We start from the raw sequence: 115,343 nt of genomic DNA, 5'->3' as shown, positions 1-115,343 counted from the left end.
GGCTGATAAGACGGCCGTCACCTCCAGCCCCTCTCCCGACGTCGGGAGAGGGGTGTTGTTTATCAGGGGCGGCTGAGGACGCCCGCGCTCACGATTTCACGGTCCAACCTGCCCGTACGCCGCCGAGTGCCGCTTCCGTCTGTCGGCGGCCGATTGTCTCCGCTCGGTGTCCCGCTATAATCACTGCACTTGTCGCGCCGATGCATTGCGGCGGTGGATTGAACCTCGTCGGAGGAGCGCCTGAGGAGGGTCGTGCCCGCCCGCATGCGCTGGGGAGGAATGCGTGAGAATGCGGTCCGACATCATCAAGCGAGGGTTCGAGCGAGCGCCGCACCGGAGTCTGCTGCGCGCCACCGGTGCGATCCGGTCGGAGGAGGACTTCGGTAAGCCGTTCATCGCCATCGTGAACTCCTACGTCGATATCGTCCCGGGCCACGTGCATCTCCAGCGCTTTGGACAGGTGGTGAAGGAGGCGGTGCGCGAGGCGGGTGGCGTGCCGTTCGAGTTCAACACCATCGGCGTCGACGACGGCATCGCTATGGGCCACATCGGGATGAAGTTCTCGCTGCCGAGCCGGGAGATCATCGCCGACTCGGTGGAGGCGATGATCCGGGCCCATCAGTTCGACGCCATGATTTGCATTCCCAACTGCGACAAGATCGTGCCCGGGATGCTCATGGCCGCCATGCGGCTCGACATCCCGACGGTGTTCATCAGCGGCGGCCCGATGCCCGCCGGGACGATGCCGGACGGGCGCAAGGTGGACCTGATCTCGGTGTTCGAAGGGGTCGGCGCCTACCAGGCGGGGAAGATCGACGACGCGGAGCTGCGCCTGCTGGAGCAGTACGGCTGCCCGAGCTGCGGGTCGTGCTCCGGGATGTTCACCGCCAACTCGATGAACTGCCTGCTGGAGGCGCTGGGCCTGGCGCTACCCGGCAACGGGACGATCCTCGCGAACACGCCGGAGCGTGACGAACTGGCGCGGGCGGCGGCGCGGCAGGTGATGGCGGTGCTGGAAGCGGACCTGACCCCGCGGAAGATCGTCACCCAAGAGGCGCTCGACAACGCCTTCGCGCTCGATATGGCGATGGGTGGCTCGACGAACACGGTGCTGCACGGCCTGGCGCTGGCGCACGAGGCGGGGCTGGACTACCCGCTGCAGCGGATCAATGAGGTCTCGGCGCGGGTGCCGCATATCTGCAAGGTCAGCCCGGCGTCGCACTGGCACATCGAGGACGTGCACCGGGCAGGCGGGATCAGCGCCATCTTGAAGGAGATCTCGCGCAAGCCTGGCGTGCTCGATCTGGACCAGATGACAGTCACCCTGAAGACGCTGGGCGAGAACATCGAAGGCGCTGAGATTCGCGACCCGGAGGTCATCCGGCCGCTGGAGAACGCGTACAGCGAGCGCGGTGGCCTGGCGATCCTGTTCGGCAACCTCGCGCCGGACGGCGCCGTGGTGAAGACGGCCGGAGTCGATCCGGAGATGCTGACGCATCGTGGCCCGGCGCGTGTGTTCGAGTCGATGGAGGACGCCTGCAGCGCGATCCTCTCGGGCAAGATCGTCCCCGGGGACGTAGTGGTCATCCGCTACGAGGGGCCCAAGGGCGGGCCGGGTATGCAGGAGATGCTCGCCCCGACGGCCAACCTGATGGGGATGGGCCTGGGCAAGGACGTGGCGCTCATCACCGACGGACGCTTCTCCGGCGGGACCCGCGGCGCGTGCATCGGGCACGTCTCTCCCGAGGCGGCGGCCGGGGGGCCGATCGGCCTGCTGCGCGACGGCGACATCATCAGCATCGACATCCCGAACAACCGCCTGGACGTCGAGCTTGATGAGCTGGATCTGGCTCTGCGCCGGAAGGCGCATCGGCCGCTGCGCAAGCCGATCGACAGCCGCTTCCTCCGGCGGTACGCGCACCTCGTGACTTCGGCTAACACCGGCGCGGTGCTCCGCGACCCCTACGCGGAAGCGGAGGAGCCCGCACCGGTTGCCACGCCGGCGGACTAGCCACGCGTCCATGGTGACCGCGGTGGGTCGATCCTCGATCACCCACCGCCCGTCAGGTGAAATCCGCGCCGGGAACAACCCCGGCGCGGATTTCGCGATATCAACGACCACCGCCGGGGATGTGGCGACGTGCGTCGCGTCAGCGGGAGCACTCTACCGCGAACGGACGTGGACGCACCGACCGGGACGAATAGGGGGCGTGATCGCGGGCACTTGGATGTACACTTAGACCGGACAAGTGGCTGGAGTGCCACGCTGCGAACTCCGGACTAAGGACACCGAGGACCTTTACGCGATGCGACGCTTTCTGACGGTTCATGGTCACTTCTATCAGCCCCCGCGCGAGGACCCGGCGACCGGACAGGTGCCGCGCGAGCCGGGCGCTGAGCCATTCCACGATTTCAACGAGAAGATCCTGGCTGAGTGCTACCGGCCGAACGCTGAGCACGGCAACTTCGACCGCATGAGCTTTGATCTGGGGCCGACGCTCGGGCTCTGGATGGCCCGCCACCATCCGGCGGTGCTGGAGCGGATCGTCGAGGCCGACCGCGACGCGGTGCGGCGCACCGGGCACGGCAACGCGGTCATGCAGAGTTTCCACCACACGATCCTGCCGTTGGCGACTGAGCGCGACCGGCACACCGAGATCGCCTGGGGCGTTCGCTGGTTCGAGCACACCTTCGGCCGTCACCCAAAGGGGATCTGGCTGCCCGAAACGGCGGTCGATCTGGCGACGCTGGAGGCGTGTGCCGACGCCGGGCTGGAGTTCACGATCCTGAGCCCGGAGCAGGCGGCCGGCCCGGTCGATACGCGCTTCGCCTACCGGGTACCACTGCCGAGCGGCCGCACCTTCACGGTGGTCTTCTACGAGGGGCCGCTGTCGGGCACCGTATCGTTCGATCCGATCTCGACCGACTCGGCGCCGGCCTTCGTCGACCGCTTCATCCTGCCGCGCTTCGTCGATGTGCCGGCGGGGAGCGGTGATCCGCTGGTGCTGATCGCCAGCGACGGCGAGGTCTACGGCCACCACCACCGGTTCAAGGACTACTTCCTCCAGGATCTGCTCTACCGGCGCGCGGGTGAGGCCGGGATCGAACCGGTGTCGCTCGAGCACTACCTCGCGCTGAACCCGCCCCGGCGGGAGACCGGCATCCGGGAGCGGAGCTCATGGGGCTGCCCGCACGAGTTGCTGCGCTGGCGGGGTGACTGCGCCTGCACGCCGGGCGGCGGGCACTGGAAGGCCGGGCTCCGTGCGGCCTTCGACGCGCTTGCCGAGCGGATCGACGCGCTGACGGATCAGCAGGCCGCCGGGATCGTCCCCGACATCTGGGCGCTGCGCGATCGCTACGTCGATGTCGTTATCGGCGCGGTGGAACTCCCGGCGTGGCTGCGGTCGCATGGGCTGCCCGAGACGGGACCGGACGCAGAGATCATCGCAACGCTGATGCGGGCGCAGCAGAGCCGCCTCGCCATGTACGCGAGTTGCGCCTTCTACTGGGAGGATCTGACCCGCCTCGAAGCGGCCTACGGCGTGCGTTCCGCCCTCCACGCAGCGGGCCTGATCGACGAGCTGTGCGGCACCGACGTGAGGGGCGAGTTCACGCAACGACTGGCCGGTGTGGTCGGCTGGAAGACCGCCCGGTCCGCGGCCGAGTTGTACGCCGCGGCGGGGGACTAGGCGTCCAGAGTCCTCCGTCACCCGTCATGCGTCATGCGTCAGGGGCTCGGGCGTTCCACGAAGAGGCGCCCGGCCCCGGTCGGTGAGAAGGCCCTCACGCCCGACCCCTCTCCCAAAGTTGGGAGAGGGGTGATTCGTGACAGGAAGGGGTGCGGCTCGGTACAGCGCCAGTACTCCCGGGTTGCACGTGGGTTCAGCCAGCGTCGCGCTGGCGAGCGAGACGGCGCTGCTCGCGGACGTGCTCGGTGTACGCCTGCAGGTGGTTGCGCAGGTGCTCGCCGAAGCCGCTGATCGTGAGCATCGTGGTCTTGGCCTTGCCCACGTTCCCCTGCGCCAGGATCTCCGCGGTGACCCGCGGCAGAATCCCTTCCCGGCCACCCATGATGTAGATCTGGTTCGGACGACCGGTGCGGCCCGCCCGGTAGCCGCGGGCCTTGAAGAACGCTATCGCGTCTTCCAGCGCCTCATCAGGCGAAAGGTGAGACACAGCCTTGCGCTGGAACGCGGTGCGTGTCATCTCGGCAGTGAGCGTAGCCCGGTCGACCCGGGCCTGCTCCCGCGTCCCATTCGTCTCGTCCATCGGATGCGCTCCCGCTCGATGTCGTGGCGGGGTGGCCGCCGTCAGCGCCCTTGCGGGTTGACCGCGACCGCGGGTTGCTCGCCGCGCAGCACCGCGAGCAGGCTCTGGAGGGCCAGCTCGCTGACGGCTCGGTCGGCCTCCTGGGTGCTGCCGCCGATCCGCGGCGTCGTCACGACGCGAGGGTGTTCGACGAGTGCCCGCAGGGACGGCGGTTCGTCGGCGAAGACATCGAGCCCCGCCCCTGCTACCTTACCACGGTCGAGTGCCTCCAGCAGGGCAGCCTCGTCGATCAGTCCGCCCGAGGCCGTGTTCACGATCACCACCCCGTCGCGCATCTGCTCGATTGCTTCCCGGTTGATCAGCTGCCGGGTGGCGGATGTCAGGGTTGCGTGCAGGGTGATGATGTCGCTCGAGGCGAGCAGTGCCTGGAAATCGACCTGCTTGGCGTGCTCCAGGGGGCGGGGCGTCTGGGTGTACGCCTTCACCGTGGCGCCGAAGGCGTGGGCGAGCCTAGCCACCTCGCGGCCGATGCGCCCATAGCCGATGACGCCTACCGTGGCACCCCGCAGTTGCCGGCCGCGGAAGGCGCGGCGCTCCCAGCGGCCGGCCTTGACCGAGCGGTCGGCCGCCGGGATGTGCCGCAGGACGGCGAGTATCAATCCGATGGTCATTTCCGCCACCGCGTACGTGCGTGCTCCGGGCGAGTGCACCACGACGATGCCGCGTTCGGTGGCGGCGTCGATGTCGATGTTGTCGACGGCGAAGCCGACGCGGGCGATGCCGCGCAGCGCGGTTGCGGCTTCGATCACCTCGCTGGTGATCTGGGTGGTGCCGCGCACGACCAGGCCGTCGTAGCCGCCGACGATATCGACTAGCTCGTCAGGGGCGAGCGAGGTGCGCACGTCCACGCGGGCATGTCGCCGCAGGAGGTCGAGGGCACCATCGTCGATCGGATCGCAAACGAGGATGCGCGGCTGACCGGCCCCCTCCATGGACGTCGCTCCTTTACGAACCCGCCTGGTAAGCCTCCCCTGGCTTCAGGATCACGCAGGTCGCCCCGGTCTGCTCCTCCACGTCCCGCTTGAACTGCTCCGGATCCTGCTGAATCGGTGGGAACGTGTTGTAGTGACACGGGATCACCACCTTGGGCTTGAGCAGCTTGACGGCCCGGACGGCGTCGGCGGGGCCCATCGTGAAGTGGTCACCGATGGGAAGGATCGCGATATCCAGTCCTTCCTCCCCGATCAGCGCCATGTCGCCGAAGAGGCACGTGTCCCCAGCGATGTACACCGTCTGGCCGCCGAAGCGGACCACGAAGCCCGCCGGGACACCCGGCGCGACGAATGTGTCCCCATCCAGGTATGACGACGTGTGCCAGGCCGGAACGAACTTGGCCGTGCCGCCGTCGAAGGCGACCGTGCCGCCGTGGTTGGCGCCGACCGCGTTGGCGCCCTTCTGCCCGAGGTACGTGGCCAACTCGTGCGTGGCGAAGACGGTGGCGCCGGTGCGCTTCGAGAGCTCGACGGTATCCCCGACGTGGTCGTTGTGCGCGTGGGTGAGGAGGATAGTCGTCGGATTGACCTCGTCGGCCGTGACGGCACCCGCGGGGTTGCCCGTCAGGAAGGGATCAACCAGCACCTGTTTGCCGTCAGCCTCCAGGGCGAACGCCGAGTGGCCCAGATAGCGGATGGTTAGCATGCGTCCTCCTTCCCTCAACGCGGTTGCGCTTCGCTCGGCTCCGATGAAATTGTGCCGTTATCGCTCGTAGACGATCCGGCCGTCGACCATGGTCAGGTCGTTCTGGACCGTGTGCAAATCCACGGCCTCGACTTCGTACGGGTCGAGGTCGACCACGATCAGGTCGGCGAGCTTGCCCGGGGTGATGCTCCCCTTGATGTTCTCCTCGAAGGAGGCGTAGGCGCCGTTGATGGTGAACATCTGGAGAGCTTCGTCCAGCGTGACCGCCTGTCCGGCGCCCATCTCCTGGCCGTCCTGGGTCAGCCGCGTCACCGCCGAGCGGATGTTCACCCACGGGTCGGCCGGAACGACCGGCGTGTCGGAGCTGCCGACGGCGGTGATCCCCATGTCGAACCAAGTGCGGGCCGGGTAGGAGAGCGCCAGGGCCTCCTTGGTGAAGTTCCGGATGTACGAGTCACCCAGGTAATAGACGAACGAGGGCTGCGGCACGGCGATCACGTTTAGGCGGCGCATGCGCTCCAGCAGATCCGGCCGGAGCAGGCCGCAGTGCTCGATGCGCCAGCGGGGATCCGGCTGGGGGTGTGCTTCGAGCGCCCGTTCGAAGGCGGTCAGAATCATGTCGATGGCGCGGTCACCGATGGCGTGAGCCGCACCCTGGAATCCGGCGGCCGCGGCCCGGCGGAACGCCTCATCAAGGTACTCCTGGGTATAGACCGCGATGCCGTAATTGTCCGGCTCGTCCGGGTACGGATAGCTCATGAGCGCGGTGCGCCCGCCGCCGCTGCCGTCTTGCAGGAGCTTGGCGGGGCCGATCCGCAGCCACTCATCGCCGAAGCCCGTGCGCACCCCGAGCTGCTCCATGGCATCGAGGGTGTTGTCGATGATCATCATGAGGTAGACGCGGACCGGGAGGCGTCCCTCGCGCCGCAGCTCCTGGTACGCAGCCAGCTCGTCCGAGGTGCGTAGGCTGGCCTCGGCCACGCTGGTGATCCCCATCGAGAGGAAGCGCTCACCGGCGGCGACCAGCGCCTCCTTGATATCCGCGACGGTGGGCGGCGCGATCAACTTGCGCACCAGATCCTGGGCGTGTTCCTGGAGGAGGCCGGTGGGCTCGCCGTGCTCGTCGCGGACGATGCGGCCCCCGGGCGGATCCGGCGTCTCGGCCGTGATCCCGGCCATGCGAAGGGCGACCGAGTTGACGACGGACATGTGCCCGCAGGTGCGCGTCAGGATGGCCGGGTGGTTGGGCGTCACGCGGTCGAGATCCCAGCGAGTCGGGTGGCGCTTGACGTCGAGACGCGTGTCATCGTAACCCCGCCCCTGAATCCAGTTCCCGGCGGGCTCCTTCGCCGCGGCCTCGGCGAAGCGCTCCAGCAGGCTGTCGAGCGTGGGCGTTGCGGACGGGCTGGCGTCGATCTTGGCCAGGTTGAAACCGTAGTAGACCGGGTGGCAGTGGTTGTCGTTCAAGCCCGGCAGCAGGGTGCGACCACCGAGGTCGATCACGCGTGTGTTGGGGCCGACCGCGGCCCGGATCGTCTCATCGTCGCCCACGGCAAGAATCCGGTTGCCGAGCACGGCGACGCCGCTGGCCCGTGGCTGCGCCGGGTCCATCGTCACCACGCGTCCATTCAGGAATACGACATCCGCTGCCATCGGTTCTCCCCTCATGGTGTCATCCCCGGGCGCCGGATTCGTCCCGTGAGCCCCGCTGGTTTGTCACGGTATCGGCACCCCCCGCTGCATGATAGGGTGGTTCCCACCACCCGGCAAGAAGCGCGGCGCCACGCAACAGCGAAACCCGGCACGCTCGTGGCTTGTCGATCGAGGATGCACGTAGTAGGATCCCCGCCGGAACCGTACGGGACCAGTTAGGCTATTCGGCATCAGGGCGTTCGTTTCCTCGCAAGACTCCCGCATTCCAGTGCAAGCGAGACACGGCGCACCGGCCATGAAGGCTCTCGGGTGGGGTGGCGATGCTGCGGTACGTGCTCCGGCGGTTAGTGGCACTGATTCCGGTGTTGCTGGGCATCTCGATCGTCACATTCGCGCTCATCCGCCTGATCCCCGGCGACGTCGTGGACATGATCCTCGGAACAGAGGTGGCCGGTGGTGAGCGGGCGGACGAGTTGCGACGGCTGTTCGGGCTCGACCAGCCGCTGTACAAGCAGTACCTGCTCTGGGCCGGTGACGTGGTTCGCGGCGACCTGGGGCATTCAATGCGCACCGGGAAGCCGGTATTGGACGAGATTCTCGGGCGACTCCCCACCACCATCGAGCTTGCTGCCTTCTCGGTCGTCTTCGCCCTGCTCATCGCCATCCCGGCGGGCATCATCGCCGCGCTCAAGACGGGAACCCGAACCGAGGCCGGGGTTCAGACACTGGGCCTGCTCGGACTGTCGGTCCCGAACTTCTGGCTGGGGACGCTGCTGATCCTGGTGACCTCCCGCTATCTCGGCTGGTTCCCCGCGGCGACGTACGTGTCCTTCACCGACGATCCGTGGCGTAACATCCAGATCTTCATTCTGCCGGGGATCGCCCTCGGCGCGGCGCTGGCCGCGATCACCATGCGCATGACCCGCTCGTCCCTGCTGGAAGTGCTGAACCGCGAGTACATCAACACGGCACGCGCCAAGGGGGTGGCGGAGCGCCAGGTGATCCTGCGCCACGCCATGAAGAATGCGATGATTCCGGTCGTGACCGTGGTGGGTATCCAGATTGGGAGGCTGCTCGGCGGGGCGATCATCATCGAGCAGGTGTTCAACCTACCGGGCATCGGCCGGCTGGCGATCGACGCGATCCAGCAGCGCGACTACACGATGATCCAGGGGGTCGTGCTCTTCACGACGTTCGCGTTCGTCGTGATCAACCTGCTGGTCGATCTTCTCTATGCCTTCATTGACCCCCGCATTCGATACTCATGATCGTCCGTTCGGGTCGGGGCGCAACGATGCGACCGCTTGGGGATGGGGCGCGCGAGGCGAGGTGGAGCAATGAGTGAAGTGCGGCAGTCGATGACGCTGCAGAAGGGGGTAACAGCCCTCGGGGCGCAGGACCGTGTCCGCTCGCGCAGCGTCTGGGCGCGGGCGCGACGCCACCTGGCGCGCAGCACCAGCGGGAAGGTCGGGCTGGTCCTGGTGGCCCTGGTGCTGCTCATGGCGCTCGTCGCGCCGCTCATCTCGCCGCACGACCCGTACGAGCAGTCCGTGTATCGTCTCTACGGGCCGAGCTTCTATTTCCCGTTCGGCACCGACGAGTTCGGGCGCGACGTGATGAGCCGGGTGATCTACGGCGCGCGCGTCTCGCTCCAGGTGGGCCTGATCGCGGTCGCGATCGCACTGGTCGTGGGCGGGGTGCTCGGCCTTGTCGCGGGTTACGCCGAGGGATGGGTCGACGCCGTCATCAGCCGGATCCTCGACATTGTCTTCGCCTTCCCGGACATCCTTCTGGCTCTGGCGCTGCTGGCGGTACTCGGGCCCGCGCTGCACAACGTCATGATCGCGATCGGCATCGTCTACATGCCTTCCTTCGCGCGCATCGTGCGCGGCCCGGTCCTCTCGGCAAAGCACAACGAGTACGTCGAGGCGAGCCGGGTGATCGGGGCTCGCCCGCTGCGCACGCTCTTCCGGCACATTCTGCCGAACGTGACGGCGCCGTTGATTGTCCAGACGACGATCGCGCTCTCGTTCGCGATCCTGTCCGAGGCAGCGCTCTCCTTCCTGGGCCTCGGCGCGCAGCCGCCGACGCCCTCCTGGGGCGCGATGCTCAGCGGCGGCCGGCGCTTCGTCGAGATCGCGCCGTGGACGGCGATCTTCCCCGGGCTCGCCATCATGATCGCGGTCCTGGGGTTCAACCTGTTGGGGGACTGGCTGCGGGACGTGCTCGACCCGCGGACCGTCCGTTGATCCAAACGTGGGCACCAGGCGCGTCAGCGCCGGGCGCGGCGAGGAGTGATGGACGACCTTGCCGCGAAGTGGTATCGAAGTCACCCGTGGAGGAGATGATTCGGTGGAAGACCGTACGACAGCATTGCTCGACCAGCTCGTCCGGCTCCGCAAGGAGGGCCGGATCAGCCGGCGCCAGTTTGCTCGGCTGACCGGTGGCGGGGTCGGCCTGGCGGCTATTAGCGCGTTCATCGCGGCCTGCGGTTCCGAGCCGACCCCACCGCCGCAACAGGGCGGTTCTGGCGGTGGCCAGTCGAGCGGCGGGAGCAGTGCCACTGAGGCGCCCAGCGGCACGCCGGACGCCGGGGGCGGCTCGACGGAAGAGTCCAGCGGTGAGGTCAAGCGGGGCGGCCGGCTGACGTTCGCCATCGACACGGCCCCGGTGGGCCTGGACCCGCACCTGGCTACCGCCTTCTCGTCGCAGATGTTCTACGAGCACATCTACGACACGCTGTTCCACTTCACGCCGGACCTGCAGGTGGTTCCCTCGCTGGCCGAGTCGTTCGACGTCATCGATGAGAAGACGTACGAGTTCAAGATCCGGCAGGGGGGCAAGTTCCAGGACGGCTCGCCGCTGACCGTCGAGGACGTCATCTTCTCCTATGAGCGGATGATCGACCCCGAGGTCAAGAGCACGCGTGGTGTGTGGTTCAACCAGATCGACGGCCTGGAGGCGAAGGACGACAGCACGCTGGTCGTCTACCTGAAGAACCCGTTCGCCCCGTTGATCGGGTTCATGGCGATGCCGGGTGCCGCCATCGTGTCCAAGGCGTTCACCGAGGCGAACAACAACGACCTGACGGCCGTCGCCATGGGCACCGGTCCGTTCCAGTTGCAGGAGTACATCACGAACCAGCAGGGGAACTTCACCCGCTTCGCCGACCACTGGCGCGGGGATGTGCCGCTGGTGGACGAGCTCGTGCTCCAGATCACCACGGACGAGGCGTCCCGAATGGCGGCGATCCGGGCCCAGCAGATCGACATGACCCGCTTGTTCGATAAGACCAACGCCGACCTGCTGGAGGGTGAGGGGTACCAGATGTACAAGGGGCTGAGCACCTCGTACACCCTCACCTTCATCAACTGCCGCCGCGAGCCGCTGAACGACCCACGGGTGCGGCAGGCACTCTCGTACGCGATCGATCGCCAGCAGTTCCTCGACACGGCGGTGTTCGGTGACGGCGAGATCTCCGGTGTCATCCCGGCGGCCGAGAAGAACTGGGCGCTGCCCGTCTCGGAGTACGCGAGCTACAAGCAGGACATCGAGAAGGCCAAGCAGTTGCTCGCCGAGGCGGGTTATCCGGATGGCTTCAACGTCACGCTGACCGTCTCGCCGCAGTACCAGTTCGACGTGTCTAACGCGCAGGTGCTGCAGAGCCAGCTCCGGCCTCTGGGAATCAACGTCGAGATCCAGCAGGTGGAGTGGGGCAACCTGCTGAACACGATCAACCAGACCCGCGACTTCGACCTGCTGAACATCATCTACACGTTCCAGCCGGACCCGGACGGCTACACCTACAACTTCTTCCACAGCCAGTCGCTCAACAACGCCTCGGGACTCGCTGATGCCCGTGTCGATGAGCTGCTCGACCGCGGCCGCGCCGAGACGGATCAGGCGGAGCGTAAGAAGATCTACGACGAGGTCCAGAAGCTGCTGGCGGACGAGCTGGTGCCGGTGCTGGCCTACTACTGCTACTACCAGTACCTGCCGTCCCAGACCTACGTGAAGGGATACAAGGCGATTCCGTCGCTCTCGCGCATCTACCTGCGCGAGACGTGGCTCGACAAGTAAGGCCGCGGCTTCTGCCGTTGGGTTGACCGAGAACGGCACTGCTGTGCGCACGCCCATCCCCGTGCCAGGGGGTGGGCGTGTTCACAAGTACGCAGAGGCGACTGTTGTCGGGTCGGGTTGGCCAGTGGGTGGCCTCCCCCGGGTGCCCTCAATGGTGCGACGGTATGCCGGCACGCCGGGTGCAGCTAGTTACCCTGTCCGTCGCCTCTGCTATGCTGGGAGGTGGCTGCGCGACGGCGCGGCCCGGTGCGACGTAGCAACCAAAGGAGGATCTATCGATGAGCACGCTCGATGGCAAGCGAGTAGCAATGGTGGTCGCGGCCGGCTTTGAGGACTCCGAGGCGATCGAGCCGAAGCAGCACCTGGAAAGCCAGGGTGCGAAGGTGACGGTCATCGGCCTCCAGCGCGGGACGGTCGAGGGCAAGAAGGGCGCGACCCTTGAGGTCGATGCGACCTTCGACGAGGTGAGCGTCGATCAGTTCGACGCGCTGGTGATCCCGGGCGGGGGTTCCCCGGAGCGCCTGCGCATTCACGAGGCGCCGGTGGCGTTCGCCCGCGCATTCGTTGAGTCGGGCAAGCCGGTGGCGGCGATCTGCCACGGGCCGCAGCTCCTGATCTCCGCCGACGTCCTGCGGGGTCGGACCGTCACCTGCGTGGCCGGCATCCGCGACGATGTCAAGAACGCCGGTGCGACCTACGTTGACCAGGCGCTGGTGGAGGACGGCAACCTCATTACCTCGCGCATCCCCTCCGACCTGCCGCAGTTCAACGAGGCGATCACGCGGCACCTCGCCGCGGTCGCGAGCGAGCGGTAGATCAGGTCGTGGCAACCGACGCTGAGCCACGGGGGGCCGCGTGCCCGAGGTGAGCCTGGCGGAGTTACGAGCGCACGTCGCCGCGGTGCGCGGGCCACAGTTCCGGCTGCCGGCGCGCTTCGCGGCGTCGCTCGATGACTACCGCCCTGACCCGGCATACCCCGGACAGGCGGAAGCGCTCACGCGGGTCCGCGCCATGCTTGACCCGGAGCCGCCCCGTCGGCGGCTGTTCCGCCGTGCTCCGGACTCCACGCCGCGCGGTCTCTACCTGGACGGCCCGCCTGGTGTGGGCAAGACGCACCTGATGGCCGCGGCGTTCAACTCCGCGTCCGAGCCGCGCCTGTTCGTCACCTTCGATGAGCTCTCGGCGGCCGCCGGCACGCTGGGTATGTCGGGGCTCAGCCGCCTCCTGGCCAACCAGCGCCTGGTCTGCATCGACGAAATCGACCTGCGCGACCCGGCGAACATCATGCTGCTCGTGTCCCTCCTGCGCGCCATGCTGGCCGGGTCCCCGCGCATCATCGCCACTGCCAACGCCGACCCCCTGGGCAGCTCAAACAGTGCGCTGACGGGCGACGACTTCCGGAGAGAAGTGGGGGAGATCGCGAGCGCCTTCACTATCCTGCGGGTGGACGGCGTCGACCGGCGGCTCACCTTGGGGAACCGACAACGGGGGCGTCGAGGTGGCGAGCCGCGTTGTCTCCGTGTCACCTGGGAACAGCTCCTCCAGTTCCTGATCGCCACCCACCCGATGTACGACGCCGCCTGGCTGGATCAGGTCGACACGATCGAGGTTGACCGCGTCGACGTGCTGGACGACGTCGACCACGCCCTGCGCTTCGTCCGCTTCATCGACCGAGTCTACGACCGAGATGTTGCGCTGGTCGCTCAGGGACCGATCCCCGCTCCCGATGCGATCCTGCGCCCCCTCATCGGCGACCGGCGGTTTGTCCTGCACGTCGCCCGCTGCCGCTCCCGCTTGATTGAGTTGCTCGGGGCCAACGCCCTGGAGGAGCGGGCGGCGGACTAGGAATCGTTTGAATAAGAAGACTTGCTCGCGGTGCACGGAGCGCCGGCGCTCCTGGCTTGCACCGGGCCAGTCGGTGCAACACATAACCGCAGTCGGAGCCGTGGAGATTGTCGCGGGGTAGCGGACGATGAGGGTCGGGCAGGCGGCGCAGGGTTCGCGAGTGCGATTCCTACCGGCGGACGCGACGCAGGATGCGGCGCTGCTGATCGCGGCGCGGGGCGTGAGGGCCTTCGGCGACGGCTTCGTCAGCGTGCTCCTGCCCCTCTACCTGGGCGAACTGGGGTTCTCAGCGGTCCGCATCGGTGCTCTGACCACGGCGACGCTGGTGGGGTCGGCCATCTCGACACTGCTCGTCGGGTTCGTGAGCTACCGCCTGCGGCGGCGCCCGCTCCTGATGGCGGGCACCCTGGTCATGGCGGCGACCGGGGTGGCGTTCGCGTTCGTGCACGACTTCTGGCCGCTGCTCCTCATTGCCTTCGTGGGCACGCTCAACCCGTCTGCGGGCGACGTGAGCGTGTTCCTCCCGCTGGAGCAGTCGCTGCTGCCCCAGACGGTCAGCAACCGGCAGCGCACCGCACTCTTCGCCCGCTACAGCCTCGTCGCCTCACTCGTCGGGGCGGTCGGCGCGCTGGCTGCGGGGCTGCCGGGAGTGGTTTCGGACCAGACCGGACTCGGCTTCCTGCACGCGCTGGAAGGGATGTTCCTGCTCTACGCGCTCTTGGCGCTCGTGGCCCTGATGCTCTACCGGCGGCTGTCGCCCGGCGTCGAGGCGCCACCCGGCGTGACGCACTCGCCGCTGCGGGAGTCAAGGAAGACCGTGCTCCGGCTGGCCGCCCTGTTCAGCCTTGACTCGTTCGGTGGCGGATTCGTCGTCCAGTCGCTGCTGGCGCTCTGGCTCTTCGAGCGGTTCGGCCTGTCGGCCGCGACTGCCGGGGCGATCTTTTTCTGGACCGGCGTCCTGGCCTCGCTGTCCTACCTGGTCTCGGCGTGGCTCGCCGAGCGGATCGGTCTGGTCAAGACGATGGTGTTCACCCACCTGCCGGCGAACGTGTTCCTGGCGCTGGTGCCGTTCATGCCGAACCTGCCGCTGGCCGTACTGTTCCTGCTGCTGCGGAGCCTGCTGTCCCACATGGACGTCCCCGCGCGGAATTCGTACGTGATGGCGGTCGTGACGCCCGCGGAGCGACCGGCCGCGGCCAGCGTTACGTCTGTGCCCCGCAGCCTGGCCTCGGCCGGGAGCCCGTTCCTGGCCGGGTACCTGCTGAGCCTTTCCACATTCGGCTGGCCGCTCTTGATCGCCGGGGTGCTGAAGGGTGTGTACGACCTGCTGCTGCTCGCGATGTTCTCCCGCGTAAAGCCGCCGGAGGAAGTGGCGAAGGAGGGTGAGCCGTGTTAGGAGCGCCGGCATCTCGCCGGCCCCTGTGTGCTGCTCAGCGAGCACGGGGGCCGGCAAGGTGCCGGCGCTCCTGGTAACGAACCCTCCGGCCGCTCAGACCGCGGCGCCGCGGTCGTAGACGATGCGACCCTCGACGATGGTGAGGTCGACCCGCACCTGAGCCAGGTTTTCGGGAGGGACCGTGCGAAGGTCGGTTTCGAGGACGGCCAGGTCCGCGAGCTTCCCGACCTCGATGGTCCCCTTGATGTCCTCCTCAAACGAGGCGTAGGCGCCGTTGTAGGTGTAGGCGCGGATCGCTTCCTCCAGCGTGATGCGCTCCTCCGGCCAGATCTCGACCCCTTCCTCGCTGCGGCGGGTGACCATGGTCTGGATCCCGATCATCGGATTGGTCGGGTCCACCGGCGCGTCGCTGCTGGCGGGCGCGATGATGCCACGGTCGAAGAAGGTGCGCATGGCGTACGCGTAGCGGATGCGGTCCATGCCGAGGTTCTGGACGTAGGCCTTGTGGAACGCCCAGAGGAAGGTCGTGCCAGGCACCGGGATCGCCCCAAGTCGCTGGATGCGGTCGATCAGGTCCGGCCGCAGGATGCTGCTGTGCTCGATGCGATGGCGGTGGTTGGGGCGGGGTTGCTCCGCCAGCGCCTCTTCAAACGCCATGACGAGCAGTTCGATGGCGGCGTCGCCGATGGCATGGGCGCAACACTGGAAGCCGGCCCGGTGCGCCGCCTTGATCTTCTCCTTCATCACCTGCGGGTCCTGCATCCAGAGGCCGATGTTGTCGTCCTCCCCCTCGTAGGGCTGGGACATGCGGGCGGTGCGCCCGCCGATGCTCCCGTCGAGGAAGATCTTGGCCGGACCGATCCGGAGCCACGCGTCGCCAAAGCCGGTGCGCAGCCCAAGGTCGGACAGCGGGCCGAGCGTCTCGTCGATCATCATCATGAGATACGTCCGCACCGGCAATTCGCCGGCCTGGGCCAGGTCGAGGTAGGCGCCCATCTCGTCACTGGTGCGGATGCCGGCCTCGGCCACGCTGGTGATGCCCTCGGAGAGGAACTGGCGCCCGGCCGCGCGCAGGGCGTCGGCGATCTGCTCACGGGTCGGGGCCCCGATCGCCTGCTGCACCAGAGTCAGGGCCGCCTCACGCACGACACCGGTCGGCTCACCGTGGGCGTCGCGGTCGATCGTGCCGCCCTCCGGGTCCGGCGTGTTGCGGTCGATGCCGGCCAGGGCCAGCGCCCGGCTGTTGGCCACGCCGATATGCCCGCAGGCGCGGACGACGAGGACCGGGTGCTCGGGTGACACCGGGTCGAGGTCGTGCCGGGTGGGGTGGCGCTGTTCCGCCAATCGGGCCTGATCGTAGCCGCGGGCGCGCACCCAGGTGCCCGGCGGGACCGACCGCACCCGCTCAGCCACTCGCGCGACGATGTCCGCGATCGACCGGTTCGGCGGGGTGGCCGCGTCCACCTGCTGGAGCCCGAAGCCGAGGTACATCGGGTGACAGTGGGCGTCGTTGAAGCCCGGGGTGATCGTGCGGCCGCGGAGGTCGATCACCTCGACGCCCCGGCCCATCCACTCGCGGACGTCGGCATCCTGGCCGACCGCGACGATGCGCCCACCACGGACCGCCACGGCCGTGGCGGCACTCGGCGAACCCGAGCCGGTCATGACGTGGCCGTTGACGAGCACGACATCGCCGCCGGTGGATCGGTCAGAGTGGGGCGCACCCATACCAGCGTGCTGATCGCCAGTCTGCATCGAATCGCCTCCGTCTTCAGGTCAATCGTTGGTCGCCTGCCACGCATGGGCCGCGCATGCCGGGAGGGTCGGATGCCTACCTAGAAGACGCTCCCCGGCAGCGCCGGGCCCCGTGGACTGGGCGAATGACAACACACGAGCGGCACAGGGGCAAGAGCCGCGGCGCCTCGGGCCCGGCGGGGCTAGGAGCGAGATTCCTGGATACCTCTGGGTCGGCCCCGTTGGTCGCAATTCTGCGACGACTGCCAGGTGTTCCGCGTTGCACTGCCGGCTCTACCACTGAGGTTTCGGAGGGCAGGTGGACCCCTGGAGCCTCCGGGCAGAGCGGAGAGCCGGAAGTGGCAGGATGCCAAGGCTGCCGTCGGCGGCGCGCGAGGGGTCCCTGACCGCTCCGCACCCCGCGCCCGTGTGAGGAGGACTCCACGATGGTGAGGTCATGGGTCACGTCTCGCGCCGTCGTGTTGGTGATCGCTGCTGTCGTGCTGGCTGCTTGCTCCGGTCCCAACGCGGGCGGCAACGGCGACGATGGGGGAGTGACTCCAACCCCGACCAGCGCACCCGCGACGGCCACCACCGCGTCAACGGAAGCCGCAACTGCTACGACGCCGACAAGCGCAGCCAGCGGTACAGCCACCCCCGGGACGGCCACGGGCGGTGGGGAGGACTACTGCGCCGACCTATCCGGCGGTTCGACAGACGCTGATGTCCGCGTGCCCGCCGGGGCGACCTGTACGCTGGACAACGCCCGGGTTGGCCCCGACGTCATCCTCGCCCGCGACGCGACACTCCACGCGCGTGGGTCCAGCATCGGAGGCAACGTACTGTCCGAGGGGGCTGCGGCGGTGAATCTTCTCGATGGGACGACAGTCGGTGGCAACATCCATGTCGAGCGGAGCGGCGGCGTGCAGGTGATCGACGCGCGTGTCGACGGCAACATCCACCTCGAACACAACACCGGGATGATCGTCATCAACAACAGCGTGGTCGACGGTAGCATCGAGATCGAGGAGAACACGGGCGGCGTGGAAATCAGCGGGAACACGGTCGGTGGCAAGCTCGAGTGTGAGGAGAACACGCCCCCACCGACTGGCGGCGGTAACACCGTGAACGGCGAGCGGGAGGGCCAGTGCTCGGGGCTGTAACCGGGTTCGACGTTGGGCTACCGCCGGCCTTCCGGGGCACCATATGGGCGCCTCAAAGATAGCGGATGCGGTGGACGGAGGCCGAGGTTGCCCAGCCCAGGAGCGCGAGCCTGCCGCACAGGGCGAGGAACCAGACCGGATGGCCGGCGCTGAGGACATTCCCATCCCGTACGCCGATATTGGATCCGAACAGACCCGTGACGAGGGACAGCGGCAAGACGATGGTGGAAACGATCGTCAGGACATACACCCGGCGGTTGATCTGGTCGGAGGTGCGGCTGTCGAGGGCGTCGCGCATGGCGTCGACACGGCTGGCGATCCAGTCGGAGTTCCCGGCTCCCCTCGTCGACATAGTCGATCACCGCGAGCGCAGGAGATCATCGACGCTTCGCGGCCCACGGCCGGCCGCAAGGTCGTCCTGAATGTGCCGCAGTTCCGGTCGGGCTGACGCGGCCATGGTGATGATGCGCGTCGGCTCGATCCAGAAACGAAGCACCGAGCTGTGTCCGGGCGCCGCGCCCGAGACGGGCACGCGCATCAGGAGGAGAACCTGCTCCCGGCCGGAGAGCAAGACGCGAGACCACGTCCGGCTGCGCAGGAACGCCGCTCGCTGGTCCGAATCCAGGCCGCTGTCGGCCTCAAGCCATGCGTGGTCGCGCTCGCTGGAGTCAGCGAGACAGATCCACAGCACGCCGTCCGACGGGCGCCACGCAGTCAACTCATGGGCGTTCAGGCGGCGTGCCCCACCGCGTCCGTCAAGCAGCCACGCCGTCGGGGCGTATGCGTCGTTGGGAGAGGGTGTGCTCACGGTCTATCCACTCCTCCACTGCTCTCTGTCTGCGATGCGCTGCCGGTTTCACCGGTGGACCGTCGTGATCCGCTGACCGATGCCTGTGCCCCATCGGAACGTGACCGAAGGCTCAGGGGCGGATCGCCTGCGGCGTCCGGATCGTGTCCCAGGTGCTGGGCGGATGCCGGAAGGCACGACGGAAAGTCACCGCATCGAGCTTGCCCGATTGCACCGCCTATCTAGTGCGGCACCGCGGTTGCCGCGCGGGCACTGAGGGCGACGACGCCCGGTGGGCTGCGCTATGCTTTCGTCCGTGCCCGCGCCGGGCGCGGGCGGTGCGCGGTGGGGATGGGGTTGGATCGATCGGGCCAGGAGATCACATGCAAGTCCTGCGCGACGTGGCGCTGTCGGAGTTGCTCTGGTATCGGATCGGCGGGACGGCCCGCTATCTGCTGGAAGCGCGCGGGCGGGACGACCTGTGCCGTGCCGTCGAGTGGGTTGCCGCCCAGCGCCCGGATCGCGTCTTCGTGATCGGGCTGGGATCGAATCTCGTCTTCCCCGATGGCTACTTCGACGGCGCGGTGATCCGGGTCGTGCGCGACGACGGCGGGTCGCTCTGCCACCTGGGTGACGGTCGGATCGAAGGCTACGGCGGCGAGGTGCTCGACCGCGTGATCCGCTTCGCCTTCGATGAGGGGCTGGTGGGCCTGGAATGGGCAGGGGGCCTGCCCGGCACGCTCGGTGCCGCGGTCCGGGGCAACGTCGGGGCCTTCGGCGGGGAGATGACCGACTGCCTCGAATCGGCCGAAGTCGTCGCCCTCGGCGAGCCGGGGGACGCGGTCCGCACGTTGTCCCACGCCGATCTCGCGTTCGCGTACCGGGACAGCTACGTCAAACGTGCCGGCAACTTGATCGTTCTCTCCGCCACCCTGGCGCTCGAACCGGCCGACCCCGCGCGCCTCGCCTCGGCGCGGGAAACGTATGAAGCGAATGTCCGGTACCGCCACAGCCGGCATCCGATGGAGCTGCCGAACTGCGGCTCGGTCTTCAAGAACATCCACCGGCGAGAGCAGGTGGAGCGGGTGCTGGCGGTCTGGCCCGATATCGAGGAGCGCGTGCGGAACGACTGGCACGGCAAGGTGTCGATGGGCTACATCATCTCCCGGCTCGGTTTGGCCGGCTACCAGGTCGGGCGAGCGCGCGTCTCTGAGAAGCACAACAACTTCATCGTGAACCTCGGTGGCGCCCGTGCCGCTGACGTCCGCGCGATCATCGCGCGCATCCAGGCGGCGGTCGAAGCCACCTTCGGCTTTGTTCCCGAGGTAGAGATCGAACTGATTGACTGAGTCCGGGGCACCCCGTGGAACCCGCTCCGCGCCCCCTGATCGGGCAAGGCGAGCGGTTCAGGGGTGATGTCATCCTGAGCGAAGCTGTCCGCCGCGGTGCGGCGGGCAGCGAAGTCGAAGGATCTCGCATCGGACCCAGTGCACGATGGAGAGATCCATCGACTCCGCCGGGACCGGCTGTACAGCCGGTCCCGGTGTCGCTCAGAATGACATGGAAACGAGGGGTTTTCAGAACCCGTAGTTGGCCCGGCGCCTGAGTGCCTCGTCCGGGCGCGGGCGGGTTGCAGCCCGCCCGCGCCGGGATGGCTCCGTTACGCTAGACCGGGTTAGCCGCGATCAGGTTCTCGCAGAAGCGGACGAAGTTGTCGAGCGCGCTCTCGACGAGCTCTCGGCCGAACTCGGGCGTGGCCTTGGTGGCGTCTCCGAGCGCACCGTTACGCGTGATCTGATCGAAGCGGTACGGGATGCTGACGTTGTACTTCTGCGCCTCGCGGCGGAACTCCCGGGCCAACTCCGTCAGTTCCCCAGGCGCCAGGGCGTCCCGCTTGACCACGTCGGGCACCAACTCCATCGCCGTCGCGACCTCGACCTCGCAGGCGTGTCCGGTGACCTCCGAGGTGACGTGGCGCTTGGCGATCTCCGGGTCGGGGAACGAGAAATAGGAGCAGGCCCCGACGAATGGGACATCCAGCTCCTCGCGGGCGCGGACGACGGCGACGCCCATCGCGGGGATGTTGCCGCCGTGGCCGTTGACGATCAGGAATCGCTCGAACCCGTGGTGGTGGAGCGAGGCGATGACCTCGACCAGCACCTGGACAAACGTCTCAGTCGAGAGGGTGATGGTGCCCGGGAAGTTCATGTGGTGGAACGAGACGCCCCACGGCACGGGCGGGGCGACGGCCACCCGCGGTGCCATGCGGGCTGAGGCGCGACGGCAGAACTCCGTGGACGCGGCGATGTCCATCTTCACGGCCAGGTTCGGTCCATGCTGCTCGTTCGAGCCGACCGGGAGTAGCACCAGCTCGACCTGATTGCGAATGTCCCGGATCTCGGGCCAGGACAGGTCAGCCAGCATCAGAGCACCACTATCTTGGGCCATCAATGGCTCCTTCCTCTCAAGGTCTTCGGGTGCGCCGTTCGCGCTATTCGGCCCGCCGGATCTCCTCAAGCGCGGCGGCGAGCCGGTCAATGTCCTCCTCATTGTTGTAGAAGCCGGTGGAGACTCGCGCGCAGGTCGGCGTGTTCAGGTGACGGATGATGACGCCATACTCCGCGAGTCGTTCGACGACATCGGGTGGCTCAATACCGTCAACGGTGAAGCTCACGAGTCCGGCCATGCACTCCTTCGGAGTGATGACGTTGACCCCGTCGATCGCGGCCAGGCGGTCCCAGGCGTACCGGCCGAGCTGGGCGATGCGGCGGTAGGCCCAGTCGAGGCCGACTGTGTCCAGGATGAATTCGACGCTCGTCGCCATCCCCATGATCTGCGGAGCGTTCGCCCCGCCCACCTCGTAGCGGCGTGCACCGGGAGCCGGGATGAAATACCCACCGTGGTGGTCCATCGGGCCGCCCATCGATGCGTAGCCCATGATCGTGGGCTGGATCACGTCGAGCGCCTCGTCGGAGACGTAGACACCGCCAGTTCCCTCCGGGCCACAGAGCCACTTCTGGCCGGGGAAGGCGTAGACGTCGACGCCGGTCGCGGGCAGGTCGATCGGTACCGACCCGGCCGACTGCGCGGCATCCACGACGACGAGGATGTGGTGCCGGTGCGCCATCTCCACGATGTCCGCGAGCGGCAACACCGCGCCCGTCCCCCAGGTGAGATGCGAGATGACGATCATGCGGGTGCGCGGGGTGACGAGCCGCTCGATCCTGCCGACCACATCGCCACTGCCGTTGCCCAGCCGGGCCACGCGAAGTGTGACGCCGAAGCGCCGCGCGACGTTGTAGGCCGGGAGTTGGCCGCCGGGATGCTCGAGGTCGCTGATGATCAGCTCATCGCCGGACCGCCAGTTCAGTCCGAAGATGCCGATGTTCATCCCGTCGGTAGTGTGCCGCGTGAGGGCAATGTTGGCGGGTGAACAGTTGAAGAGGCGGGCCAGAGCAGCGCGGGCGCGGTCCTTCGTCTCCGCCGCGCGGATGTACCCGTCGCGGAGGATACGACCGCTGTTCAGTTCATCCGCCTGGTGCGCCTGCATTGCCTCGATCGCGACGCGCGGCAGTGGGCCGAACGTCCCGGTGTTGAGATAGGCGTACTGCAAGGTTGCCGGCATTGCCTCACGGATCATCGCGCTCTTGGCCTGATCTTCGACCGCACTCACCGGATGGCCCCCTCTCGTTCGTCCTGCGCGCAGCGCGCAGTTTTCCCTTCCCGTCATTGACGCTTCCCGGGCGTCCATGTGCGGCATGCCGCTGGATGCCGGGAGCGGGAGCGACGGATTGCGACGTACTCTAGTCGAAACATGCAACAGCCTGGTCTCCCACCTGCTGAGGTGCACGGTGTTGGTGACAGGCTGCCGAGCGACTATAGGCACTCCCCTGCGCCGGTGTCAACGGGGCGGGGGAGGGGGGACGAGGCGCGCTTGCGCACTATTCCGCAGCGTGCTATGATGAGCTCCAGACATCGTTTGTGTTGCGAGATGCTTATAGTCTCTGTGGCGGGTTCTTTTCCTGCCATGGGCGGTCCATTCCACCGTGCCCTCAGCGGCGCACCTCCGCCCCATATCGGTGTGCCACCCGCGATGTCTACTGCGTCGAGCAGTACGGATTGGCGGAGTGGCTCACCGTGCGGAATTGTCGGCCTTCTCCCGTAGGCCGTCCTGACGCATTGGCCCGAGCGCACGTCGAACCATCCTCGACCATCCACCGTGCGTACTTTCGACGGGCGGGTTGAAGGGTTGAGGTCCCAGCTAGCGGGGAGGTCATGTGACAGTCACCACCCAGGCCGCGATTCGGATTGATGGTGTCTCGCGGACGTTCGTCTCCAAACGCGGTGAGACCGTACAAGCGCTGGATCACATCTCGTTCGACGTCGACGAGGGCGAGTTCGTCAGCATTGTGGGTCCAAGTGGTTGCGGCAAGAGCACGCTGCTCAAAATCATCGCGGGCTTGATCCCAGCGAGTGCCGGTCATGTGTTGATCGGGGGGCAGCCCGTAGCCGGCCCGCGATCAGACATCGGCTTCGTCTTCCAGCAACCGGTTCTGCTGCCATGGCGGACCGTCAAGGCGAACGTCATGCTCCCGGTCGAGGTGCTCAAGCTTGACCGCCGGGATGGAGAGCGCCGCGCCGCCGACTTGCTGGAAACCGTCGGCCTATCCAACTTCGCGAATCACTACCCGATGGAGCTGTCCGGGGGGATGCAGCAGCGCGTCGGCATCGCACGGGCGCTCGTTCATGATCCGGTCCTCTTGTTGATGGACGAGCCGTTCGGGGCGCTCGACGCCATGACGCGTGAGCACATGACCCTCGAGCTGCTCAATATCTGGAGCGCGTACCGGAAGACGGTCCTCTTCGTGACACATAGCATCGCCGAGGCGGTGTTCCTCGCCGACCGAGTGGTGACGATGACGGCACGACCCGGACGTGTTGCGGAGGTGGTGACGATCGACCTTCCTCGTCCCCGTGACCTGGCGCTGATGAACACGCCGGAGTTCGGCCGATACGTCTCGCACATCCGTGCGCTCCTGAACGCGCGCGGTGGACTCGACTGACGTACCGCTCGTGCCATCCACGGAGGGGGAGGTATGGCAAGCCGAAGCCTGGCTGAGCAGCCGAGACGCGCAGCCTCTCTGCGTCGGTACATGCTCCGTAACAGGCCGGAGATCCTCCTTGTCCCGACGATCTTCGTCCTGATCGTGGCTGTCTGGGAACTCTTGGTCAAGCTCCTGGCGGTGCCGATTTATATCCTTCCACCGCCTACGGAGATCTGGCGAGCGTTCCGCGACGGGCTCGGGAGCGGATCGCTCGTCGAGCACACCTGGGTGACGCTTCAGGAAGTGCTGCTCGGGTTCGCAGTCGGCAGCGTAGCTGGCCTGGTGGTGGGGGTGATCGTCACCCGGTTCCGCCTGGTGGAGCGGACGGTGTACCCGTATGTCGTGGCCTTCCAGACGGTCCCGAAAGTGGCGCTCGCACCCCTCATCGTCACGTGGTTCGGATTCGGCATGACGTCGAAGGTCGTGACGACGGCCCTGATCGCGTTCTTTCCGCTGCTCGTCAATGTGATTGCGGGTCTACAGTCCGTTGATCAGGATCGGATCGACCTGCTGCGCTCGGTGAATGCCAGCGAGTGGCAGATCTTCCGAATGGTGCGCTTCCCCAGCGCGCTGCCCTTCATCTTCGCCGGACTGGACGTGGCCATCGTCTTCAGCGTCATCGGGGCGATCGTCAGCGAGTTCGTCGGCGCCCGTGCGGGACTCGGCTACCTCATTCAGGTCAACAACTACAACCTGAACGTCTCCGGTACGTTCGCAGTTCTCGTCGTGCTCTCGGTGATGGGCCTCACGCTGCACCTGGTGGTTCAGTGGGTCAATCGCAGGGTGGTCTTCTGGCAACGGGACGACAGGGGTTCCGTGGTCGGTGCCTAGGCACCAGCCGGAGGGGTAGCGTGGTCCCTCGCCAGGCATGGTGTAGCCCCGATTGATAGTGAGGAGGAGCGGAGATGCTACGGCGTGCCCGAACCTCGAAGTTGTACTTCCTTCTCTCACTTGCTCTGGTGTTCGCGGTGGCGTGTGGTGGTGCTGCGGGCAGTGAGGGCGGTACCGAGAAACGTCGGGTCCAGATCCTCCTGGCGGCCCAGGCGTGGAACGTGTCCTTCGCGCCCTGGGTCGTTGCCGAAGAGATGGGCTACTTCGAGGAAGAGGGTATCGAACCTGACTGGGTGATGGTCGCTGGCAGCACCGACGTTACCAAGCAGGTCGCGTCGGGGAGCGGGATGATCGGTGCACCGAGCCCAGAACCGGTCATCATCGGGCACCAGGCAAGCCAGGGCATGCAGATTCGGTACTTCTACACGCTCTACCGGCGGAATATCTATTCGATCGCCGTGCCGGCCGACAGCCCGATTCAGACTGCCGCCGACCTCAAAGGGAAGCGCGTCGGTGTGACCAGCATGGGTAGCGCCGGGGTGATCAACATCAAAGCCGTACTCAAGGAAGCCGGCCTGGATCCGGAAGATGCCACGGTTGTCGCTATCGGTGAGTCGGGCCAGGCTGCGGCGGCGGTGCAGAAGGGGGAAGTGGACGCCCTGTCGCTCTGGGACGCCCAGTACGCGATCCTGGAGAACCAGGGGATTGCCCTACGCTACCTGGACACGCCGAGTCTCACGAAACTCCCCAGCAACAGCCTCCTGGCGCGCGATGAGGACCTGGAGAAGGATCCGGACCTCTTCGCACGGGTAGCGAGAGCTGTCGCCAAGGGCACCATCTTCACGCTGGAGAATCCGGACGCGGCTGTACGCATCGTCTGGAAGCGCCACCCGGACACCAAGCCCGCCGGCATGCCCGAGGAAGAAGCGTTTGCGCAAGCCAAGCACATCCTCGAAGCGCGATCGGAGCGTCTTTGGTTGGAAGAGGGCGTGACGCAGTGGGGGTACAGCGATCCGGAGGTGTATCATGCCTTCGTCGACTTTATGGCGGAGCAGGGGCTGATCACCGAGCCGGTTAACTCGGAGGATCTGTACACCAACGAGCTGCTCGACACCATCAACGACTTCGACGCCGATGCCGTCCGTGAGCAGGCACGGAACTGGTCAGGGTAGGTTCTCGACCAGGGCCGTCCCTCCGGGACCGGAGAGCGCCACGGGCGTTGCCTGTTCGGTTGAGGCGCTGCTCTCGCAGAATGGGGCGAGCCCCTCGCGATCGGCTCGCGCGTCCCAGCAGTTGAGTCCGGGTACCCCGCATGATATGCTGGACTTGACGGATGCCAGGGGTGCGCGTGGCGCTGAGAGTGTGGGGATTGCCCCACCAACCCTCCGAACCTGATCTGGGTAATACCAGCGAAGGGACGGCACCGGGAGGTACAGCGAACCCACCGTACCGCCGCACCGTCGGGTCGGCGGTTTTTTCTTGGTCGCCGCCCGGCCTGCGCCGCGCGTCCCTGCGTGACTTGGAAGGAGCAGCCGTGGCGACGAGCCCCATTGCGCCACCCAAGGCTCTGACCATCGCCGGCTCCGACTCCGGGGGCGGCGCTGGGATTCAGGCCGACCTCAAGACCTTCGCCGCGCTCAACGTCTACGGGTCGAGCGTGATCACCGCGATCACGGCGCAGAACACGATCGGTGTCCGCGCGGTCCATGAGATCCCGCCGGAGATCGTGGCGGCGCAGTTGGACGCCGTCATGGAGGATATCGGCGCCGACGCGGCCAAGACCGGCATGCTCGCCTCGGCTGAGATCGTCCGCGTGGTGGTCGACGGTGTTCGGCGACATAACATTGAGCGCCTCGTGGTCGACCCGGTCATGGTGGCGAAGAGTGGTGACCGGCTGCTCCGTGAGGACGCGGTCGCGGCCGTCCGGGACCTTCTGCTCCCGGTCGCGTACGTCGTGACGCCGAACATCCCGGAGGCTGAGGTGCTGACCGGGAGGGAGATCCGCTCGCTGGCGGATATGGAGGAGGCAGCCCGGGCGATCGCCGCGCTGGGTGCGCGCTACGTGGTTGTCAAAGGCGGCCACCGGGAGGGCGACGCGATCGACGTCATCTACGACGGCGCCACGTTCGAGCGGCTCCGCAGCCCGCGGATCGAGACCCGCAACACGCACGGGACCGGCTGCACCTTCGCCGCCGCGATCGCGGCGCGGCTCGCGGCGGGGACCTCGGCGCTGGAGGCGATTGCCGAAGCCAAGGACTACCTGTACCAGGCCCTCATCAACAGCTACACCGTCGGCGCCGGGCACTCGCCGGTCCACCATTTCTACGCGCTCTGGCGCCCGCTCGGCGTTCAGGGTGCGGAGGAGGTCGAGTGATGCAGACCGAACCGACCATCGTCGACACCCCGCTGACCATCGCGGGGAAGACCTTCAACTCCCGCCTCATTCTGGGTACCGGCAAGTACCGCAACACGGAGGAGATGCAAGCCGCGATCGAGGCGTCGGGCTGCGAGATGATTACCGTAGCGCTCCGCCGGATCGACTTCGACGATCCGAAGAGTCGCAGCATCCTGGAGGACATCGACTGGTCGCGGTACCACATCCTCCCGAACACGGCGGGATGCGCCACGGCGGAGGAGGCGATCCGAGTTGCGCGGCTCGCGCGGTCGATGGGCCTGTCCGATTGGATCAAGCTGGAGGTCATCCCCGACCCGAAGTACCTCCTTCCAGATCCCGTGGGCACGTTGGAAGCGGCTCGGGTGCTGGTGGATGAGGGCTTCGTCGTCCTCCCGTACATCAACGCCGACCCGGTGCTGGCGAAGCGGCTGGAAGAGATCGGCACTGCCACGGTCATGCCGCTGGGATCGCCCATCGGCTCCGGACAGGGGCTACCCGACTTCCGGCAGATCCAGATCATCATCGAGCAAGCGAACGTGCCGGTCATCGTGGATGCCGGGATCGGTGCGCCGTCGGATGCGGCGCTCGCCATGGAGCTTGGGGCGGACGCCTGCCTGATCAACACCGCCATCGCGCAGGCGAAGAACCCGGCCGGAATGGCGCGCGCGATGCGCCTGGGGATCGAAGCGGGCCGGCTGGCGTATCTCTCCGGCCGCATCCCGAAGAAGCCGTACGCGTCGGCCAGCAGCCCGCTGGAGGGAGTGGTGCGCTGACGTGGCGGCGAATCGACGCGCAGAGTTGCGGGAGCGCCTGCCGGACGCGCTGCGCCTCTACGTGCTGACCGACCGTAGACTGGCCCGTGGCCGGGACGAGGCGCGGATCGTGGCCGACGCGATCGCGGGCGGTGCGACGGCGATTCAACTGCGCTGGAAGCAGGGCCCGCTGGCGGAGGCGCTGCGGGTCGGTCGGGAGGTGCGGCAGGTGTGCCGCGACGCCGGGGTGCTGTTCATCGTCAACGACCGGGTGGACCTGGCGTTGGCCCTCGACGCGGATGGGGTCCACGTCGGCGTCGACGACCTTCCCGTGGCCGAGACGCGGGCGCTCGTTGGTGAACGGATGATCGTCGGCTACTCGCCGCCGACGCTCGAGGCGGCGCTCGCTGCCGAGCGGGACGGCGCCGACTACCTGGGCGTCGGTCCAATCTATCCCACCGGCACCAAGGCCGACGCCGGGGGGGCCGTCGGCGTCGAGCACCTGGCGCGCATCGTTGAGGCGGTCGGCATCCCCGTCGTCGGCATCGGCGGGATCAACGCGAGCAATGCCACCCCGGTCGTCGCCGCCGGTGCGGTCGGTGTCGCGGTGATCTCGGCCGTCGTGGCGGCCGACGACGTGGAAGCGGCCGCACGAGCGCTCCGGCAGGCGGTCGAGGCGGGGTTGAGGTCGCGGGCATGAGCCGGGCCGTACCGCGCTTGCACCTGGTCAGCGACCGGCGCCGATGCCCGCTGGACCGGTTCCCCGACGTCGCGTGGGCGGCGGTCAAGGCCGGGTTCGATGCTGTGCATCTGCGGGAGAAGGATCTCCCCGCGGCGGATCTGATCGAGGCGGCGCGGGCGCTTAACCGGGTGATCGGTGACCGGGCGGCGCTGTTCATCAACGACCGTGTCGATGTGGCCCTCATCGTAGGCGCAGCGGGTGTCCAGCTCGGCGAGACGGCACTGAGCCCGCGCGACGTGCGCGCCCTCGCCGGGCAGAGCCTGCTGATCGGGCGCTCGGTTCACGACATCGAGGGGGCCGAGCGCGCTGCGGTGGAGGGTGCCGACTTCGTCCTGGCCGGGCACATCTACGCCACAGGGAGCAAACCCGGTCAGCCGCCACGCGGTCTCGACTTCCTGGCGGCGGTCACCGCTGCCACGCCGCTACCGGTGATTGCCGTCGGCGGGATCACGCCAGAGCGTGTGCCGGAGGTCATCGCGGCCGGTGCGTACGGAGTCGCGGTGATCACCGGGGTGCTGGCCGCGGCCGACCCCGGCGCGGCGGCAGCGGCGTACCGCCGAGCGCTCGAAACAGGAGGATCCATTCAGGCATGATGGAGATTCGCGTCAACGGAAAGCCGATGCAGGTCGACGGGGTCCGGACCGTCGCCGACCTGCTGAAGCGTCAGGGGATCAAGCCGATCCTGGTGGCGGTGGAGCACAACGGGTCCATCGTGCCGCGCGCCGAGTTCGAGACGCGCACGATCGAGCCCGGTGACACTCTCGAGATCGTCCACTTCGTTGGGGGCGGCTAGGGCTCTGGGATGCCTCGCGAATCTGGCGTGTCCTCTGCCTCCATCGGGTCCCAGAGGTGCCGCGCCAGATCGACCTGGAACTCGTCGACGAAGGTGACCCCCTCATCCTCGAGCAACGCACGCATGATGGCCGGGTGCCCCCACGCCCAGCCGCCTGTCAGCTCCCCGTTGCGGTTGACGACACGGTGAGCCACGTCGGAGACGTCGGGCGGGCAGCGGTGTAGGGCCCAGCCGACCATCCGGGCGGAGCGGGCCGCACCGACCGCCCGGGCAATGCGGCCGTAGGTCGTCACGCGGCCGGGTGGTATCTGCCGAACCACCGCGTAGACGCGTTCGAGGAAGTCGGTCCGCGGCGTCGCCGCCCGGCCATCTCGTCGCTCTGTCCCTGTCTTACGTCGCCGCTGCATCGCTCCCAGCCCTCGCTGTCCCGCGGCTGCGGATACCGCGCGTGCCTGGTGTCATCATACGGCTTGTCCGCGGTCGGGGCACTGGTCTATACTCGCCCTGTTGCGCCTTGCGCGACCATCGTGACCGATCTTCACCGTCGCGAGTGCGACGCGACGTGGACCCTCAGGGAGCAGTGGATGCGCCAGTAGCCTTCGTCATGAAGCCGGATCGGCCTCAATGATGAAGGGTGGCGTGTCGTGCTGCACGTCAAGCATCTCTCCAAGTCATACGGATCACAGGTCATTCTCGACGATGTCTCGTTCGTGGTGAACACGGGCGAGCGGGTGGGTCTGATCGGCCCGAATGGTGCCGGGAAGACGACGCTGCTCCGCTGCATCGTCGGCGAGGAGACTCCGGACCGGGGCGAGGTTGTCCGCTCGCCGCGGGACGCTGAGATCGGCTACCTGCCGCAGGCGCTGCGAGAGACGGAAGCGTGGACCATCGCGGACGCGGTCGCCGCGGTGCAGCGCGAGTGGGTGGAGGCCGAGCGTGCGCTGGCGGAGGCCGGGGCGCGCTTGGCGGAGGACGCGAGCGACGGCGCGCTCGAAGCGTACGACGCGGCCCTGGCTCGCTTCGAAGCACTCGGCGGCTACGACCGGGAACAGCGTGCGGCGGCCATTCTGGACGGGCTCGGGTTGGGTACGGTGGACCACCAGCGTCCGGTCGCCAGCCTGAGCGGCGGCCAGAAGACCCGGCTCGGTGTCGCGCTCCTGCTGCTCCGAGAGCCGGACATGTTGGTACTGGACGAGCCGACCAACCACCTGGACGTGGAGGCGCTCGTCTGGCTTGAAGGCTTCCTCACCAGCTTCCCGGGCGCCGTGCTCATCGTCTCGCACGACCGGGAGTTCCTCGACCGGACGGTCGAGCGTATCCTGTTCCTCGACCCGGAGACCCATCAGGTCCGGTCCTACCCTGGGAACTACACCGCCTTCGCGGAAGCGCGCCGACAGGAGGCTGAGCAGCAGCGAGAAGCGTGGGTGCGGCAACAGGAGTACATCAATCGCGTCCGGAGCGACGTCGGCCGTCTCAAGGGGGAGGCGCGGGCGATCGAGCGATCCACCACGCCGCGGCAGCCGGGGGTTCGGGTCCTGGCGCGCAAGAAGGCCGCACTCGCGAAGGCACGCGAGAAGAAGCTCGAGCGGTTCCTGGAGTCGGAGGAGCGGGTGGAGAAGCCGCGGCCGCGATGGGGGCTCAAGCTCGACTTCGGTGAGGCTCCGCCGGGTGGGCGCGCGGTCCTGTCGCTGGAGGATGTCGCCTTCGGTTACCCCGGTCAGGCGCCGCTCTTCGAAGGCGTCAGCTTCGATGTCCAGCACGGCGACCGCATCGCCGTGGTCGGGCCCAACGGCTCCGGCAAGACGACACTGCTGCGCCTGATCGAGGGAACGCTATCGCCGACGGCAGGGACCGTGCGGCTAGGTTCGACCGTGCGCCTTGGGGTTCTGGCTCAGGAACAGGAGACGCTCGACCCGGAGCGCACGGTGCTGGAGACAGCGCTGCGCGAGCGAGCCATGAGCGAGACGGAGGCGCGGAGCTTCCTGCACTACTTCTTGTTCAGCGGCGACGCGGCGCTCCGGCCGGTGGGGCAGTGCTCGTTGGGTGAGCGAGCACGCCTCCAACTCGCGCTGCTGGTGCTGCGGGGATGCACGGTCCTGCTGCTCGACGAGCCGTTGAACCACCTGGACATCGAGGGACGGGAGCACTTTGCCGCCGCGCTGGACGCCTTCGGCGGGACGGTGATCGCGGTCGTGCACGACCGGGCCTTCCTCCGCTCGTTCGGCGGGCGCATCGTGGCCCTGGAACGGGGTACTGCTCGCGTCTACCCCGGATACGAGGAGTACCTGCGGTCGGGCGCCGGCTAGGGGATCGTTAGTCTCGTTCGACGCGATAGGCGCCCCAGGGGTAGAATGGCGCTGTAGCATGGTCTGCATTGCGACCACGATGGAAGCGAACAACGGGGGTTCCCGCTCATGCGGAAGTTTCTGACCAAGATCTTCGGTGACCCAAACGAGCGCGTGCTCAAGGAGCTCAGCGAGGTGGTCGCCGAGATCAACGAACTAGAACCGGAGTTTGAGCGTCTCAGTAACGAGCAACTGCGAGCCAAGACCGATGAGTTCCGCGAGCGGCTGAGCGCGGGCGAGACCCTGGACGACCTTCTGCCCGAGGCGTTCGCCGCGGTCCGTGAGGCGGCCAAGCGCACGCTGGGGCAGCGGCACTACGACGTCCAGCTCATGGCCGGCATCGTTCTCCACCAGGGCAAGATCGCCGAGATGAAGACCGGCGAGGGTAAGACGCTGGTCGCCACGCTCCCGTTGTACCTGAATGCGCTCACTGGCAAGGGTGTGCATCTGGTCACGCCGAACGACTACCTGTCCCGGGTGGGTGGCGGTTGGAACGGGCCGATCTATCACCTGCTCGGCGTGTCGGTCGGCGTGATCACGCACGAGGCCGCCGGCATCTATGACCCGGAATACACCGCGCCAAACCCCAGCCCGGACGACCGGCTCAACCACTGGCGGCCGGTGACGCGCCGTGAGGCATATCTGGCAGACATCACCTACGGGACGAACCACGAGTTCGGCTTCGACTACCTGCGGGACAACCTCGTCATCTCGGCCGACGACCAGGTGCAGCGGCCGCTCCACTACGCCATCGTGGATGAGGTGGACAACATCCTCATCGACGAGGCACGCACGCCGCTGATCATCTCCGGTCAGTCCCAGGACACGCCGGACCGCTACTACCAGTTTGCGAAGATCGTCCGGCAGCTCCGCGAGGGGGTCCACTACGAGGTCAACCTCAAGGACCGCACGGTGACCCTGACCGATGCCGGGATCGACAAGGTTGAGCGGCTGCTGGGCATCCCGGAGGGCCAGAGCCTCTACGACGACCGCTACTATGAGTACACCGCGTACCTGGAGCAGGCGCTGAAGGCGCAGGCGCTCTTCCAGCGCGACCGCGACTACATCGTCCGCGACGGCGAGGTCATCATCGTCGATGAGTTCACCGGCCGGATGATGCTCGGCCGCCGCTACAGCGAGGGTCTCCACCAGGCGATCGAGGCCAAGGAGGGTGTCCGTGTCCAGCGCGAGACGGTCACCCAGGCCACGATCACCTTCCAGAACTACTTCCGCATGTACGAGAAGCTGGCCGGTATGACCGGCACGGCGGCGACGGAGGCGGAAGAGTTCGCCACGATCTACAACCTCGATGTGGTGGTCATCCCGACCCACCGCCCGATGATCCGCATCGACTACCCGGATCAGGTGTACCGGACCGAGGAGGCCAAGTTCCGCGCGGTCGTGCGCGAGATCCAGGAGATGCACGCGATCGGCCGTCCGGTGTTGGTCGGTACGACCTCGATCGAGAAGAGCGAGCGCCTCTCGAACATGTTGAAGCGGGTGGGGATCAAGCACGAGGTCCTCAACGCCAAGCACCACGAGCGGGAGGCCGCGATTGTGGCGCAGGCCGGGCAGCGCGGCGCGGTGACGATCGCGACGAACATGGCCGGTCGCGGCACCGACATCATCCTCGGCCCGGGCGTGAAAGAGCTCGGCGGGCTGCACATCATCGGCACCGAGCGGCACGAGGCGCGCCGGATCGACAACCAGTTGCGCGGTCGTGCCGGACGCCAGGGCGACCCCGGATCCAGCCGCTTCTTCCTGTCGCTCGAGGATGACCTGCTGCGGCGGGTTGGCTCCGACCGGGTCACCGGGCTGATGGAGAAGCTCGGCATCGAAGACGACCTGCCGATCGAGCACCCGCTGATCACCAAGACCATTGAAAGCGCCCAGACCAAGGTCGAGGGGTACAACTTCGACCTGCGGAAGCACCTCGTCGAGTACGACGACGTAATGAACCGGCACCGCGAGGTGATCTACGCCCTACGTGGGCGGATCATCCGCGGTGAGAACCTCAAGGAGCAGGTGCTCGACATTATCGGTCGCCAGATCGAGTTGCTCGTCACCGCCCACTGGCCGGACGACCGCCACGCAGAGCCGGACTTCGAGGGGATCATCAGCGCGTTCCGTGGCATCGTCGGGCCGCACGTGGAGATCTCGGTCCGCGACCTGGAGGATCGCCCGCGGGACGAGGTCATCGAACTGCTGACGGAGAAGGCCGAGGACGAGTACGAGCTGCGCGAGAAGCAGAATGGCCCCGAGGTCCAGCGCACCATCGAGCGGCTGGTGATGCTCCAGGTGATCGACCGGCTCTGGGTCGAGCACCTGACGACGATGGACGACATGCGGCAGAGCATCGGCCTCCAGGCCTACGCGCAGCGCGATCCCCTGGTCGAGTACAAGACGCAGGGCTTCCGGATGTTCGAGGCGCTGCTGCAGAACATCGACTACGACGTGGCGCACCTTATCTTCCAGGCGCGCCTGCAACCCGCGCTGCTGCAGCCGGTCATGCAGCCGGGGGTCACAAACCAGCCGACCGAGGGCGGCCCGCAGCCGCGGCGCGCCAAGGAGAAGATCGGCCGCAACGATCCGTGCCCGTGCGGCAGCGGCAAGAAGTACAAGTACTGCTGTATGCAAAAGGCTCGAGGCCAGGTGGCTCCAGGGGTAGCGCGAGGGTAATGCAGTAGCGCGGGTCGTGCCCCTTTGGGAAGACCCGCACTTCTACCCCTAGGGCCTCGAGGGCAAGCCGCCGCTGCTCATAGGTGAGTGTGTCCACACGGCCGGCCACCTGGCGACACCAGGACTCGAGGTCTGCGAGCCGGTCCTGCGCCGTCTCCCAGCCCCGCCGCCGCTCGAGGATGTGTTCCCGCTGCTGCTTCAGTTGGGCGATCTGCGCACCAAGCGCTTCGATCTGCCGCACGAGCGGCGCGGCAGCCTCTGGGTCGCTGAAGAGGGCCAGGTGGCGCGTCAGGTTGTCCCGCTGCCGCTCAACGTCCTTCAGCGCACGCTCGACAATGTCGAGGTCTTGAGCGGTCGGGTCATCGGCCTGCAACCGCGCGAGCTCGCGCGCGATGATCTCCGGGTTCTTGAGCACCGTCACCACGCGCTCCCACACCGCGTTATCAATCACGTGCTGCTCTATCACCGTCTGTGGGCATGGCGGGTCCACCTTGTCGCGTGTCGCACAACGATAGCGGCGCCGGCCGCCGGCCGATGATGCCGCCATGACGTGGCCGCACAGGCCACAGCGGATGAAGCCGGCGCGCAGCAAGAAGGCTTCCGGCTCTCGGTTGTTGCGCGTGGCCTGCGCACGATTGGCCGCGAGTCGGGACTGAATCGCCGCGAACTCGTCCGGCGTGATGATCTGCGGATACACCCCGTCCGGCAGCGGGACTTCCCAGCCGTCTGGTACCTCGGTGCGGAGCCAGCGATCCCCCTTCCGGGTCGTCTTGTACTGGTAGGCGACGCCAACACCGGTATAGCGCTGCTGGGAGACGAGGTACTTGATTGTCGAGGTCTGCCACGTCTTCCCACTGGGGCTGGGGATGCCGTCGGCGTTCAGGCCGTTCTTGACCTGCCGGAGGGTTGCACCACCCAGCAGCTCCCGCACGATGCGGCGGAGAATGACGGCTTCCGACTCGTTGACGTGATACCGCCCCTCCTCCTCGTTCCAGACGAGGCCGTACGGGGCTTTCGGGCCGATGATCGGCTTGCCCTTCGCGGCGCGTGCCCGGCGGCCGCGTTGCGTGCGCTCGGCCAGGTCGCGCCACTCGCGTTTGGCCGCGTAGCCGCGCAGGAAGAACATGAGCACGTCGTCATCGTCCGAGAGGTCTAGATCGTCCGTAACGATGTGGAACTTCACCCCGAACTGGCGAGCTTCGGCTAGGCCGAGCATGTGGAAAACCGGGTCACGCGCGAAGCGGTCCACACTGTAGAACACAACCGCGTCAATCTCGCCGTTCCGGATCGCCTCGCGAAGCCGCGTCATCTGCGGCCGCTCCCAATAATCCACGCCGGTGTAGACCTCGCGGAAGACGTGGCGCTCTTCCACGACGTAGCCCAGCCGCTCGGCATGGGCGATGCACGCCGCGAGTTGCGTATCGAGCGAGTAGTTGTCCTCTTGCTGCTTGGACGAAACGCGCGGATAGACCGCCGCGCGCCGGGGCTGTCGGTTAGTCGTGAGACCGGTTACACTGGTCAACGCAGCACCTCCTGCTCAGGTGTCTGCCATCGCCTCGGCGGCCGGCACCGCGCGAGGCATCTTTCTTACTTAGCGCGCCGCCGGCGGCGTGCCTCTGGTCGCACCACCAGGTCGATTTCATCGCTACTCTCGAGGCCAAAGAGCGCGGCCATCGCCCGTAGCTGGGTCACTTGTGGCAGCGCGCCGCCCCGCTCCCATAGGCTCACGGTTGACACCGCCACGTCCAGCTTCACGGCAAGATCTTGCTGTGTCCACCCGCGCGCCTCACGGAGTTCGCGAATCGTCGGCATCGGATCTTCCTCCCACTGCCACACGTTCACCCCACACAGCGTAGCAGGTCCCGCGCCACATGTCACTATTGACATGTCACTAGGTACACATTACAATGCCGTCACCGGAGCGGTGATTAGGGGAAGGACGGAGTGATGGCGGGAACAACGCCGATGACGCAGGATACGGGGCTACTCCATGCATCCATGCTGCTCGACGCGCTGCTCGCGGCCGCCGGCATCGCCCCGGAGCGTGTGGCGTGAGTCGGGACGCCGCGCCCGTGGCCACGGTCGGTGAGGTCGTGGCGCACGCCCTCCTGCGGCTCGGCTGGTCGCTGTGCTGGTACGAGCGCGAGCCGGGCGCGCCGCCCTCGCTCCTGAACGAGACCGGCTTGCAGGCGTGCTACACCCCGCCCGGGGGCGACTGGGCCTACGCGGCGGCCTCGCGCGCGCTGCTCGACCAGCACTGGCAGGAGGTCGCAGACTACGTGTACCAGTGCGTGGCCGCGTCCTACGGCCCGGACCTGGCGCCCGGCCGGTTCTACTGCCTGCGGCTGCCGGACTAGCCCCCACAGCCCCCCATCCTCTCCCCCCGCAGCGGCCCGGCGTCGTGGGGTGACGCCGGGACGCCCCACATTGATGCATCTGCATCAATGCACCTGGGCAGGTGGAAAGTCTTGACCACCTGCCTCCCCCACGCGTGGGCGCACGGGCTGGAGCACGCGGCGGATCGCAGAGGCGGTGGGGGTGAGCCAACGAACCGTAGTGAACGACCTGAAATCAGGTGAGCAAGATTTCTCACCTTCCTCGAACGAAACCATCACCGGCCGGGACGGGAACTCGTGGGGGAGCTACGACGGATGGGCTGGAGCACGCGCCGGATCGCGAAGGCGGTGGGGGTGCATAAGGACACGGTGCGAAACGACCTCATGAGCATTGGCGAAATTTCGCCACCTGCCGCCACCATCACCGGCCGGGACGGTAAGCAGTACCCCGCCCGCCGCCCGGCCACGACTGAGCGCGCCGGCGCGCGCGGGCCGTACAACGCGCCAGGCGGCCCGATACGCCGCGATCTGAGCGCGCAAGGTAAACAGTCTCGTAGCCCCGCGATCGCCCGTCCTGGGGCCAAATAACGCGTGTCAAGTGGCGGCATCTGTCGCAATCAAAAAAGGGGAGCCCCGACGCGCGTACTGAATGTCCAATCGGCCAGGCCGCGGTCACTCGGGCAGCGGCCGCCGGCCGGGATTTGCGGATAACAACTCTTATCCGCACGACCTCCCCTTCCCCGCCCATCGCCGTCGTCGCAATCGGCCGCACTTTGGCCGCCTTCCTGCGCATGTCGGCACGAATGGCCGGGAACGCAGCCGAACCAGCCCGCGCCCGTCAGGCCGCATCGGCCGCCGGATTCGGCTGTTCACCGACTGGCAGCCCGAGGGCGGCCGCCTGGGCGATCACCTGCCGAGCGCCCGCCAGCACCGCCGGCCAGGCCGGGTCCGGTGCGAGCGTGCCCTCGGCCAGGCGCCGCGCCACGTCGTCGCAGACCGCCCGCAGCAGCCGGCAGCTCAGCGTCAGGGCCAGGTCCTGCTCTGCCGGTGCCAGCGCGTCGTACGGCCCGACATTGCCCTCAGCGGCCGCCAGGGCGGCGTCGATCGCGCGGTCGATCTGCACGTCGGTGTCACTCATGGTGCCCCTCCTTCGTCCTCAGCCAGGAAGCGGGTCATCTGCTCGATTCCCCGCGCGATGCGCTGGTAGACGTCGCGCCAGCCGACGCCCTCCGCGTCGCCCACGGCGTTGATCCGGATGAAGAGGCTCTCCCGCATCAGCGCGGGATCGCAGAAGACGGCCCAGATCGCCGCGGCCGCTTCCGGGTCGTTATCGACCTGGGCGAGCCAGGCCAGCGCGCGGTCAAGGTCCGCCTTGATCTCGACGCGGACTTTCTCACCGTCGTAAGCGGGCCGACGCCCCCGTCGGACGGGACGGTCCGGGCGCGGCGGTCGGATCCTAAGCCGGAAGTAGTGATAGTCCAGGAGCGCCCGACGCACCCGCTGTAGCGACCAGTACGGGTCCCGGGTCGCGGCCGGCTCAGGCGCTGCACTCACTTCTCCACCTCCTCGCGACACCACTGCCGAATCGCGCCGAAGAGCGCGCCCTCGCCCGGTTCAGCCTCCGACGCGGCCAGGTCCCGCGCGAGGCCCAGGTCCAGTGGGGCCTGCTCCGCCCACTCGGCATCGCCGGAACGCAAGGCCATCAGGGCCTCCCCGACGTCCAGGAGCGCCCCCACATCCACCGCGCGCCGGCGGCCGCCCGGGAGCAGCAGGATGTAGACGCCCGGCCGGTGCTCCAGCGCCGCCTCCAGCCGCTCAAGCCGACGACGCAGATCACGAGACACGGCGCCCCACGTCCTCGCCCTGAGCGGCCTCTTCCAGCTTGCGCAACCGCTCTTCGAGCTCGCCCGCCTGCAGCACGTCTACCAGCGCCCGCGCCACGCTGGCCGCGGCCATCGCCCGGCGCGGTTCCAGCGAGCCGCCTAGCACGTCCCTCAGCGCCTGTTCGAGCTGGTCGAAGACGGGCAGCAGGCGCGGCGGCACGAGGCGCCGCAGCCGCACGACCTTCGCCCGGTTGCGGCCGCCCCGCCGGCGCGCCTCGGTCCGCTCCGCTTGCAGCTCGGGGTCGTGCGCGAAGCAGTACGGCCGCCCGGGCAGTGCGCGGGCCGTGCAGCGCCCGCCGTCCCGGCGGGTTGCCGTGCATTGGTCGGATCTAGTAGCCATTGCTTCCTCCTGTGCTTCCGCCCGGTGACGCCGGGCGCCCCATGGCGGAGGCGCCCGGCACCGTGGGTTACGCCGGTCGCATCTCCACGACGGGCGCCGGCTGGTCCAGCTCGACCGGGCGCGGCGCGGCCGCGAAGTTGCTCCGGAGGGCGAACCGCCAGCCCGGATCGCCGACCCTCTCCTCGAAGTCGGCCAGCTCGCCGACGGCCTGGGCCATCTGCGGCCGGGTGGTGAGGTAGGCGTCCAGCACGGCGCGGTAGCCCCGTTCGGCGGCGATCAGGGCGGCCGCCTTCGCCAGGACCTCGTCGCCGGTGTCTTCCGCCCGGCGCAAGGTGCGTTGCAGCTCGTTCTGATCGGCCGCCCGCTCGGCAATCTGGATCGCGCCGCGGTAGCTATCCACCTGGCCGGGATCCGCCCCGAACGCCGCCCGCCGCAGACGCTGGCGCGCGGCTTGGATCGCCGCGTCGGCCTGGCGTCGCAGGGCGGCCATCGCCTCAGCGTGGGCCTCGTGCAGCTGCTTGAGTTGCCGCCGCTGCGCCTCCGGCGTCAGGTCCCGATCCCGGCGGATCTCGTTCGCCTTGGTCTGGTACGTGGCCCGCAGCTCCTTCGCCTGCTCCACCAACGTGTCGAGGTCCATGACTCACCCCTTTCGGTCGCTAGTCGTTGCCAACGCCCATCCGTAGCCCCGCTGCGTGGGGGCCCCCGGCGGCGCCCGCGTGGGCAGCCGGGCCAGCAGCCGCGCATGCACCTGGTCGACGTCGACCCCGTCCGGGGCGATCAGCTGAAGCCACGCCCGGCACGTCTCGGAACGCAGCCAGGCCGCCGCCTCAGCATCGCCCCGTGCGGCATCTTGGGCCGCCTGCCGGATCACGGCCGCCAGCAGCGCCCGCTCCGGCGACAGCGCGGCCACGCGGTGGATCGCGTCCAGCGCGCCCGGTCCCCGGCTCACGCCCCGCCCTCCTCTCGCGCATCCTCGCAGTGCGGGCAGCGCATCCAGTCGCCGCTCACGATCTCCGCGCGGGTCACGACGCGCGACTTGCCGCACGTCGGACAGGCCACCACCCAGCCGCGGCCGGTGCCGCGCTCCCCGTCCGGCCGCTTCGGGTCGTGTTCAGCGCGAATCACACAGACCACCGTCCTCACCTCCTCACCGTTGCGCCGCGTCGCGCTCGCCAGCGTCACCCTTGCGCCGCGCCCGCCGCCGCTCACGCCACACCACCCGCAGGCCATCCAGCATCACGAGGCTCCACCCTAAGAGAATATTCCCTTAGGGCGAGGCCCGTCTCTCTCCGTGTGGTGGGGGTGGTGGTGGTAGCGGGCGCCCACAATGCGGGGCGGCGGCCGGCGCGCGCGGACGCCTGCACGACGTACCCATGCGCGCGGAGCCAGTCCCACCCGGCCCGATACTCGTGCTCCGGCAGCCCGGTCAGCTCCACGCCGTAGCGGCGCGCGAACGCCACGCCGCCGGTGTCGCCTGCCATCTCGGCGGCCGCCACGGTGAGCCCGAAGGCGTGCCAGACGGCCGCCGCCGCGGCCGGTGCGTGCAGCAGGTGTGGCGGGGGAGCCGGTACCCAGACGACGCCAGCGTCGCGCAAGAGACGCAGCGACCACGCCGCCAACGCCGCCCCACGGAGCCAGCGCCAGCCCCGGCCGCGCTGCCCGGCGTAGACCATCGGCAGCGTCAGGTACTCCAGCCCCCGGCAGCGGTGCCAGGACCTGACCAGCACCGTGCCCGTCTCGGGATGCCGCCAGAGGGACGCGCTCGGATGCCGGTCGTCGCACCCGAGCGGGCAGCGGAACGCCCGGGACCGGTCGGGGTTGGCGTCGGGCGGGATCCCCAGCAGCGGGAGCACGCGCGGCAGGACGGCCGGGTCGCTCAGGAGGCGCGCGAGGGCCGCCCCCAGCCCCGTCACCGCGCCCGTCCCCGCTGCTGGCTCGGTGTCCCGCTCGCCTGCCGGCACGGTCAGGTTGTGTCGCGTCAGCGCCAGCAGCCACAGCGGCAGCGGCGGCAGCGCGTCGGGCATCCGCCCATCGGCCCACTGGTACCGGGTGCCGCTCGGGTGGATGGACGGCGGGGCGACGACGTACGCGCCGTCGCCCCGCAGCTCTAGCCCCGGCCCGAGTACGCGCGTGGGGACGGGCCGCCCGCCCGCCGCGTAATAGAGATGCAGCCCGTCCCCGGTCCGCACCGCGGGCGCGGGCGGCAGCGGCTCGTACTCGCGCTCCACGGCCGCGAGCGTGGCGTCTCCGCCATGGCGGCGGTCGACGTCCAGCACCACCAGGCGCCCGCCCCCGAGCGCGATACCGATGTTGGCGTCGGGCCACAGCGCCCACCACTCGCGCACCGCCCGCGCGTCGGTAGTCGCGTCGTGGTGCCCGCGCGAGCGCGCTAGCGGCACCTTCGCGCGCGGCGCCAGCGCGAAGACGGGCCAGCCCCGAGCCGCGTAGGCCAGGGCATGACGCACCATGCCGGTGGTGGGCAGGACAGCGGATGTGGTATCATCGTCGCGACGATCCCCCAGCAGACCGTCGCAGCGCGCGCGCCCCGGAGTCCCGGCCGGGGCGCCGGCGTGTCTAGGCATCGCCCCGGCCCTCCCCTCCGCGCTCGGACTCGGGCTCCGGCGCGAGCAGCACGCGCCACAGCTCCCGCCACGCAGCGAGCTGGGCCGGGGTCAGCATGTGGGCGGGGCGGATCGTGACGGTGATGGCCTCGTCGCGCATCTGGCGACGGGCCGCGCGAGAGGCGTAGGCGGCGCGCTGCTTGCGCGCGCGGAGCTCGTCGGGGGGCAGGGACTCTAGCGCAGCGCGGGCAGCCGACAGTCGATCGGACATGGCAGACCTCCACCATGCCCGACCGCCGTCAACCGCCCGCGGGAACCTGGCAGTATCCGGTTACGGTCGGTGCGCTTGCGGCCCCCTCACGGCAGTAGCATCGGCCCGCGCGTATCTCCGGTTGGGACCGCGCACACACTACGTTATGGGTCATTATAGCACGCACACTGTGTACGTGCAAGACGCATGTTCTAGTCCGCAGCGGCCAGGTCGCGGTCCGTCCATCGCAGCACGAGCGTATTGTGTCCAACACGACAAGAACTGCCACGGCGCACCGGAAGCCGTCCGTCGCGCCGCCGCGGCTCGCGGGTAGTACCGGCGAACGGGATAATCGGGCAATCGCGGCGGGGTAAGCCCCGCCGCGATTTGTCTTCGTTCCGGGAGTTCCCTTCTCAGCGTCCGGGGCATCAAGCCCCTCTCTCGCCGAACGTCGTGCCCTGCGCATTCGGCACAGGTGCCGAGCGACAGGTGCGAAACGCTCAGCGCAGTCCTCAGCGCGTTGGGGAACGACGATCCCCCGAGACCTATACGTCGCCGCACTCAGGACAGCTATCGGGTGGAGCCTGGGCGCCGCGTGCGTCGCCGCTCGGTGGTGGACCGGATTAGCGAGTTGCACTACTATGAAATCATCGAGAGGTGACCGACACGGATCGCGGGAGGAACGCGGATGCTTGGGCCGACGTTGACGGTCAATGCTGTATTCGACCGGGCGGCGCGACTGTTTCCGAAACAGGAGATCGTCGAACGCCTTGACGACGGGAGTATCCGCCAGAGCACGTATCGCGAGACGCTGGGGCGCGCTGCGCAACTGGCCGAGAGGCTACGTCGTGCCGGGTTGCAACCCGGGGATCGAGTTGCCACGCTCCTGTGGAATCGCACGGCTCACCTTGAGGCTTATTACGCCATCCCGGCGGTCGGCGGGGTTATCCATACCCTGAATCTGCGGCTGAACCCACCGGATCTGGCACATGTCGTCAACCATGCCGAGGACCGGTTCCTGATCGTGGACGCGTCGCTTCTCCCCGTGTTCGAGGCCTTCCGCGACGAGGTGCGGCTGGAGCGTGTGTTCGTCGTCGGGGAGCCGCCCAACGGCGCGGGGTACGAGCGATACGACGATCTGCTGACCGTCGGGAGCGCCGACGTGGGCAGGGAACGGATGGCTCCCGATACGCCGGCGTTCCTCTGCTATACGTCGGGCACGACGGGTCGGCCGAAGGGGGTGCTCTGGACGCACGGCCAACTGGCGATGGCGTCGCTGGCGCTGACCTCGACCATTTCGTTCGCCATCAGCCGTGACGATTGCATCCTGATGTCGGTGCCGATGTTCCACGTCGCCGGCTGGGCGTTGCCGTACGCGGCGCTGCTGGTCGGCGCGCGCGTCGTGATGCCCGGTCCACGACCTCACGCCCGGGACATGCTCGACCTGATGTCCGGCGAGCAAGCAACCTTCGCGGCCGGTGTCCCGACGGTGTGGCACGACATCGCGAACCTGATGGAGGCCAATCCGGGGCTATGGTCCCTGTCGCCGCGGCTGCGTGCGGTCCTCGGTGGCAGCGCGGCTCCCGAGGCACTTCTGCGCCGCCTGGAGCGGCTGGGCATGACGGCCATCCACGGGTGGGGTATGACCGAGGTGCTGCTTGGATTCCAGGCACATGTCAAGCTCGATCAGTTCCCGCCCGAGGAGCGCTACACCTGGCTGGCCAAACAGGGGCTGCCCGCTCCCTTTGTCGAAGCCCGCGTTGTCGGTGACGATGGTCGCGAGGCGCCGTGGGACGGGAAGAGCGTCGGCGAGCTACAAGTCCGTGGTCCCTGGATCGCGACGAGCTACTACCTGGGTGAGAGTGCTGAGTCGTTCCACGACGGCTGGCTGGCAACGGGCGATGTGGCGGTCATCGACGAAGAGGGCTACATCAAGATCGTGGACCGGGCCAAGGACCTGATCAAGTCGGGCGGCGAATGGATCAGCTCGCTCGAGCTCGAGGCCGCATTGGTCGAGCACCCCGCCGTGGAGGAGGCGGCGGTGATCGGCGTCCCGCATGAGCGGTGGCAGGAGCGACCGATCGCGCTGGTGGTCGTACGACAGGGGCAGCAGGCGACGGCCGAGGAGCTACGTGCATTCCTGGCGGAGCGATTCGTCAAGTGGTGGCTGCCGGACAAGATCCTCTTTGTAGATGAGCTCGCCAAGACATCGACCGGGAAGCTCGCGAAGGCGGAGCTCCGCGCACGTTACCGGGATCAGGTGTGGGAGGAGGACGCGTGATTCGCCGAGTCGGGATCGTCGGTGCCGGATCGATGGGTGGTGCGATCGCCGGGCTGGTCGCGTCGGCCGGCCTGGAAGTCGTGCTCCTCGATGTCCGTGGCGACGACGAGCCGAATGCGCCCGCGCAGCGTGGACTGGAACGCGCCGTGTCCAACCGGGCGTTCCTGGACCCAGACGCCGTGGGGCGCGTGACGGTGGGGAACACCGACGAGCACCTATCACTGCTGGCTGACTGCGACTGGATCCTGGAGGCCATTGTCGAGGATCGCGAGACGAAGCGGGCGTTCTTCCGGTCCCTCATCGACGTTGTCGGTTCGGACACGCTCATCACCACGAATACGTCCACCTTCGCCCTGGCGTCGCTCTTCCCTGAGGAGGCGGCCTCCTGGCGCGAGCGTTTCTTCGCCACACACTTCTTCAACCCGCCGCGCGCGCTGTTGCTGACTGAGGTGGCGTGTCTACCGGAGGCTGACCGAGCACGCTTCGACTGGTTTGTTCGCTTCCTGGAGCGCCGGCTCGGCCGCCGGGCTCTGGTGGTGCGCGACAGTCCGGGCTTCGTGGCTAACCGGTTCGGTATCTACTCACTGGCACTCGCCATCCGCCTGACCGGCGAGATCGGTCTGACGGTGGAGGAGGTCGATGCCCTCACCGGACCGTTGCTCGGTCGTCCGCGCTCCGCGACGTTCCGCACGATCGACCTGACGGGTCTGGACATCCTGGTGCTGGGCACTGGGAGCTTGCACGAGTCGACCGGCGACGACTACTCACTGCCGCCCTGGGTCAGGCGGCTGTTCGACGAAGGGCACCTTGGGGACAAGACGGGCGGCGGTTTCTTCCGCCGTGACGGTGATCGTCAGCTCTCGCTCGACGTTGAGACCGGCACGTATCGGCCGTACCGGGAGCCGGAGATCCCAGGGCTGGCGGAGGTGCATAGTCAGCCTTTCCCCGAGCGGTTGCGGGCCGCGATCCGGCTGCCTGACCCGTACGGCGCCTACGTCCGTGCCCTTCTGGGCGGAACCTACCGCTACGTCCTCGAAAAGACGCCAGACGTCGCGGTGGATCTGCCGGCAGTCGATCGCGCCCTGGAGTGGGGCTTCGGCTGGGCGGCCGGTCCGTATCGTCAGATGAGCGCGCTTGGCCCTGATCTGGTTGCCGAACTCATCGCGAGCGCGGACCACGGTGAGCCTGGGCTGCTCACGCGGGCGCGGAAGCACGGTGGCTTCTACCCAGAGGGCGGTGTCTTGGAGATCGCGAGAGATGACGTGATCCCGCTCGATGCCGTCTCGACGGCTGGTCGCGATCGGCAGGCGCGTGTCTGGGCAGAGCTAGAGCGGCGCGGGGTCTACGATCTGGGCGACGGTGTGGTCGCCGTGCGTGTGTCGGCTATCGACCAGCTCCAGGAGCTGATCAACTCGGCAACCCGCGCGACGTGGCCGCAGGCGCTCGCCCTCGTCCCACGTTTGGAGGGCCTGGGATATCCGTACGGCCGAATGCTGGAGCTTGCCGAGGCGGGCGACTGGCAAGGGGTTGAGGACGTCATCGCTGGGGTGCGACGCGGGATTCTGGCGCTCGCTGAGTCGGGAATTCCGTTCGTCGTCGTACTCGATGGACAGGTGCGTGGTGCCGCGACCACTTGTGCGCTGTGGGCGGATCGGACGGTCGCCTACGTCACGAGCGTCCTCGGCTTCCCCGAGCTGGCGGGCGGGGTGCCGCCACTCGGCAGCGTGACCGGTCTGCTGGTACGCGGGGTCACCATTCCTGGGAGCCCGGCGGTGGGAGGTGCCACAACCGGGGAGGATCGGCCTACGTCGGAGCCTGTCGGGCTTCAGTGGTTCAGCCCGGCGCAAGCTGTGTCGATCCCGTCGGCCGCCCGGGCGCAGCGGTTGGGCGTACTCTCTCCCGGTGATGTAGTGAGCCTGGACCGCGACGGCCTGCTGGAGACGGCCCGCGCGGTGGGTGCAACGCTGGCAAGCAGCGTTCGGGCGCGGCCGGTGAAGCTCCTGGCGCTGGGAGAAGGTGGACAGACCAGCCTCCGCACACTGGTGACTGAAATCACTGCTCAGGCCAACCTCCCACCTGCAACCCGGGAGGTCTGGGAACAGGCTGTCGCGCACCTCGCGGGTGGAGTTTCAATCGCGGAGGCGCTGGCGCATGAGGGGGAGGCGTGGACACGCGCGCTCCGCGACGGCGAGGTGCCGGCGCGACTGCAAACGGTGGTGCGCGAGGCCACGGCACGGCGACGGTAGAACCGGCTCAAGGAGCGGGAGCGAAGGATGGAGACGATCCTGACGGAGCGAACGGGACACGTCCTCGTCATTCGACTGAACCGGCCCGAGAAGCTGAACGCGATCAACCCGCAGATGATGCGCGAGATCGCCGGCGCACTGGAGGACGCACGCGCCGACGACGAGGTGCGTGTCGTCGTACTGGCCGGAAGCGAGCGCGCGTTCTCTGTCGGCGCCGACGTCGATGTCTTCGCGAGCGTGACAACCCGGGATCTGACCGGGGCAAGTTCCGATCGCCCGCAGTGGGCGACGATCTGGGGCTTCGATAAGCCGATGATCGCCGCCGTGTCGGGCTACGTTTTCGGAGGCGGCTTCGAGCTCGCGCTCGCGTGCGACCTCATCGTGGCATCGGAGACGGCACGCTTCGCAAGCCCCGAGGTTCGCCTCGGGCTGATCCCCGGCGCTGGCGGGACCCAGCACCTGGCCCGACGCTTGAGCAAGCCGCTGGCGATGGAGATGGTCTTGACCGGCCGAGAGGTCTCGGCTGAGGAAGCGCTGCGCCTGGGGCTGGTGAACCGTGTCGTGCCGGCGGACCGGTACTTCGACGAAGCGATGGCCCTCGCGAATGAGATCGCGAGCTACTCGCCCGCCGCGACGAAGGCTGCCAAGGCAGCGATCCGGCTCGGGCGGGAAATGCCGTGGGATGCCGGAGTGGCCTTCGAGCGCGAGCACTTCCTGCGCGTCTTTGAGACGGAAGAGGCGCAGGGCGCGATCCGGGCATTCCTCGAGCGGCGCCAGCGTCGATCATCCTGAGGACTGGTTGTCAGACCCGTGCTGGTGCAGTGCTTCGGGCGCCGCACTGCTCCCGTTTTCTGACACGAGAGTCGGGGAATTGGTAGCAGTGAGAGGGGGGGATTGGACTGTGAATCGGATCACTCGTCGCCAGTTCATCGCCGGATTGTCCGGTCTCACGTTGGGTGGGCTGTTGACGGCGTGTGGCGGAGGCGAGGAGACGACACCCAGCCCGACCACGGCTGCCGCAGCAAGTGCCAGCCCGACCACGGCTGCCGCAGCAAGTGCCAGCCCGACAGCAGCTACCGGGTCGCCCACTCCGGCGACGCCCTCGAGCTCGGAACCGGTGCGGGTTGGTGCCGTCCTTATCCTGACGGGTGACTTCGCCTCGCTTGGGCGGAGCTTGACCGAGGGGATGGAGTTCGCCCTGGACGAAATCGGTGGCGAGGCCGGCGGCCGACCCATCGAGATCATCACCGCGGATTCTAGCGGGAACCCCGAGCAGGCGATCAATAAGGTTCGCGAGCTGCTGCAGCGGGAGAACGTTCACATTATCACTGGCGTGACCCTCAGCAACGAGGCCGCGGCGGTCCGCGACATCATTGTCGAGAGCGAAACGCCCTGGGTGATCTCCAACGCGGCGCTCTCCACGTTGACCCGCGATCCGGCACTGCGGAGCCCGTACATCTTCCGTGTCTCCTACGCCAACGGACAGTACGACGCACCGCTGGCACCGTGGGCATACGAGAACCTGGGATACCGGCGGATCGTGTTGACGACGCTCGACTACGCGGCAGGCCAGGAGCGGTTGGAGGTCTTCCGACGCCACTTCGAGGAAGCCGGCGGCACCGTGGTGGACGAGGTGCTCGCGCCGCTGCACACGCAAGACTACGGACCGTACCTGCAGCGGATCCTGCAAGCCGACGCCGATGCCGTCTGGGCTTGGTACGGCAGCGCCGACGCGGTGCGCTTTGTGACCCAGTACGCCGAGTTCGGGGTGCGGGATGCCTTCCCGCTCTTCGGCGGCGGTGAGCTCACCGACGAGGCGTACCTCGATCAGATCGGCGATGCCGCGCTGGACATCGTCACGTCCAACAACTACGCACCGCTCTACGACTCGCCCGAGAACAAGGCGTTCGTCGAGCAGTTCCGGGAGCGCTACGGGCATCTGCCGGGGCAGCTCGAGTACCAGGGCTACCTCGCGATCCGCGTCATCGCCGAGGCGCTCGATGCCACGGGTGGGGCGATCGAGGACAAGCCGGCCTTCCTCGAGGCGCTGCGCAACGTCCAGTTCACTGGACCTATGGGCGAGTTCCGCTTCCACCCCGAGACGCAGCATGTGATCATGAAAGTGGTTATCCGACGGGTGGAGCGGCTTGAGGACGGCAGCCTCGGCAATGTCGTGATCGGCGAGGTCCCGGACGTCGACGACCTTTCGTACTAGACCCGAGTGGGCCTGTCCCGCCGGGGCAGCCTGCGGTTGCCAAACCGCCAGGGATGGCAGGGGCGGCAGGCGTCGGGGCGGTCGGCGCGGTGGCATCGAGGAGCGCATGTTACTGGCGTCGGTCGTGCGGGAACACGCACCTGCCGTCCCTGTCTCCTTGACAATTCTGGCGCGCCGGAGTATTCTCCCGGCCGACAAGTGAATACCACCTACGCTCATCCAGAGTGGTGGAGGGACCGGCCCTGCGAAGCCCGGCAACCAGCGCGCTCGGCGCGCCAGGTGCCAATGCCGGCGGACGAGATGTCCGCACGATGAGCGTAGAAGTCCTGCTACCCCTCCACCGTTGTGTGGGGTTTTTTGTACCCCACGACAAGATGTGTCCGCGTTGTGGTGATACTCCAGCGCCGCGTCCGCGCAGGCTGGCGTATTGCCTCGTGTCCTAAGGAGGAGGTAGGGGAATCGTGGTCGCCTCGATCAGCGCTCCGCACTCCCCAGCGCCGCCCTAATCCCGATCGGCCGCGCTCCACGTCGGCCGACAACGGTCGTTCCCGCTGACCGAACCGAATATCGCACCGAGCTTCGCGGAGGCGTCACGCGGCCGTGCAGGGCCGTGCTGTGCCGCGAACGGGTCTGGTGTGCGTTTGAGGGAGGAGACCGCTATCGGTGATCGAAATCGAGAACCTACGGAAAGAGTATCGCCAGCGGGACCGGACGGTGGTCGCGCTGGACGGCGTTAGCCTGACGGTCCGACCCGGCGAGATCTTCGGCGTCGTCGGGCAGAGCGGCGCGGGAAAGAGCACGCTGATCCGCTGCGTCAACCTCCTGGAGCGACCGACCTCCGGGGTGGTCCGGGTCAACGGTCAGGACATGACCCGGTTGCGGGGCGCTGAGTTGCGCCGTGCGCGCCAGCGCATTGGCATGATCTTCCAGCACTTCAACCTGCTCAGCTCGCGGACGGTCGCCGAGAACGTCGCGCTGCCGCTCGAAGTCATGGGCTATCCCCGCCGCGAGCGGCAACGGCGTGTGGCGGAACTGCTCGCCCTGGTGGGGCTGGAGGACCGGGCAGATGCCTACCCAGCCCAACTCTCCGGCGGCCAGAAGCAGCGGGTCGGCATCGCGCGGGCGCTTGCGGCTGAGCCGGCGGTGCTCCTCTCCGATGAGGCGACGTCGGCGCTCGACCCCGAGACGACTCAGTCGATCCTGGCACTGCTGCGTGACCTGAACCAGCGGCTCGGCTTGACGATCCTCCTCATCACCCACGAGATGGGGGTCGTCAAGGAGATCTGCCACCGCGTGGCCGTCCTCGAGGCCGGTCGGATCGTCGAGTCCGGCACTGTGGCGGAACTTGCGAGCCGACCGGGATCGCACCTGGCGACGACGCTCTTCCCACGCCCGGCGCTCAACGGCAATCGGCCCGATGGTCTGCTCGCGACGTTGACGTTCGTCGGGGCTGCCGCCGATGCGCCGGTGATGACGACGCTCGTCCGGCAGTTCTCGGTCGACGTGAACGTGCTGAGTGGCAGCATTGAGCTGGTGCAGGGCGAACGGATCGGTCAACTCCAGGTCGCGCTGAGTGGGGACCGGATCGACGAAGCCCTGGAATGGCTCCGCGGCCAGGGCCTGGGCGTGGAGGTGCACTAATGGGCTGGTTCGATCTGTGGCCGTCGCTCCGGGAAGCGCTGTTCGCCACGCTCTACATGGTCAGCGTATCGGCCGTGATTGCGGTGCTCGGCGGGCTCCCGATCGGAGTGCTGCTGATCGCTACGGATCGCGGTGGCCTCTTCCCGGCGCCCCTGGTCAACCGTGTGCTCAGCGGCATCGTCAACCTGGGGCGCTCAATCCCCTTCATCATCCTGATGGTCGCGCTGATCCCGGTCACGCGGGCCATCGTCAAGACGTCGCTCGGCAGTACCGCCGCGATCGTGCCGCTCTCCATCGCCGCGATCCCCTTCTACGCGCGGGTGGCAGAGACCGCACTGCGCGAGGTGGACCGGGGGCTGATCGAGATGGCGCAGGCGGTGGGCTGCAACTCCTGGCAAGTCGTGGCCAAAGTGCTAATCCCCGAGGCGCTACCCGGGTTGGTCCGCGGGCTGACGATAACACTCATCGGCTTGATCGGTCACTCGGCCATGGCCGGTGCGATCGGCGGCGGCGGCTTGGGTGACCTGGCGATCCGCTATGGCTACCAACGCTTCGAGACCGACGTGATGGTGGCCACGGTCGTCACGCTGATCATCCTGGTGCAGGTGGTCCAGGGGGTCGGAGACCGAATCGCAGCGCGGCTCCAGCACCGCTGAGGAGGCGGACGCCGGGTGCTCGTGCGGGACTCGGCGCACGGTGGAAGTCAAGAACTTGAGAGGGATGTGAGTTCTCCAATGAGTCGAACAAGAAACGCGGTCCTCGCTCTGATTCTTGTGGTGAGTCTGGTCCTGACAGCGTGCGGTGGCGACGACGCAACATCGAACCAGAGCGATAACGCCGCCGTGGCCGCCGAGAACACGCCGCTGCGGCTTCGGGTGGGTGTCACCCCGGTTCCGGCCGGCGACATCCTGCGCTTTGTCCAGGAGAACCTGGCGCCTCAGGCGGGACTGGAACTCGAGATCATCGAGTTTACCGACTACGTGGCCCCGAACCTCGCACTCCGAGACGGCGAGCTGGACGCCAATTTCTTTCAGCACGTCCCCTACATGGAGGACTTCGCGAAGCAGCATGGCATCGATCTCGTGGCGGTCGTGCCGGTCCACATCAACCCGATCGGTGCGTACTCTAAGAAGATCAAGAGCATCGACGAGCTGCCGGATGGTGCCGAGATCGCAATTCCCAACGACGCCACGAACGGTGGGCGGGCGCTGCTGCTGCTCCAGTCCGAGGGGCTGATCACGCTGAAAGAAGGCGTCGGCCTGACGCCGACTGTCCGGGACATCGTCGACAACCCGAAGAACCTCACCATACGCGAGTTGGAGGCGGCACAGATCCCGCGCGCGCTCGACGATGTTGATCTGGCGGTGATCAACGGGAACTACGCGATGACGGCCGGGTTCAAGCCGAAGGACGATGCCATCATCCGCGAGTCCGCGATCGACAACCCCTATGCCAACGTGCTGGCGGTCCTCCGTGGCCATGAGAACGACCCGGCGGTGAAGGTTCTTGCTGAACTCCTGAACCGGGACGAGGTGCGGGACTTCATCAACGAGAAGTACGAGGGCTCGGTGGTGGCTGCCTTCTAGATTGGTTGGAAGCACGACGCCCCGGCGTGCCGTCGGTGATGCTCCAACGACGTGCCGGGGCGTTCTCGTGTCTCATGGCACGAGGAGTGGGTGGTCGACGCGCCGCCGCAGACGGGTCATTCCGTGAGTTCAGGGTGAAAAGCGTCGAGGGATGCCAGCGTCGCGTGCCCGCCCAGGATCGCCGGCACCATCTCGCAGAGCATCTCCGCCGCCTGTCGGGCGGCGGTGTCGGTGGTCCCGGCGAAGGCGTCGATCGGGTAGAGCAAGTCGGTCGTCTCCGGGTTCACCAGGCCGGTACGGCTCTGGCGCCAGACCCAGCGGCGCGTCCGGATGTCATTGCCGTGGGCGTAGACGATCTCGCCCGGGTCGGGGGTTTCGTCTGGCGCGTCCCCCATCGGGCGGAAAACGTCGTCCGGTTCGGCGAGCCGGACGGAGAGCCCGTCGGGGGCGGAGCCGAGGTCGTGCGCGCCGATGGGGACGAGGTACGTGAGGGATGCGGCGTTGCCCAGGTCGACGGCCGGGTTGATGCTGGGGATGCTCCCGGTCTTAACGGCGCGTCGCACCAGGGCTTCGATGGAGCTCAGGTACTTGCTCGGTGTCCAGCCACGGGCGCCGAAGGCGTCGCGCCAGACCGCGATCTCAGGGACCGCCTTCGGGTCACGGCCGACGAAGGCCTCGCGGCCCGCGGCCGTCGCTTCCGCCAGCCGCGTGGCTGCTTCGGCGACGCCGCGGGTGTTGTCGATCCCACGCACGACCACGGCGTAGAACCGGGCCGTGGGGACGAGGTCGAACACCTCGGGAGCGATGCGAAACACCGGCGCGGCCACGTCAGCCCTCCTGGACGGTTTCCGCCGTTGAAGCCGGCTGCTCCTGTTGCTGTTGCTGCTGGGCACGGACCGCGCTGAGGAACTGGTAGACGGCCGTCTGCAACGCGGACTCCGGCAGTGCGCCCACGTGGATGTTGACGAGCTTGCCCTGCCAGAAGAAGGCCAGGGTCGGGATCCCCTGCACACGGTACCGCATCGCCAGTGACGGCTCCTGGTCGACGTTCACCTTGACGAACCGCACCAGACCGCGGTACTGCTCGGCAAGCCGCTCGAAAACCGGCGCCATCATCTTGCAGGGACCGCACCACGGTGCCCAGAAGTCGACGACCACCGGGAGGTCCGCCTTCAGGACCTGGTCGTCGAAGGTAGCGGTCGTGGCCTCGATGACCGCCTTCTTCGCGGCTTCCTCCGCCGCTTTCGCCGCGGCGCGCTCCTCCTTGCGCCTGGCCAGTGCCTCTGCCGCTTCGGCCTCGGTCATCTCGCCGAGGGTACGCGCCTTGAGGACCTCGAACTCATCCGGGTCCGGGGTGTAGCGGATCGCGTAGCGGTCGCAGAAGTTCACGCAGGGGCCGGGGCAGGTGCCGCAGAGCGTGCTGTCGATCATCACCTGCTCGGTAGCGGTATCGACGAAGAACGCCTGCTCCGGGCAGCGGCGCGCCGGGAAGCATCCCGCGAAGTTTCGATCACAGACATTGGGATCGATCACAGCAGGCATCGAGAAGTCAGCTCCTTTCGTCACCCAAGCTGCGTGATGCGTGATGCGTCATGCGTCATACGTGATGGGTTCTGAGTACTGCGTATTCCGTTTCCCCCCTCTCCTACCCGGGGGGAGAGGGGTCGGGAATGAGGGGGACGCATGACGTATGACGCATGACGCATGACGCATGACGTGTTACGCATCACGCTGACGCGATGACCGGGTTTGCTGCGGCGAGGTGCTCGTAGACACCGAGCACTGCCGAGGTGATCGTCTGCCACGAGTAGTTGACTGCCGCCTGGCGGGCACCGACCTGCATGCGGGATCGCAGATCGTGGTCGGTCAGCACCCGGCGCAGGGCCGCGGCCAGCGCGGCGGGGTCGGAGTGCGGAACGAGGAGGCCGGAAACGTCGTCCTCGATGGTGAATCGCAGCCCGCCGACGCGTGAGGCCACGATCGGGGTACCGCAGGCCATCGCCTCGACGGCCACCAACCCGAACGACTCGTAGCGCGACGGTACGGCGCAGACGTCCACCGCGTTGTAGTAAAGCGGCAACCGCTCGCGGGGCTGGGCGCCGTGGAAGAGGACGTAGTCCGAGAGCCCAAGCGCTTCGGCCCGCGCGGCGAGTCGCTGCAGGTCGGCGTCCATCGTTGAACCGTGGTCGTCTATCTGAATCAACCCGCCGACGAACACGAGCCGCGGGGCCGGTCCATCCCACTCATGGTCGTGGACGAGGCGCCGGAAGGCATCGAACAGGGTGTCGATCCCCTTGACCGGGTCGATGCGGCCGACGAAGAGGACGAGGGGACCCTCCGGCAGGCCGAGCCGGTGGCGCGCGGCGTGACCGTCCGCCGGGCGGAAACGCTCCAGGTCGACGCCGGGCGGCACGGTGTGGATGCGCGCCGGGTCAGCACCGAGCCGGCGGATCATCTCCTCGCGCTCGTCGGGGTTGGCCGAGATGATGGCATCGGCTAGATCTACAAGACGGCGCTCGACCTGAAGGCGGAGGGTGGTCTCGCGGTGCTCATCCTGGGCCACGGCGTTCTTCAGGTGGGCCAGCGTGTGGAACATCAAGACCAGCGGCGCGTCGATGTAGCGACCGAGCAGGTGTCCGGCCCATCCTGACAGCCAGTAGTGGGCGTGGATGGCGTCGTAGCGGAGCCCCTCGCTGATGGCGAGGTACGCCACGTCGCTGGCGAACTCCGGGAGGTAGCAGAACAGCGAGTCCTTGTCGATTGGGTGGGGTGGGCCGGCCTCCACCTGAATCAGGCGCATGCCGTCGGTGATTGGGGTGATGTGCGGCGAGAGGCGATCCGTGCGCCGCGTGTAGATGTCGACGGCAACACCGCGCTCGACCAGGTGCCGGCTCAGCTCCCGCACATAGACATTCATGCCGCCCGCGTCTCGCCCGCCGAGCATGGCGAAGGGTGACGTGTGAACGGAGATCATCGCGACCCGCTCAACGCGCGGAGGCACAAAAAGCCGTGGTGTAATCTGCTGCGTGCTCTGCACCCGCGTGTACTACCTTCCCCCGGCCCCACCTGACCCATGGTTCTGGCCGACCTGACTGCCCGAGCCCACGTCATACGGCCTTGACGGCCTCGCTGTGCCGTCCTCGCGCGCTCCCGCATAGCGGCTTGTAATCACCGCACAGCGACCCGAGCCCCATAAGTCGGCACTGATAGCATACAACGTCATGACAAGTCGGCGCATTCCCGCGCCAGGGCGGGGGCGGTTTGTGGATCGGTAGAGCGCTCAACACGCGGCCCGTGCGGGTGAGCGGAGGGCTGAGCGAGCGCTCGGCGGCGCCGTCCGAGGGGAGATCTCCGCCGTTCTGATGCACACCGCGTCCGAATGGTCCCCGCGCGTGGCACGTGTCCGGGAAAAATCCCGGGCACGTACCTGTTGCAGGACACCATACCACCTGGTCCTGAGTCCGATGTCCCCAGCCGGCTTTAGCCAGCTATCGTTGTCAGCCCGGCGGCTTTGGCCCCGGGCCCTTACCATGGCGCGGGAACCTTCACACCACCCGGCCAGGACCTACCCGTGTACCACCACATTGGCTGTGCGGTAGATGCAGCAGTGAGTGATACCTGAATCGGCTGTCACCCGCCGGGAACCGGATGGCGAGCACGCCAGCGGAGCACCCGAGCGCTCCGGCTCCCGGCGGGCCGCGCCGCGAATGTCAGGCGAGTTCGGGTTGAATGACCCCGTAGAGACCGTCGCGGCGACGGTAGAGGACGTTGATCTCAGCCAGGTCGGGGTTGAAGAAGACGAAGAAGTCGTGGCCGAGGAGCTCCATCTGTTCGATGGCCTCTTCCTCGCTCATCGGCTGGATCTTGAAGCGCTTGCGCCGGACCAGCAACTCGCTCGGGGTCTCTTCTTCCTCCTCCGCGACGTCGAGACCGTCGAGTGTGCTGACCGGGAGCGGCTCACCGGCTTCGGCAGCCATCTGGCGCTGGCGGCGGCGGTAGAAGACTCGCTTGTCACGGAAGCGGCGGATCTGGCGCTCCATGCGCTCGATCGCGAGGTCAATCGCGACGTGGATGTCGCGGTTCTTCTCCTCGGTGCGGAGGATGGCGTCCTTGGTGGCGATGGTGAACTGGGCCACCATCTGCTCGCCGCCGGTGCGGTTCCGTTCCGAGCGGATCTCGAACTTGGCGTCGGTTACCTTCTGGTCGATCTTGTCGAGGCGTTGCAGGCGGGATTCGATGTACTCCTGGAGGGCGTCGGTGAGGCGTAGGTTCCGGGCCTTGATCTGGACGTCCACGGCGGCCTCCTTCGCGTTTCCGCTCGAGCCGGTGGCCGGTGCAGCAGGTCCTGCTCCACCGGCCTGATGCACGGCGCCCGCGGAGGGACTCGAACCCCCGACCACAGGGCTTAGGACGCCCCGGCTCTATCCGCTGAGCTACGCGGGCACGGCTACGCCGCGACGCGGAATACATTGTAAGTTTACCCGCCCGCAGCCGTCCTTTCCAGCGTGGGTCGCGATGCAGTCCCTGCGAGTTCTGTTCCGCACCCTGGTCACTTGACACCTGCTCTCTGGCGCCACTAGAATGGGCACTATTCGCCGAATGCGCAGTCTGATTTTCCGAGTCCGCAGAAATCGTCAAAGTGAGCTGGTGGGCTGGCGGAGCGCGGCTCGTGCGTCGCGGCTGAAGTGGGCGGGCTCGTCGAGGAGGGAGAAGCTCACTCGAACCGACCGAGCCGCTGCTTGTTCCGCCCGGGCGCGGGTGTCGGGTGCGCCTCCTGCGAGCGTCGTAGCGTCGATCTAGCCGAGGAGGAGAGCGTCCCATGCGCAGTCATGACATCGATCTGCTGTTTGCGGAGATTCGGTCCGGTCGACTCAGCCGCCGTGACGTGCTCCGGCGTGGCGCCGCACTCGGCCTCAGCGCGCCGGTAATCGCGGCGCTCCTTGCCGCCTGCGGCGGTGGAAGCGCCGGCGAGACTCCGGCTCCCCCGACCGACGGAGGTGCGGCCCAGACTCCGAGCGGGAGCCCCGGTACCGCTCAGACCGGTCAGCGTGGGCAGGGAGGCACGCTGAAGCTGCTCTGGTGGCAAGCCCCGACGATCCTGAACCCGCACCTGGCGCAGGGCACGAAGGACTTCGATGCGGCCGCAGTGGTGCTCGAGCCGCTGGCTGACGTCGATATCAACGCCCAGTTGGTGCCCAAGCTGGCCGCTGAAATCCCCAGCCTCGAGAACGGCGGTGTCGCTGAGGACGGGCGAAGCGTCACCTGGCGGCTGAAGGAAGGGGTCGTCTGGTCGGACGGAGAGCCCTTCACCTCTGCCGATGTCAAGTTCACCTACGACTACGTCATCAATGAGCAGACGACTGCCACCACTGTGGGCAACTACCGGATCATTGAGTCGATCGAGACGCCCGACGAGCACACGGTGGTGATCCATTTCAACAACCCGACGCCGGGCTGGTTCAACGTCTTCGTGGGACCCTACGGGATGATCCTACCGGAGCATGTCCTGCGCGACTTCGTCGGGGACCAGGCGCGCAATGCGCCCTTCAACCTGAAGCCGGTCGGCACCGGTCCATTCAAGGTCGACGACTTCCGCCCGGGCGATGTCGTCCTCTACTCGGTGAACGAGTCCTACCGCGATGAGGGAAAGCCGTTCTTCGCGCAGGTGGAGTTGAAGGGCGGCGGCGATGCCAGCAGTGCGGCCCGCGCCGCGATCCAGACGGGCGAGGTCGACTATGCCTGGAACCTGCAGGTACAGGAGCAGGTGCTGGCGTCGCTGGAGGAGGGAGGCCAGGGCATCGCATCGGTAACGCCCGGCGTCAGCGTGGAGCGGATCCTGGTGAACCAGTCCGACCCGCGGACCGAGGTCAACGGTGAGCGCTCTCACCTGGGGACGCCGCATCCGTGGCAGGCTGATCTGGCAGTGCGCCAGGCGTATGCGCTGGCAGTGCAGCGCGACCTGATCGCCACCCAGCTCTACGGCCGCGGCGGCGAAGCGACCTCCAACATCCTCGTCGCCCCGCCCAAGTTCGTCTCGCAGAACACATCGTGGCGATTTGACCTGGAGGAGGCCGGCCGTCTGCTCGACGACGCCGGGTGGGTCCGGGGACCGGACGGCATCCGTGCCCGGGACGGCGTCCGGATGGAGATCGTCTACCAGACGACGGTCAACCCGGTGCGCCAGCAGACGCAGGAGATCGTCAAGGCCGCCTTTGAGGAGCTCGGCATCAGCGTGCAGCTCAAGTCGATCGAGGCGGGCGTCTTCTTCTCGTCCGAAGCCGGCAATCCGGATACCGCGGCGCACTTCTACGCCGACCTGGAGATGTTCACCAACAACCCCAGTTCTCCGTATCCCCTCGACTACATGGTGTCGTGGTGGGGCGACCCCAGCAACATCGCCCAGAAGGACAACAACTGGTCCGGCAATAACTACGAGCGCTGGCAGAACGAGGAGTACGACGAGCTCTACCAGCAGGCCAGCACTGAGCTCGATGAGCAGCGCCAGATCGAGCTGATGACCCGCATGAACGATCTCGTGGTCAACAACGTTGCGGTCATCCCTCAGATCCAGCGCAACAATGTTCAGGGCCAGGCCAAGAATCTGTCCGGCCTGGAGTTGTCGCCCTGGACCTCGGACCTTTGGAACATCGCGAACTGGGTGCGCACCGAGGGGTGAGCGCGCGGTTCCGGGTGCAGGCGCTGGCTCGCCAGGCCGGTCACTCATTCACCGTGTCATGCGCGGACCGGCGCACCCTGGTCTGCCCGTTCGAGCGCGTCCCACGAAACTCTACCGGCATGTGAGTAGACGAGAAGCCCGTTATCCGCTATCCTGAACAGCGACGTTTTCAGTGGAACCTGTTCTACGGTCTGTGCTTGGTGCCGACTCGGCCCGGCCGCGTAGAAATTGACGATTAAAGCGGTGTCCTGGGCGTCGGCGTTTCGAGCTTGGTCGAGCCGCCGAGCGGCGGTTCCAGTGGCCAAAGGGCAGAGCAGGAGAAGCGAGCTCGATGACGAGGTATATCGTACGCCGGGTCATTATCGCGGTCCCGACGTTGATCGCGATCAGTATGGTGGTGTTCACGATCCTGGCATTGGCGCCGGGTGACCCCCTGTCGGAGTTTGCCAACAACCCCGCTGTGCCTCCACAAGTGAGGCAGAACATCCGGAAGAACCTGGGGCTCGACGATCCCATCCCGGTGCGCTACGCAAAATGGTTCCGTCAGGTCGTACAGGGTGATTTCGGCTACTCCTTCCGCAGCCGCTCGCCGGTGCTCGACCTGATCAAGATGCGGCTGCCGACGACCCTTTACGTCATCGGGACGGCCTACCTGATTTCGATCCTCATCGCGATCCCGATCGGCGTGCTTTCGGCGGTGAAGCAGTACTCGGTGTTCGACAACGTGGCGACGACCATCGCCTTCATCGGCTTCTCACTTCCCACGTTCTTCACCGGTCTGCTGCTGATCATCGTCTTCAGCGTGAAACTCGGATGGTTACCTTCCATTTATCGATCAACAATCAACACACCGGGCCTTCTCGGGGTATGGGAGCGCGTTGAACAGGCCATCATGCCGATCGCCGTGCTGGCGCTCTTCCAGTCGGCGTCGCTGATGCGCTACGTGCGCGCCTCGATGCTGGAGACGATCCACCTGGACTACGTGCGGACAGCGCGGGCGAAGGGGCTGCCGGGGCGGGCGGTCATCACGCGACACGCGATGCGGAACGCCCTGATCCCGGTGGTGACCATCATCGCGCTGGGTGTGCCGGCGGTGTTCACCGGCGCGGTCGTGACCGAGCAGATCTTCCGGGTGCCGGGGATCGGGTCGTTGCTGATCACCGCGATTTATGACAGTGACACGCCGGTGGTCATGGCGATCACATTCATCTTCGCCGTGCTCATCGTCGTATTCAATCTGATCGCGGACGTCATCTACGGGGTCCTCGACCCACGGATTAAGTACTCGTAGCCGCGCGGTTCGCCGCTCCGAGGAGGCAGAGAGCAATGTCTGAGGTGACGGAGTCCAGGGTTCAGTCGGCATCGAGGGCCGACACACTCGCCGAGGTGGGCGCGCTGACGGCGAAAAAGCCGCGTTCACTCTGGAGTAACGCCTGGCGACAGTACCGTCGCCACAAGCTGGCGCTCGCCGGCACGTTCGTCCTCTTGTTCTTCATCGTGGCAACCATCGTGGGGCCGTTCCTGTGGGATCAGAGCGCGACCAGCATCGACGTGGCGGCTGCATTGCAGGGACCGTCGAGCAAGCACCCTATGGGGACCGACATCCTGGGCCATGACGTCTTCGCGCGCATCCTGTGGGGTGGCCGGGTGTCCATCTCGGTTGGGGTCGTCGCCATGCTCGTGTCGATTTTTCTCGGCACGCTCATCGGGGCGATCTCCGGCTACTTCGGGCGTTTCATCGACTCGTCGCTGATGCGCCTGACGGACCTCTTCCTGGCGCTGCCGACCCTGCCGCTCCTGTTGTTGGTGATTTATCTCTTCCGGGACCCGATGCAGAAGACATTCGGCGTGCTGATCGGGATGTTCATCCTGATCGTGGGTGTCATCGGGGTCCTGTCGTGGATGCCGGTCGCGCGGTTGGTGCGCGCGGAGTTCCTGTCTCTCAAGGAGAAGGAATTCATCGAGGCGGCGCGCTGCATGGGCGCGGGGACCGCGAGCATCATTTTCCGGCACATCCTGCCCAACGCACTCAGCCCGGTGATCGTGGCCGCGACGCTCGGCGTCGGCTCGGCGATCATCACCGAGTCGACCCTCTCCTTCCTCGGCCTGGGCTTCCCGCCGGACACGCCGACGTGGGGCCGGCTGCTCTATGAGGGGCAGGAGTACATCGAGATCGCGCCCCACCTCGTGCTCTTCCCCGGGCTGGTAATCTTCCTGTCGGTGTTGAGCATCAACTACATCGGGGACGGGCTGCGGGACGCGATCGATCCCCAGCACACGCTTTAGCCGCACGGAACGCGGTACAATGGTATCCAGCGCGGCACAGGCGTTCCGCCTGTGCCGTCGCTATGTAAGCACGGGGGAGCGAGAGGGGACTTCGAGGTGCACCTGCGCTGCGTAGACTGCGGGGAGACGTACCCGGCTGACCGGCTGGTCACGCGCTGCCAGTGCGGTGGTCTGCTCGACGTCGTCATCGAGCGCACCGGAGCGCTGGACCGTTCGGGCTTCGATCGCCGCCTGACGGCGCTCACTGGAATCGAGCGGAGCGGCGTCTGGCGCTACCGCGAGCTCCTGCCGCCCCTTCCCGACGCGACGATCGTCACGAAGCCCGAAGGGAACACCAATCTCTACGAGGTTCCCGGCCTGGCGGCCTGGGCGGGCGTCGCGCGCCTGGTGCTGAAACACGAGGGCGAGAACCCGACCGGCTCGTTCAAGGACCGGGGCATGACCGTCGCCACCAGCCACGCGCTGTGGGTGGGGGCGCAGATCGTGGCCTGTGCCTCGACCGGGAATACCTCGGCCTCGGTGGCGGCGTACGCCGCTACGGCGGGATTGCCTGCGATCGTCTTCATCCCTGAGGGGAAGATCTCCGCGGCGAAGCTCGGCCAGACGATCGCCTACGGCGCCCGCATCGTGCAGATCCGGGGCAATTTCGACGCAGCCATGGCGCTGGTGCAGGACGCGGCGCGACGCTACGGCATCTACCTCCTCAACTCGATCAACCCGTTCCGGCTGGAGGGACAGAAGACGATCGTCTTCGAGCTGCTGCACCAGATGGGCTGGGAGCCGCCCGACTGGATCGTCCTCCCAGGTGGAAACCTGGGGAATACGTCCGCGGTCGGCAAGGCGCTCACCGAGCTGCACGAGGCCGGGGTAATCGGACGGCTGCCGCGGGTCGCGGTGATTCAGGCAGCCGGCGCCGCGCCGTTCTACGAGGCGTACCGCGCGGGATTCCGTGAGTACCATCCGGTGACGCCAGAGACGGTGGCGACGGCCATCCGCATCGGCGATCCGGTCAGCTACTCGAAGGCACGGCGCACCATCGACCTTACGAATGGGGTCGTCGCGGCCGTGTCCGACGAGGCGATCATGGAGGCGAAGGCCCGGATCGACCGCGCAGGCATCGGCTGCGAGCCGGCCTCCGCGGCGACACTGGCGGGACTGCGCCAGCTCGTTTCGGACGGGGTGATCCCGGTCGGCGCGAGCGTTGCCGGAATCCTGACCGGCCACCTTATGAAAGACACCGATGCGGTCATGGACTATCACCTCGGACCGGACGCGGCGAACCACCCGCTGGCCAACCCGCCGCAGGTGATCGACCCAACGCCGGCTGCGCTGGAGGAGATCCTGGGAGATGTCCTTTAGTGTCCGCGTCCCGGCCTCGTCGGCCAACCTCGGCCCTGGTTTCGACATTCTGGCGATCGCGGTCGGGCTCTATCTGGAGGTCGACGCCGAGCCGGCCGAAGGGGAGCCGGTCGTACTGGAGGGCCCCGATCTGCGCGGCGGCGGTGACCTCGTCCTCGACGGCCTGCGACGCGTCGCGTCGGCGGTGGGGCGGCCGTGCCCGGGCTGTCGGCTCCGGGTGCGGAGCGACATCCCGGTGGCGCGTGGCTTGGGCAGTTCGGCTGCCGCGCTCGTGGCCGGGATGCTGGTCGGCAACCGACTGCTGGGCGATCCCCTGGATCGAGCGGCGCTGCTGCGGCTTGCCTGCGAGGCGGAGGGCCACGGGGACAATGTCGCCGCGGCGCTCTACGGGGGCGTGGCGCTGGCGGTCCCGACGGCGACAGGCTGGCTCTACCGTCCGCTGAAGCTGGCGCGGCCGCTGCGTGCGGTCGTCTTCGTACCGGAGCAAACGGCGCTCACGCGGGAGGCGCGCGCGGTGGTGCCCGAGTCTGTGCCTCGCGCTGATGCGGTTGCCAACGCCGCGCGCTGCGCGCTGCTGGTCCTGGCGCTGGTGGAGGGGCACTTCGAGCACCTTGCCGAGGCGATGGACGACCGCCTGCACCAACCGTACCGTGCGCGGATCTTCCCCTACCTTCCGCACCTCATCGCGGCTGCCCGTGAGGCAGGGGCCTACGGCGCGTGCCTCAGCGGCGCCGGACCGTCCGTGCTGGCCCTGGCCGAGCCGGCTGCCGCCGAGGCGGTGCGGATCGCTCTCCAGAACGCCGCCTCCGAACACGGAGTGGCCGGGACCGCGCTCGACCTCCCAGTCGAGGCAGACGGGGCACGAGTGTTGACCGCAACGCGTCAATAGAGGCGATCCCACGGGCACGGGCGGCACCACGGGTGCGTCCTCGCACGCCGGGTACTCCAGCCGGGGACGACCCGGTCGTCTTCGCCGGCGCGCTAGTCGATGGCCTCGCTGCGGTTGACCCACCACTCCTCAGGGTTCCACCAGAGACCGGAGACTGGGCCGGGGTCGAGTCCCTGCACGTAACGGCGGCTGACATCGATCTCCAGGTGGGCGTAAATCGGGATGAGCGGCACATCCTCGTGGATCTGCCGCTGGATGCGGTCGATCTTGCGGCTGCGCTCAGTGTGATCCAGCTCCCGGGCCTGGGCTTCGAGAAGTTGATCGACGTCGGAGTTGACGTAACCCATGGCATTGCCGCCGGTGGGGTCGGCCGCTGTCGGGATCGCGTCGCTGGCGAACAACCGGACGAGCTTCTCGGGTCCGCCGCGCCGCTCGTCGATGAGGTCGATCATGTCAAAGCGGCGGGTGGCGCGCACGCCCCGCGGCCCTTCGATCTGCACCAGCGGGTAGTTGTGGGGCCGCACCTCAATCCCGATGGCGCGCATGTCCTCGATGAACGCCTCCTGGATCTGGCGGCGCAGCACGGAATCTGGGTCCTCCCCGAGGGTGGTCGTGTGGGTGAAGCTGAGTCGGACGCCGTCGCGGGCGCGGATACCGTCGGGCTGTACGGTCCACCCAGCCGCGTCCAGCACACGCGCCGCCTGTACCGGATCAAAGGGGTAGGCGGCGAGGGTAGGATCCTGCCAGGGCGTGTGATCGAGGGGCGTGATCCCGACGGTCGTCTGATCAAACAGTAACTCCTTCACTACCGTGAGCCGGTCGAATCCCAGCGCGATGGCCAGTCGTACCGCCGGGTCGCTGAAGAGCGGGTGAGGCTCGTCGAGTGCGTCGGGGTCGTTGAGGTTGAAGGCGTACGACGCGACGGCGCCCCCGCGGGGTGTCAGCAGGTAGGACGCATTCGGTGCCTGCGCCAGGTCGGGGAGGGCCGTCTCGGGGAGATCGACCGCCAAGTCCACCTCGCCGGTGGTCAGATAGTTGATCGCCTGGCGTGGGTCGGGGACGAACCGGAAGACGATGCGCTCCAGGCGCGGCTCTGGTCCGACGAAGTGCTCGTTCCTCTCCACCACCAGTTGCTCGCCCTCGGTCCAGCGTTCGAGGCGGAAGGGGCCGCTCCCGACGTAGGTCTCCTGGCCGAAGCCGGAGGTGGGGATGTCCTGGGGCGACGTCTCTTCCAGTGCGTGCGCGGGCAGGAGGAGCCCAGCGCTGCTGTCACTGGATCCGGCCAGGACCGTCTCGAGGAACGACGCCGAGGGCTCGCGCAGGCGCACCGTGGCGGTCAGGTAGTCGGCGCTGATCTCGACTGACTCGATCTGCTCCCAGCCGCTCCGGTCGGTGGCGGGGTATGACGGGTGAGTGAGGGCCTGCCAGGTGAACTGGAAGTCGCGGGCGTCGAGCGGTTCTCCGTCGGACCAGCGCAATTCCTCGCGGAAGCGCAGGGTGTAGACGCGGCCGTCTTCGGTGATGCCGCCGTTCTCGGGAGTCGGGACCTCACGCAAGAGCTGAGGTTCGAGTGTGCCGTCGCTGCGCACGCGGATGAGGCGCGCGTTGAGACTGCTAATAACCCAGCGTGCGGCGCGCTGGGTGGTGAGACTGACATTGAGGGTGTCCGGCTCTTCCGGGATGGCGATGATGAGCGAGCCGCCGGATTCCGGCGTCGCCGCAGTCGGGTCAGTAGTGGGGAGCGCATTGATCGTCGCCGTTGCCTCTGGCGGAGCGGTGGCGGTGCCACCACGGACCGTGCACCCCGGCAGGATCAGCGTGAGACAGAGCAGCGGGAGAATAACCCGCGTCCAGCAGCGGGAAGCGACCACGCGGTGCTCCTTGCAAGCGGACGCCACCGCAGCGCGCGTGCGGGGATGGGAGCACAAGAACCAATGCGGCGCGGTATGACGTCAGGATTATAGAAGGGTCAGGTAGACCCGTCAACGGGCGGCGAAATAGAGCGGTAGTTCACCGTTTCGTGACAGACGTGTCAATCGGTTGTCATTCGCCGGGCCTAGGCTAGAAGTGTCGGACGCAGTGGGGCGGCCGGCAGAGCAGGACGACGGCGCATGGAGGGCCCGCTATGGTGATGGTTGCAATCGTAATACTGGTGGCGTTGTGGCTGGTCTTGGTGGGGCCGATGGCCGTGCTGCCTGTCGTGGAGGCTGATCCCGGTCATCGGGATCCGGGGACGCCGGGAGCGCAGCCCGGTGAGCGGCCGCGCACGTTGTTTCCCGTCGCCAAGGTTCACCCGCCGGAAGCCGCGTGATCCTCGGTGCCGCGCCAGAGGATTCGCCCGAAGAGGGCGTCGGGGGCGAGGCCGACGACAGCCTTCTGCAGGAGGGCGCGTTTAGTCGCCGTATCCCGCTGGAGCAGGTACGCCATGATCGCCCCCGCAGGGTCATCAGCATAGCGTTCAGCCTCGGGCGCCGGGATCGCTCTCCGGAGGAAATCGATCGGGCGGCCCTTCGGGCCGTCGGGGACGCGCTTCCGGGCGCGGTGGGGAATACGAGCGCGTGGGTCCTCCCGGTAGAAGAACCAGATATCGAAGTCCTTCACACCGATCCTCGGGTCAAGATAGTGTGACGCGGCGCCCTGGCAGAGGCAGATCCCGATCAGGTGACCGGCATAAGCCGCTTCCAGGTACGGATTCCGCGCGAAGAACGCGGAATGCTCCGCCAGCGCGATCTCTCGCAGGGGTTGCAAGTCGGACTCGGTCAGCGGTTCGAACAGCCGATCAGTGTTCATCGTGGCCGCCCCATACGAGTGCGCGGGCAACGATGCGCGCTCGCGCACGCCGTTGCCCGCGCAGACGTTGTGCCGGGGGCGGCTGTGTTCCCCGGAGTGACCGGACGGCCCGTTACTCGGGCAGGTACTCGTTGGTGAACGCCTCCGTCACGTCCACGGGGCCGCCGAGCTGCCCGATCTCGTCGAGGAACTGCGCCATCGACTCCCAGGCGGCCGGGTCGGTCTCGCCCATCGTGCCGCTGGTCTGCCAGAGCGGGAGGGTGGCCTGGAGCACGGCCAGAGCGTCCGCGGCGTTCGCTTCGCTGTCGAGGCCGGGCACGTAGTCCTTGCTCAGGTCGACGGCCTCTTCGGGGTTGTCAAGGGTGTACTGTACCCCCTTGAGCGTCGCGGCGATCACCGCGCGGACGTCGTCTGGGTTGGAATCGAGATACTCACGCAGGACGACCAGCCCGTTCGAGATGAGCGGTTGCGCGTCCGCGGCTGCCATCGTGCGAACCGGCAGCCCTGCCTTCTCGAGCTGGAGCGGCTCGTTGTTGAGGTAGCCCATGACGGCATCGACCTGGTTTTCCAGCAGCGCCGGGACCTGGGTGAAGCCAATGCTCTGGATATCAACGTCCTCCTCGGCCAACCCGGCGGCCTTCAGCATGGCGAGCAGGCCGATGTAGGTTGCGCCGAACTTGCCGGGGATCCCGACCGTATGGCCGGGGAGATCCGCGACGCTCTGGATATCCGAGTCGGCCGGGACGATCAGCCCGACGGGGTAGCGGTTCCAGACCTGCGCCACGTAGACGAGGTCGAGGCCGCGGCTACGGGCCTGCAGCACCTCGTCGCCCGCGGCGAAGATGATGTCCTCCTGCCCGGCGACGATGGCGCCGAAGAGGTCCTCGCCGACCGTGTGGTGGCGGAAGGTCACGTTCAAGCCTTCATCCTTGTAGTAGCCCAGCGCGTCGGCGACGTAGAACGGGGCGAACTGGATGTTGGGCACGTAGCCGAGCCCGATGGTGACGTCACGTTCAGGCTGTGCCTCGGCATCGCTGCCGCAGGCGGCGATTATCAGCGCCGCGACGAGCAGCAGCGTCAGTAGCCGAGACCGTCCTGCAAGCCGTGCACGCCCTCTCCCCCGCGGTTCCATCTCACTCCTCCACGTATGACAACCAACGCTCGACCAGGCGCGCGATGCCGTACATCGCCGCCGCGAGCATCACCAGCATCAGCAGCGTCGCGAAGACGAGCGGCGTGTCGAAGTTGCCGCGGGCTATGATGAGCAGCCCGCCCAGCCCCCGGTCGCCCAGGACGAACTCACCGACGACCGCTCCGGTGATCGAGAGGGTGAGGCCGGTGCGCATCCCGGCCAAGATGCTAGGCAACGCCAGAGGCAGCTCGATGTGCCATAGCAGGCTCCATCGGTCCGCGCCGTCTACCCGCGCGGCGTCGACGGGCTCCGGGTCGAGCGTGCGCAGGCCGAGCGCGGTGTTGACCACCATCGGGAAGAAGACGATGAGGGCGCAGAGAACCGCCACGGCGCGCAGGCCGTAGCCGAGCCAGATGACGAGCAGTGGCGCCAGTGCGATTGCGGGCAGCGCCTGGCTGGCGGCGAGGTAGGGCTCCAGTGCGCGTGACAGCAGCCGGCTCCGGGCGATGGCGTAGCCGGTCGGGAGGGCCACGGCGGTGCCCAGCGCAAACCCTGCCAGGCTCTCAACCAGCGTCACGCGCGCATAGCGCCAGAGCAGGCCGCTGCGCAGCGCGCGGGCGAACGTCTCGGCAACGTCACCCGGTGCCGGGAGGAGAAAGGAGGAGACAGTTCCAGAGCGGCTGAGCGCCTCCCAGAGCACCAACGCCAGCAGGCCCAGTACCAACGCGGGCAGCCACCGCGCTGCCCGCTGCGGGATTCCACGCGCGGGCGACGATCGCTTGCGCTCGCGTTCCACGGGCACGCGGATCGGCGCGACCTGGGGATCGTCGCGCAGGATCGGGGATGCAGGTGCTTCTTCGACACAAGCGGTGCGGGCCGTCCGAGCCATGATCCTCGCTCCGGATAGGGCACCACGAAACGCCCCGCTGATGGGCACCTCGTGCGCGGCCGCGCCAGCGGCCGATCCATCTCTGTCAAGCCTCGGGGACCCGCGTCGCGCTCGTAGGACAGCAAGAAACCCGAGGAAGACTCCTCGGGTGCGCCATGCGGGATAGGTGGCAACCTTCTCCCATCCGGACTATACCGTCGGCTCCGGAATTCCACCGGATCCTGCGGCTTGCGCCGCTCGCGGGCTATCACCGCCGGTCGGGAATTGGCGCTGCGCGCCGCACCCTGCCCCGAAGGTCTTGCTGGCTTCAGTATAGCGCAGTGTGGGGCGTGGTCAAGGGGAGCCGCCGTTGAGGGCGCGCTTCAATAAAGAAAGGCCAGCGCCACCGGGAACATGGTGACCATGGTCCAGAACCCGTCATCCCTGCCACCCGGCGGGTTGGGTCACCCAGCGACACGCCCGCGCCACTATCCCCGAGTACCGACGGCAGCCGCATGCGCGGCGGCCGAGACGCCGGCCCGCCGCCCGAATACCGCCCCGCTGGTGAGCCCGGAACCGCCTGGATAGTTGTGGTAGAAGATGCCGCCAACCAGCTCGCCCGCGGCGTGGAGCCCGGGGATCGGCTGCCCGTTCCGCCCGAGGACGCGTGCCTGGGGGTCGATCCGCAGGCCGCCGAAGGTGAAGGTGATGCCGCAGGTGACGGCAAAGGCTACGAACGGCGGGGTGTCGATCGGCAGCGCCCAGTTGCTCTTGGGCGGGGTGATCCCCTCGGTGCGCTTCCCATCCTTGATCGCGGGGTTGAATTCACCCGGCTGCACCGCCCGGTTGAACTCGGCCACGGTCTGCTCCAGGCCGGCAGGATCGATCCCCGCTGCGACGGCGAGATCGTGGATCGTGTCAGCTTCGACTCGGGAGACACCGGGGATCGCATACTCGTAGTCGCGCAGCAGCGGCGTCGTCTTGGCGTCAAAGATCTGCCAGGCGAGGGCACCGGGCTGCTTGAGGACCTCCGCGCCGTAGCGGGCGTACGTGTAGTTGCGGAAGTCGGCGCCCTCGTCGAGGAAGCGCCGGCCGTGCACGTTGACGACGATACCGATCGGGTAGGACTGCTTCGAGAAGCGGTTAGTGATGATCCGGTCGCCGGCCGGCGGCGCTCCGGCGTCCCACTGGATACTGTGGCATCCGCTCCAGTGGCCGTACGGCTCGGCGCCGACGTCCAGCGCTGCCATCAAGCCCTCGCCGGTGTTGTGGGGAGTCCCGCGAACCTTCGCCAGGTCCCAGCCCGGGCCGAGGTAGGTCGCGCGAAGGCGCGGGTCTGCCTCGAAGCCGCCGCAGGCCAGGACCACCGCGGCGGCGCGAATCTCCTCACGGCCGTTCGGCCCGTCGACCACGACACCGGTGACTGCTCCGGAGGCATCGCGTAGGAGCCCGACGACCGGCGACTCGAAGCGGATCCTGACGCCCCGTGCCTCTGCGGTCGCACGGTGCTGCTCGATGAGACCTTCGCCGCCACCGACCGTCCCCAGCGGGAGGTCGCCCCAGAACCGGAATCGGCCGTTCACCTCGTACGCCTGCCGGTGGTACTGGAGGTGGAATCGAATCCCGTGGTCGCGCAGCCAGCGGGCGGTATCGAGCGAGTCCTCGACGAGGATCTTCGCCAGTACCGGGTCGGTGCGTCCGAGGGTGAGGCGCTCCAGGTCCGCCAGGAACGCCGAAGCAGGGTAGGGGGGCACATCTGTGCGCGGCAGCCGCTCGTCCGACGGATCGGCGAGGAGGGCGACGAGGTCATCCTGGCTGTCGAAAGCGATGCGGAAGGCCCCGGCCGTGAAGTAGCTGTTCCCACCGACCCAGTCCTCGGGCCCCTTCTCGAGCATGAGCACGCGGGCGCCGTGATCGCGCGCCGCGTGGGCGGCGCAGAAGGCGGCGTTGCCGGTGCCCACGACCACCACATCGACCACGTCGTTGCCCATCCGCACGGTCCTTCTCCTCTCGTCGATCGAGCCGCGCCTGCCGCGGGGAATGGTCCCATACTGTATGCCACTGGTCACCCGGATGCGCTACAGTGACGGCACCATCACCGGCGGTGGGGCTGTACGTCGCTCCTTTGCTGGGGGCTGCCGGGTCGGTATAATCCACCCGATTCCCCGTGAATGCTCGCGGGGTCACGGCTGATGTGTGCCGTGAACGTTTGTAGCAGCCTTTCTGCGCTGTTGCCTGCACCGGATGGCAACGGTCCGGTGGCTCGGCCAGCGTAAGCCCGGAGAAAGGGGGTCTCGTTGCCCACGTTTGAACCACTTCCGCGACCATACGAGTTGATGGTGCTGATCAGCCCCGAGGTGACCGATGAGGCGCTCACCGCGGAGGTGGACGGAATCAGCGCGTTGATCGCACAGCACGGCGGTGAGGTGACCCACGTCAAGCGGGATACGCCGTGGGGGCGCCGACGGCTCGCATACCCGATCAACAAGTTCCGGGATGCGACCTACGTGCTGTATCACTTCAACTGTGCCCCGTCGCGGATCATCGAGATCGAGCGCGACCTGAAGTTGAACGAGCGGGTCATCCGGTATCTTCTGATCCGCCAGGAGGGGGCTCCCGCCGCGCCGGAGGCTCCCGCGGAGTCGGAAGCTGTCGAAGCAGCGGAGTGACCGGCTCCTAGCTGAAGGAGCAGCGGCATGTTCCAGGGACTCAACCGGATTCAGATCATCGGGAACCTCGGCCGCGACCCGGAGATGCGCTACACCCCGGGTGGGTCACCGGTCACGAACTTCTCCGTGGCAGTTAACCGACGCCGGCGGGGGCAGGACGACCAGTGGGTGGACGAGACCGACTGGTTCACCGTGGTCTGCTGGGAGCGACTGGCAGAGCAGGTCGACAATATGGCGACCAGGGGGTTCCTTACCAAGGGGACCAAGGTCTACGTCGAGGGTCGCCTGCAGGTCCGCCGCTACACCGGCAACGACGGCATGGAGCGCACGGCGGTTGAGATCGTTGCCAACCGGATCCTGATCCTCTCCAGCCGCGGAGAGGGGATGCCCGTTGAGCGGGGCATCCCGGCTGAGCAGGCCGGCGGGCCCGACTTCGGCCCGCCCGAGGACGATTTCGACGACGTACCTTTCTAGGCACCTCGACGGCACTCCCGGTACGTCGGATCAGATGCACGACATGAACCACGATCGATCGAGGAAGGACAAGAATGGCTGAGGAGCAGCAGGAGCAGCAGGAACAGCAGACGGCGCAGCAGACAGAGGAGCAGCCGAGCGTCCAGGCCGCCGCGCAGCAGACTGAGGAGCAGGCGGGTGGTCAGACGGCGGCGCGCCAGGAGGCACGGACTGAGACGGCGCGGCGCCGACGCTTCGGCGGCGGCGGACGCTACTACCCGCGCCGCAAGGTGTGCGGCTTCTGCATGGATGGTATCGGCGAGGTGGACTACAAGGATATCGGCCGCCTGCGGCGCTACATCTCCGAACGCGGCAAGATTGAGCCCCGGCGCCAGACGGGGACCTGCGCCAAGCACCAGCGCTCGCTCGCGGTGGCGATCAAGCGGGCGCGTCACGTCGCGTTGCTTCCGTTCACGCAGTAGCTCCGAGCGGGCCAGCCGCGCGGGAGAGTTCCCGCGCGGCTGATTGCCGCGCCGCATCCACGCCGGGTGCGTCCGGCCCGTATCCCGGCGTCCGGGGTCGCGTGCGGCCGGGGACGCTGGTGTCGCGGGAGATTCGCCGGGTGTCGGAGACGAAAGCAGCCTCATGAGAGATCAGTTGCGACAGTGGATTGGGTTCGGCCGCTCACGATCCGCCACCTCCGAGCAGCGGTGGGTGTCGCGCCGTGAGCGCGAAGCGTACCGCCAGCGCATGGTGATCCTCGGCGTCGTGGTGGCGGGTGTCCTGCTTGTCGGCATCCTGGCGGCCGGTGCGATCTACCAGTACCTCTATCTCCCGAACCAAACGCTGGCGAGCGTCAACGGCGTGGAGATCAAGCGCGCCGACTACTGGAAGATGCGCAAGCTGGAGCTGTTGAACCAGATCCAGCAGTACGTCCAGATCGCGCAGTTCAGCCAGGGCGAGCAGGCCGTTCAGTACCAGCAGCTCGCCGAACAGGCGCAGGCACGGTTGCGGACCGTCGAGAGCGACCCGGTTGAGAGCACCACTGTTAGCCAGATGGTGGACGACCAGGTGGTGCTGCAGCGGCTCGAAACCCTCGGCCTCAGCGTCACCGACGCCGACGTCGAGCAGACGATGGAGCAGTTCTTCTCCCCCGAGCCTTCTGCAAGCCCGACTCCGACGCTGGGCGTGGATCCCACGGCTGCGGCGTGGGCTACGGCCACCGCCGAGGCACAGGTGACGCCGACGCCGGAGTCGACACCGGAGGCTACCCCGGAAGCGACGGAGGAGGCGGAAAGCGCCACCCCGGCAGCGAGCCCGACTGCGGACGGTGAGGACGAGGAGAGCAGCGCCGCTTCTCCTGAGGCAGCGGAGGACGCCACTCCGGAGGCGACGCCCGAGGGTACTCCGGAGCCGACCCCGACGCTGAGCCCGGACCAGGTGCAGGCGACCGCGACGGCGACGTTCCAGCAGTACAAGCGGAATGTGCTGGACGAGGCCGGGATGAGCGAAGAGGATTTCCGGCGTCTCGTCGTCCTGCCCGAGGCGGCGCGCCAGAAGGTGGTGTACGCGCTCCAGGAGAAGATCCCCACCCGTGCCGAGCAGGTGCACGCGGCGCACATCCTGGTGGCCACCGAGGACGCTGCCAAGGCGATCGAGGAACAACTGCGGCAGGGAGCCGACTTCGCCGAGCTGGCCAAGGAGCAGAGCGCGGACTCTGCCACCGCAGTGAACGGGGGCGATCTGGGCTGGTTCCCGCGCGGGCTGATGGTTGAGCCTTTCGAGGAAGTTGCCTTCAGCCTGGAGCCGGGCGAGATCAGCGCGCCGGTGCAGACCCAGTTCGGCTGGCACATCATCACGGTGTTCGAAAAGGAAGCCGACCGCCCAGTGGACGTGGAGACGCTTCAGACGCTGCGTAACCAGCAGTTCTCCAAGTGGCTGGAGGAGCAGCGCGCGGCGGTGACGATCCGCTGGGAGATTCCGGCCCCGGCGCCGACGCCTGAGCCGTCAGAGTTCGTGCCGCCGCCGGATGCGCCACCGACGCCGACGCCGACGCCCTCGCCCACGCCGACACTCCCGCCATCGGCGACGCCAGGCACGGACGAGGCCACGCCGGAGCCGACGGAGGCACCCTAATCGCGCCAGCGCCGGGACGGCGGCGGGCGCGGCCCGGAGCGAGAGGGGGACGAGCGTGACCGCCGCTGCTGCACGAACTCTGGCCCGGTTTCGTGATCCCGGCCGTCCCGGCGAGGGCCAACGTCGCCGCCGCACCCGTTGCTCGGCGCCAGCCGGGCGACGGGTGTAAGACGGTAGGGCGGTAGGGGACGATGTCCAGGACACCTGTGGACGCCACCCTGGGCCGCTGGAGGGCCGCCGCATCCCCCGGCGGCCTGATCGGCATCCTGATCATCATCCTCAGCGTGCTGGGCGCCGGGGGTGCGATCCTGGTGCTGGCGGGGGTCGCCAGTGTGCCTCTTCCCACTCCGGTCATTGGGGTGGCGGCGGTGCTCTTCACCGTCGTAGCAGTGGGTGCGGCGTACCTGGTGTACGGGTACACCACGATCGGCTACGCGTTCGGCGACGACGTCCTCGAGATCCGGTGGGCAGGTCGCCGCTACCCGATCGACCTGGCGTCGGTCACGTACATCGGCCCGGCGATTGAGGTGCTGGAGGAGCGACCGGGCCGCTGGCAGCGCTTCTGGCCGGGCTACTATGTCGGAGTCCGGCAGGAGAAGGTCGGCCCTGTCCGGGTGGTGGCGACCCTCCCGCTGCGCCGCCAGTTGCTCATCTCCACCGATACGGAGCATTTCGCCATCTCGCCCGAGCGCCCGGTCCTCTTCGTCGAGGAATACGGGCGGTTGCGTCGTGCTCTGGATGCACAGCGTACCGACGGCTTCCCGACCGTGGCTCCCGGCCAGGGAGCACAGCGTCTCGCCGAGGCCGGGTGGACAATGCAGTACCCGGTGATCGCGCCCGGTCGCGGCCCACGCGGGGAGCAGCCGGAGGCGGCCTCGGCGACGGGCTCGTACCAGATTGCCGCGCCCGGTCGCGGGGTGAGCCCGCTGCTGCGGCCGGTTCTGCTGGCTGATCGGGTGGCTCGGCTCTTCCTGGCGATGGCCATCCTCCTCAACCTGCTGATGGTCGGGTACATTCTGCTCAAGTACGACAGCATCCCCCAGTCGATCACCCTCCACTGGAACGTGAATGGACTACCCGACCGGATCGGTTCACCGCGCGAGATCTGGACGCTGCCCCTGATCACCGGGCTGGTGACGTTGGCAAACTTCGGGCTGGCGTGGAGCATCGTGACCTTCGACCGGTTTGCGGCGCGGTTCCTCCTCGGCGGGACCTGCCTGGTCCAGCTCGGCGCCTGGGTCGCGCTGATCACGTTGATCAGTTGACCCCAGGATTGGAAGGTTCGGTGAAACTATCTGCGCCCCGGCGCGTTTGACTTGGTGGGGTCACCTGGTTCGTGCGTACGTACTCCACTGAGGGAAGCCCGAGCCAGTTGGCAACGTCCCGGGTTCGCGGGTGGGAGACACCCCCGGGCTCGCTGCGGTCGAGAGTGTGGGAAGGAAACCAAATGAGGCGGCGGCTTGCGATCGTTCTGTGCGCCCTCGCGCTCCTGGCGACGGCGTGTACGCTCGGGTCGTCTCCGACGCCCACACCGGTTCCTCCAACGGCTACGCCGGAGCCGACCGCGACGGCGACACCGACTCCCACCCCGACCCCTTCGCCGACCCCAACACCGACGCCGGAGCCCACGCCGACACCGGTGGCGCACCGGTCGCCCCTAACCGGTGAGCCGATGGAGACCGAGCCGCCGCGGCCGATCGCGGTGCAGATCGACAACGCGCCATTGGCGCGGCCGCACACGGGCCTGACCCAGGCGGACGTGGTCTACGAGACGCCGACCGAGGCGCAACTCACCCGGTTCACTGCGCTGTATCAGACCAAGGCCCCGGACGTGGTTGGTCCGGTCCGGAGTGCCCGGCTGGTCAACCTGGAGGTGGCGCCGGCGCACGACGCCATGCTGGCCTACTCGGGCGCGTCGATCGGCGTGCAGGACCTGCTGTGGCAGTCGGGGATCAACTTGCTGATCGTTGAGGGGAACGCGGCGGAGGCCGGTTGGCGCGACTGGTCGCGCCCTGCTCCGCACAACCTCTACACCTCGATCCCGTCGCTGCGCGCGGTGGCCGACCGGTTCGGTTGGTCGCGGCCGACGACCGGGCAGTCCTTCACCTTCGGCCCGCCGCCGCCCGGCGGCCTGCCGTCCGCCGGGGTGTACATCCCGTACGCCACCGGCGAGGTGTCGTTCCAGTACGACCCGGGGACGAACCGCTACCTCCGCTTCATGGGTGGAGTCCCGCACAGCGACGCCCAGACGGGCGAGCAGATCGCGCCGCGGAACGTCGTCGTCATCTTCACTACATTCACGACAACCGGCATTGTGGAAGACGTGCTTGGCGCCTATTCGCTCGATGTCGACCTGCACAGCGGTGGCGACGCCTGGATCTTCCGAGACGGGCAGCGCTACGGCGCCCGCTGGGAGCGCTCCGGGCCCGATGCCACATTCCGCTTCATCGACCCGGCGACGGAGCAGGAGGTTCCGCTGGGCGAGGGGCAAACCTGGATTGCTCTGGTGCCCCAGTGGCTCAGCGCGACGCCGAATCCGTGAGATGGCTCTGTTATAATGAGCCGGGTGTGTATCGCATGAGCGCCGTGTACGTGTGGGTCGCCCAGCCGGTTGTGGCAGGCGCGGGTACAATGCCGGGCGGAGGACGATGGCCAATCTCATCACGATCGGTCGTTTAGTCCTCCTGTTTGTGACCATCGCTCTGATCTACACACATTCCTACCCGCTGGCGCTCCTCTCGATCGGCCTCATCGTGGTGGTGTTCCTAAGCGACGGGCTCGACGGCTTCGTGGCCCGGCGGCGGAACTCGACCAGCGAGTTTGGAGCGGTCCTGGACATCGCGGGCGACCGGGTCGTGGAGAACGCGCTCTGGATCGTCTTCGCTGAGCTGGGACTGATCGGCGTGTGGGCGCCGCTGGTGGTGATGACCCGCGGCTTCCTGGTGGATGCGATGCGGAGTGTCGGCTACTCGCAGGGGAAGTCCGCCTTCGGTGCGAACACGATGATGCTGACGCCGCTGAGCCGGTTCCTCACCGCATCGCGCTTCATGCGCGCGTTCTATGGGGCGGCCAAGGGCCTGGGGTTTGTGTTTCTGACGGGGCTTTTTGCCGCAGGGCTGCCGGACGCGGTTGGTACCAGCTTCGCAGCGCTTTACGACCAGCAGTGGGTCCGGATTGCCGGATGGTTCATGGTGTACGCCGCCCTCGCCCTCACCATCGTGCGTGGGGTGCCCGTATTGTTCGACGCGATGTACTACGTGCGAGGCTACGATAAGCAATGTCAGTGATCGCAGCGGTCTTCGATGTCGATCGCACGCTGCTGCCGGACACTACGGCGGAGCGGCTGTTCCTCCGCTTCCTCCTGCGGGAGCGGGTGCTGGGTGCGCGAGTGGCGGCGGAGACGCTGCGATTCCTCGCGGTAAGCGGGTGGCGTCACCCGGTGCGGGACCTGCGAGCGCACCGGCCCTGGCTGCGTGGCCAGCAGGAAGCAACGATGGTTGCCCTGGGCGCACGTTGCTTCGAGGAGATGATCGGCCCTCGCCTGGCGAAGCGCGGGATCGAGCGCGTACGCGACCACATCCAGGAAGGGCACCAGACGGTGCTCCTCTCCGGATCGCTGCCATACGTGCTGCAGCCGATGGCGCGGATGCTGGGCGTCCGGCATGTGATCTGCAGCCAACCTGCCACGCGCAACGCGCGCCTGACCGGCCGGCTCGCCGGATTGCACCCGTACGGCGCCGCCAAGGCGCTCCTGATCCGCCGGTTCGCAGAGGCTGCGCAGATCGACCTCAAGCAGTCGTTCTGCTATGCGGATCACCACACCGACGAGGTGGTGCTGCGGCTGTTTGGGCATCCGGTTTGCATCAACCCCAATGACCGGCTGTACAGCATCGCGCAACGACTTGGTTGGCCGGTCGAAGAGTTCCGCTAGCTGCACACCGGACGCGAATTTGGGGGTACGCGATTGTCCGGCAATACCCGTCAACGCGTCCAGACCTCGCTCAAGAACCGCGTGAGCGTCGGGCTCGCATGGCTCCTGGGGCATATCCTCTATCGGTTGCCGCAGGCGTGGGTCTACTGGCTCGCCGACCGGGCGGGCATCATTATCTACCACCTCTTCCCGACCTACCGCCGCAACGTGCGTGACAACATCACGCGGGTGTTGGGGCCGGATACCCCGCCCGCGGAGGTAGACCGGGTGGTGCGGCGCGTCTTCCAGACCAGCGCGCGGAACTTCACCGACATGCTGCGGGTGCCTTACATGCCGGCCGACAGGCTGAGCAAGATGGTGCGCACCGCCCCAGGGGCGTGGGAAGTGGTCGAGAATGCGCTCGCGCAGGGGCGGGGCGTGATCATGGCTACCGCCCACCTTGGAGCGTTCGACTTTGTGGCCCAGATCTTGGCGCTCCGCGGGTTTGACGTCACGGTGCTCACGACGCGTACGGTGCCTGAATTCATTCACGCCGCGGTAGACTACCTGCGTGGGAGCCGTGGTCTGAAGCTGGAGCATGCCACGCCTGGTGGGGTGCGACGGGTCGTGCGGGCGCTGAAGGATGGCGCGGTGGTGGGCATCGTGGCGGACCGCGATTTCTTCCAGAGCGGTGTGCCCGCCGTCTTTTTCGGTCACGAAACGACCCTGCCGCCGGGACCGATCCGGATCGCGCGGCAGACCGGCGCGATGATCGTCCCGGCCTTCGCACCGCGCGTGGACGGTGGTTACGAGCTGATCATCGAGCAGCCGTTCGTGGTGCCGCGCACCAATGATGCCGAGGCCGACCTCCGCGTGGGCCTGGAGCGCCTTATCGCAGCCTTCGAGCGGCATATCCGGCGGGTGCCGGAGCAGTGGGTGATGTTCCAGCGGGTGTGGCCGGCCCGGGTTGGGAGCGCCCTGCGCGTCTTCCCTATCGGCTCTCCACTCGAAGGGGAATTGCTCGGCCGCGGCGCCGACGTCGCCCGTCCGCTGACGGCGCCGCCGGAGTCGCCCACAGATCATACGGGCTCGCCGCCGTCACCCGTGCCTGAATCAGTTCCCCGACCGGCAACGCGCCGGGAATGAACACCAGGCCGTCGACTTCGGGTGCGTGCCGGCGCGCCCGGCCAACCGAGATCGGCTCGGTGCGCCCGCGCTCGTCTTCCATCTCGCCGACGGCTTCGACGAGCACCTCCAGCGTCCGCCCGACCAGGGCCTGGTTCTTCTTGAGCGAGATTCCCTGCTGCAACTCCATGATCGCGGCGCGCCGCGCCTCGGCTTCCTCGGGAGGGACCGGGTTGTCCAATAGCGCGCTCTTCGTGTTCGGCTCGTACGAGTAGGTGAAGACGCCGACGTGGTCGAACTCCATCTCGGCCACGAAGTCGTACAGCCGCTGGAACTGCTCTTCCGTCTCCCCGGGGTAGCCGACGATCAGGGTGGTGCGCATGGTCACGTCGGGCAGCCGATTGCGGGCGTGGTCGATCAGCCGCCGCGTCATGTCGATGCTGCTCGGCCGGCCCATGCGACGCAGCACGGTCGGGTCGGCGTGCTGAATGGGCATGTCGAGGTAGGGGACGAACATCGGATGCTCGGTCATGGCGTCCACCAGCCGCAGCGTGAGCGGGCTGGGGTAGATGTAGAGCATCCGGAGCCAGGGCAGGTCGGGCACCTCCTCGGCGATCATGCGCAGGAGCCCTGGCAAGCCGTTCTTGATCCCGAGGTCCGCCCCATAGCGGATCGTGTCCTGCGCGACCAGGATGACTTCCTTGGTCCCGCCGTCGACCAGCTCGCGGATCTCTCGGATCACGTCTGATGGGCGCTTGGAGACCTGCCGGCCCTTGATGAGCGGGATGACGCAGAAATGGCAGCCGTGATCGCAGCCGTCGGCGATCTTCACGTACGCGCTCGGGCCGGCATCGCGGCGGGTGAAGCTCGTGAGCATCCCCGCCGGATCGAAGGGTGGCTGCGGCGGAATGTCCTCGTAGCCGAGGAGACGTCCGACGACATGGCCGATGTTTGCCCACTCCCGTGTGGAAAGGATGGCGTCGACGCCTTCAGGGATCTCCTGGCGGTGCTGGTCGAGCGACGCCATGCAACCGGCCGCGATGACGACCTGATCCGGGCGACGTGTCTCAAGTAACTCGTTGATGACGCCGACGGACTCCTGTCGTGAGGCGGCCAGGAATCCGCAGGTGTTGACGACCAGCACCCGTGCGTCCTCCGGGCGCGCGACGGGAGTCATTCCCTGCTGGCTCAAGACCCGGGCTATGCCCTCGGAGTCGACCTGGTTCTTGGAGCACCCGAGCGTGACGATGTGGAAGGACTCGTTCACCGTTGGCTCCTGACTGGGGGTATTGCGTGATGCGTGTCCCGTGATGCGTGTCGCGAATTGATCGTTCCAGACCTCACCGAGCAGTCATTGATGAACGTTTACGGACAACGGAGCACGGAACACGGAACACGCATCACGCAATACGCAGTACCCTCGCTCACCGGTAGTTGACGAACTGGAGGGCGACCGGGAAATCCTGGCCGCGCAGGTGCTGGATCACGGCTTGGAGGTCGTCCTTACTCTTGCTGGAGACGCGGATGGCGTCGCCCTGGATCTGGGGTGTCACCTTTTTGAACTCGGCACGGATCTGCTTGACGAGCTGGCGGCCGAGATCCTCCGGGATCCCGCGCCGGAGCAGGACGACCTGCCGGACGCGCCCGCCGCTGGCGTTCTCTGGCTCCTGGTAGTCGAGGATCTTCAGGGACAGCCCACGGCGCACCACACGCGTTTCAAGCAGGTCGCGGACCGCGCTGAGCGTGAATTCGCTAGCGGTGTTGATCACCAGGCGGTCCTTCTCGATCGCGATCTCGGTGCGAGTGTCTTTCAGATCGTAGCGCGTGTTGATCTCGCGCATCGCCTGGTCGACGGCGTTGCGGAGTTCCTGCGCGTCGAAGTCGGACACGATATCAAACGAGTACGTGGCAGCCACGGTCCCCCCTCTCCTTGACCAGCGACTAGTATGGCGAACCGGGTGCACCGGGAGCAAGGCGGGCGTCATGGGGCGCGCCAGCCGCGGTGCGCTCCCTCGCGCGAGTCGGACTGCGCGACGTCCGGCGGGAGTGGCATGACCCTGAGGAGACCGTCCTCGCTGCCGGTCACGCGCACCGGCGATCCCTCGCTCAGCGGCGCATCGGGGGAGGTGGCAGCCCATTCCTGGTCCGCCACCAGTACGGTGCCGACCGGGTCCAATGGTCGGACAACCACGCCGGTGCGCCCGATCAGCGCGGCGGCCGTTGAGGCCAGCGCGGTGCGCCGGGCGCGGAAGAGGAAGCGCAGGATCAGCAGGAGCGCCACGACGAAGAAGGAGACCGTGCCGACGGCGAGCCAGGGGTTGACGCGCACAACGGGAGCGAACGGCGATTCCTGGCGCACCGGCTGGTAGAGCGTGAAGGATCCGATCAAGTAGCAGATGACGCCCGCGGCGCCCGGCAGGCCCACCTTTGGCGTGTACAACTCGACAATGAACAGCAGTGCGCCGGCGGTCAATAGCCCGAGGCCCACCCACGAGGTGGGCAGGTTGCCGAAGGCGATGATTGCAGTCGCCAACGCCACAATCGCAGGGATGCCAGCCAGCAGGTGCGCGGAGGCGTAGACCGCGACGATCAGGAGGAGCACGCCGGCGCTGAAGAGGAGGTACGCGACGTTCGGGTTGGTGATCTCCTGGACGACCCGCTCGCGTGGGGTCAGCGTCATCCAACGAATGGGCGCCTCGCGCGTGGCCAGCGTCACCGTGCCCGAGGCTGTGCGAACCTCAAGTCCGTCGATCTGCTCCAGCAGGAGTGGTACGCTCGGCGCGACCTGGTCGATAATGCCGTCAGCCGCGGCGACGTCGGCGGACAGTATCTCTTCGGCGCGAACGGCGTCGACGGTGGCCTGAACGTTCCGCCCGCGTGCCTCGGCTGTGGTCGCGGCGACCTGGAGCGCATTGGCCATGCGCTCCTCGCGCTCTTCAGGACTGGCGCGCTCGGCAAGCCCGGCCGGGAGGGCGGCGCCGATGACTGCGTCTGGGGCCATGGCGGCCACGTGACCAGCGAGGGTGATGAACATCGCCCCGGAGAGGGCCTCGGCCTGTGGCTCCGGTCCGACGTAGACGACGACCGGGATGCGGGCGGCAAGGAATGCCTGCGTGATCCGGCGGATCGCGCTGTCGACGCCGCCGGGCGAGTCGATGGTGACGAGCAGGACTGCACCGTGCTCGCGCTCGGCCTCGTCCAAGACGCGGACGACATGGTCGGCGGTCAACTGGTTGATGACGCCGTCAATGGTGAGGCCATACACACGGTTTGGTGCGGCACGCGCCGGGGCAGGCGAGGCGAGTAAAGCAGCCACGAGGAAGCACAGCAGGGCCCCGAGTAGCGTAAGCTGCTGGACCGGTCGGTTCCCCACACGACGGCGCTGCTGCCGGAGTTGCTGACGCATCCTCGGCCTCTCCGCAACCCCTGCGGTACATCCGCACCGCGCTCGGCCGCAGGGAATCGTGGTAATCGTAGCATGGTGGTGGAGGGCGCACGGGGTGCGGCCGATGCTCGCATCCCGGTGCGGGGTGCTGTTGGATTCGAGGGAAAACGGGCAATGGGCGATATTCTGAACGTTGTCTGGCTCATCATCCTGCTCCAGTTATTCGTCCCCGTGCTGCAGCGACAGATCCAGACAGCGCGGCGCCGGTCGATGATTCGACAGATCGAGCGGATGCGCGGCTCGCGCGTCATCACGATCATCCACCGCCAGGAAACGATGAGCCTGCTCGGCTTCCCGATCGCCCGCTACATCGACATCGAAGACTCGGAACAGGTACTGCGTGCCATCCGGCTGACGCCGGAGGACATGCCGGTCGACGTGGTGCTCCACACGCCGGGTGGGTTGGTACTGGCAGCCGAGCAGATCGCTGAGGCGCTGCGGCGTCACAAGGGGCGGGTAACGGTCTTCGTCCCGCACTACGCCATGTCTGGTGGGACTCTCATCGCGCTCGGTGCCGACGAGATCGTAATGGACCCCGACGCCGTGCTCGGCCCGGTGGACCCGCAGCTCGGCAGCCCACAGGGCGGCTCCTACCCCGCGGCCTCGATCCTGAAGGCGCTTGAGGAGCCGAACCCGAATCGCGACGACCAGACATTGATCCTGGGTGACATGGCACGCAAGGCGCTCGAGCAGGTCTACGCGACAACATACAACCTGCTGGTGAAGCATCTCCCGCCGGAGGAGGCGGACCGCGCTGCACGCGCCCTGAGCGGCGGACAGTGGACCCACGACTACCCGATCGACGTGGAGCAGGCGCGCGGGCTCGGCCTCCCGGTGAGCGACAAGATGCCGCGGGAGATCTATGCACTGATGGATCTCTACCCGCAGTCGGTGCAGCGGCGGCCCAGTGTGGAGTACGTACCGATCCCGTACCAGCCGCAGGCACCGAGGCGGCGGGAGCGGGGACCGCGGGGCGACTGACGGGGATGCGGCGACGCGAGCGGCACAACACGTGGCGGTGGCGTGCCGGGGTCGTCGCGGAGCCTGAGGCGCATGTCTGCCCCGGCCGAGCCAGGACCGAGAGTCGTTTGACACTGAGAGCAGGGCTGTGCTACCATTTCGGTCGGCGGAGGGCGCGTCCCTCCGCATCCTTCACAGTGGTAAAGGCGTCGAACGGGAGTAGTAGGCCGTATCGACAGCGAGCTGCCGGGAGGTGCGAGGCAGCGCAGAGGCCGAACTCGCCCGGGAGCTGTGACGGTGAGGGCGACCGCCGGTAGTCGTCACCGGGTAACCTCCGTTATCGGGTTGAGAGCGGATAGGCGCGGGGCTGTAGCTCAGCTGGGAGAGCGCAACACTGGCAGTGTTGAAGTCAGGGGTTCGAGTCCCCTCAGCTCCACCACAGACCGCCTATCAACCAGGGTGGTACCGCGGAAGACGAGCCTTTCGTCCCTGAATGGGAGAAAGGCTCGTCTCGTTTAAGGCCACGTCACTGGAGGCCCGCGTGACCGGAAGGGGCGTGACCATGGCGATCGTCCCGAGGCGCCGATCTCGTTCGTACCTAGCCGGACACCGGGGGTGCCCGGGGCGGTACGGCACGGTCGGCGGCGCGCCGGCGCTTGCCGCGGGCCCGTCCCCTGTCTCGGCGGCGTAGTCCCCATCGCCGCCCGCGACGATGACGACGCTTGCCCCTACGCAACGGTGCGTAACAGGAGGATGATGATGACGACCGCGAAGCAGGTGGTGCGGCGCGAGGCGTATGAGCCGCACGCGATCGAAGAGAAATGGCGCAAGATTTGGGACGAGACCGGGATCTACCGCGTCGTCGAGGACCCGAATCGCCCCAAGTGGTACCACCTGACGATGTACCCATACCCGTCGGGCGACCTGCACATCGGACACTGGTACGCGATGGCGCCGTCCGATGCAGCCGCGCGCTTCAAGCGCATGTCGGGTTACAACGTGCTGTTCCCGATGGGGTTCGATGCCTTCGGCTTGCCGGCGGAGAACGCTGCGATCACGCGGGGCATCCATCCGTTCAAGTGGACCATGGACAACATCGAGCGCATGCGCCGGCAGTTGCGCTCGATGGGCGCGATGTTTGATTGGTCGCGCGAGGTCGTCACCTGTCTGCCGGACTACTACCGCTGGAACCAGTGGTTCTTCCTGCAGTTCTACAAGAATGGCCTGGCCTACCGCGCCAGCGCACCGGTCTGGTGGTGCCCGAAAGACCAGACGGTGCTGGCGAACGAGCAGGTCATCGACGGCCGCTGCGAGCGCTGCGGGACCGAGGTCTACCGGCGCGACCTGGAACAGTGGTTCTTCCGCATCACCAAGTACGCCGAGGAGCTGCTGAACTTCGACGGCATCGAGTGGCCCGAGCGGGTCATGACGATGCAGCGCAACTGGATCGGCCGCTCTGAAGGCGCGCGTGTGCGCTTCCAGACGGCGGTGGGGGATGCGATCGAGATCTTCACCACACGGCCGGACACGTTGTGGGGTGCGACCTTCATGGTGCTGGCGCCCGAGCATCCGCTGGTTGAGCGGCTGACGAGCCCCGAGCAGCGGGCCGCCGTCGAGGCGTACGTGGATCAGACGCGGCGGGAGACCGACATCGAGCGGACGGCGACCGACCGGGAGAAGACCGGCGTCTTCACCGGCGGGTACGCCATCAACCCGGTGAACGGCGCTCAGATTCCGGTCTGGATCGCCGACTACGTGCTGATGAGCTACGGCACCGGGGCGATCATGGCGGTACCCGCGCACGACCAGCGCGACTTCGAGTTCGCCCGCAAGTATGACCTGCCAATCCAGGTGGTGATCCAGCCCGAAGGGGAGCCGCTGGACCCGGCGACGATGACCGAGGCGTACCCGGGCGACGGAGTGATGGTCAACTCCGGGCCCTTCGACGGGACCCCGACGGCCGGCGGCGAGGCCGTGCGGCGCGTCACCGAGTGGCTGGAGGAGCAGGGGCTGGGCTCCCATGCGGTCACGTACCGCCTGCGGGACTGGCTGATCTCGCGCCAGCGCTACTGGGGGACGCCGATCCCGATCGTGTACTGCGACAAGTGTGGCACGGTGCCGGTCCCGGAGGATCAGTTGCCGGTGCTGCTGCCGGAGGACGCCGAATTCACGCCCACCGGGGTGTCGCCGCTGAAGACCGACGAGCGCTTCGTCAACACGACGTGCCCCGAGTGTGGTGGCCCGGCGCGGCGTGAGACCGACACCATGGACACCTTCGTCGACTCGTCCTGGTACCAGTACCGCTACGTCAGCCCGCACGAAGCCGACCGGCCGTTCGACCCGGACGCGATCGCGTACTGGACGCCGGTGGACCAGTACACGGGTGGCATCGAGCACGCGACGATGCACCTGATGTACGCGCGGTTCTTCACCAAGGCGCTGCGGGACCTGGGCCTGCTGCCCTTCGACGAGCCGTTCCTGCGGTTGTTCAACCAGGGGATCATCCTGGGTGAGGACAACGAAAAGATGTCCAAGAGCCGCGGGAACGTCGTCGATCCGGACGATCTGGTCGCGCAGTTGGGCGCCGACACCGTGCGGCTGTACCTAATGTTCATCGCGCCGTGGGAGCAGGGAGGGCCGTGGTCGTCGCGCGGCATTGCGGGCGTGGAGCGATTCGTCCGGCGCGTCTGGACGATCGTGACCGAGACGGCTGATACGCCGGCCGACGGGCCGGACGGGGAGGCCGCGCACAAGCTGCGCAAGATCACGCACCGCACCATCAAAGCGGTGACTGAGGACATCTCGACGTTCCAGTTCAACACGATGGTCGCGCGGCTGATGGAGTTCGTGAACGAGCTGTCGTCGCTGCGCGACACCGAGGTGGTGCGCACGGAGGCGTGGCGGGAAGCGATGCGGACGCTGGTGCTGTTGCTGGCGCCATCGACGCCCTACCTGGCCGAAGAGCTGTGGGAGCGGCTGGGACAGCCGTACAGCGTGCACCAGCAGTCCTGGCCCCAGTACGACCCGGAGCTGGCAGCCGCCGAGATGATCGAGCTGGTGGTGCAGGTCAACGGCAAGGTTCGGGATCGGCTGGAGGTTCCGGCGGACATCACCGAGGAGCGCGCGATCGAGCTGGCTACGGCGAGTAACCGTGTTCGCGAGCACCTGCAGGGCCGCACGGTCCGGCGCACGATCTACGTTCCGGGACGTCTGGTGAACATCGTTGCCGGCTAGGACCGTTCTCGCTGGGATGGGTGAAGCGGCCGCCGCGGGTTTCCGCGGCGGCCGTGTCTCTTGAGCGCCGGACTCGTACGGCACTCGAGCGACCATTGGCCAGGACCACGTCGTGCGTCTGCACTGACGCTTGAACGCGAACGCACGCGTGGTTTTGTGCCACGCGACCCATACGTGACAACCTTAATATCTCTTCACGCAGCATGTCTTGCGCAATCATTGACATTTGGGTAATCAGGTCGTATTCTGTATCCAGATCGCTCCTAACGACACCGTTGTACAGTGACGGTGGGGCCTGGTAGGACGCAACGAGTAGCGGCGATTCCCGTCGCACGCGTACGGGATGCGCGTTTCGATCGAGGTTTCGATATCGCCGCCACAACGACGCGCGAGCGGTTCTGCCGGTATCAGCCCGTTGCGGTAATGCACGACGACGGGCTGGTTCGTGGTGTGGAGCCAGCAACCCGGTGGTTGGGGGACATCCCTGGGATAACCCCCGGGCGGGCACCGGCCGCGACACGCCGGCAGACGCGTGCGGGAGGGAGGGACTCTCATGCGGGTGGTGATCGTCGACCCCAGACCGATCACGGGAGAGGTCTTACGCTACGTGCTGGCAGAGGCCGGCAATGAGGTGATCCTCGTCCGTTCTGCCGCTGCCGCGATCCGGGCGGTCGTAGAGGGTGGCGTCGACGCGGTGCTGCTGGAGGCGGAGCTGCCGGACCTGGACGGCTGGGAGCTGTGCAAGGAGCTGCGCGGGCGGCGCTACACCGGGCCGCTGATCTTCGTCAGCGAGCAGGGCAGCACCCGGGCCAAGGTGCGCGCCTTCGAGCACGGCGCCGATGACTTCATCGTCGAGCCCTACGACCCGGCCGAGCTGGTGGCGCGGGTGGGGGCGGTGGCGCGCCGCTGCCAGCGGGCGGACTACCAGGCGATGGGCACGGTGCTGAAGGTGGGGGACGTCGAGCTGGCGATTGGGGAGTTGACGGTGCGGGTGGCCGGGCGGGAGCCGGTGCTGCTGACGCCGACGGAGATGCGGCTGTTGGAGTGTCTGATGCGCAACAGTCAGATCACCATCAGCCGGGAGACGTTGATCGAGCGGACGTGGGGGTACGACTTTGTGGGGGAGAGCAACCGGGTGGATGTGTACATCAGCCGGTTGCGCAAGAAGCTGGAGCGGGACCCGGCGGCGCCGGAGTACCTGCACACGGTGCGGGGCGTGGGCTACGTCTTCCGCCCCGCGCCGCGGGCGAACGTCACGGACCTCGACTCCGTGTTAGCAGCGCGCGATCACCACGCGTCGGCCATTTCGGCTGGATAAGCAAGTTGGGTAAGGGGCGGCCGGCGGCCGCCCCTTCAACGTCGCCCTCGCGCACGGAGCATATCGCTGCACACGCCAGAGTCGCCGTTCCGGTGAACAACCGGCGTGTCCGGCCAGTGTCACAATCCTCTGCGTAACGACTCGACCGTCTGCCGGGCGGTCGGGCTTCCTGTGCGTCGAATCTGTCAGGTCCGATCTCCTTCGGTGTCACAGAGTAGTTAGGCCGCAACGTTACGATCGGGGTGCGTCGTACGACGAGCGGGTCGCTGCTCGCGGTTTGAGCGAGCAGCCCGGGGTACCCGCACCTGCCAAGCCTCGCCACCGCAGCGCGGCGGTGGCAATGGGCGTCGCTGCCCTGCGGGGCTCGGGTGGAAGCGACCGATGTGCCGTGCGCCCGACCGGCGCGGGAGGTTGTGGTCTCCGACGTCGATACCCGCCCGGTCGGGTGGCGTCACATGTGGCATGAGGGGGAGGACCGCCACGGCAAGCCGGCATGCCCCGGACGCCCCGCCATCGCTGCCGCTCCGAGCGCATATCCAGGCGGGGATCGGCCTATGCGCCCAGCATGGCACTGGCCGATCGGCATGCGGAGCGTGGCGGTTCTGCTCTCTCGGCAGCGAGTTCATCAGATTGTCGCTGGAGGATCGGGCTGGCAGACGCCGACGGGTGGGCGCGCTGGCGGTGGTGGCTCGCTGCGGTCGGGCATGGCCATAGGCCCTGGGTCAGGGAGTGAGCGTGTTGGAGGAGGCGATCAGCCTCGCCTTGACGTCCCTCCGGGTGATCGGAGCGGAACGGGTGCATTGCGTGGTGATCCTGAGGTTTGTCCCGAGCGTGGACGTGTCGGGCAGCGTGCGGTGAACGGGAACGGGCGGGATCCAGCAGACAGCATGACTGATTCCGGTTCGGGGAGTGAGTCCGGGGCGGCGCGCGCGGCCGGATCGGCGGAGCGCCAGATCGAAGAGGTGCTCACCTGCGTGAGCGGGCTGCAGTCCCATCCTTTCCGGTGCCTCCCCGCGCCCGGGAGCGCCGGCGACGCATCGGTACCCGCCGGCCCGGGGTCAAGTCCGGCCCGGGCGGTTACGTGGTTCGCCAGGCGGAACCCGCTGCTACTTGCGGCGCTCTCCTTGGCCGTCGGTGCGGTCATGCTCCTCGGGGTTCTCTTCGCCATCAGTTCGCTCGACGGTTACATGGTTACGCGCTCGATCCGCCCGCCGGGGCCGGGTGTGTCCTTCACGCCCGTGGCGGGGGTCGACCAGGTCCGGGTGGCGCAGCCGCAGGCAGCGGGTGGGGTAGTCGCCGTCCCGAACCAGCCCGGGGTCCCGCCGCGCGCGCCGCCGCCGATGACGGCCGCCGAGTGGGTCCAGCGGGTGTCTGAGGTCGAAGCCGGGCTCGAGACGGGCGAGATCGTTGCACAGATCGACTACGGCAACGGGAACCGGGCAGAGACGATCATGACCTTCGATCTCAAGCAGGACCGGCTCGTGAGCACAACCACCTACACCAATCCGAGCGGGAGCGAGACGCGTGAGCTCATCACCAACGGCGCCCGTTCATGGGAGGGCCGCGACGGAGTGTGGAGTCCAGTATCGGAGGAAGAAGGCGCGTGGGGGCGCATACAAGCGTTCCTCCCGGCCGCGGCTCTCGCAGCCGACCCGGTGATCGTCGATGGGGAGCCCGCCGTCACCCTCCGCTGGCGTAGCCGGGCCGGAGACGCTGAGGCGACACTCCGCGTGGATTCGGCGACCGGGATCCCGCAGGAGTTGCGACGAATCATGCCGGACGGCGTCACCTGGACCATCGCCTATCGCGCCTGGAACGTACCGGTCCGCATCCCCATTGGACCACCCACGACGTAACAGAACCGGATGCCGTGTGGGCTCCGCAACCGTCGAGCTTTGAGGCGGACGCAGCGGCTGTGCCGCGTGGCCGCCGGTGCGCGATGGGTGGGCGCACGGTACGTCCCGGCCCAATTGCGGCCGTATCCCCGGCATCGGCTGTGCTCAAGGTCGACAGCACACCGTCGTGTTTTGGGTGGGCGGGTCGTGACTGCCGCGGTCGATGCCTGGGATCCGATGGCCGATCCTTGGTGGGATGGTGTATGCTTGAGTTGATGTGACTCAAGGTTCGCGCGGGCCGGACGTCGCCGGATCCCCGCGCAAGGTTGAACGAGGTGTTGGATGCGGCTCGACCCCGATCAGGTCATCGAAGCCGATTATCGAGTGAACCCTGAGACGGGCGTCCTGGAGCAGGCGCCGCGGCGTCGATCGCGCCAGCTTCGCCGCTGGCTGGCGCCGCTGGTGTTGGTCATCGGCGTCCTCTCCAAGGCGAAGGCGCTCCTGGCTCCACTGAAGCTGCTACTGAAGGGACCAGTGCTGGGTCCGGTGGCCAGTGCGTTTGTCAGTGTCGCGGCCTATGCCCTCGCCTTCGGCTGGCAGTTCGCCGTCGGTCTGGTGGCCCTGCTCTTCGTCCATGAGATGGGCCATGTTGTGGTGCTGCGCCGCTTCGGCGTGAGGGCCACCGCGCCGATCTTCATCCCCTTCCTGGGGGCCTTCATCGGGATGCGCCAGTTGCCGCGCGACGCCGTCATGGAGGCGAAGGTCGGACTGGGCGGGCCGGTGCTCGGGTCGCTCGGCGCGCTGGCGGCGTGGGGCATGTACGTCGTCACCGGGCACGGGCTGTGGCTGGTGCTGACCTATCTCGGCGTGGTCCTCAACCTCTTCAACCTGTTGCCGATCCCGCCGCTCGACGGCGGCCGGGCTGTGGCGGCGATCTCGCGCTGGTTGTGGGTGCTCGGCTTGCTCGGGCTCGGGGTGCTCATGTTCCGGATGCCCAGCCCGATTTTCATCCTCATCGGCGTGTTCGCGGCCGGCGAACTGATCAACATGTGGCGGCGCACCCAAGCCGACCCGGCGTACTACCGGGTGCCCCTCGCGCAGCGCGTGGCGGTGTCTGCGGTGTATTTCGGGCTGGCCGTAGCTCTCGGGGCGGCGATGGTGCACCTCACTCCACTGATGTACGCCGCGCGGCCGCTGTAGGGACACGCGGCGTTACTCCTTGATGAAGACATAGGCGAGGTATGCGCCAATCTCTCGGGCCATGTAGCGGTATTCGAGGCTGCTGTCCTCGCGGATCGGACTGGAGCGCGTCGGCGAGGCCAGCGGTGAGAAGCCGAGGTCCCTGGCGATCCGCTTGACGCGGAACATGTGGAACGGGTCGCTGACCAGCAGAATCCGTGATATGCCACGCTCGCGCAGCTCCGGCTCAGCCTCGCGCAGGCTCTCACTCGAGGTGCGTCCAGCGGGCACGCTCAACAAGACACCGCTGGGCACGCCCTGCTCGATAAGGTAGTTCCGCCCGGCTTCTGCCTCGGAGGTCCAATCCCCCTCGGCTGCTCCGCCCGTGAGGACGATCAGCGGGGCGTAGCCGGCTTCGAACAACGCCCGCGCGTGGTCCAGTCGCGCCTGGAAGGTCGGCGAGGGGCGGCCGTCGAACTGGGCCGTCCCCAACACCACGATGGCGTCGGCCTCCGCGGTTTCGTCCTGGCGCGCCTGGTGGTAGATCGCCAGGGCAAGCAGACCGGCGGCCAACGTGCCGAGCATGATGGCCGCGACGAACACGAGAACGATGGCGCGCAACACTGCCCGTCGCCGGGAGCGCTGCCGAACGCTGCTTGTTTGACGGCTGGGGGTTACGATCACGCTGCGGACCTAACCAGGTGATGTCCCGTCACCTTCCGGCCGAATCCTACCATCCCTGACCAGGTATCCGTAGAACGCACGATCTGGCATACTGGGTGCATGGCTGAGGAGAACATCCGTTCCGGCACGATCACCGAGATCGCCGACCAGGCCCGTGACCCGGAGCGCGTCAGCGTCTTTCTCGACGGCCAGTTCGCCTTCGGCGTCGCGCGAGAGATCGCGGCGCGCGAGGGGCTCTTCGTCGGGCGGTCGCTGAGCGCGGCAGAGGTGGCAGACCTGCTGCGCGCGGATGAAGCGGCGCGTGCCACCAACGCGGCACTGCACTTCCTGGGCTACCGACCCCGCTCGGAGCGGGAGGTGCGGGATCGGTTGCGTCGCCGGGGATTCAGCGACGAGGCAATCGAGGCGGCCGTCGCCCGGCTCCTGGATTGGCGCTACCTGGATGACGCGGAATTCGCCCGCTTCTGGGTCGAGAACCGGACCGAACACCAGCCCCGCGGCCGGCGGCGCCTGCGCGCGGAGCTGCGCGCGAAAGGGGTCGACGCCGATCTGGTCGATCAGGCGATCGACGAGGCGGGTGGGGACGAGTTCCCCGCGGCGCTGGCCCTGGCGCGGAAGCGGGTGACCTCGCTCCGCGGGCTCGACCCGCTAGTGCAGCGGCGGCGGCTCGCCGGCTTCCTGCAGCGCCGTGGCTACGACTGGGACATTGTCCGCTCGGTGTTGGACGCGGTGCTCGGCGAGAACGAGGACGCCGCAGAGGTGGACTAGGGCAGACTGGACTCGCCGACCCGGGCTCAGCCGTTGCCGCACTGTCCGGACACTGTTATAGTCCGGCTAACTCACCCGGCGTGGCGCTTCGATCGGGGTCGAGGGGAGGACAGCGGTGGCCGAGGATCTGGAACAGTTCCGATTCTGGCACCCGATCCGGGTGCGCTACCGCGACGTCGACCGGCAGGACATCGTCTATTTCGGCGTCTACCTCGAATACTTCAGCCAGGGGATCTACGAGTACTTCGCGGCGCTGGGCATCCCGCTCTCCGAGACGGAGCCCAGCGGCGAGTTTGACACCGTCTTCCGCCGGGTGGAGATCGACTACCTCGGGTCGGCGCGGCTGGACGACACGGTCCGCATCGGGGTGCGATGCGTGCGGATCGGGAACAGCAGCCTCGAGTTTGCGACCGTGGCGGTACGAGAGCGCGACGGCGCCGTGCTGGCTCAGGGGCGGCTCGTGCTGGTGAACCACGTGCGGCATGCGGGTCGTTCCAAACCGATCCCCGAGCCGATCCGCCGCGCGGTGGCGGACTTCGATGCGGTCGCGGTGTGACAGGTAGCCGAGGGCGCGGCTCTGGGAGTCGTGAGCTGGGCTACTGGTTGCCCTGAGACGGCGTTGGTATACTCTCCTAGGCCGCGGGATTCATCTCCCAGATAAGCCCACTCGACAGACGAATAGCGTTCGAACGGGTAGCCGATAGATGCCTGAGATCAAGTGGTTGGGCCATGCATGTTTTCGGATCCGGGGCCGTGACGCCGTGGTCTTGATGGACCCGGTCGGGCCGGAGACGGGCTACCGCCTCCCACTGCAGCAGGCAGACATCGTCACGGTGAGCCACGATCATCCGGGTCACAACGCGGTCGATCGGGTCCGCCCAGGCTACCGCCTTATCACGGGTCCGGGAGAGTACGAGATCCGCGAGGTCTTCATCCAGGGCGTGCGGACCTACCATGACTCCGAGGGCGGGAAACGCCTGGGAAAGAACACTGTTTACACGGTGGAGATCGACGATCTGGTCATCTGCCATCTGGGGGACCTGGGGCATACCTTGAGCGAAAGCGAGGCAGCGGCGCTGAACGGCGTCGACGTCCTGTTGGTGCCGGTCGGCGGCGGGCCGACGCTCGATGCATCAGGCGCGGCCGAGGTGATCGGCCAGATTGAGCCCTCGGTGGTCATCCCCATGCAGTTCCGGACTCCAGAGGGGGATCACGATCGTGACCCGGTCGATCGCTTCCTGAAGGCGATGGGCGCCGCGGCGGTTGAGCCGCGCGACCGGGTGTCGATCCGGAAGTCGGACCTGGGTGAGACGGTGGAGGTGGTGCTGCTGCAGCCATGAGGGCACGCGATTCGCTCGTGGAATGGCGGGACGCGAGCGGACGACGCGGCGGTTTCAATGAGACTGGTGGCTCTCGCCGACGTGGCGCAGAAGGGCAACGGGGATGCCAAAGTACATCTTTGTGACCGGTGGGGTTGTGTCGTCAGTCGGTAAGGGGATCACGACCGCCTCGATCGGTCGCCTCCTCAAGGGTCGGGGGCTCAGCGTCGCTATCATGAAGCTCGACCCGTACCTCAATGTCGACCCCGGCACGATGTCTCCCTTCCAGCACGGCGAAGTCTTCGTAACCGACGACGGCGCTGAGACCGACCTCGACCTCGGCCACTACGAGCGATTCACCGACGAAAACCTCAGTCGATCTTCCAACGTCACGACCGGCCAGGTCTACTCGGCCGTCATCGCCAAGGAACGCCGGGGTGACTTCCTCGGCGGCACGGTTCAGGTCATCCCCCACATCACGAACGAGATCAAGGATCGCATCCGTCTGGTTGCGGAGGAGCGGCAGCCTGACGTGGTGGTCGTCGAGGTGGGTGGCACCGTGGGCGACATCGAGGGCCAGCCGTTCCTCGAGGCGATCCGCCAGATGCGCAAGGAGGAGGGGCGGCGCAACGTCCTCTACATCCATGTCACGCTGCTGCCGTATGTCGGCAGCACCGGCGAGTTGAAGACCAAGCCGACCCAGCACAGCGTGAAGGAGTTGCGCGCCATCGGCATCCAGCCCGACGTGATTGTCTGCCGGGCCGACAAGCCGGTGCCGCAGGACGTGCAGGCCAAGATCGCGCTCTTCTGCGACGTGGACGAGGATGCGGTCATCCCGCTGCCGACGGCCGAGACCATCTACGAGGTGCCGCTGATGCTTGAGGAGGCCGGGCTGGGCCGCTACATCGCTGAGCACTTCGGCTGGTCGGATGCGCCGCCGGACCTGAACGAGTGGGCGAACATGGTCCACCGGTTGAAGCATCCGCGGCGGCGGGTGGAGATCGCCCTGGTCGGCAAGTACGTCGAGCTGCACGATGCGTACATGAGTGTCGTCGAGGCCCTGACTCACGCCGGTCTGGCCCACGACGTGGCCGTCGACGTGATCTGGGTCAACTCGGATCTGTCGAGCCCGGAGAGCATCGCGCAGCAGCTCCGGCGGGCCTTCGGCATCGTCGTCCCGGGCGGTTTCGGGGCGCGGGGTGTCGAGGGGAAACTGGCGGCGGTCCGATTTGCACGTGAGCACAAGATCCCGTATCTTGGTCTGTGCTACGGCTTGCACATGGCGGTGATCGAGGTGTCGCGCAACGTGCTCGGACTTGAGCGGGCCAACACCACCGAGATCGACCCGGCGACGCCGGACCCGGTGGTGGGTCTGATGCCGGACCAGCGCGGTGTGGATCTGGGCGGGACGATGCGCCTAGGGCTGTACCCGTGTCGGCTCGTCCCGGGCACGCGGGTTGCCGAGGCGTACGGCCAGGACGTGGTGGACGAGCGGCACCGGCACCGCTGGGAGATCAACAACGACTACCTGCCGCGCCTGGAGGAGGCCGGGCTGATCGTGGCGGGAACGTCGCCCGACGGCCGGCTGGTCGAGGTAATGGAGCTGCGGGATCACCCGTGGTTCGTCGGGGTGCAGTTCCACCCGGAGTTCAAGTCCCGGCCGACCCGGCCGCATCCGCTGTTCGAAGGGTTTGTCGGCGCGGCGCTGGAGGCACTGCGGGAGGGCGATCAGCGGCCGCTGCCGCTGCGTGAGATCGAGGCGGCCCCGACGACGGCAAACGACTAGCGAACCGGACTCGGTTGATTGCGCGGTCCGGGGAGATTGTGATAGCATTCTCAAAGTTGGCGGGGTGCTGATGGCGGACCCGCTCAGCAAACTCGGCAGCGAGCGCGATTGGCGTGCCATAGGCACGGCCACCGGTTTAGGGTGCTCGACTGTCAGCAGTTTGATGCTGTGCATCCTGGGCGGGCTGTTCCTGGACCGCTGGCTGGGCACAGCGCCCATTTTCACCCTGGTGGGGGTGGGGCTCGGCATCGCGGCAGCGGGTTACCTCTTGTACGAGCTAGCAATGATCAGTCGCTCGGACAAGGGGTTGATTCGTGTGCGCAAACGTGATGCAATCGAGCGGTCGGCGAAGACGGAGCCGAACGAAGAGGAGCCTTGATGGAAGTTCACGTTGCGGTAGCAGCGGAGACGCTCTGGTCCGTCCCGATCCCCGGGACGGGGCTGACGCTCAACATCACCAACTCCTTCCTCACGATGCTCATCGTCATGGCCGCGCTGATCATCGTCGGCACCGTCATCGCCCGTCGCGCCACGCTTGTCCCCGGCTTTGCGCAGTCGGTGTTCGAGTTGGCCACCGAGTTTATGCTCGGGATGGTTGAGGGTGCCGCGGGGAAGCGGGCTGGTCGGACCATCTTCCCCCTGGTCGGTGGGCTGTTCATCTTCATCATCGTCTCGAACTACTCCGGGCTCCTGCCCGGGATCGGCACGATCGGGTTGGTGGATGACCACGGGCACCTCGAGACACCGTTGTTCCGCCCGCCGAGCGCAGACCTCAACATGACGCTGGCGATGGCGGTCGTCACGTTCCTGGTGGTCCAGGTGGCCGGTATCCGCGCCCATGGAGTGGGTGGCCGGATCAAGCACATGGCCAACCCGCCGTTCTTGTTCCCGATCGAAGTCATCGGTGAGTTCTCCCGCATCATTTCGCTGGCCTTCCGACTCTTCGGCAACATCTTTGCCGGTGAGGTTCTGCTCACGGTGATGTACGCGATGGCGAACGCCATCAAGATCACCGTGGTGGGGCTCCTGGTCCCGGTGATCTTCCTGTACCTGGAGGTTCTGTTCGGGTTCATCCAGGCACTGGTCTTTGCACTGCTGACGTTGATCTACATCGTCTTGGCCACCGCGGATGGGCATGACGATCATGCCGAGGAAGCGGTGCACGAAGCGGAGGGTTCTCAGCACGCGGTCACACCGGCGACGAGCGGTGGCGACTAGCGTGCATCCGGAATTTGTGGACGGTCGCCCGAAGGGGCGAGGGTCTGGGTGTTAGACGATCGTCGGCGCGCGCGTGCGGGCCGATGGGAGGAGGATGTCTAGCGTGTTCGCCAACGTGACCGACCCAGCTGTTATTGTGCCGCTGGCCGCCGCGCTGGCCATCGGGCTTGGCTCGCTGGGTCCGGCGCTGGGTATTGGTATGGCGGTGCGGGCGGCCATGGAGGCGCTCGGTCGCAACCCTGAGGCCGAGGGCGCGATCCGTATCACGATGATCATCGGCGCGGCCCTGGCCGAGGCGGTCGCCATCTACGCGTTCGTGGTCGCCATCGTCATTGCCTTTGTTCTCTAGTGCGTGCCGCCGGTGGCGCTCCGGTTGCGGGGCGCCACCGGCACATCTCACTCGGGACACGGAGGCCCCGCTCCGACTGATGGGTGTGGAGACCGTCTGACCGGCTGATCGCGCAACCGGGGAGCGATCAAGACCATGAGGAAGCGCTGATGGAAGATCTCGGCATCAATCCCGCCAACCTCATCATCCAGTTGATCGCGTTCGTCGCGTTCGTCGCGATCTTCTGGAAGTTGGCGCTGGGCCCGATCACCAACATGCTCGACGAGCGGCGCCGGCGCATCCAGGAGGGTATGGAGGCGGCGGAGCGCATGCAGCGTGAGCTGGAGGCTACGCGCGCCCAGAATGAAGAGGTGCTCAACCAGGCGCGCCGCGAGGCCCAGCAGATTCTGGCGCAGGCACGGGAGAACAGCGAGCAGATGCTCGCCCGTGCGCAGGAGCAGGCCCGGGCCGAGGCTGAGCAGATGATCGAGAAGGCGCGCGCGACGATCCAGGCCGAGCAGCAGCAGGCGTGGCAGCAGCTCCGCCAGGATGTCGCTGATCTGGCGATTGCCGCCGCCACCAAGATTGTGCGGCGGGAGCTGGATCGGGCCGATCAGGCGCGCCTGATCCAGGAGACCCTGGCTGAGGCCGGCAACGGCCGCGCCCGCGAGTGACGCGGATGCAAGGGGGAGAGTGCGATGCCAGTGCCCGGCGCGGCCAAGCGGTACGCACAAGCGGCGTTTGAGATTGCTCGGGAGCGCGGCGAGCTCGACCAGTGGGAGCAGGATCTGCGTCAACTGGCGGGCGTCCTGGCGAACCCGAGCGTGTCGGATTTCTTCGAGAGCCCGGCAGTGCCCGAGACGGCCAAGCGGCAGGCGATCGAGGCGATCCTGCCGGATGAGTCGCAGCAGCTCGTGCGTAATCTGACCTTGCTGCTCCTGGAGCGCGGGCGGCTGCCACAGCTCCCGCAGGTGGCCGAGGTCTTCCAGCAGCTCGTCATGGAGGAGCGCGGCATTGCCGTTGCCGAGGTGACGACCGCGGTCCCGCTCGATGAGGACGAGCAGGCGCAGGTGCGCGAGCGCGTGGCGGCCTTGATCGGCAAACAGGTCGAGATGCGGCCGCGGGTCGATCCCGACATCATCGGCGGTATCGTCGTGCGGGTGGAGGACAACCTGATCGACGGCAGCGTGCGGACGCAACTCCACCAGCTTCGACAGCGGATGGTGAGCTAGCCGGGGCCGTCCCGAGTCGGGCGAGCGAACCGGCTCCTGACGTGACAGAGACGAGCGGCCCAAGCGGATAATCGGGAGGAACCATGGTCGTACGACCTACCGAGATCAGCGACATTCTGCGCCAACAGATCGAGAACTACGGCAGCCGCATGGTCGTCACCAATGTCGGCTATGTCGTCGAGGTCGGTGACGGTATCGCGACCGTGCATGGCTTGCGCGACGTCATGGCCAGCGAGTTGGTGGAGTTCTCCAACGGGGTGATGGGCATGGCCTTCAACCTCGAGGAGGACTCGGTCGGCGTCATCATCCTCGGTGATTACACCGACATCGAGGAGGGTGACGAGGTCAAGGCGACCGGCCGCATCGCGCAGGTTCCGGTCGGCCCGGCTCTCCTCGGCCGCGTGGTGAACGCCCTCGGCGAGCCGATCGACGGCAAGGGCCCGATCCAGACCGATCGCTTCCGGCCGCTGGAGCGGATCGCCCCCGGTGTGGTGGCCCGGCAGAACGTGGACACGGCGCTCCAGACCGGTATCAAGGCGATCGACAGCATGATTCCGATCGGCCGCGGCCAGCGGGAGCTGATCATCGGCGACCGCCAGACGGGCAAGACGGCCGTCGCCCTGGATACGATCATCAACCAGCGTGACACCGGCGTCGTCAGCATCTACGTGGCCATTGGCCAGAAGCAGTCGCAGGTGGCGCAGATCGTGGCGACCCTCGAGCGCGAGGGCGCGATGGAGAACACCATCGTGGTCGTCGCGTCGGCGGCCGACCCGGCGCCGCTGCAGTACCTGGCACCGTACGCCGGCTGCGCCATGGGCGAAGAAGTGATGGAGAGCGGCGGCCACGCGCTGGTCGTCTACGACGACCTCTCCAAGCACGCCTGGGCGTACCGCCAGGTCGCGCTGCTGCAGCGCCGTCCGCCGGGCCGTGAGGCGTACCCGGGCGACGTCTTCTACCTGCACTCGCGCCTGCTGGAGCGCGCCGCGCGGCTCCGCGATGATCTGGGGGGTGGGAGCCTGACCGCGCTGCCGATCATTGAGACGCAGGGGAACGACGTGTCGGCCTACATCCCGACGAACGTCATCTCCATTACCGACGGCCAGATCTACCTGGAGCCGGACCTGTTCTACGCGGGTGTCCGCCCGGCGATCAACGCGGGTCTGTCGGTGTCCCGGGTGGGTGGTGACGCTCAGATCCGGGCGATGCGCCAGGTTGCCGGCCGGCTGCGCCTGGAGCTGGCACAGTACCGCTCGCTGGCGGCGTTCGCCCAGTTTGGTTCCGACCTGGACCCTGCCACCAAGCGGCAGATCGACCGTGGCCAGCGGCTGACCGAGGTGCTCAAGCAGCCGCAGTACCAGCCGATGCCGGTTGAGGAGCAGGTGGCGATCATCTGGGTCGCGACGAACGGGTACCTCGACGAGGTGCCGGTGGAGCGGGTGCGTGCGTTCGAGGAGCAGTACCTCGACTACATGCGGACCAGCAAGGCGGACCTGCTGCAGCGCATCGTGACCGAGAAGCAGCTCTCCGATGAGATGATCGAGGAGCTGCGGAAGTCCGTTGAGGAGTTCAAGCGGTCGATGTGGGCTGGCGCCCAGGCAGGATAGCGGCGGGGATCTGAGGGAGGAGACGGACCGTGCCCACACCGCGAGAGATCCGGCGCCGCATCCGCAGCGTGCGTAACACGGCGCAGATCACCCGCGCGATGGAGATGGTCGCCGCATCGAAGATGCGGCGGGCGCAGCAGCACGTGCTGGCCACCCGGCCTTACGCCGAGCGCATCCGCGCCATGATCGGTGATCTGGCGGCAATGGGCGATGCGGAGGAGCAGGCGCGCTACCCGCTCCTTGCCAAGCGGCCGATTCAGCGCTCGCAGATCATCCTGATCACCTCCGACCGCGGGCTGGCCGGTGCGTTCAATACGAACGTCATTCGCCGCGCCATTCAGTTCATGACCGACGAGCGGCCGGAGTCGCTGGAAAACATCGACGTAGTGACCATCGGCCGGAAGGGGCGCGACTTCCTGACGCGGTACGGCCGGCCCCTGGTCGCGTCCTTCACCGATGTCGGCGACTACCCGACACTGGAATCGATCCGGCCCGTGGTGCGGATCGCGACCGACGACTTTGTCGCGGGCAAGGTCGATGCGGTGTACGTGGTGTACACGCGCTTCATCAACACGCTGCGCCAGGTGCCGGAAGTGCTGCAGGTATTGCCGATCGAGGCACCGCCCGGCACGGACGAGGTGACGGACTACATCTTCGAGCCCAGCCCGGAGGCCGTGCTGGAAGCGCTGCTGCCGCGCTTCGTCGAAGTGCAGATCTACCAGGCGCTGCTGGAGTCGATCGCGAGCGAGCAGAGTGCCCGCATGGTGGCCATGCGCAATGCGACCGACAACGCGCGCGAGTTGGTGTCGGAGTTGACGCTCACCTACAACAAGGCGCGCCAGGCCCAGATCACCCGCGAGGTGACGGAAATTGCGGCCGGCGCAGCGGCGTTGGGCTAGCCAGAGGCGCCCGGACGGGCGGTGGCGCCGCCGCGGGCAAGGGAGGATACACCGGACATGGCAACCACGGTAGCGACAGGCCGGATCGTCCAGATTACCGGCGCGGTGGTGGACGTCGAGTTCCCGCCGGACCAACTGCCGGATATCTACAACGCCCTCGAAGTAGAGCGGGAGGGCGAGGAGCCGCTGGTGCTCGAGGTGCAGCAGCACCTGGGCAACGACTGGGTGCGGACCGTGGCGATGAGCAGCACTGACGGTCTGCGCCGCGGTATGCCGGTCATCGACACCGGCGGCCCGATCAAGGTGCCCGTCGGCCCGGCGACCCTCGGCCGCATCTTCAACGTCGTCGGCCGCCCCGTCGATGACGGACCGCCGCCGCAGGCGGACGTGTACTACCCGATCCACCGGCCGGCGCCGAGCTTCGAAGAGCAGTCCACGGACGTCGAGCCGTTCGAGACCGGGCTCAAGGTGATCGACCTGATCGCCCCCTTTACCAAGGGTGGTAAGACGGGCGTGTTCGGCGGCGCCGGCGTCGGCAAGACGGTTATCATCATGGAGCTGATCCGGAACATCGCGGCCGAGCACGGTGGCTACTCGGTCTTCACCGGTGTGGGCGAGCGGACCCGCGAGGGTACGCAGCTCTGGGGTGAGATGCGGGAGTCCGGCGTCGCTGACAAGACGGTGCTGGTCTTCGGGCAGATGAACGAGCCGCCCGGAGCGCGTCTGCGCGTCGGCCTGACCGGGCTGACCATGGCCGAGTACTTCCGGGACGAGGGGCGCGACGTCCTCCTCTTCATCGACAACATCTTCCGCTTCGTCCAGGCGGGTTCGGAGGTGTCGGCGCTGCTGGGCCGTATGCCGAGCGCGGTGGGTTACCAGCCGACGCTGGCGACCGAGATGGGCCAGCTGCAGGAGCGCATCACCTCCACCAAGCGCGGCTCGATCACCTCGGTGCAGGCGGTGTACGTCCCGGCTGACGACTACACCGACCCGGCGCCGGCCACGACCTTCGCCCACCTCGACGCGACGATCTCGCTGGAGCGCTCGATCGCGGAGCAGGGTCTCTTCCCGGCGGTGGACCCGCTGGCGTCGACCTCGCGCATCCTTGACCCCAACATCGTGGGTCAGGAGCACTACGAGGTCGCCCGCGAGGTCCAGCGAGTGCTGCAGCGCTACCGCGACCTGCAGGACATCATCGCCATCCTCGGTATCGAGGAATTGAGCGAGGATGACAAGCTGATCGTGGCGCGCGCGCGCAAGATTCAGCGGTTCCTGTCGCAGCCGATGTTCGTGGCCGAGGCCTTCACCGGCCGTCCGGGCCGCTACGTCGAGCGCTCGGAGACGGTGCGCGGCTTCAAGGAGATCCTCGAGGGCAAGCACGACTCGCTGCCTGAGCAGGCCTTCTACATGGTAGGCACCATCGACGAGGCGGTCGAGCGTGCCGAGCAGATGGCACGGGAGCAGTAGCACCGGAGCGGTCGTCAATCGTCATGCGTCATACGTCATTCGTGAGAGCCTGGCTCGCCCGGGCAGGACGTGTGACGTATGGCGTATGACGCAGCACGTATGACGACAGACGCTTGAGGAGACAGGCATGGCCAAGCTGAGTGTGGAAGTCGTCACCGGGGAGCGCGTCGTCTTCCAGGAGGACGACGTGGACATGGTGGTGGTCCCCGGCGCCGACGGTACGCTCGGCATCCTGCCGCGGCACGCCCCGCTGATCTCACTCCTGTCGTTTGGTGAGATGCGCGTCATCAAAGGCAGCCAGGAGCAGTCGCTGGCGATCTTTGGTGGTTTCGTCGAGGTCGCGCACAACCGGGTCCGGGTTCTGGCCGACACAGCGGAGCGGGCTGAGGAGATCGATCTCGCGCGGGCTGAGGAGGCGCGGAAGCGAGCCGAGGCACGACTCGAGCGAAGTCGAGCCGACGTCGACCTGATCCGCGCCGAGGCGGCGCTGCGCCGCTCGATGATCCGCCTGAAGGTCGGGCGCCGCAGCCGTGGCCGGCAGCCGGTCGGCCCGCGGCAAGAACTCGGCGATTCCTAGCGAGTGGCACAGACCGGTCCCGGGGATTGCCCCGGGACCGGTACGTCTCCGGGGGACGCGTCCGGCGGGTTGCCGAAGCGCGGGCGATGGGCTGGAATAGGGACGACGTGGCCCAACGTGCCCGAGGCGTCGGGGCGGCCACATTGATGCAACTGAGACCTACATCTCCCTGACCAGAGTTCGGAGCGGCGGAATGCAGGTGGCGACGGAGGCGAAGACGATCCGGGTACGAGGCGGCACGCGGCTGTATGGGCGCGTCGCGATCGGCGGGGCGAAGAATGCCGCCCTGCCGGCGATGGCGGCGGCTCTGCTGACGGACGAGGAGTGCCTGCTCGACAACGTCCCAGTGCTGGAAGACACGCTGGTGATGGTGGAACTCCTGCGCTGGCTCGGCGCCGATGTCGAGTTTGACCAGGAGAACCGCCGGGTCCGGATCTGCGCGGCGAACATCAACCGGTTCGACGCCCCGCCCGAACTGGTCGAGCGCATGCGTGCGTCGTTCCTCGTCTCTGGTCCGCTGCTGTCGCGCTTCGGCGAGGCATCATCGTCGCCGCCGGGCGGCTGCCGACTCGGCACCCGTCCGGTCGACGTGGATCTCCGCGGCTTCCGGCGCATGGGAGCGGAGGTGACGCATACCGACGGTGGGTACGTGATGCGGGCCCGCCGCCTCTACGGCGCCGAGCTGTACATGGACTATCCCAGCCACACCGGCACCGAGAACCTGCTGATGGCGGCCACTCTGGCACGCGGCACGACCACCATCGTCAACGCCTCCAGTGAGCCGGAGATCAGCTTCCTGGGCTCGATTCTGCGCGATATGGGTGCGCGTATCACCGGGGTCGGTACCCCGCACATCCGCGTGCACGGGGTGGACCGGCTGCGGGGATACCGGGCCGCGATCCTCCCGGACCGCATCGAGGCCGGGACATTCGCCATCGCCGCCGCGATCACCGACGGCGAGGTCATCCTCGATAACGTGTCCGAGCCGGACATGCTCCCGCTCACCTACAAGCTCCGGGAAGCCGGGGCGGAGGTATGGTGGAACCAGACGTCGATGCTCGTCCGCGGGCGCGGGGAACTGCACAGCACCGAGATCCAGGCGCTCCCATTCCCCGGGTTCCCGACGGACCTGCAGGCGGCGTTCGCGGTGCTCATGACCCAGGCCAAGGGACAGAGCCGCATCTTCGAGCGGGTCTTCAACGACCGGCTGCGCTATGCCGCGGAGCTGGCCAAGCTCGGTGCCGACATCACGGTGATCGACAAGCAGCAGGCGATCATCAACGGGCCAACCCGGCTCCGGGGTGCCGACGTGGAAGCGCTCGACATCCGGAGCGGCGCCTGCCTGGTGCTGGCGGGGCTGGTGGCCGAGGGCGAGACCCGGATCGGGCAGATCCAGCACCTGCGCCGCGGCTACGAGGACATCGTCGAGAAGTTCGCCTCCCTGGGAGCGGAGATTTCCTATCTCTAGCGCCGAACGTGTGAGATCGCTCCTCTGCGTGTCATCCTGAGTGAAGCGAAGGATGACTCCAACGGTGCTTTCCCGCCGTGGATGTAGGGCCTGCGGAGTGCTCGGTTGGGGTCGACCCGTCCAGGCTGACCCCGCAGTCTGTGTGGTGGGCCCCCGACTTGCCGGGCGGTTTGCGCTGATCCGGCTGCGCCCTTGAAATCATCTGGCCGTAAGGCATAATTGGGCGGGCATCCGCCGCCGGACCGGTGAACGGCCGTCCGGTGGAACGTGAGGGCTGGACCGTGGAGCGCGTGTCACAGGATTCGTTGCGCAACCGCATCATCCCGACGCTGGTCGTACTCATTGTCGTCGCGCTTCTCGGCCTCTTCGCTTACGCCATGTGGTTCTCCGGCGACTCCACCAGCCTGGCGAGCGGCGGCCGGATCAACACGGTCGGCAGGCTCATCCGGTTCGAGAACCGCACCGCACCATCCTTCTCGCTCCAGACGCTCGATGGCCAGCAGATCTCCTTGGAGCATTTCCGGGGTAAGACGGTGGTCCTCAACTTCTGGGGATCGTGGTGCCCGCCCTGCGAGGACGAGGCGCCGGTCCTGCGTGATTTTGCCGCCACCCTCGACGAGAACACGGTGATCGTCGGGATCGACATCTGGGACCAGCCGGAAGCGGCCCAAGCTTTCCTCGAGAAGCACGACCTGACCTATCCCAACGCCGTCGATGACAACGGACGGACCACGATCGACTACGGCGTCAGTGGTGTGCCTGAGACATTCTTCATTGGGCCCGACGGTGCCTTGCTGGGGAAGTACAACGGTCCGGTCAAGTCGGTGGAACAACTCCACGGGTTCATCCAGGAGTTGACCGGTGCCGGGTAGATCGGCCGGTCTGGGGATTGTGAAATCTGGTACAGTTCCGGCGGGACGTAGGAGCCGGTGAGGTGAGACAGGCGAACCGTGGACATCCCGTCGATCACGCGGCTGTTGCTCCGGCTGACGCATGCACTGGCGGCGGCAGCCTGGCTTGGCGGTGGTGTGTACTACGTCCTGGCACTGCGGCCGCAGATGCGGCAGGCCGACGAGGAGGCGCGGGCGCTGGCCCGCGCGGCGCAGCGCGAGTTCGGCCGCTGGTCCTCGATGGCCGCCTTCCTCATGGTCGGCTCCGGGGTCGTCATGATGTGGGACGGGCTCGCCGACGGGCGTGGGACGATCGCCTACGTCGTCCTGCTCGCGGTCAAGGTGGCCGCCGCTGCGGTAGCCTTCTGGTTGGCGGGGTCGTTCGTCCGATCGCGGCGTACGGTGCCGCTTCCCGGCCGGAAGGTTCCCCGGCAGCCATCCCGGTTCGATCGCGCCTGGCTCATCTTGATGCTCGGGAGCGTGGCGTTCCTGCTCGGCGTGATCCTGTCGAGCGTGTACCCCACCGGAATTGGACAGCGATGAAATGCGTCGCCTCCGGCGCTTCCGGGCGCCGGGAGCGCCAGCGACCCGCGGCGAGCGGGTCTGGTGTGTGGGAGGAGGAGCGATGACTGGCGGAGTGGCCGCCGAGCCGGCTGCGGTGGGCCGTCGCGCCCCGTGGCTCAACACGAAGATCCTCGTCGCCGGTGTCGTCCTGGCCCTTGCCGTCGGGTTCCTGATTTACAACAGCATGCAGGGAACCGCGGCTGCCTATTTCGTGACGGTGGGCGAGCTGCAGGCCCAGGCGGACAAGGTCGACGGGACCCGCGTGCGGGTCGGGGGCGACGTGGTTCCCGGCTCGATTCAGATGGGCGGGCCCGGGGAGCCGATCCGCTTCCAGGTGACGGATGGCACGCACACGATGGACGTGGTCTACAGGGAGGTCGTGCCTGACATCTTCTCCGACCACGTCCAGGTGATCGTGGAAGGTACATTCCACAAGGGCCAAGAGTTCCAGGCCGACACGCTGTTGACCAAGTGCCCCTCGCGCTTCGAGGCAGCGCAGCCGACCGACTCGTAGAGGGGAGAACCCGTGGCGCAGCTTGGTTCCGGTGCACTCGTCGTCGCCCTGGCTCTTGCCGTGTACGGCATCGTGGCCGGGGTGCTTGGTGCCCGGCGGCGCATCCCCGAACTGGTTGAAAGTAGCATCCGCGCGGTCTGGGGCGTGACGGCCCTGATCCTGGTGGCCGTCGTCACGCTCCTGACCGCCTTCCTGACCCACGACTTCCGGCTGGAGTACGTCTTCGGGCGGTCCAGCCGCGACATGCCGATCTACTATGTGGCGGCGGCCTTCTACGGTGGCCAGGAGGGGAGCCTCCTCTACTGGGCCATGATCGCGGGAGTCCTGTCGTCGCTTGCGGTCTACCTCCACCGGAAGCGCGACCGCGCGCTCATCCCCTATGTGGCGGCTACCGTTCTCTCGGTCCAGACGTTTCTCCTCTTCATGCTGACGTTCATCGCCAGCCCGTTCACCCTGCTGCCGATGCGGCCGGCGGACGGCCAGGGGCTGAACCCGCTGCTGCGTGACCCGGGCATGATTCTCCATCCGCCTTTTCTGCTGGGCGGGTACGCCAGCTTCACGGTTCCGTTCGGCTTCGCCATGGCGGCCATGATCACCGGTCGGCTGGGGGATGACTGGATTCGCGCGATCCGTCGGTGGTCACTCGTGGCGTGGGGCATCCTGGGCGTCGGGCTGCTGTTCGGCGCCTGGTGGGCCTACCACGTCCTCGGCTGGGGTGGCTACTGGGGCTGGGATCCGGTTGAGAACGTTGCCTTGCTCCCGTGGCTGACGGCGACGGCGTTCATCCACTCCGTGATCGTGCAGGAGCGGCGCGGCATGCTCAAGGTCTGGAACATGGCCTTGATCGTCGCGTCGTTCGCGCTCTCCATCTTCGGTACGTTCACCGTCCGGAGCGGGCTGATCTCGTCGGTCCATTCCTTTGCTATTTCGCCGATCGGGCCGTGGTTCCTTGGTTATCTGGCGGTCGTCGTGCTGGTCTCGGTCGGTCTGCTCATTTACCGGCTGCCGGGCCTGCAGAGCGACCGCGCCATCGAGTCCGTGGTGTCGCGGGAGTCCGGCTTCCTGCTGAACAATCTCTTGTTCACGGCGATGGCCTTCGCCACCTTCTGGGGCACGGTCTTCCCGCTGGTGACCGAATTGATCCGGGAGACGAAGCTGACGGTTGGGCCGCCGTTCTACCGACAGGTCAACGGGCCGTTGCTCTTCGCGATGATGCTGCTGATGGGGGTCGGCCCGTTGCTGGCCTGGCGGCGCTCAAACACAGGGCTGTTGCTGCGCAACCTGCTCTGGCCGGGCGTGGCCGGCATCGCGTCGGGGATCGTGATGGCGGTGGTGCTGGGCCACATCCTGGCTGCAGCTTCGGTTGCCGTGACCGTCTTCGCCGTGGGCACGATCGTGCTGGAGTATGTCCGCGGGGCGCGCGTGCGCCGCCGGACCACTCGGGAGTCGTACCCGCTCGCGGTCGCGATGCTGGTGCGCAAGAACGGCCGGCGCTACGGTGGTTATATCGTGCACCTCGCGGTGGCGATCATGGCCATCGGGATCATCGGCTCGACCTTTTTCCAGGTGGAGCGGCAGTACACCCTTCAGCCGGGCCAGTCGGGCACGATCGGTCCCTACACGCTGACCTACCAGCGGCTTGACAACCGGGTGAACGCCCAGGGTCAGGCGGTGGTGGCCGTGGTGGACATCGCCAAGAACGGCGAGCCGCGCGGTACGGTTGAGAGCAAGCGCTTCTTCTACCGCAACTACGAGGACCAGCCCACGGCCCAGATGGGGATTAAGACCATCGGGATCGACGACGTCTACGTCGTGCTCGACCAATGGGACGAGAACGGGACCGCGTCGCTGCGCTTCTACATCAACCCGATGGTGAGCTGGATCTGGGTCGGTGGTGCGGTCTACGTGCTGGGTATGGTGACGGTGCTGTGGCCGGCACCGCAGCCGGCGCGGCGGCCGGTCACGCGACCGGTTCGGGAGGCTGCCCTCAGTGAAGCGTAGCATCCTCGTTTCCATCCTGATTGTTCTGGGGCTTCTGCTGATGCCGACGCTCGCGGCGGCTGAGGAAACCTTGTCTCCGGAGGCGCTGGAGATCGCGGGTTCGCTCAACTGTCCCGTCTGCGAGGGCCTGAGCGTGCGCGACTCGAACTCCCAGCTCTCGCAGGACATGCGCGCGCAGATCCAGCGTATGCTGGACGAGGGAAAGACGCGACAGGAGGTCCTCGACTACTTCGTGGAGCGCTACGGCATCGGGATCCTGCGTGAGCCCCCGAAGGAAGGGTTTGTCCTTACGCTGTGGTGGGGGCCCGTCATCGGCCTTGCCGTCGGTGTCCTCGTGCTCGCGACCTTCATGGTGCAGCGTCGTGCGCGCCGAGAGCGTCCGGATCGTGAGAGCAGCGCATCGGACGACGCAGACGATCTCCGGGCCTACGAGGAGCGACTTCGCCGCGAACTTGACAGAATGGACGCGCCAGCCCCATGACCGCGATACTTGGTTACATCGTGCTGCTGGCCGTGACGGTGGCCGTCTTTGCCTTCGTCCTGCAGCCGCTGCTGTCGGCCCGGCGGCAACCGGCGTCGATCCCGCCCGCGAGGCTGGCGGACCTCCAGGCCCGCCGGGCGTACCTCATGGACGCCATCCGCGAGGTGGACTTCGACTATTCGCTGGGGAAGGTGACCGAGGCGGAGTACCAGGAGGTACGCGGGCGGTATCTGCGCGAGGCGGCTGAGGTCCTGCGCGAGCTGGAGCGCGAGTCGAGCGCCGTCGATGCCGAGATCGAGCGCGAGATCGCACGACTGCAGGAGCTTGCCCGCGAGCCGGACCGGCCGGTACCCGAGCGGGATGGGGCCGCGGACGTCTCGTGAGCGACACCCGCCTGCGCGGCGCGCCACCGGATATTGCGTCTGGCTCGGCACCGCCGAGCGTGCGGGTGGTGGGCGTCACCAAGCGCTTCGGACGACGCGGGGTGCTGCGCGGCATCACGCTCACGGTCCAGCCGGGTGAGCGGGTGGCGCTGCTGGGGCCGAACGGCGCGGGGAAGACGACGCTGCTGCGCATCCTGGCGACGCTGAGCCGCCCAACGACCGGCACGGTCGAGATCGCGGGGATGCGGCCGGACCGGGACGCGCAGGCCGTACGTAGCCGGCTCGGCGTGGTGGCGCATCAGTCGTACCTGTACGACGATCTGACGGCCGAGGAGAACCTGCGCTTCTATGCGCGCATGTATGCGGTGGAGAATGCCGCGGCGCGCATCGACGAGGTTCTCGACCGGGTCGGATTGACCGGGTGGCGGAATGAGCGCGTGCGCACGTTCTCGCGCGGGATGCAGCAACGGCTGGCTCTCGCGCGGGCGACGCTGCACCGTCCGTCCGTCCTGCTGCTCGATGAGCCGGACTCGGCGCTCGACCGGGCCGGGGTTCGCATCCTGGCGCGGCTGGTCGAGGAGCACGCGGCCGCGGGGGGCACCGTGGTGATGACCACCCACGATCTGGGCCTGGGGTTGGAAGTGGCCGATCGGGTCGTGTTGTTGCAGCACGGTCAGGTGGTGCTGGACGCGCCCGCGGCGGACCTCGGCGTGGCCGAGATCGAGCGGAGGCTAGGCTACCGGTGAGGCGGGAACTGGGCCGGATCTACGCTGTCGCGTGGAAAGACCTGCTCAGCGAGGTCCGCACAAAGGAGATGTTCGGCGGCATGGCGGTCTTCGCCCTGCTGACCATCATCACCTTCAACTTCGCCTTCGACCTCACCGGTGTCGACCGGGCTGCCAGCGGCGCGGGCGCGCTCTGGGTGGCGGTCAGCTTCGCGGCCATGCTGGGCCTCGGTCGCTCAATCGCGGTGGAGCGGGACCGAGGATCACTGGACGGCCTGCTGCTTTGCCCGGTTGACCGAGGCGTCCTCTATCTGGGCAAGCTGCTAAGCAACCTGATCTTCATCCTGCTGGTCGAGGCGATCAGCGTTCCGGTGTTCGGTGCGCTCTACGATTTGCCGATCTACCGCCCGACGCTCCTCCTGGGGCTCCTGCTCGGCACGATCGGCTTCGCCGGGATCGGCACGCTCTTCGCGGTGATGGCGTCCACGACACGCGCACGGGAGATCCTCTTTCCGGTGCTGCTGTTCCCGGTCGCGGTTCCGGTGGTGATCGCCACGGTCCGCGTCGCGTCGCTGACCCTGACCGGTAATACAGGAGATGTAGGCCGCTGGCTCAACTTGCTGGTAGGCTTTGACGTAGTCTTTCTGACGATCGCGTTCCTGGTCTTTGATCGTATCGTAGAGGAGTAGCGAGGTGAAGCAAGGGTCAACGCGCGGCTTGCCCGGCTGGCGTTTTGCCCAAGGCGTCGGGGTGCTGGCCGGGGTGGTCATGGCGATCGCCCTCTACATGGCGTTCGTCTATGCTCCGGCCGACGCCTTGCAGGGCGATGTGCAGCGCATCTTCTACCTGCACGTGCCGATGGCGTGGGTGGCCTTCCTGGCCTTCTTCGTGACCTTCATCGGGGGAATCGGCTACCTCTGGAAGCGTCACCGGGGCTGGGACCAGTTGGCGCGCGCCTCGGCGGAGATCGGGCTGGTGTTCACGACGGTCGTGCTGCTCAGCGGCTCGCTGTGGGGCAAGCCGATCTGGGGCACGTGGTGGACCTGGGACGCGCGGCTCACGACGACGCTGCTCCTCTGGTTCATCTATCTGGCCTACTTCATGCTCCGCTCGTACGTGAGTGACCCGGAGCGTGCGGCGCGCTACGCGGCGGTGCTCGGCATCTTCGGCTTCATCGATGTGCCGATCATCTACAAGTCGGTCGATTGGTGGCGCACGTTGCACCCTGGGCCGGTGGTGTCCACCAGCGGCGCGGCGATGCCGGACAGCATGGTGTACACGCTCTTCGTCGCACTCGCCGCCACGACCCTCATCTACGCCTACCTGCTGTACCAGCGCTACTGGATCGAGCGGACCAAGGATGAGATCGCCGACTATCAGTACCGGATGTACGAGCGGCAGCTAGAGCGCGAGATGCGCGAAGGAGCAACGATCTGATGGGCGACAACCTGATCTACCTCTTCGTCGCGTTCCTCATCACCTGGCTGATCATGGCGGCCTACCTCTGGTCGATCGGCCGGCAGGTGCGCAACCTGCGGGACGAGGTCCAGGCGTTGGAAAACGCGGAACTTCCCGCTGAGACTGCGGCCCCCGCGCCACGGCGGCAGGAGCAGGTCGAGTCGAGCCAGGCGTGAGCGACCGGCCCTGACCTCGCGGCCACCGGATGCGCATGACGAGGATACGGGCGGCTCCCCGTTGCTGGGGATGCCGCCCGTCGCGTTGTTCTACTCGCGCTTACGCGGCGACCACCGGGTCGGAATAGACGTAGAGCGCGAAGATCGCCACTGAGACCGGCTGGCGACTGCGGGCGGTGATACGGACCTCGTCGATGTCCTCGGGTCTTGGGGTGAACCCAAGCCGGATACCCACCTGGTGGTAGCCCTGCACCGTGAGGCTGGCGCCCGGCATGCCGTCGAGGACGACTTCGTGGAGGTGATACCACCGGCCCCGGACTCGCACCGAGACGTCGACCGGCACCCGGGCCACGGGGTTCTGGAAGGCGACATAGACGTAGTGGCTGATGTCAAGGTTCCACTGCCGCCGAGCTTCGCGGGCGGCCAGCGCCACGAAGTCGGGGTCGTGGAACGGGTTGGCACTCAACTCGTTCTGGGGGAGGAAGGCCACGACCGGACCCTCGTCGCGGACCACGCGACGGAAGTTGTGGTTCGGGCTGGCGATCGCGAAGGTCGGGCGCTCCCCCGCCTGGTAGGGGAACCAGACTAACTTGTGCCCGGGCGCCTGATAGTAAGCGGAGAGCACGCGGTCGTCGATGAACGTGACCTGGAAGAGCAGTTCGCCATCGAACGGGTGGCCGTACCGGCCCATGCGTCTGCGGATCGGCGTTCCTCCATCCTCATCGGTGAAGTAGAGGAAATAGCGGAGCGTGACCACACGCGACCCTGGACCCTCGCTGACCGACGCGGTGTAGTAGAGACCCAGGGGCGTGTTGTTGTGCCCAGAAAACATCCCCGGCGTCTCCAGCAGCAGCGGCGAGTTGGCGAACACCAACCGGTCGAGCGGGCTGGTATCAGGGTCGTTGGCTACGGCATTGAGGTGCTCGACGGTGGTGATGGCGGAGCTGAGGATGCGCTCCAGCGCGCGATGGGGATCACCCATCTGGCGCACCTCGACGCGTGGCTCGTCGATGCGATGCATCTGGGTGCTCGCCACGGTGTGGAGCATCACCACCGGCAGGTAGATCGCCAGCGCGAGGGCCGGCGCTGAGCCGATCAATGGGATTGCACGCTGTCGAGCACGAAGAAGTAGGCGCCACATCTCGGCCTCACATCGGGTCGGAGTGGAGCGGCCCGGTGGCCGGATGCGTCGCATGGAGTGATGACGGGGTGGCGCCGGTCCGTGGGGTCCGCCCTATGTACCTGTTCTCATTACGTAACGATACCAAACGCGCGCGGTTGCGCCCAGGATGGCTGCAACATGGAGCAATCTGGGAGGCGAGACGTGTGCACACCGCACAGGCGCGGTGGCGCGGCCATGCGCAGGGAAGGCAGGCGGGCCGGGCGGTACGCCGCCGAGCCCGCCAGAACCCTCAACGCGTCTTCGCCTCCTGGATGGCCTGCCAGATGCGCTGCGGCGTGAGCGGCATGTCAAGGTGCGTGATGCCCAGCGGGGCAAGGGCATCCAGCACGGCGTTCACCACCGCGGGCGGTCCACCGGTCGTGCCGGCCTCGCCGACGCCCTTGACCCCGAGCGGGTTGAACGGGCTGGGGGTCACGGTGTGCGCCGTTTCCACCGCGGCGAGCGGCGGAATCTGCGGGGCGCGAAGCGGCCCGTAGTCCAGGAAGGAGCCGGTCAGAGGCTGCCCGGCGTCGTCGTAGACGATAGCTTCCTGCAAGGCCTGCCCGAGACCCTGCGCCAGACCCCCGATCACCTGGCCCTCAACGAGCTGCGGGTTGATGAGCGGGCCGCAATCGTCGACCGCGAGGTAGCGCTGGAGCTGTATCCGGCCCGATTCGGGATCGACCTCGACCACCGCGACGTGGGCGCCGAAGGGGAAGGTACGGCCCGGGGGCATGAAGTAGGCGGTCGCCTCCAGGCCCGGCTCGAGGCCGCCCGGAGCGCCGGTGAAGGCGTATGCGGCCCGGGCCACGGTTGCGAAGTCCACGGCGCGATCCGGGGCGCCACGGACGCTGAAGACCCCGTCCGCGGCGGTGACATCCTCCTCCGCAACCTCCAGCAGGTGGGCGGCAATCCGCCGTGCCTTGTCGCGCACCTGGCGGGTCGCGAGGAGCACGGCCGACCCGCCGATGGAGGTGCCGCGGCTGCCGAACGTGCCGATACCCTGCGGGGTGATGGCGGTGTCTGAGGCGCGGACGGTGACGGCGTCCAGCGCGACGCTGAGTTCGTCGGCGACGAGTTGCGCGAAGGTGGTCTCCTCGCCCTGACCGTGCGGAGAGATGCCGGTGGTGACGACCACGGCGCCGCTCGGGAGCACGCGCACGGTGGCGCTGTCCCAGCCGGGACCGGCGAACTCACAGTAGACGGCGAGGCCGACACCCATGAGCCGACCGGCCGCGCGGGCGGCGCGCTGCTCCTCGCGGAGCCGGTCGTAGTCGATCCTGCGCAGGGCTTCGTCGAGTGCTCCGGCGTAGTTCCCGCTGTCGTACACCACCCCGGTGGCGCCGGTGTACGGGAAGGCGTCGGCGGGGATGAAGTTGCGGCGCCGGACGTCGGCTGGGTCGAGCGCGAGTTCGCGCGCGATGGCGTCCATCAGCCGTTCCAGCATGTAGGCTGCCTCGGGGCGGCCTGCCCCGCGGTAGGCGCCGGTCGGGGTGGTGTTGGTCATGACGCCGCGCACCCGAACTCGCAGGTTCTGGATGCGGTAGGGGCCACCGGACATCAGCGCCGTGCGCGTCGCCACCGTCGCAGCCGAGTACGCGCCGAGGTTGCTGATCAGGTCTACGTCGAGGCCGAGCACGATGCCGTCGTCGGTCACGGCGGCCCGGAGGATCTGAATCTGATCGCGTCCGTGGTTGGTGGCCAGGAAGCTCTCGCGGCGGGTCTCCGTCCACCGGACGGGTCGGCCGAGCCGGTAGCTCAACGCGGCGGTGAGGACGTACTCCGGGTAGATGCCACCCTTGCTCCCGAACGCACCGCCGACGTCGGGTGCGATCACGCGCACAGCATGCTCGTGCATCCCGAGCGCGGCGGCGATCCCGCCCCGCAGCGTGTGGGGAACCTGGGTCGATGCCCAGACGGTCATCTCTCCCGTGGCCGGGTCGAACCGGGCCTGCGCCGCACGCGGCTCGACGAACGCCGCATAGATGCGCTGGTTGACCAACCGGAGGGAGACGACCCTCGCCGCGCGGGCGAAGGCTCCCTCGACATCACCGTGGTCGATCGTCCAGTCGTAGGCGACGTTACTGCCCCACTCAGGGTAGAGGAGCGGCGCATCCGGTTTCAGCGCCTGCTCCGCATCGACTACCGCGGGGAGGGATTCGTAGTCGACCGTCACGAGGTCCGCGGCGTCGCGCGCGGTGTACGGGTCGTGAGCGACGACCACCGCGACGGCGTCACCGACGAACCGCACGCGGTCGAGCGCCAGCGGGTAGCGTCGCAGGACACGGCCCGGTGGGGCGTCCGGGCGGGTCTCGATCGGCTGCATCATGTCCGCGATGTCCTGGCCGGTGAGGATGGCGACCACCCCTGGAACCGCCGCGGCCGCATCGATGTCGATACCCCGGATCCGCGCATGGGCGTGTGGGCTGCGCACGATGGTCGCGTGCAGCGTACCCGGAAGGCGGACGTCGTCGACGAAAGTGCCCGCCCCGGTCAGGAGGCGACCATCGCCGACGCGGCGAACCGATTGGCCGACATAGCGACGCGTTGCCTGATTCTCGGCAATCATGAGCAGTCGCCCCTCCCTTCATGCAAGCCCGGCGCGGCACCGTGGCGGCGTCCGGCCGGGTCTTCCTTCGGCTCTGTTCGTCTTACGGCTGCAGCATAACACGCGCGGGGGCGAGGATGGTCGCTGTCACCGGGGCCGCCAGGGACTTGACCGCGTCCAGTCCTGCGGAGCGCCCGACCGCGCCGGGTCGTGGGGTGCGGCCATCGGCCGGGGGACGGAGTGTTGGCTACCGGCGTGAGGGAGCGCGGTCCGGGGACGGCGGCGCGGACGATCCGGCGCGCCAGGCGGCAATGATCTCAGCGTCGTGCGGGAAGGCGAGCGGCGGTAGGTCGTCTGGGGAAAAGAGCCCGACGGCGTCGCTCTCCTCGCCGCAGGTAAGGTCGCCGTCGACAACCTCGCCGGCGTAGACCGCAAGCACCACGATGTCGCCCGGCTCGGCGTAGAGGCCGATCAGCCGTGTCAGGCGGACGGTCAGTCCGACCTCCTCCTGCACCTCGCGCACAGCCGCCACCTCCGGCGGCTCGCCGCGATCGACATAACCCGATGGGAAGGTCCAGGCGCCGAGGCCCGGGTCGATGCTGCGTCGCTGGAGGACGACCTTGCCATCCTGCTCGATGACGACAGCCACCGCCAGCTTCGGGTCGGCGAAGAAGGTCACGCCGCAGGCGGGGCAGTAGGGTCGGGCGCGGCCGGAAACGTCGCGCTGCTCGACCGGGCGGCCGCAGTGGGGGCAGAAGCGGATCTCGCCCACGATGTTCACGCTCACCGTGATTCCTCCTGCCGTGCGGTGAAGCGTTCCTTGGCGCGCTCGTAGTCGGCGGGAGTGTCGATATCGACCGGTCGGGAGAAGTCGCTCACATCGGCGAAGGCGATCCGATCACGATTCTGCGCCAGTAGCGGCCGGGCGCCCACATCGCCGCGGATCCGCCGCAGCTCTGGGAAGAGTTCGCGGGCGATCAGCACGGGGTTCCCCCGGCCTTCGGCGTAGCGCGGTTGGACGATCGGGGCTCGGGTGCTGCGGTAGGTTTCAACGATCCGCTCCAGAACCGGTACTGCCACCTCGGGCTGGTCCCCGAGCAAGAAGACCGCGGCGTCCACGTCGTCCGGCAGCGCCTCGACGGCGGCGATGACCGACGTGCTCTGACCTTCGCGGTAGCGGGGGTTGCAGACGACCTGGGTGCCGGTGAGGTCTACCTG

107 protein-coding genes, 2 tRNA genes, 3 pseudogenes and 3 riboswitches (1 of these 115 running past the window's edge) are annotated in these 115,343 nt (G+C 67.5%); of the genes and pseudogenes, 73 read left to right on the top strand and 39 right to left on the bottom strand.

From position 1 onward, the window contains the following. The first annotated feature begins 289 nt into the window (after window positions 1-289). The gene (gene ilvD, locus STHE_RS07655) at window positions 290-2,011 is read left to right on the top strand and encodes a dihydroxy-acid dehydratase (RefSeq protein WP_012872000.1); all 1,722 of its coding nucleotides are present in this window, start codon (window positions 290-292) and stop codon (window positions 2,009-2,011) included. 295 nt (window positions 2,012-2,306) lie between these two features. Continuing rightward, on the top strand, window positions 2,307-3,689 hold the full coding sequence (locus STHE_RS07650; RefSeq protein ID WP_012871999.1) for a DUF3536 domain-containing protein: 1,383 nt from the start codon (window positions 2,307-2,309) through the stop codon (window positions 3,687-3,689). 193 nt (window positions 3,690-3,882) lie between these two features. On the opposite strand, the gene STHE_RS07645 is transcribed toward STHE_RS07650, so the two are convergent. From STHE_RS07645 to STHE_RS07630, 4 genes are read right to left on the bottom strand one after another with little or no spacing between them, the layout of a single operon-like run. Beyond that, window positions 3,883-4,269 (bottom strand): hypothetical protein, encoded by a 387-nt coding sequence (locus STHE_RS07645; RefSeq protein ID WP_012871998.1) that lies wholly within the window; start codon window positions 4,267-4,269, stop codon window positions 3,883-3,885. Window positions 4,270-4,310: 41 nt separating this feature from the next. Next, a complete protein-coding gene (locus STHE_RS07640) occupies window positions 4,311-5,261 on the bottom strand; it encodes a hydroxyacid dehydrogenase (protein ID WP_012871997.1) in 951 nt (316 codons plus the stop codon). A 13-nt stretch (window positions 5,262-5,274) separates the two neighbouring features. Continuing rightward, entirely contained in the window at window positions 5,275-5,967 is a 693-nt protein-coding gene (locus STHE_RS07635) for a metal-dependent hydrolase (protein ID WP_012871996.1), read from the bottom strand. A 57-nt stretch (window positions 5,968-6,024) separates the two neighbouring features. Continuing rightward, entirely contained in the window at window positions 6,025-7,620 is a 1,596-nt protein-coding gene (locus STHE_RS07630) for an amidohydrolase (protein ID WP_012871995.1), read from the bottom strand. Between the two features lie 320 nt (window positions 7,621-7,940). Between STHE_RS07630 and STHE_RS07625 the strand changes: the two genes are divergently transcribed. The 6 genes from STHE_RS07625 to STHE_RS07600 all read left to right on the top strand — a co-directional run bounded on the left by STHE_RS07625 (window position 7,941) and on the right by STHE_RS07600 (window position 14,941). Beyond that, window positions 7,941-8,888 carry an ABC transporter permease gene (locus STHE_RS07625; protein WP_012871994.1) on the top strand — a complete coding sequence of 316 codons (948 nt, stop codon included), beginning with the start codon at window positions 7,941-7,943 and terminating at the stop codon, window positions 8,886-8,888. Between the two features lie 69 nt (window positions 8,889-8,957). Then, the gene (locus STHE_RS07620; protein WP_012871993.1) at window positions 8,958-9,869 is read left to right on the top strand and encodes an ABC transporter permease; all 912 of its coding nucleotides are present in this window, start codon (window positions 8,958-8,960) and stop codon (window positions 9,867-9,869) included. A 103-nt stretch (window positions 9,870-9,972) separates the two neighbouring features. Then, complete coding sequence (locus tag STHE_RS07615; protein ID WP_012871992.1) at window positions 9,973-11,700, top strand: ABC transporter substrate-binding protein; 1,728 nt, start codon at window positions 9,973-9,975, stop codon at window positions 11,698-11,700. A gap of 278 nt (window positions 11,701-11,978) precedes the next feature. Continuing rightward, entirely contained in the window at window positions 11,979-12,515 is a 537-nt protein-coding gene (locus STHE_RS07610) for a type 1 glutamine amidotransferase domain-containing protein (RefSeq protein ID WP_012871991.1), read from the top strand. Between the two features lie 40 nt (window positions 12,516-12,555). Next, complete coding sequence (gene zapE / locus STHE_RS07605; RefSeq protein WP_012871990.1) at window positions 12,556-13,545, top strand: AFG1/ZapE family ATPase; 990 nt, start codon at window positions 12,556-12,558, stop codon at window positions 13,543-13,545. Window positions 13,546-13,705: 160 nt separating this feature from the next. After that, window positions 13,706-14,941, top strand: a complete 1,236-nt coding sequence (locus STHE_RS07600; protein ID WP_012871989.1) for an MFS transporter — start codon at window positions 13,706-13,708, stop codon at window positions 14,939-14,941. A gap of 93 nt (window positions 14,942-15,034) precedes the next feature. On the opposite strand, the gene STHE_RS07595 is transcribed toward STHE_RS07600, so the two are convergent. Then, window positions 15,035-16,696, bottom strand: coding sequence for an amidohydrolase (locus tag STHE_RS07595; RefSeq protein WP_012871988.1), 1,662 nt, complete (start codon window positions 16,694-16,696; stop codon window positions 15,035-15,037). A 425-nt stretch (window positions 16,697-17,121) separates the two neighbouring features. On the opposite strand from STHE_RS07595, the gene STHE_RS18735 reads away from it, so the two are divergent. Beyond that, window positions 17,122-17,838, top strand: a complete 717-nt coding sequence (locus tag STHE_RS18735; RefSeq protein ID WP_012871987.1) for a hypothetical protein — start codon at window positions 17,122-17,124, stop codon at window positions 17,836-17,838. 52 nt (window positions 17,839-17,890) lie between these two features. Here the strand turns inward: STHE_RS18735 and STHE_RS07585 are convergent, their stop codons facing one another. Both STHE_RS07585 and STHE_RS07580 read right to left on the bottom strand, forming a co-directional pair. After that, entirely contained in the window at window positions 17,891-18,190 is a 300-nt protein-coding gene (locus STHE_RS07585) for a CorA family divalent cation transporter (protein ID WP_012871986.1), read from the bottom strand. A 6-nt stretch (window positions 18,191-18,196) separates the two neighbouring features. Continuing rightward, window positions 18,197-18,646, bottom strand: coding sequence for a magnesium transporter CorA family protein (locus tag STHE_RS07580; RefSeq protein ID WP_012871985.1), 450 nt, complete (start codon window positions 18,644-18,646; stop codon window positions 18,197-18,199). Between the two features lie 362 nt (window positions 18,647-19,008). Here STHE_RS07580 and murB point away from each other — a divergent pair, with 362 nt between their 5' ends. Then, a complete protein-coding gene (gene murB, locus STHE_RS07575) occupies window positions 19,009-19,974 on the top strand; it encodes a UDP-N-acetylmuramate dehydrogenase (protein WP_012871984.1) in 966 nt (321 codons plus the stop codon). 316 nt (window positions 19,975-20,290) lie between these two features. On the opposite strand, the gene STHE_RS07570 is transcribed toward murB, so the two are convergent. Together STHE_RS07570 and STHE_RS07565 are read right to left on the bottom strand one after the other, a co-directional pair. Continuing rightward, on the bottom strand, window positions 20,291-21,073 hold the full coding sequence (locus STHE_RS07570) for a creatininase family protein (RefSeq protein WP_012871983.1): 783 nt from the start codon (window positions 21,071-21,073) through the stop codon (window positions 20,291-20,293). Window positions 21,074-21,116: 43 nt separating this feature from the next. After that, window positions 21,117-22,298: an aminotransferase class V-fold PLP-dependent enzyme gene (locus STHE_RS07565; RefSeq protein ID WP_012871982.1), complete on the bottom strand. Its 1,182-nt coding sequence runs from the start codon at window positions 22,296-22,298 to the stop codon at window positions 21,117-21,119. A 604-nt stretch (window positions 22,299-22,902) separates the two neighbouring features. Between STHE_RS07565 and STHE_RS07560 the strand changes: the two genes are divergently transcribed. The 8 genes from STHE_RS07560 to thiS all read left to right on the top strand — a co-directional run bounded on the left by STHE_RS07560 (window position 22,903) and on the right by thiS (window position 29,243). Further along, window positions 22,903-23,688, top strand: coding sequence for an ABC transporter ATP-binding protein (locus STHE_RS07560; protein WP_012871981.1), 786 nt, complete (start codon window positions 22,903-22,905; stop codon window positions 23,686-23,688). A gap of 33 nt (window positions 23,689-23,721) precedes the next feature. Then, window positions 23,722-24,561 carry an ABC transporter permease gene (locus STHE_RS07555; protein ID WP_012871980.1) on the top strand — a complete coding sequence of 280 codons (840 nt, stop codon included), beginning with the start codon at window positions 23,722-23,724 and terminating at the stop codon, window positions 24,559-24,561. Window positions 24,562-24,635: 74 nt separating this feature from the next. Continuing rightward, window positions 24,636-25,733, top strand: a complete 1,098-nt coding sequence (locus STHE_RS17895; RefSeq protein WP_012871979.1) for an ABC transporter substrate-binding protein — start codon at window positions 24,636-24,638, stop codon at window positions 25,731-25,733. 156 nt (window positions 25,734-25,889) lie between these two features. Continuing rightward, window positions 25,890-25,997: riboswitch (TPP riboswitch) on the top strand. 98 nt (window positions 25,998-26,095) lie between these two features. After that, complete coding sequence (gene thiD, locus STHE_RS07545; protein ID WP_012871978.1) at window positions 26,096-26,935, top strand: bifunctional hydroxymethylpyrimidine kinase/phosphomethylpyrimidine kinase; 840 nt, start codon at window positions 26,096-26,098, stop codon at window positions 26,933-26,935. Then, complete coding sequence (locus STHE_RS07540; protein WP_012871977.1) at window positions 26,935-27,729, top strand: thiazole synthase; 795 nt, start codon at window positions 26,935-26,937, stop codon at window positions 27,727-27,729. Before thiD ends, STHE_RS07540 begins: the two co-directional genes overlap by 1 nt. Window position 27,730: 1 nt before the next feature. Next, complete coding sequence (gene thiE / locus STHE_RS07535; RefSeq protein WP_012871976.1) at window positions 27,731-28,408, top strand: thiamine phosphate synthase; 678 nt, start codon at window positions 27,731-27,733, stop codon at window positions 28,406-28,408. After that, window positions 28,405-29,043: a thiamine phosphate synthase gene (gene thiE, locus STHE_RS07530; RefSeq protein WP_012871975.1), complete on the top strand. Its 639-nt coding sequence runs from the start codon at window positions 28,405-28,407 to the stop codon at window positions 29,041-29,043. The genes thiE (STHE_RS07535) and thiE (STHE_RS07530) overlap by 4 nt, the downstream gene beginning before the upstream one ends. Continuing rightward, window positions 29,040-29,243, top strand: coding sequence for a sulfur carrier protein ThiS (gene thiS, locus STHE_RS07525; protein WP_012871974.1), 204 nt, complete (start codon window positions 29,040-29,042; stop codon window positions 29,241-29,243). Before thiE (STHE_RS07530) ends, thiS begins: the two co-directional genes overlap by 4 nt. On the opposite strand, the gene STHE_RS07520 is transcribed toward thiS, so the two are convergent. After that, window positions 29,240-29,650: an MGMT family protein gene (locus STHE_RS07520; RefSeq protein ID WP_012871973.1), complete on the bottom strand. Its 411-nt coding sequence runs from the start codon at window positions 29,648-29,650 to the stop codon at window positions 29,240-29,242. The genes thiS and STHE_RS07520 overlap by 4 nt on opposite strands. 237 nt (window positions 29,651-29,887) lie before the next feature. Here STHE_RS07520 and abc-f point away from each other — a divergent pair, with 237 nt between their 5' ends. Both abc-f and secA read left to right on the top strand, forming a co-directional pair. Continuing rightward, entirely contained in the window at window positions 29,888-31,549 is a 1,662-nt protein-coding gene (abc-f, locus tag STHE_RS07515; RefSeq protein WP_012871972.1) for a ribosomal protection-like ABC-F family protein, read from the top strand. A 108-nt stretch (window positions 31,550-31,657) separates the two neighbouring features. Then, entirely contained in the window at window positions 31,658-34,267 is a 2,610-nt protein-coding gene (gene secA / locus STHE_RS19425; RefSeq protein WP_012871971.1) for a preprotein translocase subunit SecA, read from the top strand. Window positions 34,268-34,700: 433 nt separating this feature from the next. On the opposite strand, the pseudogene STHE_RS19415 reads toward secA, so the two are convergent. After that, a pseudogene (locus tag STHE_RS19415) lies at window positions 34,701-35,789 on the bottom strand (recombinase family protein); the annotation flags it as partial. Window positions 35,790-35,854: 65 nt separating this feature from the next. Then, on the bottom strand, window positions 35,855-36,079 hold the full coding sequence (locus tag STHE_RS07505; RefSeq protein WP_012871969.1) for a helix-turn-helix domain-containing protein: 225 nt from the start codon (window positions 36,077-36,079) through the stop codon (window positions 35,855-35,857). A 239-nt stretch (window positions 36,080-36,318) separates the two neighbouring features. On the opposite strand from STHE_RS07505, the gene STHE_RS07500 reads away from it, so the two are divergent. After that, window positions 36,319-36,624 carry a hypothetical protein gene (locus tag STHE_RS07500; protein WP_012871967.1) on the top strand — a complete coding sequence of 102 codons (306 nt, stop codon included), beginning with the start codon at window positions 36,319-36,321 and terminating at the stop codon, window positions 36,622-36,624. A gap of 817 nt (window positions 36,625-37,441) precedes the next feature. Here STHE_RS07500 and STHE_RS07490 read toward each other — a convergent pair. The 9 genes from STHE_RS07490 to STHE_RS07450 all read right to left on the bottom strand — a co-directional run bounded on the left by STHE_RS07490 (window position 37,442) and on the right by STHE_RS07450 (window position 41,658). Then, window positions 37,442-37,741, bottom strand: a complete 300-nt coding sequence (locus tag STHE_RS07490; RefSeq protein WP_012871965.1) for a hypothetical protein — start codon at window positions 37,739-37,741, stop codon at window positions 37,442-37,444. After that, window positions 37,738-38,157 (bottom strand): hypothetical protein, encoded by a 420-nt coding sequence (locus tag STHE_RS07485; RefSeq protein WP_012871964.1) that lies wholly within the window; start codon window positions 38,155-38,157, stop codon window positions 37,738-37,740. The genes STHE_RS07490 and STHE_RS07485 overlap by 4 nt, the downstream gene beginning before the upstream one ends. Then, the gene (locus tag STHE_RS07480) at window positions 38,154-38,447 is read right to left on the bottom strand and encodes a hypothetical protein (protein ID WP_012871963.1); all 294 of its coding nucleotides are present in this window, start codon (window positions 38,445-38,447) and stop codon (window positions 38,154-38,156) included. Before STHE_RS07480 ends, STHE_RS07485 begins: the two co-directional genes overlap by 4 nt. Next, window positions 38,437-38,826 (bottom strand): hypothetical protein, encoded by a 390-nt coding sequence (locus tag STHE_RS07475; protein ID WP_012871962.1) that lies wholly within the window; start codon window positions 38,824-38,826, stop codon window positions 38,437-38,439. The genes STHE_RS07480 and STHE_RS07475 overlap by 11 nt, the downstream gene beginning before the upstream one ends. A 67-nt stretch (window positions 38,827-38,893) precedes the next feature. Next, window positions 38,894-39,463: a hypothetical protein gene (locus STHE_RS07470; RefSeq protein ID WP_012871961.1), complete on the bottom strand. Its 570-nt coding sequence runs from the start codon at window positions 39,461-39,463 to the stop codon at window positions 38,894-38,896. 3 nt (window positions 39,464-39,466) lie between these two features. Then, the gene (locus STHE_RS07465; RefSeq protein WP_012871960.1) at window positions 39,467-39,775 is read right to left on the bottom strand and encodes a hypothetical protein; all 309 of its coding nucleotides are present in this window, start codon (window positions 39,773-39,775) and stop codon (window positions 39,467-39,469) included. Continuing rightward, window positions 39,772-39,960, bottom strand: coding sequence for a hypothetical protein (locus STHE_RS07460; protein WP_148219930.1), 189 nt, complete (start codon window positions 39,958-39,960; stop codon window positions 39,772-39,774). The genes STHE_RS07465 and STHE_RS07460 overlap by 4 nt, the downstream gene beginning before the upstream one ends. Before the next feature lie 71 nt (window positions 39,961-40,031). Continuing rightward, complete coding sequence (locus STHE_RS17890) at window positions 40,032-41,408, bottom strand: bifunctional DNA primase/polymerase (RefSeq protein ID WP_012871958.1); 1,377 nt, start codon at window positions 41,406-41,408, stop codon at window positions 40,032-40,034. Continuing rightward, the gene (locus tag STHE_RS07450) at window positions 41,401-41,658 is read right to left on the bottom strand and encodes a hypothetical protein (protein WP_012871957.1); all 258 of its coding nucleotides are present in this window, start codon (window positions 41,656-41,658) and stop codon (window positions 41,401-41,403) included. The genes STHE_RS17890 and STHE_RS07450 overlap by 8 nt, the downstream gene beginning before the upstream one ends. A 667-nt stretch (window positions 41,659-42,325) precedes the next feature. Between STHE_RS07450 and STHE_RS07445 the strand changes: the two genes are divergently transcribed. The 7 genes from STHE_RS07445 (at window position 42,326) to STHE_RS19195 (ending at window position 51,606) form a co-directional block, all read left to right on the top strand. Further along, window positions 42,326-43,918: a long-chain fatty acid--CoA ligase gene (locus STHE_RS07445; RefSeq protein ID WP_012871956.1), complete on the top strand. Its 1,593-nt coding sequence runs from the start codon at window positions 42,326-42,328 to the stop codon at window positions 43,916-43,918. Next, window positions 43,915-46,164 carry a 3-hydroxyacyl-CoA dehydrogenase family protein gene (locus tag STHE_RS07440; protein WP_012871955.1) on the top strand — a complete coding sequence of 750 codons (2,250 nt, stop codon included), beginning with the start codon at window positions 43,915-43,917 and terminating at the stop codon, window positions 46,162-46,164. Before STHE_RS07445 ends, STHE_RS07440 begins: the two co-directional genes overlap by 4 nt. Before the next feature lie 27 nt (window positions 46,165-46,191). Beyond that, window positions 46,192-46,956 carry an enoyl-CoA hydratase/isomerase family protein gene (locus STHE_RS07435; protein WP_012871954.1) on the top strand — a complete coding sequence of 255 codons (765 nt, stop codon included), beginning with the start codon at window positions 46,192-46,194 and terminating at the stop codon, window positions 46,954-46,956. Window positions 46,957-47,281: 325 nt separating this feature from the next. Continuing rightward, window positions 47,282-48,379, top strand: a complete 1,098-nt coding sequence (locus tag STHE_RS07430) for an ABC transporter substrate-binding protein (protein ID WP_245534851.1) — start codon at window positions 47,282-47,284, stop codon at window positions 48,377-48,379. A 212-nt stretch (window positions 48,380-48,591) separates the two neighbouring features. After that, window positions 48,592-48,697, top strand: a riboswitch (SAM riboswitch). 345 nt (window positions 48,698-49,042) lie between these two features. Further along, entirely contained in the window at window positions 49,043-50,020 is a 978-nt protein-coding gene (locus STHE_RS07425) for a methionine ABC transporter ATP-binding protein (protein WP_012871951.1), read from the top strand. Further along, a complete protein-coding gene (locus tag STHE_RS19200; protein WP_012871950.1) occupies window positions 50,020-50,676 on the top strand; it encodes a methionine ABC transporter permease in 657 nt (218 codons plus the stop codon). The genes STHE_RS07425 and STHE_RS19200 overlap by 1 nt, the downstream gene beginning before the upstream one ends. 78 nt (window positions 50,677-50,754) lie before the next feature. Next, window positions 50,755-51,606: a MetQ/NlpA family ABC transporter substrate-binding protein gene (locus STHE_RS19195; protein ID WP_041398920.1), complete on the top strand. Its 852-nt coding sequence runs from the start codon at window positions 50,755-50,757 to the stop codon at window positions 51,604-51,606. A gap of 116 nt (window positions 51,607-51,722) precedes the next feature. On the opposite strand, the gene STHE_RS07410 is transcribed toward STHE_RS19195, so the two are convergent. The 5 genes from STHE_RS07410 to STHE_RS07390 all read right to left on the bottom strand — a co-directional run bounded on the left by STHE_RS07410 (window position 51,723) and on the right by STHE_RS07390 (window position 56,049). Next, the gene (locus tag STHE_RS07410; protein ID WP_012871948.1) at window positions 51,723-52,433 is read right to left on the bottom strand and encodes a B3/B4 domain-containing protein; all 711 of its coding nucleotides are present in this window, start codon (window positions 52,431-52,433) and stop codon (window positions 51,723-51,725) included. Between the two features lies 1 nt (window position 52,434). Then, entirely contained in the window at window positions 52,435-53,148 is a 714-nt protein-coding gene (gene trxA, locus STHE_RS18465; protein WP_012871947.1) for a thioredoxin, read from the bottom strand. Between the two features lie 184 nt (window positions 53,149-53,332). Next, window positions 53,333-54,580 carry a glycosyltransferase gene (locus STHE_RS07400; protein WP_012871946.1) on the bottom strand — a complete coding sequence of 416 codons (1,248 nt, stop codon included), beginning with the start codon at window positions 54,578-54,580 and terminating at the stop codon, window positions 53,333-53,335. A 736-nt stretch (window positions 54,581-55,316) separates the two neighbouring features. Then, a complete protein-coding gene (hpf, locus tag STHE_RS07395; RefSeq protein ID WP_012871945.1) occupies window positions 55,317-55,901 on the bottom strand; it encodes a ribosome hibernation-promoting factor, HPF/YfiA family in 585 nt (194 codons plus the stop codon). Between the two features lie 74 nt (window positions 55,902-55,975). After that, window positions 55,976-56,049 (bottom strand) — tRNA-Arg (locus tag STHE_RS07390). Window positions 56,050-56,425: 376 nt separating this feature from the next. Between STHE_RS07390 and STHE_RS07385 the strand changes: the two genes are divergently transcribed. The 5 genes from STHE_RS07385 (at window position 56,426) to thrB (ending at window position 62,816) form a co-directional block, all read left to right on the top strand. After that, entirely contained in the window at window positions 56,426-58,282 is a 1,857-nt protein-coding gene (locus STHE_RS07385) for a peptide ABC transporter substrate-binding protein (protein WP_012871944.1), read from the top strand. Between the two features lie 331 nt (window positions 58,283-58,613). Further along, complete coding sequence (locus tag STHE_RS07380) at window positions 58,614-59,573, top strand: ABC transporter permease (RefSeq protein WP_012871943.1); 960 nt, start codon at window positions 58,614-58,616, stop codon at window positions 59,571-59,573. Between the two features lie 35 nt (window positions 59,574-59,608). After that, window positions 59,609-60,568 carry an ABC transporter permease gene (locus STHE_RS07375; RefSeq protein WP_012871942.1) on the top strand — a complete coding sequence of 320 codons (960 nt, stop codon included), beginning with the start codon at window positions 59,609-59,611 and terminating at the stop codon, window positions 60,566-60,568. A 96-nt stretch (window positions 60,569-60,664) separates the two neighbouring features. After that, window positions 60,665-61,927, top strand: coding sequence for a threonine synthase (gene thrC, locus STHE_RS07370; RefSeq protein ID WP_012871941.1), 1,263 nt, complete (start codon window positions 60,665-60,667; stop codon window positions 61,925-61,927). Further along, window positions 61,917-62,816, top strand: a complete 900-nt coding sequence (gene thrB, locus STHE_RS07365) for a homoserine kinase (protein ID WP_012871940.1) — start codon at window positions 61,917-61,919, stop codon at window positions 62,814-62,816. Before thrC ends, thrB begins: the two co-directional genes overlap by 11 nt. A 92-nt stretch (window positions 62,817-62,908) precedes the next feature. On the opposite strand, the gene STHE_RS07360 is transcribed toward thrB, so the two are convergent. From STHE_RS07360 to tcuA, 5 genes are all read right to left on the bottom strand, one after another. Beyond that, the gene (locus STHE_RS07360) at window positions 62,909-64,687 is read right to left on the bottom strand and encodes a peptide ABC transporter substrate-binding protein (RefSeq protein ID WP_012871939.1); all 1,779 of its coding nucleotides are present in this window, start codon (window positions 64,685-64,687) and stop codon (window positions 62,909-62,911) included. A 418-nt stretch (window positions 64,688-65,105) separates the two neighbouring features. After that, complete coding sequence (locus STHE_RS07350; protein ID WP_012871937.1) at window positions 65,106-65,606, bottom strand: hypothetical protein; 501 nt, start codon at window positions 65,604-65,606, stop codon at window positions 65,106-65,108. A 112-nt stretch (window positions 65,607-65,718) separates the two neighbouring features. Next, on the bottom strand, window positions 65,719-66,738 hold the full coding sequence (locus tag STHE_RS07345; RefSeq protein WP_012871936.1) for an ABC transporter substrate-binding protein: 1,020 nt from the start codon (window positions 66,736-66,738) through the stop codon (window positions 65,719-65,721). Between the two features lies 1 nt (window position 66,739). Next, complete coding sequence (locus STHE_RS19555; RefSeq protein ID WP_012871935.1) at window positions 66,740-67,627, bottom strand: ABC transporter permease; 888 nt, start codon at window positions 67,625-67,627, stop codon at window positions 66,740-66,742. A gap of 168 nt (window positions 67,628-67,795) precedes the next feature. Then, a riboswitch (FMN riboswitch) is annotated at window positions 67,796-67,928 on the bottom strand. Window positions 67,929-68,094: 166 nt separating this feature from the next. After that, window positions 68,095-69,597, bottom strand: coding sequence for an FAD-dependent tricarballylate dehydrogenase TcuA (gene tcuA, locus STHE_RS07335; protein WP_012871934.1), 1,503 nt, complete (start codon window positions 69,595-69,597; stop codon window positions 68,095-68,097). Window positions 69,598-69,903: 306 nt separating this feature from the next. Here tcuA and rpsF point away from each other — a divergent pair, with 306 nt between their 5' ends. The 10 genes and pseudogenes from rpsF to STHE_RS19395 form a co-directional block, all read left to right on the top strand. Continuing rightward, window positions 69,904-70,275 (top strand): 30S ribosomal protein S6, encoded by a 372-nt coding sequence (rpsF, locus tag STHE_RS07330; protein ID WP_148219928.1) that lies wholly within the window; start codon window positions 69,904-69,906, stop codon window positions 70,273-70,275. Between the two features lie 27 nt (window positions 70,276-70,302). Further along, on the top strand, window positions 70,303-70,749 hold the full coding sequence (locus STHE_RS07325; protein WP_012871932.1) for a single-stranded DNA-binding protein: 447 nt from the start codon (window positions 70,303-70,305) through the stop codon (window positions 70,747-70,749). A 230-nt stretch (window positions 70,750-70,979) separates the two neighbouring features. Further along, a pseudogene (rpsR, locus tag STHE_RS19405) lies at window positions 70,980-71,201 on the top strand (30S ribosomal protein S18); the annotation flags it as partial. 241 nt (window positions 71,202-71,442) lie between these two features. Further along, window positions 71,443-72,864, top strand: coding sequence for a peptidylprolyl isomerase (locus STHE_RS07315; protein ID WP_012871930.1), 1,422 nt, complete (start codon window positions 71,443-71,445; stop codon window positions 72,862-72,864). Window positions 72,865-73,055: 191 nt separating this feature from the next. Further along, the gene (locus STHE_RS07310; protein ID WP_012871929.1) at window positions 73,056-74,129 is read left to right on the top strand and encodes a DUF1648 domain-containing protein; all 1,074 of its coding nucleotides are present in this window, start codon (window positions 73,056-73,058) and stop codon (window positions 74,127-74,129) included. A 235-nt stretch (window positions 74,130-74,364) separates the two neighbouring features. Further along, window positions 74,365-74,532: a hypothetical protein gene (locus tag STHE_RS19400; RefSeq protein WP_245534850.1), complete on the top strand. Its 168-nt coding sequence runs from the start codon at window positions 74,365-74,367 to the stop codon at window positions 74,530-74,532. Between the two features lie 4 nt (window positions 74,533-74,536). Then, a complete protein-coding gene (locus tag STHE_RS07305; protein ID WP_245534849.1) occupies window positions 74,537-75,406 on the top strand; it encodes a DUF3048 domain-containing protein in 870 nt (289 codons plus the stop codon). Window positions 75,407-75,512: 106 nt separating this feature from the next. Further along, window positions 75,513-76,151: a CDP-alcohol phosphatidyltransferase family protein gene (locus tag STHE_RS07300; RefSeq protein WP_012871927.1), complete on the top strand. Its 639-nt coding sequence runs from the start codon at window positions 75,513-75,515 to the stop codon at window positions 76,149-76,151. After that, window positions 76,142-76,795 (top strand): HAD family hydrolase, encoded by a 654-nt coding sequence (locus STHE_RS07295; protein WP_012871926.1) that lies wholly within the window; start codon window positions 76,142-76,144, stop codon window positions 76,793-76,795. The genes STHE_RS07300 and STHE_RS07295 overlap by 10 nt, the downstream gene beginning before the upstream one ends. 81 nt (window positions 76,796-76,876) lie before the next feature. After that, window positions 76,877-77,719 (top strand): annotated as a pseudogene (locus STHE_RS19395) (lysophospholipid acyltransferase family protein); the annotation flags it as partial. A 46-nt stretch (window positions 77,720-77,765) separates the two neighbouring features. Here STHE_RS19395 and rimO read toward each other — a convergent pair. The 3 genes from rimO to STHE_RS07280 all read right to left on the bottom strand — a co-directional run bounded on the left by rimO (window position 77,766) and on the right by STHE_RS07280 (window position 81,305). After that, on the bottom strand, window positions 77,766-79,166 hold the full coding sequence (gene rimO / locus STHE_RS07290) for a 30S ribosomal protein S12 methylthiotransferase RimO (protein WP_012871924.1): 1,401 nt from the start codon (window positions 79,164-79,166) through the stop codon (window positions 77,766-77,768). 157 nt (window positions 79,167-79,323) lie between these two features. Beyond that, window positions 79,324-79,815 carry a YajQ family cyclic di-GMP-binding protein gene (locus tag STHE_RS07285; protein WP_012871923.1) on the bottom strand — a complete coding sequence of 164 codons (492 nt, stop codon included), beginning with the start codon at window positions 79,813-79,815 and terminating at the stop codon, window positions 79,324-79,326. A 65-nt stretch (window positions 79,816-79,880) separates the two neighbouring features. Beyond that, on the bottom strand, window positions 79,881-81,305 hold the full coding sequence (locus tag STHE_RS07280; RefSeq protein ID WP_012871922.1) for an NfeD family protein: 1,425 nt from the start codon (window positions 81,303-81,305) through the stop codon (window positions 79,881-79,883). Window positions 81,306-81,458: 153 nt separating this feature from the next. Here STHE_RS07280 and STHE_RS07275 point away from each other — a divergent pair, with 153 nt between their 5' ends. The 6 genes from STHE_RS07275 (at window position 81,459) to STHE_RS07250 (ending at window position 89,891) form a co-directional block, all read left to right on the top strand. Continuing rightward, a complete protein-coding gene (locus tag STHE_RS07275; RefSeq protein ID WP_012871921.1) occupies window positions 81,459-82,325 on the top strand; it encodes an SDH family Clp fold serine proteinase in 867 nt (288 codons plus the stop codon). 342 nt (window positions 82,326-82,667) lie between these two features. Continuing rightward, a tRNA-Ala gene (locus STHE_RS07270) sits at window positions 82,668-82,743 on the top strand. Between the two features lie 320 nt (window positions 82,744-83,063). Further along, window positions 83,064-85,538 carry a leucine--tRNA ligase gene (leuS, locus tag STHE_RS07265; RefSeq protein ID WP_012871920.1) on the top strand — a complete coding sequence of 825 codons (2,475 nt, stop codon included), beginning with the start codon at window positions 83,064-83,066 and terminating at the stop codon, window positions 85,536-85,538. A gap of 553 nt (window positions 85,539-86,091) precedes the next feature. After that, the gene (locus STHE_RS07260; protein WP_012871919.1) at window positions 86,092-86,856 is read left to right on the top strand and encodes a response regulator transcription factor; all 765 of its coding nucleotides are present in this window, start codon (window positions 86,092-86,094) and stop codon (window positions 86,854-86,856) included. Between the two features lie 1,142 nt (window positions 86,857-87,998). Continuing rightward, window positions 87,999-88,712 carry a hypothetical protein gene (locus STHE_RS07255; RefSeq protein ID WP_169308183.1) on the top strand — a complete coding sequence of 238 codons (714 nt, stop codon included), beginning with the start codon at window positions 87,999-88,001 and terminating at the stop codon, window positions 88,710-88,712. A gap of 321 nt (window positions 88,713-89,033) precedes the next feature. After that, window positions 89,034-89,891, top strand: a complete 858-nt coding sequence (locus STHE_RS07250) for a site-2 protease family protein (protein ID WP_012871916.1) — start codon at window positions 89,034-89,036, stop codon at window positions 89,889-89,891. Between the two features lie 12 nt (window positions 89,892-89,903). On the opposite strand, the gene STHE_RS07245 is transcribed toward STHE_RS07250, so the two are convergent. Further along, window positions 89,904-90,494 (bottom strand): YdcF family protein, encoded by a 591-nt coding sequence (locus STHE_RS07245; RefSeq protein WP_410338566.1) that lies wholly within the window; start codon window positions 90,492-90,494, stop codon window positions 89,904-89,906. A 159-nt stretch (window positions 90,495-90,653) separates the two neighbouring features. On the opposite strand from STHE_RS07245, the gene STHE_RS07240 reads away from it, so the two are divergent. The 24 genes from STHE_RS07240 (at window position 90,654) to STHE_RS07125 (ending at window position 110,415) form a co-directional block, all read left to right on the top strand. Beyond that, a complete protein-coding gene (locus STHE_RS07240; protein WP_012871914.1) occupies window positions 90,654-91,322 on the top strand; it encodes a regulatory protein RecX in 669 nt (222 codons plus the stop codon). A gap of 115 nt (window positions 91,323-91,437) precedes the next feature. After that, complete coding sequence (locus tag STHE_RS07235; protein WP_012871913.1) at window positions 91,438-91,878, top strand: acyl-CoA thioesterase; 441 nt, start codon at window positions 91,438-91,440, stop codon at window positions 91,876-91,878. A 148-nt stretch (window positions 91,879-92,026) separates the two neighbouring features. Beyond that, a complete protein-coding gene (locus STHE_RS07230) occupies window positions 92,027-92,662 on the top strand; it encodes an MBL fold metallo-hydrolase (protein ID WP_012871912.1) in 636 nt (211 codons plus the stop codon). Window positions 92,663-92,765: 103 nt separating this feature from the next. Further along, the gene (locus STHE_RS07225; RefSeq protein WP_012871911.1) at window positions 92,766-94,427 is read left to right on the top strand and encodes a CTP synthase; all 1,662 of its coding nucleotides are present in this window, start codon (window positions 92,766-92,768) and stop codon (window positions 94,425-94,427) included. Window positions 94,428-94,497: 70 nt separating this feature from the next. Then, complete coding sequence (locus STHE_RS07220; protein WP_012871910.1) at window positions 94,498-94,806, top strand: AtpZ/AtpI family protein; 309 nt, start codon at window positions 94,498-94,500, stop codon at window positions 94,804-94,806. Further along, on the top strand, window positions 94,806-95,645 hold the full coding sequence (gene atpB / locus STHE_RS07215) for a F0F1 ATP synthase subunit A (RefSeq protein WP_012871909.1): 840 nt from the start codon (window positions 94,806-94,808) through the stop codon (window positions 95,643-95,645). The genes STHE_RS07220 and atpB overlap by 1 nt, the downstream gene beginning before the upstream one ends. Before the next feature lie 103 nt (window positions 95,646-95,748). Further along, a complete protein-coding gene (gene atpE, locus STHE_RS07210) occupies window positions 95,749-95,994 on the top strand; it encodes an ATP synthase F0 subunit C (RefSeq protein WP_012871908.1) in 246 nt (81 codons plus the stop codon). A 149-nt stretch (window positions 95,995-96,143) separates the two neighbouring features. Then, window positions 96,144-96,647 (top strand): F0F1 ATP synthase subunit B, encoded by a 504-nt coding sequence (atpF, locus tag STHE_RS07205; protein WP_012871907.1) that lies wholly within the window; start codon window positions 96,144-96,146, stop codon window positions 96,645-96,647. A gap of 24 nt (window positions 96,648-96,671) precedes the next feature. Beyond that, on the top strand, window positions 96,672-97,205 hold the full coding sequence (atpH, locus tag STHE_RS07200) for an ATP synthase F1 subunit delta (protein ID WP_012871906.1): 534 nt from the start codon (window positions 96,672-96,674) through the stop codon (window positions 97,203-97,205). Window positions 97,206-97,288: 83 nt separating this feature from the next. Then, complete coding sequence (gene atpA, locus STHE_RS07195; protein ID WP_012871905.1) at window positions 97,289-98,812, top strand: F0F1 ATP synthase subunit alpha; 1,524 nt, start codon at window positions 97,289-97,291, stop codon at window positions 98,810-98,812. A 29-nt stretch (window positions 98,813-98,841) separates the two neighbouring features. After that, on the top strand, window positions 98,842-99,711 hold the full coding sequence (locus STHE_RS07190) for a F0F1 ATP synthase subunit gamma (RefSeq protein WP_012871904.1): 870 nt from the start codon (window positions 98,842-98,844) through the stop codon (window positions 99,709-99,711). A 57-nt stretch (window positions 99,712-99,768) separates the two neighbouring features. Then, window positions 99,769-101,178: a F0F1 ATP synthase subunit beta gene (atpD, locus tag STHE_RS07185; protein ID WP_012871903.1), complete on the top strand. Its 1,410-nt coding sequence runs from the start codon at window positions 99,769-99,771 to the stop codon at window positions 101,176-101,178. Window positions 101,179-101,305: 127 nt separating this feature from the next. Next, complete coding sequence (locus STHE_RS07180; RefSeq protein WP_012871902.1) at window positions 101,306-101,755, top strand: F0F1 ATP synthase subunit epsilon; 450 nt, start codon at window positions 101,306-101,308, stop codon at window positions 101,753-101,755. 193 nt (window positions 101,756-101,948) lie between these two features. Further along, window positions 101,949-103,223: a UDP-N-acetylglucosamine 1-carboxyvinyltransferase gene (gene murA / locus STHE_RS07175; protein ID WP_012871901.1), complete on the top strand. Its 1,275-nt coding sequence runs from the start codon at window positions 101,949-101,951 to the stop codon at window positions 103,221-103,223. A gap of 290 nt (window positions 103,224-103,513) precedes the next feature. Further along, on the top strand, window positions 103,514-104,095 hold the full coding sequence (locus STHE_RS07170) for a TlpA family protein disulfide reductase (RefSeq protein WP_148219926.1): 582 nt from the start codon (window positions 103,514-103,516) through the stop codon (window positions 104,093-104,095). A 78-nt stretch (window positions 104,096-104,173) separates the two neighbouring features. After that, window positions 104,174-104,656, top strand: a complete 483-nt coding sequence (locus STHE_RS07165) for a hypothetical protein (RefSeq protein WP_012871899.1) — start codon at window positions 104,174-104,176, stop codon at window positions 104,654-104,656. A gap of 82 nt (window positions 104,657-104,738) precedes the next feature. Further along, complete coding sequence (locus tag STHE_RS07160; protein WP_012871898.1) at window positions 104,739-105,191, top strand: cytochrome c maturation protein CcmE; 453 nt, start codon at window positions 104,739-104,741, stop codon at window positions 105,189-105,191. 12 nt (window positions 105,192-105,203) lie between these two features. Then, window positions 105,204-107,192, top strand: a complete 1,989-nt coding sequence (locus STHE_RS07155) for a heme lyase CcmF/NrfE family subunit (RefSeq protein WP_012871897.1) — start codon at window positions 105,204-105,206, stop codon at window positions 107,190-107,192. After that, a complete protein-coding gene (locus tag STHE_RS07150; RefSeq protein WP_012871896.1) occupies window positions 107,182-107,673 on the top strand; it encodes a cytochrome c-type biogenesis protein in 492 nt (163 codons plus the stop codon). Before STHE_RS07155 ends, STHE_RS07150 begins: the two co-directional genes overlap by 11 nt. Further along, window positions 107,670-108,056 (top strand): hypothetical protein, encoded by a 387-nt coding sequence (locus STHE_RS07145; RefSeq protein ID WP_012871895.1) that lies wholly within the window; start codon window positions 107,670-107,672, stop codon window positions 108,054-108,056. Before STHE_RS07150 ends, STHE_RS07145 begins: the two co-directional genes overlap by 4 nt. Beyond that, window positions 108,053-108,802, top strand: a complete 750-nt coding sequence (gene ccmA, locus STHE_RS07140; RefSeq protein ID WP_012871894.1) for a heme ABC exporter ATP-binding protein CcmA — start codon at window positions 108,053-108,055, stop codon at window positions 108,800-108,802. The genes STHE_RS07145 and ccmA overlap by 4 nt, the downstream gene beginning before the upstream one ends. Next, window positions 108,799-109,470 carry a heme exporter protein CcmB gene (locus STHE_RS07135; RefSeq protein ID WP_012871893.1) on the top strand — a complete coding sequence of 224 codons (672 nt, stop codon included), beginning with the start codon at window positions 108,799-108,801 and terminating at the stop codon, window positions 109,468-109,470. The genes ccmA and STHE_RS07135 overlap by 4 nt, the downstream gene beginning before the upstream one ends. A gap of 4 nt (window positions 109,471-109,474) precedes the next feature. Further along, entirely contained in the window at window positions 109,475-110,218 is a 744-nt protein-coding gene (gene ccsA, locus STHE_RS07130) for a cytochrome c biogenesis protein CcsA (protein ID WP_012871892.1), read from the top strand. After that, window positions 110,218-110,415, top strand: coding sequence for a CcmD family protein (locus tag STHE_RS07125; RefSeq protein WP_012871891.1), 198 nt, complete (start codon window positions 110,218-110,220; stop codon window positions 110,413-110,415). The genes ccsA and STHE_RS07125 overlap by 1 nt, the downstream gene beginning before the upstream one ends. A gap of 100 nt (window positions 110,416-110,515) precedes the next feature. On the opposite strand, the gene STHE_RS07120 is transcribed toward STHE_RS07125, so the two are convergent. From STHE_RS07120 to STHE_RS07105, 4 genes are all read right to left on the bottom strand, one after another. Further along, a complete protein-coding gene (locus STHE_RS07120; RefSeq protein WP_041398904.1) occupies window positions 110,516-111,514 on the bottom strand; it encodes a hypothetical protein in 999 nt (332 codons plus the stop codon). 313 nt (window positions 111,515-111,827) lie between these two features. Then, window positions 111,828-114,146: a xanthine dehydrogenase family protein molybdopterin-binding subunit gene (locus tag STHE_RS07115; RefSeq protein ID WP_012871889.1), complete on the bottom strand. Its 2,319-nt coding sequence runs from the start codon at window positions 114,144-114,146 to the stop codon at window positions 111,828-111,830. A 226-nt stretch (window positions 114,147-114,372) separates the two neighbouring features. After that, window positions 114,373-114,912: an NUDIX domain-containing protein gene (locus STHE_RS07110; RefSeq protein WP_012871888.1), complete on the bottom strand. Its 540-nt coding sequence runs from the start codon at window positions 114,910-114,912 to the stop codon at window positions 114,373-114,375. Then, a protein-coding gene (locus STHE_RS07105) for a nucleotidyltransferase family protein (RefSeq protein ID WP_012871887.1) crosses the window boundary here: on the bottom strand, window positions 114,909-115,343 show its 3' portion. The gene runs 180 nt beyond the window's last position; 435 of the gene's 615 nt are visible here — the last part of the coding sequence; the start codon falls outside the window, past its right edge; the stop codon is at window positions 114,909-114,911. The genes STHE_RS07110 and STHE_RS07105 overlap by 4 nt, the downstream gene beginning before the upstream one ends.

This window comes from Sphaerobacter thermophilus DSM 20745 (genome assembly GCF_000024985.1).
Taxonomy (GTDB): Bacteria; Chloroflexota; Chloroflexia; order Thermomicrobiales; family Thermomicrobiaceae; genus Sphaerobacter; species Sphaerobacter thermophilus.
Note: the sequence above shows the minus strand (reverse complement) of the source record. Positions and strands in the feature narration are given on the sequence as shown.

Bases quoted from the DNA above. Each gene is read 5' to 3' on its own strand.
- STHE_RS07570 (WP_012871983.1), bottom strand. From the start codon at position 21,073: ATGGCCCAAGATAGTGGTGCTCTGATGCTGGCTGACCTGTCCTGGCCC.
- STHE_RS07520 (WP_012871973.1), bottom strand. From the start codon at position 29,650: ATGCAGCGGCGACGTAAGACAGGGACAGAGCGACGAGATGGCCGGGCG.
- STHE_RS07280 (WP_012871922.1), bottom strand. From the start codon at position 81,305: ATGCGTCAGCAACTCCGGCAGCAGCGCCGTCGTGTGGGGAACCGACCG.
- STHE_RS07475 (WP_012871962.1), bottom strand. From the start codon at position 38,826: ATGGCTACTAGATCCGACCAATGCACGGCAACCCGCCGGGACGGCGGG.
- STHE_RS07610 (WP_012871991.1), top strand. From the start codon at position 11,979: ATGAGCACGCTCGATGGCAAGCGAGTAGCAATGGTGGTCGCGGCCGGC.
- STHE_RS07595 (WP_012871988.1), bottom strand. From the start codon at position 16,696: ATGCAGACTGGCGATCAGCACGCTGGTATGGGTGCGCCCCACTCTGAC.
- atpF (WP_012871907.1), top strand. From the start codon at position 96,144: ATGGAAGATCTCGGCATCAATCCCGCCAACCTCATCATCCAGTTGATC.
- STHE_RS07540 (WP_012871977.1), top strand. From the start codon at position 26,935: ATGCAGACCGAACCGACCATCGTCGACACCCCGCTGACCATCGCGGGG.
- STHE_RS07650 (WP_012871999.1), top strand. From the start codon at position 2,307: ATGCGACGCTTTCTGACGGTTCATGGTCACTTCTATCAGCCCCCGCGC.
- STHE_RS07295 (WP_012871926.1), top strand. From the start codon at position 76,142: ATGTCAGTGATCGCAGCGGTCTTCGATGTCGATCGCACGCTGCTGCCG.
- STHE_RS07635 (WP_012871996.1), bottom strand. From the start codon at position 5,967: ATGCTAACCATCCGCTATCTGGGCCACTCGGCGTTCGCCCTGGAGGCT.
- STHE_RS07470 (WP_012871961.1), bottom strand. From the start codon at position 39,463: ATGGACCTCGACACGTTGGTGGAGCAGGCGAAGGAGCTGCGGGCCACG.
- atpA (WP_012871905.1), top strand. From the start codon at position 97,289: ATGGTCGTACGACCTACCGAGATCAGCGACATTCTGCGCCAACAGATC.
- STHE_RS07325 (WP_012871932.1), top strand. From the start codon at position 70,303: ATGTTCCAGGGACTCAACCGGATTCAGATCATCGGGAACCTCGGCCGC.
- STHE_RS07625 (WP_012871994.1), top strand. From the start codon at position 7,941: ATGCTGCGGTACGTGCTCCGGCGGTTAGTGGCACTGATTCCGGTGTTG.
- STHE_RS07620 (WP_012871993.1), top strand. From the start codon at position 8,958: ATGAGTGAAGTGCGGCAGTCGATGACGCTGCAGAAGGGGGTAACAGCC.
- STHE_RS07240 (WP_012871914.1), top strand. From the start codon at position 90,654: ATGGCTGAGGAGAACATCCGTTCCGGCACGATCACCGAGATCGCCGAC.
- STHE_RS07225 (WP_012871911.1), top strand. From the start codon at position 92,766: ATGCCAAAGTACATCTTTGTGACCGGTGGGGTTGTGTCGTCAGTCGGT.
- thiE (WP_012871975.1), top strand. From the start codon at position 28,405: ATGAGCCGGGCCGTACCGCGCTTGCACCTGGTCAGCGACCGGCGCCGA.
- STHE_RS07630 (WP_012871995.1), bottom strand. From the start codon at position 7,620: ATGGCAGCGGATGTCGTATTCCTGAATGGACGCGTGGTGACGATGGAC.
- murB (WP_012871984.1), top strand. From the start codon at position 19,009: ATGCAAGTCCTGCGCGACGTGGCGCTGTCGGAGTTGCTCTGGTATCGG.
- STHE_RS07300 (WP_012871927.1), top strand. From the start codon at position 75,513: ATGGCCAATCTCATCACGATCGGTCGTTTAGTCCTCCTGTTTGTGACC.
- STHE_RS17890 (WP_012871958.1), bottom strand. From the start codon at position 41,408: ATGCCTAGACACGCCGGCGCCCCGGCCGGGACTCCGGGGCGCGCGCGC.
- STHE_RS18735 (WP_012871987.1), top strand. From the start codon at position 17,122: ATGGTGAGGTCATGGGTCACGTCTCGCGCCGTCGTGTTGGTGATCGCT.
- atpD (WP_012871903.1), top strand. From the start codon at position 99,769: ATGGCAACCACGGTAGCGACAGGCCGGATCGTCCAGATTACCGGCGCG.
- STHE_RS07160 (WP_012871898.1), top strand. From the start codon at position 104,739: ATGACTGGCGGAGTGGCCGCCGAGCCGGCTGCGGTGGGCCGTCGCGCC.
- STHE_RS19195 (WP_041398920.1), top strand. From the start codon at position 50,755: ATGAGTCGAACAAGAAACGCGGTCCTCGCTCTGATTCTTGTGGTGAGT.
- STHE_RS07375 (WP_012871942.1), top strand. From the start codon at position 59,609: ATGTCTGAGGTGACGGAGTCCAGGGTTCAGTCGGCATCGAGGGCCGAC.
- murA (WP_012871901.1), top strand. From the start codon at position 101,949: ATGCAGGTGGCGACGGAGGCGAAGACGATCCGGGTACGAGGCGGCACG.
- STHE_RS07380 (WP_012871943.1), top strand. From the start codon at position 58,614: ATGACGAGGTATATCGTACGCCGGGTCATTATCGCGGTCCCGACGTTG.
- STHE_RS07255 (WP_169308183.1), top strand. From the start codon at position 87,999: ATGCTCCTCGGGGTTCTCTTCGCCATCAGTTCGCTCGACGGTTACATG.
- STHE_RS07125 (WP_012871891.1), top strand. From the start codon at position 110,218: ATGGGCGACAACCTGATCTACCTCTTCGTCGCGTTCCTCATCACCTGG.
- STHE_RS07220 (WP_012871910.1), top strand. From the start codon at position 94,498: ATGGCGGACCCGCTCAGCAAACTCGGCAGCGAGCGCGATTGGCGTGCC.
- STHE_RS07345 (WP_012871936.1), bottom strand. From the start codon at position 66,738: ATGGAACCGCGGGGGAGAGGGCGTGCACGGCTTGCAGGACGGTCTCGG.
- STHE_RS07490 (WP_012871965.1), bottom strand. From the start codon at position 37,741: ATGAGTGACACCGACGTGCAGATCGACCGCGCGATCGACGCCGCCCTG.
- secA (WP_012871971.1), top strand. From the start codon at position 31,658: ATGCGGAAGTTTCTGACCAAGATCTTCGGTGACCCAAACGAGCGCGTG.
- STHE_RS07275 (WP_012871921.1), top strand. From the start codon at position 81,459: ATGGGCGATATTCTGAACGTTGTCTGGCTCATCATCCTGCTCCAGTTA.
- thrB (WP_012871940.1), top strand. From the start codon at position 61,917: ATGTCCTTTAGTGTCCGCGTCCCGGCCTCGTCGGCCAACCTCGGCCCT.
- STHE_RS19200 (WP_012871950.1), top strand. From the start codon at position 50,020: ATGGGCTGGTTCGATCTGTGGCCGTCGCTCCGGGAAGCGCTGTTCGCC.
- STHE_RS07310 (WP_012871929.1), top strand. From the start codon at position 73,056: ATGTCCAGGACACCTGTGGACGCCACCCTGGGCCGCTGGAGGGCCGCC.
- atpB (WP_012871909.1), top strand. From the start codon at position 94,806: ATGGAAGTTCACGTTGCGGTAGCAGCGGAGACGCTCTGGTCCGTCCCG.
- tcuA (WP_012871934.1), bottom strand. From the start codon at position 69,597: ATGGGCAACGACGTGGTCGATGTGGTGGTCGTGGGCACCGGCAACGCC.
- STHE_RS07400 (WP_012871946.1), bottom strand. From the start codon at position 54,580: ATGATCTCCGTTCACACGTCACCCTTCGCCATGCTCGGCGGGCGAGAC.
- STHE_RS07385 (WP_012871944.1), top strand. From the start codon at position 56,426: ATGCGCAGTCATGACATCGATCTGCTGTTTGCGGAGATTCGGTCCGGT.
- STHE_RS07450 (WP_012871957.1), bottom strand. From the start codon at position 41,658: ATGTCCGATCGACTGTCGGCTGCCCGCGCTGCGCTAGAGTCCCTGCCC.
- STHE_RS07645 (WP_012871998.1), bottom strand. From the start codon at position 4,269: ATGGACGAGACGAATGGGACGCGGGAGCAGGCCCGGGTCGACCGGGCT.
- trxA (WP_012871947.1), bottom strand. From the start codon at position 53,148: ATGCCTGCTGTGATCGATCCCAATGTCTGTGATCGAAACTTCGCGGGA.
- STHE_RS07555 (WP_012871980.1), top strand. From the start codon at position 23,722: ATGGCAAGCCGAAGCCTGGCTGAGCAGCCGAGACGCGCAGCCTCTCTG.
- ilvD (WP_012872000.1), top strand. From the start codon at position 290: ATGCGGTCCGACATCATCAAGCGAGGGTTCGAGCGAGCGCCGCACCGG.
- STHE_RS07350 (WP_012871937.1), bottom strand. From the start codon at position 65,606: ATGAACACTGATCGGCTGTTCGAACCGCTGACCGAGTCCGACTTGCAA.
- STHE_RS07305 (WP_245534849.1), top strand. From the start codon at position 74,537: ATGGAGACCGAGCCGCCGCGGCCGATCGCGGTGCAGATCGACAACGCG.
- STHE_RS07180 (WP_012871902.1), top strand. From the start codon at position 101,306: ATGGCCAAGCTGAGTGTGGAAGTCGTCACCGGGGAGCGCGTCGTCTTC.
- STHE_RS07260 (WP_012871919.1), top strand. From the start codon at position 86,092: ATGCGGGTGGTGATCGTCGACCCCAGACCGATCACGGGAGAGGTCTTA.
- STHE_RS17895 (WP_012871979.1), top strand. From the start codon at position 24,636: ATGCTACGGCGTGCCCGAACCTCGAAGTTGTACTTCCTTCTCTCACTT.
- STHE_RS07145 (WP_012871895.1), top strand. From the start codon at position 107,670: ATGACCGCGATACTTGGTTACATCGTGCTGCTGGCCGTGACGGTGGCC.
- atpH (WP_012871906.1), top strand. From the start codon at position 96,672: ATGCCAGTGCCCGGCGCGGCCAAGCGGTACGCACAAGCGGCGTTTGAG.
- STHE_RS07115 (WP_012871889.1), bottom strand. From the start codon at position 114,146: ATGATTGCCGAGAATCAGGCAACGCGTCGCTATGTCGGCCAATCGGTT.
- STHE_RS07505 (WP_012871969.1), bottom strand. From the start codon at position 36,079: ATGCCGACGATTCGCGAACTCCGTGAGGCGCGCGGGTGGACACAGCAA.
- STHE_RS07445 (WP_012871956.1), top strand. From the start codon at position 42,326: ATGCTTGGGCCGACGTTGACGGTCAATGCTGTATTCGACCGGGCGGCG.
- thiS (WP_012871974.1), top strand. From the start codon at position 29,040: ATGATGGAGATTCGCGTCAACGGAAAGCCGATGCAGGTCGACGGGGTC.
- STHE_RS07250 (WP_012871916.1), top strand. From the start codon at position 89,034: ATGCGGCTCGACCCCGATCAGGTCATCGAAGCCGATTATCGAGTGAAC.
- STHE_RS07435 (WP_012871954.1), top strand. From the start codon at position 46,192: ATGGAGACGATCCTGACGGAGCGAACGGGACACGTCCTCGTCATTCGA.
- leuS (WP_012871920.1), top strand. From the start codon at position 83,064: ATGACGACCGCGAAGCAGGTGGTGCGGCGCGAGGCGTATGAGCCGCAC.
- STHE_RS07230 (WP_012871912.1), top strand. From the start codon at position 92,027: ATGCCTGAGATCAAGTGGTTGGGCCATGCATGTTTTCGGATCCGGGGC.
- STHE_RS07640 (WP_012871997.1), bottom strand. From the start codon at position 5,261: ATGGAGGGGGCCGGTCAGCCGCGCATCCTCGTTTGCGATCCGATCGAC.
- STHE_RS07585 (WP_012871986.1), bottom strand. From the start codon at position 18,190: ATGTCGACGAGGGGAGCCGGGAACTCCGACTGGATCGCCAGCCGTGTC.
- STHE_RS19555 (WP_012871935.1), bottom strand. From the start codon at position 67,627: ATGGCTCGGACGGCCCGCACCGCTTGTGTCGAAGAAGCACCTGCATCC.